Source organism: Arthrobacter sp. D3-18, assembly GCF_054408525.1.
Genome location: NZ_CP096440.1, coordinates 1,760,601 through 1,875,943 on the forward strand (window position 1 = coordinate 1,760,601; position 115,343 = coordinate 1,875,943).

Consider the following 115,343-nt stretch of genomic DNA (forward strand, 5'->3'; position numbering starts at 1 on the left):
CCGTAGCCGGCCTGGCCCGGTGTTCCCCCATTGGCTGCGAGGTCCGTCCTCCACTGCTCATGATTGAGCAAGGGGGAGAAGGTGTCAACGTAATGGTGGTTTCGCCGGGTGGTGACATCGGCAAACGCTGTGTTCAGTTCAGCAAGCCGCTTGTTGCGCGTGGGATCCAGCGTGGGCGGCGGGCCCACCACAAAGACTTCCACGCTGCTGTGCGAAGCGCCATCCAGGATGTTGGCAAGATTCAAGCGGCTGCGCGCGGTGGACAGCCCAAACTCGAGATCCCGCCCCGAAAGGCCGATCACCAACCGATTCTCATGCGTATCACTGAAACGCCTGCCAGCTTCATCCTGCCAGCGGGCGGCAAGGCCCTCAGTACCTTCCATGGGGCAGGGGAGCGGGAAACTTTCCACCACGACGGAATCCTGGGGTGTGCGGGCCAGGACTCTTCCGAGCCAACCCAAGGCGCGGGGATCCCCCAGGCCCGCGAGCAGTTCATCTCCTACAGCTGCGATGCGCAGCTTCCTGTCTTCCACGGTTACCTCTTCACACTCGTTACGGTCCTTGCTCGGTTTCCGGATCACCGGCCGGTTTGGGAACCGGGTACCTGTCCCATTAAACAGAACTGCCCGGCCTAAGGCGCGCTCATCGCTCCTCAGGCCGGGCAGTTTCGCTTACTTGCGTTCGAACGCCTGCTTAATCAGGGCGTCCTGTTCAGCGGCGTGGCGCTTCATGGAACCGGCAGCAGTGGATGCGGAAGCCGGACGTGAAACGAGGCGGAGCTTTCGGTCGAGCTCCGGTGCCAGATTCAGGCCCATGAACGGCCACGGACCCTGGTTGGCGGGCTCGTCCTGTGCCCACACGATGTCAGCGTTCGGGTACTTGGCGAGCTCGGCGTCGATCTCGGCCTTGGGCAGCGGGTAAAGCTGCTCTACGCGGATAATCGCCGTGGAGGTGTCCCCGGACTTCTGGCGGTTGGACAGGAGGTCGTAGTACAAGCGTCCGGAGACCAGGATGACGCGGTCCACATTGGCGGGCTGCACTTCCGGATCGCCGATAACCGTCTTGAAGCCGCCGGTGGTGAAGTCCTCGACAGCCGAGGCGGCACCCTTGAGGCGGAGCAGCTGCTTGGGCGTGAAGATGATCAGCGGCTTCCGCGGACGGCTGTAAGCCTGGCGGCGCAACAGGTGGAAGTGAGAAGCCGCCGTGGTGGGGTTGGCCACGATCATGTTGTCCTCGGCGCACATCTGCAGGAAGCGCTCGATGCGTGCAGACGAGTGGTCCGGCCCCTGGCCTTCGTAGCCGTGCGGGAGCATGAGCACCAGCGAAGAGCGCTGGCCCCACTTTTGTTCGGCCGAGGAAATGAACTCGTCAATGATGGTTTGCGCACCGTTGACGAAGTCACCAAACTGGGCTTCCCAGAGGACCAAGGCATCAGGGCGCTCCACCGAGTAGCCGTATTCGAAGCCCATGGCTGCGTATTCGGACAACAGGGAGTCATAGATCCACAACTTGGCCTGGTCATCGGAAAGGTTGCCCAGCGGCAGCCATTCGTTGCCATTGGCGCGGTCGTGGAACACAGCATGACGTTGGACGAACGTGCCGCGGCGGGAGTCCTGGCCGGCAAGGCGAACGGGTACGCCTTCCATGATCAGCGAGCCAAAGGCTGCGATCTCGCCAAAGCCCCAGTCGATGCCGCCTTCACGGGACATCTGCTCACGCTTCTCCAGAAGCTGCTTGAGCTTGGAGTGAACGGTGAAGCCTTCCGGAATTTCCAGGTGCGCCTTGCCGATGCGGGCAAGGGTCTCTGCGGAAATTGCCGTAGACGCGGGCGAATTGGTACCGAAGTCCGACTGCTGGGCAATGGGACGCTCGATGTCCGAGACCGCCGCGGAGTCAGCCGTGATGATCGGGATCGGCGACGTCTGCGCAGCATGCGTTTCGGCGAAGACGCGCTCGAGGCGCTCCTGGTAGTCGCGGAGCAGCTGCTCCGCTTCTTCCTCGGTGATGTCCCCACGGCCGATGAGCGACTCGGTGTACAACTTGCGAACGGAGCGCTTGGCTTCGATCAGGTTGTACATGAGCGGCTGGGTCATCGAGGGGTCGTCGCCTTCGTTGTGGCCGCGACGGCGGTAGCAGACCATGTCGATGACGACGTCCTTGTGGAAACGCTGGCGGAACTCGTAGGCGAGTTGTGCAACGCGCACCACGGCCTCGGGGTCATCGCCGTTCACGTGGAACACCGGGGCTTGGATCATCTTGGCGACGTCCGTGGAGTACGTGGACGAACGCGAAGACGACGGAGCAGTAGTGAAGCCCACCTGGTTGTTGACGATCACGTGGATGGTACCGCCGGTGCGGTAACCGCGCAGCTGGGACAGGTTGAGGGTTTCAGCCACAACACCCTGGCCTGCGAAGGCGGCGTCGCCGTGGACCATGATGGGCAGAACCGGGAAGGATTCACCCTGGTCAAGGCGATCCTGCTTGGCGCGGACGATGCCTTCCAGCACGGAGTCGACTGCCTCGAGGTGGGACGGGTTGGCGGCAAGGTAAACCTTGGTCTGCTTGCCGTTGTCCGACGTGAAGGTGCCTTCGGTGCCGAGGTGGTACTTGACGTCACCGGATCCCTGGACCGAGCGGGGGTCCTGGGTGCCCTCGAATTCGCGGAAGACCTGCGCGTAGGTCTTGCCTGCAATGTTGGTCAGCACGTTAAGCCGGCCGCGGTGGGCCATGCCGATGGCAACTTCGTCCAGGCCGTCGTCGGCTGCGTCTGAAATGACGGCGTCGAGCAGCGGAATGAGCGACTCGCCACCCTCGAGGGAGAAGCGCTTCTGGCCGACGAACTTGGTCTGCAGGAAGGTCTCGAAAGCCTCAGCAGCATTGAGCTTGGAGACGATGCGCAGCTGCTCTTCGCGGCTCGGCTTGGAGTACGGGTGCTCCAACTGGTCCTGGAACCACTTGCGCTCGGCGGGCTCCTGGATGTGCATGTATTCGATGCCCGTGGTGCGGCAGTACGCGTCACGCAGAACGCCAAGGATGTCACGGAACTTGAGCTGCGGCTTGCCGCCGAAACCGCCCGTGGGCCATTCGCGGTCCAGGTCCCAGAGGGTCAGGCCATAGGTCAGGACGTCGAGGTCCGGGTGTTTGCGCTGCACGTACTCCAGGGGATCGGTGTCAGCCATCAGGTGGCCGCGCACACGGTAGGAGTGGATCAGCTGCTGGATGCGGGCAACCTTATTGATCTCGTCAGCGGGGTCAACCTGGAGATCAGGGCTCCAACGCACGGGCTCGTACGGAATGCGCAGGGCTTCGAAGATTTCGTCGTAGAAGTTCTGCGCGCCGAGGAGGAGCTGGTGAACGAGCTTAAGGAACTCGCCGCTGCCCGCGCCCTGGATGACGCGGTGGTCGTAGGTGGAGGTCAGGGTGAGGATCTTGCTGATGGCGTTCTGGGCGATGATTTTCTCGCTGGCGCCCTGGAACTCGGCCGGGTAGTCAAGGGCGCCGACGCCGATGATGGCGGCCTGGCCCTTGGAAAGACGCGGCACCGAGTGGACCGTACCAATTCCACCCGGGTTGGTCAGGGAAACAGTGGTGCCTGCGTGGTCATCAGCGGTCAGTTTGCCGTTGCGGGCGCGCTTGATGAGGTCTTCGTAGGTGTGCCAGAACTCGGCGAAGTCCATGGTCTCTGCCTTCTTGATGTTTGGAACCATCAGGAGGCGGGTGCCATCGGGCTTGGGCATGTCAATGGCGATGCCGAAGTTGACGTGAGCCGGCTGCACCGCACTCGGCTTGCCATCGATTTCGTCGTAGTAGACGTTCATCGAGGGGAACTGGGAGAGCGCGCGGACAACGGCGTAACCGATGAGGTGGGTGAAGGACACCTTGCCACCGCGGGCGCGGGCAAGGTTGGAGTTGATGACCACCCGGTTATCGATGAGCAGCTTGGCAGGAACTGCCCTGACGCTCGTGGCAGTGGGAACTTCAAGGCTGGTCACCATGTTGGTGGCAATAGCCTTGGCCGGGCCGCGGAGGACGGAAACGACGTCTTCCTCAGGTGCCGTGGGAGCCTTGGTGCTCTTTGGCAGCTGTGCCGGAATGGGCTGGGCCGTGGTGCCGGCGGCGGGCTTCTTTGCTCCGTCCCGGGCAACCGTGGCGGGTGCCTTTTTCGCCGGGGCGGGTGCCGCCGGTGCAGCCTCCGGGGCGGCTGCGGGAGCGGCCGGCGCCGGTGCCGGTGCCGCTGCAGCCGGAGCTACCACGGGAAGTACTTGGGTAGGGGGATTGGCAGCCGTTGCGGCTGCGGAGGATCCGTTGGAAGAAGTGCCGTCACCGGAAGCAAAGGACTCGAAGAGTGGCCACCACTTGGCGTCGACCGAATTCTTGTCCTGTTGGTACCGCTCGTACAGTTCGTCAACGAGCCACTCGTTTCCGCCAAATTCCTCTGGTAGACGGTGGCTGGGCTGCTCTGGCACTTGAAATACGCCTCTTCCATGAGTGTTGTTTTCCCGCTGGCCACAGATGCTCTCCACAACGATGGGCCAGGGTCCGGGTCCCGCGAACTCAGACCCATGTCAGTCTAGTTAGGATCGTTGGTTAACTGCCAATAGTGGTGACCTAAATCATGTTGCGGCTGACTTAATGGGCATGCGCTTCTTCTTCGAAGCGTACGTGACCTCTGAGAGGCGTCCTTGGGCGGGTGGACTGTAGACTGAAGTTCTTATGGACAGTAAATCTAGGTGCCGGCCTGGGAACTGTCGGGGGAGCCGTTCTGGCAACCCCGCACAGCGTGCCCGTCGAGCCGGCAACACCCGTTCACATGCCCATCACTCGCCGGCGCTCACCGCCGGTGGTGCCGCAGACCATGCGTCCGCGGGACCCGACCAGCCTCCGCCGGGGCGAATCCCCGCGCCAGAGGCATTACCCCCATTGCACGTGCCCACTCTTGGAGTGATGCGCTAAGTGGAATGGATTCTTCTCCTTGCCGGCTTTGCCCTGATTCTTGGCACCGGCTTCTTTGTAGCAGTTGAGTTTTCCCTTGTTGCCCTGGACCAGGCAAGCGTTCAGCGGGCGGTCGATAACGGCGACCACGCTGCCGCGCCGCTGCTCAAGTGCCTCAAGTCGCTCTCCACGCAGCTCTCCAGTTGCCAGCTTGGCATCACGCTGACAACTCTGTTGACAGGTTTCGTGATGGAGCCCTCTGTGGGGCAGTTGCTCGTTGGTCCCCTCGGCTTGCTTGGCCTCGCTCCAGAGGTAGCGCATTCGGTCGCGCTGATTGTTGCCATGGCGTTTGCCACGCTGCTGTCGATGCTTCTGGGTGAGCTGGTCCCCAAGAATATGGCCATTGCCCTCGCTTTCCCTTTGGGTAAACGCCTCGCGCGGCCCCAGCTGATGTTTACAGCCGTTTTCAAGCCCGCCATCGTGGTGCTCAATGGTTTCTCCAACAAGGTGCTGAACCTGTTCGGCCTCGAAGCAAAGGAAGAGATCTCGGGGGCAAGGACCCCCGCAGAGCTTGCATCCTTGGTGCGGCGCTCGGCCGAGCTGGGGACGCTGGATGCCGGGACAGCCAATTTCGTTGCCCGCACCCTGAACTTTTCCGGGCGCACGGCAGCGGACGTCATGACTCCCCGCATTCGCATGGAAACCATCGACGCCGATCAGCCGGTGTCCGACGTTCTGGATGCCGCGCGGCGAACCGGATACTCGCGATTCCCTGTCATTGGGGATTCCACGGACGATATCCGCGGGGTGGTTCACGTCAAGAAGGCCGTAGCTGTCCCTGCGGAGCGTCGGGCGAAGCTTGAGGCGGGCGCGATCATGACTGACGTCCTGCAGGTTCCAGAGACTATTCATCTGGACGCACTCCTGTCTGAACTTCGCGAAGGCAACCTTCAGCTAGCCGTTGTGCTCGATGAGTACGGCGGAACTGCTGGAATCACCACCCTTGAAGACCTTGTGGAAGAGATCGTGGGCGAAGTATCCGACGAGCATGACAAAGTTCGGCCGGGAGTACTGCAGAGCGCATCCGGCGACTGGTATTTCCCGGGCTTGCTGAGGCCGGACGAAGTGTCCGAGCAGATCCCCAACCTTACTGTTCCTGATGAATCCGCCTACGAGACTGTGGGTGGGTACGTCATGAGCCAGTTAGGCCGCATTGCCAGGACAGGCGATATGGTGGACACCGTTGGCGGGACGCTCACCGTGACCCGGATGGATGGCCGAAGGATCGACAGGATCTGTTTCCATCACGTCGAGACGGGCGAATCATCATCCGCTGACTCCGAGAGCACGCGTCACGAAGCAGGTGCCGTATGAGCGACTGGGCAGGAATCGTCTGGCTCGTGGTGCTGCTCATCGGCAATGCCTTCTTCGTGGGTGCGGAATTCGCAGTCATGTCGGCGCGCCGCAGCCAGATTGAGCCGCTGGCCGAAGCTGGATCCAAACGAGCGCAAACAACGCTGCGCGCCATGGAAAACGTCTCGCTGATGCTCGCCTGTGCGCAGTTGGGTATCACCGTCTGCTCCCTCCTGATTCTTCAGGTTGCCGAGCCCGCAATCCACCACTTGCTGGCCGAGCCCTTGGAACTGGTTGGTGTTCCGGTTGAACTGGCAGACATCATCGCTTTTGCCATCGCGTTGCTGTTCGTCACGTTCCTCCACGTCACCTTTGGTGAGATGGTGCCTAAGAACATTTCAGTTTCCGTTGCGGACAAGGCTGCGCTGCTGTTGGCCCCACCGCTGATGTTCATTGCCAGGGTGGTGAACCCGATCATCTGGACGCTGAACTGGCTGGCCAACCACATCCTTCGGTTGATGAAGATTGAACCCAAGGACGAAGTCTCCTCTTCGTTCACCCTCGAGGAAGTGCAGTCGATCGTCCAGGAGTCCACGCGCCACGGCCTGGTGGACGACGAAACGGGCTTGCTGAGCGGCGCTTTGGAGTTCTCGGAGCATACTGCTTCACACATCATGGTTCCTTTGGACAAGCTGGTGGTGCTGAAGACCGCGTCCACTCCTGTGGATCTTGAGAAAGCAGTCAGTCGCACCGGCTTCTCGCGCTTCCCGATGGTTGACGACGACGGTGAACTCGCCGGTTACCTGCACGTCAAGGACATCCTGTCCATTCCCGACGAGGGCCGAAGGCATCCCATTGCCGAGGGACGCATCCGGTCACTGGCCAACCTTTCGCCGGATGACGAGATCGAACAAGCGATGTCTGTTATGCAACGGACGGGTTCACACTTGGCCCGCGTTGTTGGTGCGGGCGGCGAGACTCAGGGCGTCCTGTTCCTGGAAGACGTCATTGAGCAGCTGGTGGGCGAAATCCGTGATGCCACACAAGCCACCGGAATACGCCGTTACGGTGGTCAACAAGTGCAATAGCAAGAGAAAAAGTCTGGCGTCGATGGATCTCCATCGACGCCAGACCTCTCTAAACAGGAATCATTCCCATTTAGGGGTACACTGGATGCAACCCCTATTGTGTTTGATTCTCATTTTGACTAGATCCGAGGTCTCCGTGCGCCGTTTCGCCGCCCGACTTTCCCTGGCCGCTTCTGCAGGTCTTGCCGCGCTTTTGTTATCTTCCTGCGCTGGTACAGCCGGGAGTAACACGCCGTCTTCGTCTGACGCCATTGAGGTAGTGACCTCCACCAACGTTTATGGGGATGTGGTCAAGGCCATTGGTGGCGACAAGGTTGACGTAAATGCCATCATCACCAAGACCAGCCAGGATCCGCACTCCTATGAAGCTACTGCCCAGGACAAGCTGCTGATCTCCAAGGCCAAGCTGGTGGTGGAGAACGGCGGAGGGTACGACGAATTCCTTCACAAAATTGCTGACGAGACCAAGGTCGGCCACGAGAACATCATCAGTGCGGTGGAGATCTCAGGGCTTGCGCCCGAAGAAGAAGGCCACGCTGCGGAGTCCAGTAGCGCCGAGGCCCACAGTGAAGAAGAGCACGCCCACGGCGAGTTCAATGAGCACGTCTGGTACAACCTGGACGCCATGGGCAAACTTGCGGATGCTGTTGCCGTTAAGTTGGGTAGCCTCGATTCCGAATCTGCCTCGACCTTCACTGCGAACGCGGATTCTTTCAAAGCCAAACTCTCTGAACTGACCGGCAAGCTCGGTGACATCAAGGCCGGCAACGAGCATGCACCAGTGGCTGTGACTGAACCCGTTCCCCTGTACCTCCTGGAGGCGGCCGGCCTGGAAAACAAGACGCCGGAAGCTTACAGCGCCGCCATCGAGGAGGAAACAGATGTCCCTCCCGCTGTGCTGAAGGAAACCACCGACCTCGTCAGTGCCAAATCTGTTCGTCTCCTCGCGTACAACCAGCAGACGGAGGGGCCGCAGACTGAGTCCGTCAAGCGGGCGGCCGAGAATGCCGGGGTGCCGGTTGTGAACTTCACCGAAACGCTTCCTGACGGCAAGGACTACCTTCAGTGGATGGCGGATAACGTGGAATCCATTTCGGCAGCACTCAAGAAGTAGCGTTCCCGCGTATCAACCTGCAGTGAAGAGCCCCGTTGGCGTCCTAAGATATTCAGGATGGCTGCGGGGCCTTTGCCTGTCATCAGCACAGCCGCGGACACCAGCGGCACAACTATTGCGTTCCTCCCGGAGCGCATGGATCGAGGACAACTTTTGACACCGGTAGTGAGCCTCCGCGGAGCGAGCCTGCAGTTCGGCAAGAGGACACTGTGGCGGGATCTGGACCTGGACATCCATCCCGGAGAGTTCTTTGCCGTTCTTGGGCCCAATGGCAGTGGAAAAACAAGCTTCCTGAAAGTCCTTCTGGGCCTGCAGGAGCTGCATTCCGGAACGGTGTCGCTGGGCGGCCACCCCGTGGAACGCGGCAGTAAACGTATTGGGTACATACCGCAGCAAAAGTCCTTTGCAGCGGATACGCCGTTGCGGGCACGGGACTTGGTTGGACTGGGGATCGATGGCCACCGCTGGGGAATGCGATTTGCCTCCGGCAAGATCAACCAGCGGATCGACGAGTTGTTGGAGCAAGTGGGCGCGTCTGACTACGCCAAGGTGCCGGTGGGGCAGTTATCCGGTGGCGAGCAACAACGTCTCAGGGTGGCGCAGGCACTGGCCACGGAACCTCAGGTCCTCCTGTGTGATGAGCCGCTGCTTTCCCTCGACCTGCATCATCAGCAGGGCGTCAGTTCACTGATCAACAAGCAATGCCACGATCGGAACAGTGCCGTGGTCTTCGTGACCCACGAAATCAACCCTGTGATCGACTACGTGGACAGGGTCCTCTACCTTGCCGGTGGCCAGTTCCGGGTAGGAACACCTCAGGAAGTCATGACCACGGAAGTTCTTTCCGAGCTGTACGACAGTCATGTGGAGGTCATCCACACCAACGGAAGGATCGTCGTCGTCGGTCTTCCAGACGCAACCACGCACTTCCACGACGAGGCCCACGCCACCGCGGGGGAGGAGTTCTAGATGGATCTTGAGAGCATCCTGCAGACCATTTTCAACTTCGAGAACTACGGTGAGTTGCTGGTACTTGTCCAAAATTCCATCTGGGCGGGAGCTGTCCTCGGATTGTTGGGGGGACTGGTTGGCACCTTCGTGATGAAACGGGACCTTGCCTTCGCTGTTCACGGCATTTCCGAGCTGTCCTTCGCCGGCGCGGCGTTTGCCCTCCTGATTGGCTCCGACATCATTTTCGGTTCCTTGATCGGCTCGGTGGCCGCGGCAGTGCTTCTGGGTTTCATGGGAGTCCGTGCCCGGGACAAGAACTCGATCATCGGTGTGATCATGCCGTTTGGGCTGGGCTTGGGGATCCTGTTCCTCGCCCTTTATGAGGGGCGCGCGGCGAACAAGTTCGGCCTGCTGACCGGTCAGATTGTGTCCGTTGATACGGTGCAACTGCAGGTTTTGGCCGGCACCGCAGTGGTGGTGATGGCGGCACTGGTGGCGATTTGGAGACCACTGAGCTTCGCCAGCGTTGACCCGGAGATGGCTGAAGCCCGAGGTGTCCCTGTCCGCGGCCTGGCCATCGGCTTTATGGTTCTTCTGGGTGTCAGCGTAGCCCTGTCCATCCAGATTGTTGGCGCGCTGTTGGTCCTTGCCTTGCTGATCACCCCTGCAGCCGCTGCACTGCGGGTCACCACATCGCCCCGTTTGGTAGTGCTGCTGAGTGTTCTCTTCGCGATGACGGCCACTGTGGGCGGTATTCTCCTGGCCTTGGGCAGCCGCATTCCCATCAGCCCCTACGTCACCACACTGTCCTTCCTGATCTACGTGGTGTGCCGGGTCATTGGCAGGGTTCGTGCCAACAGGGGCCTTAACGGCCGGGTGTCCCGCGACCAGCCGGCAGGTGCCCTCTAGAGCTTGCCGGCTGCCTTCTTGGCCGTGCATTCGGGACACAGTCCGAAGATTTCCACTGTGTGGGCTACCTCGGTGAAGCCATGTTCAGTTGCCGTACGGGCAGCCCAGGTCTCGACGGCGGGTGCTTCCACTTCTTCTGCCTTCCCGCAGTTGCGGCACAGCAGGTGATGGTGGTGCCCGGTAACTGCACAACGACGATAAACGGCTTCGCCGTCTCCGTTCCGGAGGACATCAATGAGTCCGTCGTCAGCCAGGGACTGCAGGATGCGGTAGGCGGTGGCCAAGGACACCGAGATGCCTTTGTTCTGCAGAAGCCGGTACAGCTCCTGGGTGCTGACGAAGTCATCCAATTCATCCAGCGCGGCGCTGACGGCCAAGCGTTGCTTGGTGACGCGCTGCTCCTTGACGCCGCTGGGGGCCGGTGCTTCGTGGCCGGTCGTGGCGGGACTGGTGCCTTGTGGCATTGAAAGACTCACTTCCCTGGGGATGCTGGCAAAGCCTAATTTTACCAGTAGGGGAACCTTGGAAACTGTCAGCGGGCGGCCCTAGGCTGTCTCCATGAAGCTCACCAAGTACACCCATGCCTGTGTCCGGTTGGAGAAGGAGGGAAAGGTCCTGGTGATCGATCCCGGGACTTTCTCCGAGTCAGAGGAGGCGTTAAGCGGAGCCCACGCTGTACTTGTCACGCACGAGCACAATGACCACATTGACCGCCCGGCAGTGACGGCAGCCCTGCGGAGCAACACCACGCTGGAGGTCCATGCGCCAGCCGGGGTGGCAGCTGCGTTGAAGGAAAACGAGGATATCGCCGGTCGTGTGCATACCGTGGAACCCAACTCCGGCTTTGAAGCGGCAGGCTTCAACATCCGGACTTACGGGGGGCAACATGCCGTCATCCACGCCCAGATTCCGGTAGTGGCGAACATCGGTTACTTAGTGGATGACAACGTATTCCACCCCGGGGATTCGTTCGTGGTCCCTGACGGAATCAAGGTCCAAACCCTTCTTGTCCCCATCCATGCGCCGTGGTCCAAGGTGGGAGAGGTAGTGGACTTCGTCATCGCCGTCCGTGCTCCCAAGGCTTTCCCTGTCCATGACGGGCTGCTCAACGAACTGGGTCGGGGCATCGTCGAGGGACACGTCACACGGATCGGTGCCCGCTATGGAACCACTTTCGCACGACTGGCGCCAAAGGAGTCCGTGGAGGTCTAGCCGGTCCACACTCCTGTGTTGTGGAAGTTTTCTAGTACTGCTTCATGCGGTGCCGGCTCCAGTCCGTGCGCCGCCAGCCACCCGGCGTCATTGTAGCTTCCCGCATAGCGGTCGCCGGCGTCGCACATCAGGGAAACGACGCTGCCTTTGCGGCCCTCAGCCACCATCACGGCAACCAACTGCCAAACGCCCCACAGGTTGGTCCCGGTTGAGGGCCCTGCATGCAGGCCGGTGAGTTTCCGGAGGTGCCGCATGGCGGCAACCGATGCGGCATCGGGCACCTGGATCATGTGGTCGATGACCGCGGGCACGAAGCTGGGCTCAGACCGCGGCCTGCCGATGCCCTCAATCCTTGACGGCAGGCCAGTAGCTGCGGCAGCGTCTCCGTCCCGCCACGCAGGGTAGAAGGCCGAGTTTTCGGGATCAACAACGGCCAGACGCGTGTTGTAGCGGTTGTACCGCAAGTAACGGCCGATGGTGGCGCTGGTTCCGCCTGTGCCGGCGCCCACAACGATCCATTCCGGAACCGGATGCTCTTCCAGGGACAGCTGTTCGAAAATCGACTCCGCGATGTTGTTGTTGCCCCGCCAGTCCGTTGCCCGCTCGGCAAACGTGAATTGGTCCATGTAATAGCCACCGGACGTCCTGGCAGTCTCTTCGGCCACGGCGTAAACCTCCGAAGCGTGGTCCACCAGCAGGCATGCGCCACCGAAGTCCTCGATCAGGGCGATCTTCTCGGGGCTGGTGGTCTTTGTCATGACTGCGATGAAGGGCAGGCCGATGAGCCGGGCAAAATAAGCCTCTGATACGGCCGTGCTGCCACTGGAGGCTTCCACGATGGTGGTGCCCTCGGTGATCCAGCCGTTGACCAAGCCATACAGGAACAAGGATCGCGCCAAACGGTGCTTAAGGCTGCCGGATCTGTGGGTTGACTCGTCCTTCAGGTACAACTGGACTCCCCAGTGCTCCGGGAGTGGGACCGCGTAAAGGTGGGTGTCGGCGGAGCGGTTATTCTCGGCCTCGATCTTACGGATGGCCTCGCTGGCCCATGCCCTGTCCTGAATACACGAATTGCTCACCGGATAAGCCTAGGCTGGAATTCGGACACCGGCAGCAACGAAACCCCTGCAGGAAGACCAGCCGTCAGAACGAAGGAGACCCATGGCCACGCTGATAAGTGCGTCAGAACTGCACCAGCGACTCGAAACCGGGCAGCGGACCGTACTCCTCGATGTCCGATGGGTTCTGGGCCGTACTGACGGGCACCTTGAATATCTGGGCGCCCATCTTCCGGGCGCCGTTTACGTGGACCTCCCCACAGAGCTGGCCGATCACGCACAACCCGGGCTGGGCCGCCACCCTTTGCCAAGCCCGGACCGTTTTCAGGAGTCGGCTCGAAAGTGGGGGATTAACGACGGCGACACCGTGGTCGCTTACGACAACAGCGGCAGCATGGCCGCGGCACGTGTTTGGTGGATGCTGCGGAACGCTGGATTTGTCTCTGTGTACCTGCTCGACGGCGGCCTGGCCGCTTGGCGCGCGGCTGGTTACCCGGTGGAATCCGGTGAGGTGAGTCCCGCCGTCGGAAATGTCACTTTGGGTGAAGGCCTCATGCCGACCATTACCGAGCAGGAGGCGGCACAGTGGCACCGCAATGGTGTGTTGCTGGACGCCCGGGCAGGGGAGAGGTACAGGGGTGAGATGGAACCGATAGACCCCAGGGCCGGCCACATTCCGGGTGCGGTGAGCGCGCCGACCACTGGGAACGTCTCAGCCGACGGCACTTTCCTTCCAAGGGCAGAGCTGCGGAGGCGTTTCGAGGAGTTGGGCCTGCACCAGTCGTCCCAGGTGGCCGTTTATTGCGGGTCCGGCGTGACAGCTTCCCATGAGATCGCTGCCTTGGAGATCGCCGGATACCGTGCGGCGCTCTATCCGGGCTCATTCTCGCAGTGGTCAAACAATGCTGCGAATGATGTTGCTGTGGGCAGCACGCCGTATGTTGAGGAATCTGCTGGCCCAAGTGGCACAGGCACGGCTGCCGGGAGTAGCGTCGGAGCATGACTCCCGGACGCCCTGTACCCCCGCCCCTCGCCAAGCCCATCACCCTGGATACCAGTGAGAACCGGTCTGGAACGCTGGCTGCAGCGTACGGTGCCACTTCCCCGGACAGTGGTTTGGTGCCGCTGACCGTAGCGCGCCGAACCCCGACAACGGACGACGTCGAAATCGCGATTGAATTTTGTGGTTTGTGCCACTCGGACGTGCATGCAACGCGCGGCGAATGGCGGGTTCCTCCCTACCCGTTGGTTCCTGGCCACGAGATCGTAGGCCGTGTGACACGCGTGGGTGCCGCGGTACAGGAGTTTGCCCCCGGGGATCGTGTTGGTGTCGGTTGCATGGTGGATTCCTGCCGCGAATGCGAGAGCTGCCTTGAAGGACTGGAACAGTACTGCGAGAGGGGCAACGTCGGTACCTACGGAGCTGCGGACCCGCGTCACGGGGACCAGATTACGCAAGGCGGATACTCGACGTCGGTAGTGGTGGACAGGCGCTTCGTGCTGCGCATTCCGGAGGTCCTTGATCCGGCAGCGGCCGCTCCCTTGCTGTGTGCTGGCATCACCACGTACTCTCCGCTGCGGTATTTCGACGTGGAGGAAGGCGACTCCGTTGGTGTCGTAGGGCTGGGTGGCCTGGGCCATATGGCAGTCAAGATCGCCAAAGCCATGGGTGCGGACGTCACCGTTTTTACGACGTCGGAATCCAAATTCGAGGCCGCCCGGGAACTGGGCGCGGACCATGTGGTTCTCTCCAAGGACGCGGACGCCATGGAGGCCGCCAACCGGAGCATCGACGTCATCATCGATACCGTCGCAGCGCCGCATGATCTCAATCCGTACTTCCGGACCCTTCGCCTGGATGGAGCACTCTTCCAGTTGGGCCTCCCCGCGGACGAAATGCCTCCGGTCAGCCCTGGCCTGCTCATCCGTCGGCGACTCGCCTATGCGGGTTCGTTGATCGGCGGCATCGAGGAAACGCAGGAAATGTTGGACTTCTGCGCCGAACACGGGGTTGCGAGCGACGTCGAAATAGTGCGAGCCGGCCAACTCAATGAAGCTTACGACCGCATGGTGGCCGGGGACGTGAAGTACCGTTTCGTACTGGACATCGCAACACTTCAGGAACCATCCGAAAGGGCAGACGCATGAGCACACTGTTCACCAAGATCATCAATGGGGAGATCCCGGGCCGTTTTGTCTGGAAAGATGAGGACGTGGTCGCCTTCCTGACCATCTCGCCCATTACCCAGGGACACACCTTGGTGGTTCCGCGTGAAGAAGTGGATTCGTGGACGCAGGCCAGCCCTGAGCTGCTTGCCAAGGTCATGGACGTGGCCCAGCGCATCGGCAGGGTGCAGGAGGATTTGTTTGATGCCAAGCGCGTTGGCGTGCTGATGGAAGGTTTCGAGGTGGACCACCTGCATGTCCACGTGTGGCCTGCCTACTCCACAGCAGACTTTGAAATCCACAACGTGGACCACAACCCGGATCCCGCGGTCATGGAGGCCACGGCCGTGAAGCTCCGTGCTGCCCTTCGGGAAGCCGGCCACGGCGAGGCTGTTCCTGAGGACTAATCCTGGGTGAGGACCGAAGCCTCCAAGAGTTAACCCGGCAGCGCTTAATAAGCGCTGCCGGGTTTTTCGTGGCTGTGCTGCTGTGGGAGCGCGACAGCAGCTATACGGGTGCCAGGGCCTGGTTCAGGACCGTGCGGATGCGCTTTTCCGACACTGAGTAGGCAGTACCAAGCTCGACGGCGAAGAGGCTCACCCGCAGCTCTTCGATCATCCAGCGCACCCGGGTTAACTCGCCGCCCGCCCGGCGCCCCGGAAGGAGTGCCGACACAGCGTCGTCATAGTCGTCTTCCAGCGCCTGCACGATCGCCATGTTCAAGCTGTCCCGTTGAACGTTGCCCGGGAGCTTTTCCAACCGCTTCTCGATCGCCTGCAGATAGCGTGGCAGTTGGCTGAGCTGCGCGTAGCCCGTCTGTGCCACAAAGCCCGGGAACACCAGCTGCTCCAGCTGGCTCTTCATGTCGTTGAGGGCGCTGATCAGTGGCAGGCTGGCGTTGGACTTCAGCTGCTTCTGGATGCGCCGCGTACTGGCCAGGATGCGTTCGACGACGGCAGTCACCGTAAACACGGTGTCGATCAGTTCTGCCCTGACCACTTCGTATAACGCATCGAAGGCCTCCTTGTCCCACGGCAGATCCTGCGGAACGAGTTTGTCGATGGCTGCCAGTGCGCAGTCAGCGATGAGTGCACTCACGGATCCGTGCGGGTTTTGGCTGAAGGTCAGCTTCTCCGTATTACTGAGGTGTTCCAGCACGTAACGGTCCGGTGGCGGGATCCGCAGGGCCAGCAGCCGGATAACACCGCCACGCATGGCGGCTTCCTGTTCCGGCCGGGTCTGGAAAACCCGAAGGGCAACAGACTTGCCCTCATCGACTACGGCAGGGAAACCGGTCACGGCGTGACCTTTCACGGTGCGCGTAACCTGGCGTTCAACGGTGCCGAAGTCCCACACAGTGATGCCCTCGCGTTCGGCGATCGCCCCGCCACCGGCGGGAGCTGCCCCTGACGCCTGCGTTCCGCCGCTGGGTGTGCCCGACGGGCCGGTTCCCTTGCCGCCTTTGGCGCGTGACGTCGTCGCAGGCGTTGCTCCGAGTGATTCGGCTATGGCGCGGCGCGTGGCCGGTGCCAGCTTTTCCTGGAGTTCAGCGAGGTCCTTTCCTTCGTCGAGCACCTTGCCACTGCTGTCCACCACCTTGAAGCTAACGCGCAGGTGTGGGGGTACTGCATCCCAATTCCAGGATCCGGGAGGAATGACGTGCCCGCGGAGCCGGCGAAGGACCAGTTCCAAGGATGGCTCGAGCTCATCGGTGGCGGGATCGAAGTCCGCTTCCAGTGCCGCGGTTGCTTGCCTCGCAACATCCGGGGCAGGCACAAAGTTCTTCCGGACTTGCTTGGGCAGCGATTTGATGAGGGCAGTGACCAGCTCCACCCGCTGGCCCGGGATTTGCCATCGGAAGGGGGCGTCGTCCAGCTGGTTGAGGAACAACACCGGAACTTCGGCGGTGACGCCGTCTGACGGGTTGGGGGCCGAGCCAGGAGCCACAGGATGGAACTCGTAACTGAGGGGGAGTTCGAATCCCTTGTGCAACCAACTTTTCGGATACGCGGAGTCGTCCAGTGCCTCAGCGTCTTCGCTCATCAGCAACGATTGGTCGAAGTCCAGAAGATTGGGGTCTGACTGCCGGGCATCCTTCCACCACTTATCAAAGTGCCTCTCGGAGACCACTTCCTTACCCACGCGTGCGTCGTAGAACTCGAAGAGCGTCTGATCGTCCACCAGGATGTCGCGGCGACGCATGCGGGTTTCGAGTTCTTCGATTTCCTGCAGGAGGGCGCGGTTGCGATGGAAGAACTTGTGATGGGTCTTCCACTCACCTTCCACCAGCGCATGGCGGATGAACAGTTCACGTGAGAGCTCGGGATCGACCCGTCCGTAGTTGACGCGGCGGTTGGGAATGATCGGGACGCCGTACAGCGTCACTTTCTCATGGGCCATGACGGCGCCTTGCCGTGAAGACCAATGGGGTTCACTGTAGGACCGCTTCACCAGGTCCGGGGCTACCTGCTCGGCCCACAGGGGATCGAACTTGGCGGCCACACGTGCCCAGAGACGGCTGGTTTCCACCAGTTCCGCCGCCATGACGAACGTGGGTGACTTCTTGAACAGTGCTGAACCGGGGAAGATCGCAAAACGGCTTCCGCGGGCACCGGCATATTCCCGCTTGCGCTCATCCAGCAGGCCGATATGGCTCAACAGCCCCGAGAGCAAGCTGATGTGGACGCCCTCGTAGTTGCCTACGGGATCCGCTTCCCGTTTGTTGTCCAGCGATATGCCAAGGGGTTTGGCCATCTGCCGGAGCTGGGTGAAGAGGTCCTGCCACTCACGCACGCGCAGGTAATTGATGAATTCGTTGCGGCATAGCTTGCGGAACTGTGTAGAGGACAGCTCGCGCTGCTTTTCCTGGATGTAGTTCCACAGATTAAGGAAGCCGGTGAAGTCCGAGAGTTCGTCCCGGAATCGTGCATGCTTCTCCGCAGCTAATTGTTGCTTGTCCGTTGGCCGTTCACGGGGGTCCTGAATGGTGAGGGCAGCCGCCAGGATCATGACTTCACGGACACAGCCACGCTTTCCCGCCTCCACAATCATCCGGCCCAGCCGCGGATCCACCGGCAGCTGTGCCAATTTCTGCCCGACGGCGGTTAGTCCACTGCCGCTGCGACCGTTGCCAGCCGAGTCACCGGACTTGGGCGACGTCAAGGCGCCGAGTTCGCGCAGGAGAGTCACTCCGTCGTTGATGGCCCGGGAGTCGGGCGGTTCCACGAACGGGAAGTTCTCTACGTCTTTGGGTCCGCGGGCAACTCCCATGGCGGTCATCTGCAGGATGACGGCAGCGAGGTTGGTCCGAAGAATCTCCGGGTCAGTAAACAGCGGACGCGACTCGAAGTCCTCTTCCGAGTACAAACGGATGGCAATGCCCTCGGACACGCGCCCACAGCGGCCCGAGCGCTGGTTGGCCGAGGCCTGGGAGACTCGCTCGATGGGAAGGCGCTGGACTTTAGTCCGGTGTGAGTACCGGGAAATACGAGCGGTTCCGGTATCGATCACGTACTTGATGCCGGGCACGGTCAGCGACGTTTCGGCGACGTTGGTGGCCAGGATGATGCGCCGTTTTCCGCCGGGGTTGAAAACCCTGTGTTGCTCTTGCAGGCTCAGCCGGGCAAAAAGGGGCAGGACTTCCGTCCCGGCCAGGCGCCTGTTCGTTTGGATGCGCCCGTTGATGGCCTCAGCGGCATCCCGGATTTCCCGTTCACCGGAGAAGAAAATGAGGATGTCGCCGGGCGCTTCCTTGGCGAGCTCGTCCACGGCGTCACACACAGCGTCAAGGGGATCGCGGTCCTCTTCGAGTTCATCGTCCGAAATATCTTCGTCTTCGCCCGCAGGCTGCGACAAAGGCCTGTACCGGATCTCGACGGGATATGTTCGTCCGGAGACCTCGATGATCGGCGCCGGATCTTCTTCGGTGCCGAAGTGTTTGGCAAACCGTTGGGGATCGATGGTGGCCGAGGTGATGATGACCTTGAGGTCCGGGCGCTGGGGGAGGATGCGCTTGAGATAGCCCAGGATGAAGTCGATGTTGAGGCTGCGCTCATGGGCCTCGTCGATGATGATCGTGCTGTATTTCCGCAGAAGTTTGTCCCGCTGGATCTCAGCCAACAGGATGCCGTCGGTCATCAGCTTGATCTTGGTGGACGCACTGACCTCGCCGGTGAAGCGGACCTGGAAGCCAACTTCCTGCCCGATTTCCACGTCGAGTTCGGATGCAATGCGTTCCGCCACCGTGCGCGCTGCCAGTCGGCGTGGCTGGGTGTGCCCGATCAGGCCCTTGTCTCCGAGGCCAAGTTCAAGGCACATCTTGGGGATCTGGGTGGTCTTACCCGAACCGGTCTCGCCGGCAATGATGGTCACCTGGTTTGCGGCAATGGCCGCCATCAGATCCTCGCGGCGCTCGGATACAGGCAGCTCTGCGGGGTAGGAAATATGAAGTGTCATGGCTGCTGTCAGTCTACTGTGACTGCGGCTCCACGTCCGCCGTGTCCGTCACAGTGCCTGCCGCGGCATGCAGCCGGCTTGAGAGTTCCATGGCGTAAGCCTTGAATTCAGGGGGTTCGAGGATCTCAAAGTCCATGTCCATAGCTGCCAGATACGCCGCCGGGGCGGCCAGGTTGTCCCATCCGGACCGCAGGATCGTGGCTTTCGGGCCGTCGGCAGTCAGTGTCGCGTACTGGGAATTAACGACGGCGGATACCTCGGCCAGGGGAGCGCGGAGCCGCACCACGACGTCGAACCTGTAGGGCGAGCGGGTGATGGACTGCTGCACGTAGGCGGCGAGGTCTTCCGCAGGTAGTGGCCTTGGCGTGTACCTCTTCCGTTCCGACGGCAGCGAAGCAAGACGGTCAGCCCTGAAGGTTCGCCAATCTTCCCGGTCAACGTCCCACGCCACCAGATACCAACGGCGTCCGGTGTCCACCAACCTGTAGGGCTCCACTAGCCGGCGTGCTGATTCGCCGCCGGATGTGACGTAGTCGAAGGAGATTTGGCGCCGGTCCGATATTGCGGCGGAGACGACGGTCAGTTGCTGTGGATCAACGGTCCCCGCGTTGCTGGGGAGGGTGGTCACGGCGGCTTTCAGCATGGCGAACTTGGGACGCAGGCGGGACGGCAGGACTTGCTCCAGTTTTGCCAAGGCACGGACGGATGCCTCACCGATGCCTGCCACAGGGCCAGCGGCTACGGAATTCAAGCCCAGGGCGACAGCCAGGGCTTCGTTGTCATCCAGCAGCAGCGGCGGAAGCTGCGCGCCGGCACCAAGCTGATAACCGCCGGCTATGCCGGGAGAGGCGTGTATGGGGTATCCCAGGTTGCGCAGCTTGTCGATGTCCCGGCGCACGGTCCGCTCCGTCACGCCCATGCGGTCGGCCAGGGCTGGCCCCGTCCACTCCCGACGCACCTGCAGCAGTGACAACAGCTGGAGGAGCCGCGCAGACGTTTGGATCATGCATGTGAATCTAGCCCATGAGACATCCGCTTGGGTTCTTGGCGGGCGTTGGGCAAAGAGGGACGCCCGCCGTTCGGGGGAATCCTGCAGAATTCCTCGAACGGACGGGCGTCGTATGGATGTGGCTTGCCGGTCTTTGCAGTGGCTTGGCATCCCCCTAGTAGATGCGGGGGTTCCAATACGGGCTGCTCGGAGCGTCGAAGGCGCTCCAGGGTTCCTTGGAGTTGATGGGCGGGTTGTGCCCGCGTCCATCCTTCAACAGGGCTGAAACGGTGGCAGCAACGGCGGTGATGAGGACGATGAAGAGGATGATTCCGAAGATTTCCATGCCTCAAGCCTGCTCTTGTGGCAGCAGAAGAAACAGTGGCAGAAATGCCCCATTTAGATAATTTTCTGCCACACTTGAGATATGTTGAAATCAGTGGCGGTGATCGTGGTTCCCAACTTCTCGGTCTTTGAATTCGGTACGGCCTTCGAGGTCTTCGGCATCGACAGATCGGACCGTGGCGCCGGGGTCCCGGCCTTTGACTTCCGTGTGGTTGCCCCGGAACCGGGTGATATCCGCATGAAGTCCGGGTTATCCCTTCATGTGAACCTCGGCCTCGAAGCAGCAGCCGACGCGGATCTCGTCATCATGGCTCCGTTCGGCCGTGACCAGGAAATCCCGGAGTCTGTGCTGGACGCCTTGCGCGCTGCGCATGCAAGAGGGGCGTGGGTGATGTCCATTTGCTCCGGTGCTTACGCCCTGGCCCGGGCAGGGTTGCTGGACGGACGCCGGTGCACCACGCACTGGCACTACTCGCAGGACCTGGCCAGCCGGTACCCGAACGCGATCGTGGACGAGAACGTCCTCTACGTTCAGGACGGAACCATCATCACCAGCGCCGGCACGGCCGCGGGAATTGACGCCTGCCTCCACCTTGTCCGCGAAGAGCTAGGGGCGAACGTGGCAGCAGCAATCGCACGCGACATGGTGGTACCCCCGCATCGCGACGGCGGCCAGGCCCAGTTCATCGACAGGCCAATGCCCCGCTGTGGTTCAGCGCCTATGGAGGCGTTGCTGCGCTGGATGGTTGAACACCTCGACGAAGAGCACAGTGTGAACGAGCTGGCTGCACGGCTCCACATGTCTCCCAGGACCTTCGCCCGCCGATTCCGGGCGGAAACCGGCACGACACCCGCAGCTTGGCTGAACTCGCAACGTGTGCTGCGTGCGCAGGAACTGTTGGAAACCACTGAGTTGAACATCGACGAGATTGCCCGTGTTGCAGGTTTCGGGCACTCCGTCCTGCTGCGTCACCACTTCACCAAAGTGCTGGACACGAGTCCGCAAAGCTACAGGCGGGCATTCCGGGGGCAGTTGGCAGAAGCCATCTGAAATCGCGCCAATCCAGAAGCCTGCTGAAGTCGCTACGGGCGCAGACGCCTGCTGAAGCCGCTCGAATTTCAGCGGCGGCTTCCGAACCCGCCCCGCGACTCTGCACCTTCGGCCTTGGCGCATTCCACCAGCTCCTGCCAAGGGCCTGTTACGGCGCGGTCGGGAAGGGTTGCCCGCCGCTGCCCCGCACGGATGGAGTACATAAACCGGTCCGGCTCATTGGGTGTCCGGGACTGACTCTTGGCTTCGTCCCACGGGCAGGCCTCAACGATCGGCACCCATCGTTCCTTCTCATCGGGGGACACAGCATCTACGCTCCAGACGCGTGTCATCGCGGCGATTCCCCCACTGCGTTGGACGGTGATCTTCATGGCCGGCTGCTTCTCGTTCGACGTTCCGTTGTCAGCCAACCGGCAGGGACCGAACCAATCTGTCCGGTCCCGCCACCTGACTAAACCTTGACCTTCACAGTCTCCCACGCCTTCAGGACGGCGTCATGCTCAGCTGATCCAGTGCCGAAAAGTTCCTCAGCAGTTGCGACCGTAGTCTTGGCAAACTTTCCAAACGTGCAGGTTGCCGGCAGGGATCCACTGGTCAAGGTGCCATACCAAATCTGACCGGGCGCCTCCCAGGCATTGCCTCCGAGTTCTGTGGCAACCACGTAGAAGGCCTTATTGGGGATGCCCGAGTTGATATGCACTCCGCCGTTGTCCGCACTCGTCCGTACGTACGTATCCATGGAATCCGGTTGCGGGTCTTTACCCAAAACGTCGTCGTCATAAGCCGTCCCCGGCGCCTTCATTGAGCGCAGGGCGGCGCCTTGGACCTGATCTGTGAAGAGGCCTTCCCCGATGAGCCAACTGGCATCCCGGGCGGACTCCTGCTTCAGATACTGCTCGACGAGGACCCCGAAAACGTCTGACATGGACTCGTTCAGTGCTCCGGCCTGGTTCCGATAAGCCAAATTGGCTGTGTATTGAGTGACCCCGTGCGCCAGTTCATGGCCTATGACACTCACGGATTTGGTGAAGCGCTGAAAAATCTGGCCGTCGCCGTCACCGAAGACCATTTGGCTCCCGTCCCAAAAGGCGTTGTCGTAAAGCTTCCCGTAATGAACCGTTGCATCCAGGGCGAGCCCTGCATCGTCAATCGAGTCCCTGCCGAAGATCTCACCGTACAGCCGGTGTGTGCTCCCGAGGCCGTCGTAAGCTTCGTCCGTAGCAACGTCACCAACAGGTGTGGCTCCTTCCTTGCGGACAACGCGGCCGGGCAAGGCCTCGGAGGACTCGGCATCGAAGATTGTCCGCTTGGGCGGACCGGGTTTGGCTTGACGTGCGCTCGGCGGTGCGGCGGGAATGGGGGCTGTGCGGATGGCCTGCAGATCCTTGATATGCAGCAACGACTCCTTCGCGGCCCGGGCCACTGCCCGGAGTCGTGGTTCGTTCCGGGCGGCAATCCTGCGCAGCATATACGGCGGGACGATTGAACACATCACGGCAAAACCCCTTTTACTATCGGTACGACCAACTGAATTCAGCCTAGGAGCAGGGGCTGACAATATTGCGGTCCAAGCCCGGCAAGCCCCCAACTGATAGTCGGTCTCCGGCACACAAAAATACCCCGCCAGCAGGGCTGGCGGGGTATTCGTTGTGCCCTCGATAGGATTCGAACCTACGGCCTTCTGCTCCGGAGGCAGACGCTCTATCCCCTGAGCTACGAGGGCATCCAGGGTTCCCTCCGTTGCCGGTGGGACGTCCTAGAGCTTAGCAGTCCCTGTGCCGCAAATGAAAACCCGCCACAGCAGACTAAAAGTCACGACCCAGGAGCAGCCAGCCCGGCCCCGACCCCCTCGAATCAGTAACCCGCAAACGAGTCCACGTGGACCCGCCGCGCTCCTGCGCCCCGTGCTGCAGCTCGAAGGGAATCAACACTCGCCGGCGAGCCTGAGACGAAGACTTCCCGATCCCCAATGTCCGGAACCAGCTCCTTGAGGCGCGCTGCATCGATCCTGGACGTACCGGCGTCGACCATGTAAGCGGGGGGAGTGGAACCGTCCGCAAGGCGGGCGATTACCTTGGCTCGGGAAGCTTCCAGCTGTTCCACGCAGGCCAACTCATCGCGACCCTTCGCGAGGTACAGCACCACCGTGTCGCGCGCGGCGTCGTCGGCAGCAAGTTGTGACAGGAAAGGCGTGATGCCGATTCCTGCGGCGATCAGCAGGACCGGTTTCCCGGCGTCGTGCGGTAAAACAAAGTCTCCACCCACAGCTGTTGCGGTAACGCTGTCCCCGGGCCGAAGCGCAAGCAGTGCCTTCTTCGCTGCAGAGAGCGGCTCGGCCGTACCCACGCCGAAGGTAACCTCAGCGGCGCCGGGTGGGCTGGTAATGCTGAAGACGCGGCGACGGCCCTTTCCGTCGGATCCGGAATGCGGCAGGTTGAGCTCCATGAACTGTCCGGGCTCGAAGCGCACAGGCCGCTGCGGTTCGAACCTGAATTCAGTACTGGCGGGGGTGAGGGGTCGCGAGCCCTTGAACGTCAGATGGACGCCGCCGCGCTGTCCAAGGAAGAACGCAATGAGGTTGCCCAGCAGCAGTGCGAGTTCCGGGGAGTTGGCAATGAAGCCGAAGTTGTAGGGGACTGCGAAAACGACTCCCACGACGGCGGCAAGCGCCAACTGCTGCCAGCGGCGGGGAGGCAGGGTGAGGGGTTCCGAAAGCATGAAGCCGACGAAAAACAGCAACGGCCGTTGGGCCAAGGTCTGCCATAAAGCCTGTCCCAGCGTCATGTTGCGGCTAAGTAGTTCCACGGTGATGATGCCTGCGGCAGCCACCAGGAAAACGGTGGCCATCAGCATTTTCCGTGTGCGATAGAGGACAAGCAGCACTCCCGGAACCAAGAGCCAGAGCATGGCCGGGGTGGCAGCCCACCACGTGGCGATATTGAGCCCCGTCAGGCCGGTAATGAACGCACCTGCCGCTGCCGGGTTGAAGATATGACGCCCGCGGAAGGCCAGAGCGTACTTGGACACGCTTGCCAGCACACAAGCCAAGGCAACGCCCGCCATCTCCATCGCTCCAAAGGCAGGCCAGAACAGGAAGTACAGCAGCAGTCCGGTTATCAATGACGACTCCGTATGCTGCTTGACACCAAAGAGCAAAGCCAGGAGTCGGCCCGAGGCATAGGTTACGCCCAGGCAGAGCACCAAATGGACCAACATCTCGGGTAGGCCAAAGGTCAACCATCCCAGGATGTTGAGGACCATGCTGTACGCCGCCAGCACGCCCAGCACCCAGAGAATCAAGCGGTACATGGTGAAGCGGCCCAACCAGGTGTCCACGCGGGACTTAGCGGCAATCATGTGAACAGTCTCCCCTCAAAACCCTTCGAAAAGGCGGCAGCACCGCTCGACGACACCGTAAGCCATGAGAATTCGAATTCCTTCTCCATCGGCGCAGGTTCAAGCATGAACAATGCCGTGGCCAGGCCGTCTGCCACCAGGGCGCTCGCAGCCATGGTCCACGTAGCCACGGTGGTATGTACAGGTTTGCCCGTTGTTCCATCCAGGACATGATGGAGACCATCACCCCACGTGCGGCGGTTCGAAGCCGAGGCACACAGTGCGTAGTTGTCCAATTCCACCGTGCCTATGGCCTGCCGCGGGTTATAGGGGTGCTCCAAAGCAACCGTGACGGGGTGATTCCCGGAGTGCAGCATGTCGCCGCTGCTGTCCACCAGGAAGTCGGTGTAGCCGGCTTCCCGCAGGACTTCGCCCAAGAGGTCCACGAGCTGGCCCTTCCCGGCGGCTCCTATGTCCAAAACCACCGGCTCTTTGGCGGCCAATTCCGTGCCTTCCCAATCAAGGACGTCCTCCCAGCGGGGCGGGGGGAGGGGACTGCCCGATGGTGTCAGGGCATAAGCGGCGTCGTAACCCAGCCGCTCCAGACTGCCGCCGATGAGTGGGGTTACGGCACCACCGCTGAGACGATACAGCGAGGAATAGACTTCCTGGAGGGCGACGGCGTGCCCCGGCAGGGTGATCTTGCCGGCACTACGGGAAAGGCCGGACACCAAAGAATCCGTCCTGAACCGTGACCACGTCTTGTCGTAGGCCGCGACTGTCCCAAGCAGTTCACTCCGGACAGCGGCAACCAAACTGTCCGGCGTCGATATCTCCCACTGCGTGCCGATCCCTTCGAAGCGGAAGGTGCTCCAGCCAGGGTGCGGCATGGCTGCTACTTGGCCTGGGACTTGATCTGTTCCACGGCTTCGTTGAAGCCACCGGAAGTCAGTGAAGAGCCAGCCACCTTGGAGACGTTGAGTTCGTCGATATCCTTGCCCACGATCTGTGCGGCGATGCCACTGGCGAACTCACCCTGGAACTTCTTGGTATTGGGATTAGAGGGGTGGACCGTGATGTTGACCGCAGAAACCTTGTCGGCTGCGAGCGTCAGCTCAACACCCACCGTCTCCTGGCCATTGGGCGAAGTGTACGTGCCGTCGGAGCTGTAGGTCCCGTCCTTGTAGGTGGAAGCGCCGGTGGACGCGACAGCCGTTGACGATGAAGTGCCCGCCGATGAAGAACTGCTGGTGGCGGCCTGGCCCCCATCCTGGGTAGCGGGGGTTTGGGTTGAGGGGGCTTCGGTTGTGGGGGCGCATGCCGCGGCTGTTCCAATGATGGAGAGGCCGGCGAAACCAACGTAGAGGCTCTTGCGGAGTGGCGTAGTCATGGTTCTGCTCGTTTCAACTGGACAAGAATTCGTCAATGGTCATTTACGACAAGGGATACTGCGTGTACCGGGATGACCAACGAGGCCACCTCCTACGTGTTCACAACGTTGAATTCAGCGTAATGGTTCAGTCTGTGGCGTCGGGCAGCCGTTCCTGTGAGTGGGCTGTGACCACATTATCCACATACGAGACCCTCAATTCCGCGACTTTGCGGGCCCCCGGTAGGCTAGGAGCGTGACTCCCGAAGAACTCTCTGCTGCCATATCCGCCTGCCTTAAGGACGCCGTTTCCACTGGCGAAATCGCCCTGACGGAATCTGCCGTGCCCGACGCCGTACGAGTGGAGCGACCCAAGAACCGGGATCATGGAGACTGGGCCACCAACATCGCGCTGCAACTCTCCAAACAGGCCGGCATGAATCCCCGCGAATTCGCTGGAATCCTCAGCAACCATCTGCAGGGCATCCCTGGTGTTACCGGAGTGGAAATCGCCGGTCCGGGCTTCCTGAACATCACCGTGGATGCTGCCACAGCAGGCGCCCTTGCCAAGGCCATTGTCGAGGCTGGAACCAGCTACGGCACTAATCAGGCGCTCGCAGGGCGAGTGGTCAACATGGAGTTTGTTTCAGCGAATCCCACCGGTCCGTTGCACATCGGGCACACACGCTGGGCGGCTCTGGGCGATGCCATTGCCCGCGTTCTGCGTGCCTCGGGTGCCAACGTCACCGCCGAGTACTACATCAACGACGCCGGCTCGCAGATGAACGTCTTCGCCAATTCGGTCCTCTCCCGCCTTCACGGACGTGGCGTGCCTGAGGGTGGCTACCCGGGCGAGTACATCCGCGAGCTTGGCGACGAAGTCCTGAAGGCCCATCCGGATATCCGCGAGTTGACTGACGCGGCAGCCCTGCCCGTTATCCGCGCGGCTGCCTACCAGGCACAGATGGCAGACATCAAGACCACGTTGGCGGAATTTGGCGTCGAGTTTGACGTCTTCTTCTCGGAAAAGGAACTGCACGACGCCGGTGCGATCGAATCCGCCGTCGCCCGCCTTCGCGAGCAAGGCCACGTTTTCGACGACGGCGGTGCCGTCTGGTTGCGCACTACAGACTTCGGCGACGACAAAGACCGTGTGATGATCCGCGCCAATGGCGAACCTACCTATTTCGCTGCGGACGCCGCGTACTACCTTTCAAAGAAGGACCGCGGCTTCACGGAGAAGATTTATCTGCTCGGTGCGGATCACCACGGATACATCAACCGTTTGAAGGCCATCGCCGCCTGCGCGGGCGATGATCCCGAGGTCAACATTGAGGTCCTCATCGGCCAGCTTGTGTCCGTGAATGGCGCCAAGCTTTCCAAGCGTGCAGGTAACATCATTGAGCTCAAGGACCTTATTTCCTGGCTCGGCAAGGATGCCGTCCGGTATTCCCTGGCCCGCTTCCCGGCTGACTCGCCGCTGACGCTGGATCCGGAACTGCTGAAGAAACACAGCAACGAGAACCCGGTGTTCTACGTGCAGTATGCGCACGCCCGCTCCCGCGGCACAGCACGCAATGCTGCCGAGGCCGGCGTGGAGCGTTCCGTCTTTGACGCATCGCTCCTGGACCACGCCACGGAAAACGAGTTGCTCTCCTACCTCGGCAGCTACCCGTCCATCGTGGCAAAGGCCGCAGAACTGCGTGAACCGCACCGCGTGGCACGCCACCTCGAAGTCATCGCCGGTGCCTACCACCGCTGGTACGACGCTTGCCGCGTTTCGCCGCAAGGGGACGAGCCAGTACAGGATGTCAACCGCACGCGTCTGTGGCTGAACGACGCCACCAGCCAAGTGCTGGCCAACGGACTCGAACTGCTGGGCGTTTCTGCGCCGGAACGGATGTAGGGAAATGACCACAAACGCTGCACACGCTTCTCCGCTCGCACCCGAATGGCTGGCTGTTCCCGAAGACCTCAACGCCTTGCAGGCACCCATGTGGGCGGCCGGGGTTGAGAAGAACGACGCCGGTGAGGTCACCATTGACGGCGTGTCCGTCAGCGAGCTCAAGGAGCAGTACGGAACTCCGCTGTTCGTCATGAGTGAATCGGACTTCCGTTCCCGTGCCCGGGCGTTCAAAGACGCATTCGATTCCGCCTTCGCGGACATTTGCGGGGGAGTGGATGTCTACTACGCCGGGAAGTCGTTCCTGTGCACTGCAGTAGCCAGTTGGGTTTCCGAGGAAGGCCTTCGCTTGGACACCTGTTCGGGCGGCGAGCTGGCTGTTGCCGCCCGTGCGGGAATTGAAGGCCCCAATCTTGGCCTGCACGGCAACAACAAGTCCGACGCCGAGATCAAGCGCGCGTTGGATATGAAGGTCGGCCGAATCGTGGTGGACAGCCTCGATGAACTGGAACGGGTGGCCAAGATTGCCTCCAGCCGTGGCGAAACTGCCAAGGTCATGCTTAGGCTGACCCCTGGCGTTCATGCCCACACCCATGAGTTCATTGCCACGGCACACGAGGATCAGAAGTTTGGCCTCTCCATGGCCGGGGACACCACCGATGAAGCAGGCCTGTCAGCAGCCGAGGAAGCGGTAGCTGCAGCAACGTCCTACGCCAGCATCGAGCTCTTGGGCCTGCACTGCCATATCGGCTCGCAGATCTTCGAGCCCGACGGCTTTGCCCTTGCAGCGGAGAAGCTACTGGGCTTCTTGGCCGCCATGCAGGCCAAGTACTCCATCGTCATGCCCGAACTGGACTTGGGCGGCGGCTACGGAATCGCCTACACCCCGGTCGACACACCCCGGCCGCCAGCCGAGATCGCGCAGGCGATGGCCGCCGTCGTGCGTTCCAAGTGCGCTGAGCTGGACATCACACCGCCACGCATTTCGATCGAGCCCGGACGCGCCATCGTGGGCAGCACTACGTTCACGCTCTATGAAGTCGGCACGCTCAAAACCGTCCGCGTTGACGTTACTGAGGGGGACGAAGGCGACAACAACGTTACGTATCCCCGCCGCTATGTGTCGGTGGACGGCGGGATGAGCGACAACGCACGCCCGGTGCTTTACGACGCGGATTATTCGGCAATTTTGGCTTCCCGGAACTCTTCGGCGGCTCCTCAGCTGTCCCGCGTAGTGGGCAAACATTGCGAGAGCGGCGACATAGTTGTTAGAGATGTATATCTGCCCGCGGACGTGGCAGCCGGTGATTTGCTCGCAGTACCGGGTACCGGCGCCTACTGCTGGGCCCTCTCCAGCAATTACAACTACCTGGCCAGGCCTGGCGTTGTCGCTGTACGCGACGGAGCCGCCCGGCTGATTATCCGCGGGGAAACCGAAGAAGATCTCTTGAACCGCGACATGGGAGTGGCGAATGTCTGAAGTGCAAACCTTGAAGGTGGCCCTGCTGGGCTGTGGCAACGTTGGGGCCCAGGTTGCGCGGATTCTTATTGACGACGCCGAGGCCCTCGCAGCACGCAGCGGAGCCCGCTTGGAACTTTCCGGCATCGCCGTGCGCAATATCGATTCCCCGCGCGACGTCGAACTGCCGCGCGAACTTTTCACCACGGATGCCGATACCTTGGTCAAGGACGCCGACCTCGTCATTGAACTCATGGGCGGCATCGAGCCTGCCCGTTCGCTGATCCTGACGGCCATCCAGAACGGCGCATGCGTTGTCACCGGCAACAAGGCACTGCTCGCACAGGACGGCCCCACACTCTACGAAGAGGCAGACAAGGCCGGCGTCCAGCTGTCCTACGAGGCCGCCGTCGCCGGTGCGATCCCCATCCTGCGCCCTATCCGCGACAGCCTGTCCGGCGACCGCATCACCCGCGTCCTGGGCATTGTCAACGGCACCACCAACTTCATCCTTGACCAGATGGACACCACCGGGGCACAGTTCTCCGACGCCCTGGCCGAAGCCCAGCGCCTTGGATATGCGGAAGCCGACCCCACAGCCGATGTCGAGGGCCACGACGCTGCAGCGAAGGCAGCGATCCTTGCATCGTTGTCCTTCCACACGCGCTTCTCGCTGGATGATGTCTATTGCGAAGGCATCACCAAGGTCAGCGCTGCGGACATCGCCTCCGCCAAGGAAGCCGGCTTTGTCATCAAGTTGCTCGCGATCGCCGAGAAGATCGACTCCTCAGACAACGGCAGCGGCATTTCTGTCCGCGTCCACCCGACGCTCCTGCCGCGCGAACACCCGCTGGCCGCTGTCCGTGGTGCCTTCAACGCCGTCTTCATTGAAGCGGAAAACGCCGGCGAACTGATGTTCTATGGCCAGGGTGCAGGTGGAACCCCCACCGCATCCGCCGTGCTGGGCGACCTCGTGTCTGCCGCGCGGCGCTTGGTCCTGGGCGGCCCCGGCCGTACGGAGACCACCACTGGCCACGTTCCGGCGCTGGCCATCGATGCGTCCACCACCAGCTACTACATCGGCCTGGACGTCGCTGACCAAGCCGGCGTGCTGGCCCGCATCGCGCACATCTTTGCGGAGAACGGCGTTTCCATCGAAATCATGCGTCAAACGATCCACCGCGACTCTGCCTCGAACGTCGAGTCGGCCGAGCTGAAAATCGTGACGCACCGTGCGTCCGAAGCTGCACTCGCGGCAACCGTCGAGGCCGTCAAGGGCCTGGACGTCATCAATTCTGTAACATCCGTACTCCGGGTAGAAGGGGTCTAAGTGGCTCACCAATGGCGCGGAGTAATCCGCGAATACGCTGATCGTTTGCCTGTAACGGAAGCCACCAAGGTCATCACCCTGGGCGAGGGCGGCACGCCTCTCGTCCATGCGCAGAAGCTCTCAGAGCTGACCGGCTCCGAGGTGTACCTGAAGGTCGAAGGCATGAACCCCACGGGTTCGTTCAAGGACCGCGGCATGACCATGGCCATGACGGCTGCCGTGGAGGCCGGTGCCAAGGCTGTAGTTTGTGCCTCCACCGGTAATACCTCCGCCTCAGCTGCGGCATACGCCACAGCCGCAGGCCTCAAGTGCGCGGTGCTGGTACCCGAAGGCAAGATCTCCATGGGCAAGCTGAGCCAGGCCATCGCCCACGGTGCCACCCTGCTCCAGGTTGACGGCAACTTCGACAACTGCCTGGACATCGCTCGAAAGCTCGGCGAAGCCTACCCGGTGTTCCTGGTTAACTCCGTCAACCCGGCGCGCATCCAAGGCCAGAAGACCGGTGCTTTCGAAGTTGTGGACACCCTGGGTGATGCCCCCGACATCCACGTGCTGCCAGTGGGCAACGCCGGCAACATCAGCGCCTACTGGAAGGGGTACAAGGAGTATTCCGCTCCGTTCGAGACGGCTAACGGGACACTTCCGGCTGTTTCCACCAAGACGCCGGTTATGTGGGGCTTCCAGGCTGCAGGTGCCGCGCCGTTTGTCGCCGGACACCCCATCACTGAGCCCGATACGATCGCCACTGCCATCCGTATCGGCAACCCGGCCTCATGGGAGACCGCCGTTGCTGCCCGTGACGAGTCGGGCGGATTGATCGAGGCCGTCACCGACGACGAGATCCTGGCCGCCCACCGCTGGCTTTCCGCAAAAGAAGGTGTTTTCGTCGAACCTGGTTCCGCTGCCGGTGTCGCGGGTTTGATCAAGAAGCACGCTGCAGGCGAGGTTCCGTCCGGCAAAACCATCGTCATCACCGTCACCGGTCACGGGCTCAAGGACCCGCAGTGGGCCCTCCGCACTGAGGACGGCAGCGATGTCCAGCCTGTCAAGGTGCCGAACGACGTCGTCACCGTTGCCGCAGAACTGGGACTGGAAGAAAACTAAGAGTGGAATCAACGCAGCCCACCGCGACCGATCGTGCACTTGTCGCGGCAGGTCAGCGGCTGACCGTCAAGGTCCCCGGTACGAGTGCCAACCTGGGGCCCGGTTACGACAGCCTCGGCTTGGCCTTGTCGATTTACGACACCTTGACGGTGGAAACCCTCAGTACCGGAGAGCTCGAGTTCGAGCTCTCCGGTGAGGGTGCTGACTCCCTCCCTCGTGATGCCAGCCATTTGGTGATTCGTGCCATCGACCTTGCGTTGAACCGGCTTGGATTCCAGCACTCCGGATTGAAAATCATTGCGGACAACGTCAATCCACATGGCAGGGGCCTGGGGTCGTCAGCATCGGCTGTAGTTGCAGCCGTAACTGCCGCCAACGCGCTCGTCCCCTCCGAATTCCGGCAGGACCGCCATTGGATTCTGCAGTTGACCAGCGAGATGGAAGGCCATCCGGACAACGTCGCACCCGCGATTTTCGGCGGATTGGCGCTGTCGTGGCAGGACAGCGAGCAGTACAGCACCACGCGCGCTGACGTCGCGCAGTCGGTTATTCCCGTGGTGGCAGTCCCGGACTACGAACTGTCCACGGAGACTGCACGCGGATTGCTCCCGGCATCCGTTGGACACCATGCGGCAGCAATGAATTCCGGACGTGCAGCCTTGTTGATCCACGCGCTCACTGCCGATCCCACGTTGCTATTGCCGGGTACAGAAGATTATCTACACCAGAGCTATCGCGCTCAGGCTATGCGTCCCAGTGCCGACCTCATCGCTGCGCTTCGGTCTGCCGGCCATGCGGCGGTTGTCTCCGGCGCGGGCCCCACAGTGATGGTGTTGGCCAATGGCGCTGAGGAAGCTGCCACTATCGTCGAATTCATCGGTACATTCACGGCGGACAACACACCCGACATCGGTTGGCGTGTGATGACGCTGGCTGTGGACGATCAAGGTGCTAGAGTGGAAGTGCACCGCCGGTAAAGCCGCGGGCAGTTCCCTGATTTTGGATCTCGGTGTTTTGCCGTACCTTTCGTCAACTGTGCCAACGTTGGTGGTGTCGTCTCTTTCCGGCCTGTCTCAGGTGCCGCAGAAATCTCTCTGTTTCCTGAACCTACGCCGGCTGTCCGGGCAACTGGATCCAGTGATGACGATCAGTATCCGGCCCTGTTGGCCACAATCCATCAGGCACGGCCCAAATCACCGGCTGCAGATCTGAACTGCAGCCCAGAACAAATCATCGCGTCCAGCTCTCGCTCTGGACGCCGTCGAGGGGGAAGGATCCTTCGTGACAGAAACCACTGAGCTGGCTTCAGCTGTGGACACAACATCTTCTGCTGCTGATTCGTCAACTGCAGCAACTACCAAGAGCAGCGGCCTCGCAGGCCTTAAGCTCGCCCAGCTTCAGGCTCTCGCGAGCCAGTTGGGCATTTCGGGGGGATCCCGTATGCGCAAGGGGGATCTGGTCACGGCCATTTCCGCCCACCGTGCCGGTACCTCCACCACCAAGGCCCCCGCCAAGGCCAGTACGGCGAAAGCAACTGCGGCCAAGGAAGCCCGGGCTGCAGAGCCAAAGGCCGCTCCTGAAAGCAGTGCACCTGTTGATGCAGCTGCCGAGGCCCCGGCCCAGGAAGCACCCCGCGGCCGCGGTCGTGGCCGCAGCCGTAGGGCCACCAGCGATGGAGTAGTAGCAGCCGCTGAAGCCGCTGCTGCGCCGGCCGAGACCGCAGCAGCACCCGTTGTTGAAGCCCCCGCTGCCGTCGAGACCGGCGAGGCCGCTACTGAGCGTCGCCAGCCGCGTACCCGCAACCGCCGCCGCGGCGAAGCTGCCGCGGCGCCTGCCGAAGCAGCAGAAGCACCAGCAGCCGAGCAGCGTACGGAACAGCGTGAGCAGCGTGCCGACCGCACCGAGCAGCGTACGGAACAGCGTGAGCAGCGTGCTGACCGCACCGAACAGCGTGCTGACCGCACCGAACAGCGTGAGCAGCGTGCCGACCGCACCGAACAGCGTGAGCAGCGTGCCGACCGCACCGAACAGCGTGAGCAGCGCGAACAGTCCGACTCGGGCGACCAGCAGCGCGAACGTCGCGACAACACCCGCGGACGCCGTGAAGACAACGACGGCGACGACACCGGCAACCGCCGGAACCGCCGCAACCGTCGTGACCGCAACGAGCAGAACGACCGCAGCGATCGCCGTGGCGGTCAGGACAGCCGTGACGGAAACACCCGCAGCGACCGCTTCCGCGACCGCAACGAGCGTCGCCGTGGCCGCGCTCAGGGACCGGACGTTGACGACGTCGAGGTGACCGAGGACGACGTCCTTCTTCCCGTAGCCGGCATCCTGGACGTTCTGGAGAACTACGCGTTCATCCGGACCTCCGGATACCTCCCCGGTGCAAACGACGTCTATGTTTCCCTGGCACAGGTCAAGAAGTACAACCTCCGCAAGGGCGATGCCGTCGTCGGCGCTATCCGTGCACCCCGGGACGGTGAAGACCGCAGCCAGCAGTCTGCCCGCCAGAAGTTCAACGCGCTCGTCCGCGTCACCTCTGTCAACGGGAAGACGCCGGAAGAACTCAAGGATCGCGTCGAGTTCGCCAAGCTCGTTCCGCTGTACCCGTCCGAGCGCCTGCGCCTCGAGACGGATCCCAAGAAGATCGGTCCGCGTGTCATCGACCTCGTGGCGCCCATCGGCAAGGGCCAGCGTGGCCTGATCGTCTCCCCGCCGAAGGCCGGCAAGACGCTCATCCTGCAGTCCATCGCGAACGCAATCACCACCAACAACCCTGAGGTTCACCTCATGATGGTGCTGGTTGACGAACGTCCCGAAGAAGTAACGGACATGCAGCGCACCGTCAAGGGTGAGGTCATCGCCTCCACCTTCGACCGTCCCGCAGACGACCACACCACCGTCGCCGAGCTCTCCATTGAACGCGCCAAGCGCCTCGTGGAAATGGGCATGGACGTGGTGGTCCTCCTGGACTCCATGACCCGCCTGGGCCGCGCCTACAACCTGGCAGCACCGGCTTCAGGCCGCATCCTGTCCGGTGGTGTGGACTCCGCAGCGCTGTACCCGCCCAAGCGCTTCTTCGGTGCAGCCCGCAACATCGAAAACGGTGGCTCACTCACCATCCTTGCAACCGCGCTCGTCGAGACCGGTTCCAAGATGGACGAAGTCATCTTCGAAGAGTTCAAGGGCACCGGCAACATGGAGCTTCGCCTGTCCCGCCAGTTGGCAGACAAGCGCATCTTCCCGGCTGTGGACGTCAACGCGTCCGGTACGCGCCGGGAAGAGAACCTCCTCTCGCCTGAGGAAGTCAAGATCATGTGGAAGCTGCGCCGCGTCCTCTCCGGCCTGGAGCAGCAGCAGAGCCTTGAGCTGCTGACCAACAAGATCCGGGAGACGCAGAGCAACGTCGAGTTCCTCATGCAGGTTCAGAAGACGACGCTTGGAGCGAAGTCGGACAACGACAAATAGCTGCTTTACTGAGCCGCTGATTCTGCTGCCCCCGCCCCTACGCGTGGTGGCCAGGTCCTTACGGACTTGGCCACCACGCTCCGGCAGGCCCGAAGCCACTCCCGGGGCAGCAGAATCAGCGGCTCGTTCCGTTTTCGGCTCGCCTGTCGCGGGCCGGCAAAATTACTCGACGGCGGACTCGTCACCTTTGCGTCCAGCCGTCACCTCCCCGGCGCGGGAATTCGTGCGGCCTACGGAATCGTTGGCGCAAATTAGACTTGGATACGAGTCGAAAGAGGTTTGAAAATGTTTGAGTCCGTACAGGGATTGCTGGATGAGCATGCTGCTATTCAGGCACAGCTGAGTGATCCTGCCGTTTATGCCGATCAGTCTGCTGCCAGGAAGTTGGGGCGTCGGTCTGCTCAGCTTCAGGGCATTGTGGAGGCGTACAACAAATGGCGCGGGCTCAATGATGACTTGGAAGCTGCCAAAGAGATGGCAGACGAGGATCCCGAATTCGCTGCAGAAGTTGTGCAGTTGGAAGAACAGATTCCGGCGGCACAGGAGCGGCTGCGCCGCTTGTTGATCCCTCGTGATCCCGACGATGCCCGCAACGTGATCCTTGAAGTCAAGGGCGGCGAAGGTGGCGACGAAGCTGCATTGTTCGCCGGCGACCTTCTGCGGATGTACATGCGTTACGCCGAGTCGCGGGGCTGGAAGACTGAAATGATCTCCGCCACCGAATCCGATCTTGGTGGATATAAGGACGTTGCCGTGGCCATCAAGGGCAACTCCAACGATCCTGCGCAGGGCGTCTTTGCCCGTCTGAAATTTGAAGGCGGTGTGCACCGAGTCCAGCGGGTTCCCGTCACTGAGTCGCAGGGCCGCATCCACACATCGGCTGCCGGCGTGCTGGTGCTCCCTGAAGTTGATGAGCCCGAAGAACTTGAGATCAACCAGAACGACCTCAAGATCGATGTTTACCGTTCATCCGGCCCGGGTGGACAGTCCGTGAACACCACCGACTCCGCCGTCCGTATCACCCACTTGCCCACGGGCATCGTTGTGGCCATGCAGAACGAAAAGTCGCAGCTGCAGAACCGTGAAGCCGGCATGCGCGTTCTCCGCGCACGCCTCCTGGCCCACCAGCAGGAACAGATTGATGCCGCCAACTCCGAACAGCGCAAGTCGCAGATCCGCACCATGGACCGTTCGGAGCGTATCCGTACATACAACTTCCCGGAAAACCGTATTGCGGACCACCGCACCGGCTACAAGGCGTACAACCTTGACGCGGTGATGAACGGCGATCTTGAGCCTGTGATCCAGTCAGCCATTGAAGCTGACGAGCAGGCACGACTGGACGCCATCGGCGAATAGCGCTGCCGGACAACAACCACAGCAGAGTACATCCATGACGTTTTACCAGGGCCAGAGCCTCGCAGACGCTGTCCGCGAGGCTACTGCCGTCCTATCCGACGCCGGTGTGCCCAGCCCGCGTGTCGACGCCGAGTTACTTGCCGAACACTTGCTCGGTGTTGGCCTGGGCCGCCTACGCGCCATGTTGCTCGGCGACACTCCCGCTCCGGAAGGCTACCGGGAACTTGTGGAGGAACGCGCTGGTCGCGTCCCCCTGCAGCACATCACTGGAGTCGCATATTTCCGACACCTGGCGTTGCAGGTGGGGCCGGGCGTTTTCATTCCGCGTCCTGAAACGGAATCGGTGGTGCAGTTGGTCATTGATCACGTCGCTGGAATGTCGAAACCCAAGGTGGTGGACCTGGGCACTGGATCCGGTGCAATTGCCGGTTCCATCGCGCATGAGGTTCCGGGCGCTGAGGTCCATGCCGTGGAATACAGTACGTTCGCTCATGCCTGGGCTGCCAGGAATCTCGAACCCCTGGGCGTCATACTTGTTGAAGGCGATCTGCGGGATGCCCTCCCCGAGCACAACGGAACTTTCGACGTCGTCGTATCCAACCCGCCGTACATCCCGGCCGAAGCCATACCTACGGAGCCGGAAGTTGCCCTCCACGATCCGCCGGAGGCACTTTACGGCGGGGGAGCGGACGGCATGGAGCTTCCGACGGCGGCAGCGGCCTCTGCGGCCCGCCTCCTTAAGCCCGGTGGTTACTTCGTGATGGAACATGCGGAAGTCCAAGCCGGATGGATCGCCGGAATGCTGCAACGAACCGGACGTTGGAAAGATGTGACCACGCACTGCGACCTGAACGGCAAGGAACGTGCCACCAGCGCGGTCCTGGCAAGCCCGTCTCCCGATGAGTGAAAGAATAGCGCTGTGACCACAACCTATAACTGCACTTCCGATGACCAGCGGACTGAAGGCCTTCAGCATGCCCAGCGCGCCATCAGTGAAAAGAAGTGCATCGTGATGCCAACGGACACCGTCTACGGCATTGCCGCTGATGCCTTTTCGCCGTTAGCAGTGACTATGTTGCTGGCCTCCAAGGGGCGCAGCCGGCAGATGCCCCCTCCGGTCCTGATACCCCGGGTCAATGCCCTGGACGGGCTGGCCACCGATGTCCCGGCCGATGCCCGGGCGCTGGCACAGGCCTTCTGGCCTGGTGGCCTGACACTGATCCTGCATGCGCAGCCGTCCTTGGACTGGGACCTCGGCGAAACCAAGGGCACCGTCGCCCTCAGGATGCCCGATGACCAGATCGCACTGGAACTTCTGGGGCTCACAGGTCCGCTGGCTGTTTCCTCCGCCAACCGGACGGGCCAGGAAGCAGCACAGACGGCCTCGGAAGCACGACTCCAACTGGCAGAGTCCGTAGACGTCTACCTCGAGGGCGGGTTCCGTCCCGTCAAGGGGACTGCTGCCGTGCCCTCCACGATTGTTGATGCAACTTCCACACCGTTCCGGGTAGTGCGCCAAGGAGCCATCGAGCTGGAGCGACTCCGGGAGATCGTTCCCTCGATTCTGGGCATTGGTGAAACCATTCCTGCGGAGACGCCTGCTGTGGAGGACGCAACCCCAGTCGCCTCTACGGCCGAACCTGCAGCAGATGCCGCTGTTGGCGGCGACGTACCTGCCGTTGATGCCGCCGCTCCCCGAAACGAGGCGGTACTAGCGGATGAGGCGCCGATCGAAGTAACGGAAACGGCCGCCGTCGAAGATTCAACCCAGGAATCAGTGAAGCCAGAGGCCCCAAGCGAAGCCAAGCCCGAATGATTCCGGAGCGCCAACGCGTCCCCGTCCTTGACGTCGACGCCACTCCGATGCGCGTCAATGAGCTTATGGAAGCGATGCGCGGGCTGATCGCGGCCGGAACAACCGCCACCGTACTTGGACATAATCTTCACAGCATCACGCTGCTCCATTCGCGTCCGGATGTTCGTTCTTTGTACGAGGACAGTTCAATCGTCCTTCTGGATGGTGCTCCCGTTGCGATGCTTTGGGGACTCGCCCACAAGCGTCAACTCCAGGCGATGGGTGAGGGAACCATGGCCTACCGGCTCGGTTCCATGGATTGGATCCCGGAACTGGGCAAGGTCAACGGCCTGGAACGTGTCGCCGTAGTCGGTGCCGGACGGGCGGCCAATACCAAGGCAATCGCCCGGCTGCGCTCCATCATTCCCGGTGCAACGGTGGATGGAATGCCCGGTGAGGGATGGGACAGCAACCTTGAGGACGCGGTGGTGAACTGGCTGGCCGATTTCCGTCCGCAGCTGGTCCTGCTCGGACTTGGAATGCCGCTGCAGGAAACAGTCCTTCACCGTAGGCTCGCGCAGTTGCCGCCTGCCCTCTATTGCGCCGTCGGCGGTGCCATTGAACAAGTCGCGGGCATCCAAAAACTGGCGCCGCGTTGGCTCGGACGCTTAGGGCTCGAATGGGCCTGGCGGCTGGTCCTTCACCCGGGCCGTGTGGCCTACAGAGTTTTCGTTGAACCTTGGAAGCTGGCGGGCCTGCTGATCCGGCGCCGTTTCCAACCATCCAAGACCAAAGGCAAGTAAATGACGTCCCACCCTGTCGTGGTCGCTGTTGTAGTGACCTATAACCGGCGTGAACTCCTCCAAACGACCCTGGAGGGCATTGTTGCAGGTACCCGGGTACCCGACGCCCTAGTCATCGTTGACAATGCCTCCACGGACGGAACCGCAGAGTTCCTCCGGCAGTACCAAAGCCCGGTGACCATTGATGTGGTCACGTTGAACACGAACGTGGGCGGTGCCGGTGGGTTCGTTGTCGGAATGGAACGGGCAGTGCTGGACCACGGTGCGGACCACGTGTGGATCATGGACGACGACACGGAACCTCAGCCGAATGCCCTTCGCGAAGCATTGGACGTCTCTGAGTCCTACCAACAGGAAACGGGAGATGCCCCGGCATTCATCGCGAGCCGGGTTGTGTGGACTGATGGCCGTGACCACCCAATGAACCGTATGCGTCCGCGGATGGGAGCGAGCGAGGACCAGCGCAGCGTTGCTGCCCGTCTGGGTGCCACCCAAATCCGGAGCGCTTCGTTCGTTTCGGTACTGATACGCGCTGAAGAGATCAAACAGCATGGCCTGCCGATTGCGGACTATTTCATCTGGAACGATGACCTTGAGTACACCGCGAGGATTTCCCGCCGCGGTACCGCTTTGACTACAAACGCATCGGTGGCCAACCATCACACGAAAGTCTTTGGTGATGCGGGAGCGGATCCCGGCCCGCGCTTCTATTATGAAGTGCGGAACAAGCTCTGGGTCTATACCCGATCGAATGCCTTGGCGCCCTGGGAAAAGATCCTGTTTACCGGCGCTTCGCTGCGCAACTGGACCCGCACCATCGCGGCCTCTCCACATCGCAAAGTGCTTTTGGCCGGGCTTTTGAAGGGCCTGCGCCACAGCCTGAAAGCCCCGCGCTCCAACGCCCAGGTGCTCGATGGGATCTACGCACTGCGTAACGTCCAGGGGCCGGTCAGGTAGCAGCTACGCAGCTTGAGTCCCAGCTGAACACGCTGGGGCCTTGCGGCTGCATCACAGGGTGGTCACGGCCATTGGCATTAGTATCGTGACTAGAGTCCACAGAAATCCCGCAACATTCGGCACAGCCGGTGCAGGCATGGCGACGGAGTAGTTCCATTTATCCAAAGACAGAATTCCACACCTTGAGCTGCCCACAACCAGACGGCAATCAAGCCCGCCGGCTGCATTCGATGATCCATTCTTCCGGTGTGGTGTGCAGGCTGCTGTTCGGGGCCGCGTCATGATCATGTACATGTTGATGGCCCTTACGGCTGCGGTGGTGTCGTACGCCGGGACGTGGGGTGCACGGGTGGTGGGAAACAAGCTGCGCTTGTACCAACCCATCCGAAGCCGCGACATGCATTCAGCCCTGATCTCCAAACTCGGGGGACTGGGCATCTTCGTGGGCTTCTTCGCTGCGTTGGTGGTCGCGAGCAATTCCTTCTTCGTCAAGGACATCTTCAGGCACAACGATGCGCCCTGGGGGATTCTCGCTGGTGCCGTGGTGATTGTCGCTGTGGGGGTCGCGGACGACATCCTGGACATCCGTTGGTGGATCAAGCTCCTTGGCCAGGCCGCAGCCGCCTTCATCGTGGCTATCTGGGGTGTGCGGATGTCTGTGGTGCCCTTTATTCCTGAACCGATTTTCCTTGAGTCCGAAGTCGTGCAGATTGTGCTCACAGCCGGGCTCATTGTCACCACCATGAATGCTGTCAACTTCATTGACGGACTGGACGGTCTGGCAGCAGGAGTCGCCATCATTGGTGGGGGAGCGTTCTTCCTCACCGCCTATTGGGTGCACAGGAACAATCCCTCCACTGACAACTCAGACCTCGCCACACTCTTGATGGCCATCCTCGTGGGCAGCTGCATCGGATTCCTGCCACACAACTGGTTTCCGGCAAAGATCTTCATGGGCGACTCGGGAGCCATGCTTATTGGTTTGTTGATGGCTTCCGCCGGCGTCGTGGCCACGGGGCAGATCGGTTCCGGTCTTTACGACCGCGCCAACGGTATCCCAACCATCGTTCCCATCTTGCTTCCTTTCGCGGTGTTGTCCCTTCCCCTTCTTGATTTGGGGATGGCCGTTGTCCGCAGGACAGCCAGGGGCCAATCCCCTTGGTCGGCGGACCGCGGGCACCTCCACCACAAGCTGGTGGACCTTGGATACTCGCACCGCAGCGCCGTCGTCATGCTCTATGTGTGGACCTGCATTCTTGCGTTCGGCGGCGTCGCCTTTGCCGTGTTCCCATGGCAAATCGTGCTCATCGTGGTCATAGCTGCAGCGCTCGTCATGGCCGCGGTGACGGCATGGCCTTACTTCACCCGGAACTCGACACGGCCGGGGGAGTAGTTGTGACGGCCGGTTATGGTCACAGTTCTATCTCATGTAGAATTCTTTCTGCGGACAGTCACTCGCCCGTAACCCCACTTTGAGAATATGGCACCTGTGCCACGAGGATTGGTATCCCCATGACATCCAACGCCGAAACCGGACGCCCGTCCGGTAAACGTGGTGTTGGATCCGTTGGCCAGCCGAACTCGTTGTGGCTCCGGTTGCTTCTTCTCAGCGCTGCAGCAGCAGCAGCGGCCACGGCCGTCACCTGCGTGATCGCAGCTCTCATGAACGGCGGGTCGGGCGCGCTTTCAGCAGCGTTCGGTGCCGTGCTGGTCATGCTCTTCTTTGGGATCAGCCTCCTGATAGGTCACTTCGTTGGCCGCAACAACCCTTCCGGTGCAGTCGGCCTCTTTGTTGCAACTTATTTCATCAAAGTGGTTGGATTCGCTGTTGTGCTGTTGGTACTCGGCGCTCCGGACTGGCTCCACGATCGTTGGTTCCTCATTGGCGCTGTGGTCACTGTTGTCTTCTGGCAGGCCGCAGAAATCTATGCCTTCAGCAAGGCTCGCCTGCAGATCTACAACGATCCTGCTGAACCGAAAGGTGGTCCGGATGTCTCCGCGTAAGCGCTATTCACGCCCGGTCGCCAACGCTCAGCACGCTGGCACCCGCAATGAATCTGCCGAAGCCGGAAACGACGGCGGATACAACGCCGGCATTGCCGTCTTCAGCTACATCATTGGCGGGATCATTGTCTGGAGTTTGATAGGCTGGGGTCTGGATAATCTGTGGGGGACCCGCTGGATTGTGCTCCTTGGCGCTCTGCTGGGAGCCGCAGGAGGGTTCTATCTTTCCCATATGCACGGCCTCACCAGGCAAAGCTCCAATCCTTCTGGCGAGAGCAACGCAGACAGCGGTCCGTCCACGGACGGGGACAGTAATGCCAAATAATTTCACATGGATTGTGAATGCGTCCAACGCGTTCGGATTCCAACCAATGCCCAATGATGGACACAGCAGAGAGGAAACGCGTTGATCGCGCTTGCGCTCCCCGCCCAGGATTCGGGGTCATTCACCCCACCCGGAATCGACGAAATGCACCTGCCGGCAATCCTGCCTTGGGGTGCGGCCGATGGCTTCTCCAAGCAGATGCTGCTGGTGATCCTTTCGGTCGTCATTATCGCTACATTCTTCATCCTCGCTGCACGTAAGCAGCAGCTGGTTCCCGGCAAGCTGCAGTTCGCAGGCGAGATGGCCTACGGCTTCGTCCGTAACAGCATCGCCAAGGACATCATCGGCGGCAAGGACTTCATCAAGTACGTCCCGCTGTTGTTCAGCCTGTTCTTCTTTATCTTGGTGAACAACATCTACGGCGCCATCCCGGTGATCCAGCTCCCGAGCTTCTCGCACGTTGGCGGCGCCTATGTCATGGCCGGCATCGTGTACTTCACCTGGATCATCATCGGTATCAAGAAGAACGGCCTGAAGTACTTCAAGCTCGCCACCGTTCCTTCGGGCGTCCCGTGGTACATCCTTCCGATCGTTGTACCGATCGAAATCATCTCCAACTTCCTGGTCCGCCCGGTCACGCACAGCCTCCGTCTGTTTGCGACCATGTTGGCTGGCCACTTGATCGTCATGCTCGCCGGTTCGGGCATCGAGTTCCTTGTCATGCAGGAGAACGTCCTGCTCAAGGGTGCATCGGTACTGGTTCTGGTAGGCGCCGTAGCCATGTACATGCTCGAAGCGCTGATCATGGCCCTGCAGGCTTACGTGTTCACTCTGTTGACCGCGATCTACATCGAAGGCGCACTGCACGCCGACAGCCACTAGGCTCCCAAAACTTCCCCTCGCGGGGATGAAGCAACCCAAACAACCTGCCGCACGGGCGGCATCTTGAAAGGAAGAAAAAATGGAAGGCACCATCAACGGCTCCCTCAACCTCATCGGCTACGGTCTTTCGGCCATCGGCGGTGGTATCGGTGTGGGTCTCGTGTTCGCCGCGTACATCAACGGTGTTGCACGTCAGCCGGAAGCTCAGCGTGTGCTGCAGCCGATCGCGTTCCTTGGTCTGGCACTGACTGAAGCTCTCGCCATCCTCGGCCTGGTCTTCGCTTTCGTTCTTTCCTAGTCCTTAGAACCAAGCGAATCCCAAGCACGAGTAGATAGGACGGGTGAAATATGAATCAGCTGATCATCTCAGCCGCCACTGAAGGCGCTGCGGAGGCTAATCCGCTCGTTCCCAACGTCTGGGAAATGGGCGTAGTCCTCGTGGGCTTTGCGGTCCTCATGTACATCGTGGTCAAGTTTGTTGTCCCGATGTTCGAGAAGACGTTCGCAGAGCGCGCCGAAGCAATCGAAGGTGGCATTGCAAAGGCCGAAGCGGCACAGGCAGAAGCTTCTGCTGCTCTCGAAGAGTACAAGCAGCAGCTCACTGATGCCCGTGCCGAAGCCAACCGAATCCGCGAAGAAGCACGCGCCGAAGGCGCCCAGATCCTCGCGGACCTGAAGGCAAAGGCTGCAGCAGAGTCTGCACGCATCACCGAGCAGGCACACGCTGCCATCGAGTCGGAGCGCCAGGCAGCTGTTGTCTCGCTTCGTTCCGAGGTTGGCACTTTGGCGACCACACTGGCCGGCCGCATCGTTGGGGAAGCACTCACCGACGACCAGCGCGCCGCGCGTGTTGTGGACCGCTTCCTTGCAGATCTGGAGACCCAGAGCGCAGGTGCAGCTAAGTAATGGCAGGTATATCGAGCGAATCGCTGACCACAGCGCTGGCGCAGCTGGAAGCCAAGCTTCCCTTCGCTTCGCTGCAGTTGGCTAAGGACCTCTTCGGAATCCTGGGAACGGTGGACAGCTCGGCTGGCTTGCGCCGCGCCCTGACTGACCCGTCCCGTTCCGGTGACGAGAAGTCGGCGCTGGTCAAGCAGCTGGTTGGCGGAAAAGTCTCCGCTGATGCTGCTGAGATTGCAGGCGGATTGGCCAGCTCGCGCTGGGCATCGGCACGCGATATCGGCGATGCACTCGAGACGCTTGCCGCCACGGTTGTCATTGCCGTAGCTGAAAACAAGTCGGCCGTTTCTGCCTCCGGTATCACGGGGCTGGAAGAGCTGGAAAACGACCTGTTTGCCTTCAACCAGGCCGTCGCCTCCAGCCACGAAGTACAACGTGCTCTGTCTGAGCCGCAGGCATCGCCCGCGGCGAAGATTGCACTGGCCGAGAAACTTGTTCCTGGCAGCAGCGAGGAAGCAAAGGTTCTCATCAGCCAGGCGGTCACGCAGCCGCGCGGTGTCAAGCCGAGCAAGCTCGTCGAGTCATTCGCCAAGCTTGCAGCCAAGCGCCAGCAGCGCTGGATTGCAACTGTCAGCGTTACCCGTCCGTTGACGGAAACGCAGGCCAGCCGTCTGCAGGCCGGGCTTGATGCCCTGTACGGCCGCGAACTGAAGGTCAACGTCAATGTTGACCCCGCACTGATTGGTGGAATTCGCGTCCAGGTGGGTGACGAAGTGCTCGACGCTTCGGTCATCGCCCGTCTGACAGAACTCCGCCGCCAGCTCGCTGGCTAGCGAAGACAAAGCACAACTTAACTGATATAAAACCCGGTCATCGTGAGCAACGATGATCACGAAAACAGGAGAGCAGGGACTGCAGATGGCCGAATTGACCATCAACGCCGACGACGTCCGTAATGCGTTGAACGAGTTCGCGGCGTCCTACGAACCCGGTAACGCAGAGCGCGTAGAGGTTGGTCGTGTGACCACCGCAAGTGACGGCATCGCCCGTGTTGAGGGTCTTCCCTCGGTCATGGCGAACGAGCTGCTTCGCTTCGAAGATGGCACGCTGGGCCTGGCCCAGAACCTTGACGTCCGCGAGATCGGTGTCATTATCCTCGGTGACTTCACCGGTATTGAAGAAGGCCAGGAAGTTCACCGTACCGGTGAGATCCTGTCCGTTCCGGTTGGCGATGCCTTCCTGGGCCGCGTTGTCGACCCCCTGGGCCAGCCCATCGATGACCTCGGCGAGATCAAGGCCGAAGCCACCCGTGCACTGGAACTTCAGGCTCCGGGCGTTACCGAACGCAAGTCGGTTCACGAACCGATGCAGACCGGCCTCAAGGCTATCGACGCCATGATCCCGATCGGCCGTGGCCAGCGTCAGCTGATCATCGGTGACCGCCAGACCGGCAAGACTGCCATCGCCGTGGACACCATCATCAACCAGAAGGCCAACTGGGCTTCTGGAGATGTCACCAAGCAGGTACGTTGCGTCTACGTTGGTGTTGGCCAGAAGGCTTCCACTATCGCAGCCGTCCGCCAGACCCTCGAGGATCACGGCGCTCTGGAGTACACCACCATCGTGGCGTCCCCGGCATCTGACCCCGCTGGCTTCAAGTACTTGGCACCGTATGCAGGTTCGGCCATCGGCCAGCACTGGATGTACGGCGGCAAGCACGTTCTGGTGATCTTCGATGACCTGTCCAAGCAGGCCGAAGCCTACCGCGCCGTGTCCCTGCTGCTGCGCCGTCCGCCGGGACGCGAAGCATACCCGGGTGACGTTTTCTACTTGCACTCCCGTCTGCTGGAGCGTTGTGCCAAGCTCTCCGACGAGCTCGGTGCCGGTTCGATGACCGGTCTTCCGATCGTCGAGACCAAGGCAAACGACGTCTCTGCCTACATCCCGACCAACGTGATCTCCATTACTGATGGCCAGATCTTCCTTCAGTCGGACCTCTTCAACGCCAACCAGCGTCCCGCTGTTGACGTTGGCGTGTCCGTCTCACGCGTTGGTGGCGCTGCTCAGGTCAAGTCCATGAAGAAGGTCTCCGGTACCTTGAAGCTGGACCTGGCCCAGTACCGCGACATGCAGGCATTCGCCATGTTCGCCTCCGACCTGGATGCTGCTTCCCGTCAGCAGCTGACCCGTGGTGCACGCCTGATGGAACTGCTGAAGCAAGGCCAGTACTCACCGTTCCCGGTTGAGAACCAGGTTGTTTCCATCTGGGCCGGCACTAACGGTTACCTGGACGACGTTCCGGTTGAAGACATCAGCCGCTTCGAGTCCGAGTTCCTGGAGCACCTCAAGCACCAGTCCTCCATCCTGACCACGCTGGCGCAGACCAACGTCCTGGATGACGACACCGCTGCAGCTCTGAAGGAAGCAATTGTTTCCTTCAAGAAGGGCTTCTTCGGCGAAGGCGACAACCACCTGGTTGGCGCCGGCCATGAAGAGCACGCAGCGATCTCCGGCGGCGACGTCGACCAGGAAAAGATCGTCAAGCAGAAGCGCTAGTTCCGCTTACCTGTCCTGCCGGGGTCCGCAAGGGCCCCGGCAGGACAGCACATCGGGAACATAGGAAAGGATAAGTATGGGAGCCCAGATTCGGGTCTACCGTCAGAAGATCAGCTCGACTACGTCGATGCGCAAGATCTTCAAGGCGATGGAACTGATCGCTACCTCGCGCATCGGTAAGGCCCGCGCCCGCGTAGCAGCTTCACTGCCTTACGCGAACGCGATTACCCGCGCCGTTTCTGCTGTCGCAACTCAGAGCGAAATCGACCACCCGCTGACCACCGAGCCGGAGCAGATCCGCCGCGCCGCCGTCCTGATCATTACATCGGACCGCGGCCTTGCAGGATCCTACTCCGCTAGCGTGCTCAAGCAGGCTGAAGGTCTCACCGAGCTTCTTCACGCAGAAGGCAAGGAAGTCAAGGCGTACCTGGTTGGCCGTAAGGCGCAGGCGTACTTCGATTTCCGCAACCGGTCCTACGCCCGCGTATGGACTGGTGGCACGGACGCACCGGAATTCGAAACCGCGCAGGAAGTCGGAGCTGCACTTCTTGAAGACTTCTCCACTGACTTCGAAGAGGGCGGCGTGGACGAGATTCACGTTGTCTACACCCGCTTCAAGTCCATGGTGACGCAGGAGCCGACGGTTATCCGTTTGCTCCCGTTGGAGGTCGTCGAAGAGGAAGCTGCCTCGGAATCCGAGCTGTTGCCGTTGTACGAGTTTGAGCCGGAAACAGAGCAGGTGCTTGACGCACTGCTGCCGCGTTACATCGAGTCCCGCATCTTCGCAGCCATGCTGCAGGCCGCAGCTTCCGAGCTCGCAGCCCGCCAGCGCGCTATGAAGTCGGCCGGTGACAACGCTACCGACTTGATCAAGAAGTACACGCGCCTTCGCAACACGGCCCGCCAGGCCGAGATTACGCAGGAGCTTTCCGAAATCGTGGCCGGCGCAGACGCCCTCGCGTCCTAGCCTCCAACGGTTTCGGCTCGAAGCCGCACCTGCACCAAACAGATAAACTTAAACCCACGCCATCTACTGAGTGAAGTGAGAGAGATGACTGCCACTGCTACCGAACACGTAGCTACGGCCGGTGCTACCGGCCGCATTGCCCGTGTTATTGGTCCGGTTGTCGACGTCGAATTCCCGGCTGACGCAATCCCCTCGATTTACAACGCTCTGACCACTGAGATCACTCTCAACGGCCAGACGAAAACCATCACGTTCGAGACTTCCCAGCACCTGGGTGACAACCTCGTTCGCGCCATCTCCCTGCAGGCAACCGACGGCCTCGTCCGCGGCACCACTGTGCGGGACTCCGGTTCTCCCATCTCCGTGCCCGTCGGCGACGGCGTCAAGGGCCACATCTTCAACGTTCTCGGCAAGCCGCTGGACGTCGAAGAGTCCGAGATCAAGGCAGACGCCTACTGGCCGATCCACCGCAAGGCTCCGTCCTTCGCTTCCCTCGAGGGCTCCACGGAGATGCTCGAGACCGGCATCAAGGTCATCGACCTTCTCACCCCGTACATCAAGGGTGGAAAGATCGGCCTGTTCGGCGGCGCCGGCGTTGGCAAGACCGTTCTGATCCAGGAAATGATCACCCGTGTTGCCCGCAACTTCGGTGGTACTTCCGTATTCGCCGGTGTTGGCGAGCGTACTCGTGAAGGTAACGACCTCTGGGTTGAAATGGAAGAGGCAGGCGTTCTTAAGGACACCGCCCTTGTATTCGGCCAGATGGATGAGCCGCCGGGAACGCGTCTCCGCGTGGCCCTGTCTGCCCTGACCATGGCGGAGTACTTCCGCGATGTTCAGAACCAGGACGTGTTGCTCTTCATCGACAACATCTTCCGCTTCACGCAGGCAGGTTCGGAAGTTTCCACGCTGCTCGGCCGTATGCCGTCCGCTGTGGGCTACCAGCCTAACCTTGCTGACGAGATGGGTCTGCTCCAGGAACGCATCACCTCCACCAAGGGTCACTCCATCACGTCGATGCAGGCAATCTACGTGCCGGCTGATGACTACACCGACCCGGCTCCGGCAACGACCTTCGCACACCTCGATGCGACCACGGAACTTTCCCGTGAAATCGCTTCCCGTGGTTTGTACCCGGCCGTTGACCCGCTGACGTCCACCTCCCGTATTCTGGATCCCCAGTACATCGGCAAGGATCACTACAACACGGCTGTCCGTGTTAAGCAGATCCTGCAGAAGAACAAGGAACTCCAGGACATCATCGCCATCCTCGGTGTTGACGAACTTTCTGAAGAGGACAAGATCGTCGTGTCGCGTGCACGTCGTATCCAGCAGTTCCTCTCCCAGAACACCTACACCGCCAAGCAGTTCACCGGCGTCGAGGGCTCCACCGTGTCCATCAAGGACACCGTAGAAGGCTTCACGGCCATCTGCGACGGCGAGCTGGACCACATCGCAGAGCAGGCGTTCTTCAACGTCGGCGGCCTGGATGACGTCGAGCGTCAGTGGGCCAAGATCCAGGAACAGACCAAGTAGTATGGCTGAGCTCGAGGTTGAGATTGTCGCAGCGGACCACTTCGTGTGGTCCGGCGCGGCCAAGATGGTGAAGGCCCGCACCAGCGATGGTGAAATCGGAATCCTGCCGGGCCACTCGCCCCTTCTGGCCATCATGGCCGCGGGCGAGCTGGCAATCCAGCCGGTTTCCGGTGATCGCATTGCAGTAGTTGTTGACGGCGGATTCTTCTCCGTCGACAACGATCGCGTGGTCATTGTTGCTGACAACGCCAAATTGGGCGAAGCGGCTACAGCGGGGATCCGATAGCACGACCTTGATGGACGATTCCCTTATTCCGTTCATCGCCCTGGCAACAGCGTTTACGTTGCTGATCATTTCACTGTGCCTTTTCGGGGTGCGCCGCTTCAATCTGCGGCGCGCCCTGGGCACGGTCGACGCCTCCATTTGCATGGCTGGAAACAGCTGGCAGATGGGGGTTTGTCGTTATCAGGACAACGAGCTCGAGTGGTTCCGCTTGATGTCCCTGAGCGTCATCCCCAAGCACAAGTTCACGCGCAGCTCACTTGAACTGCTTGGCCGCCGCCAGCCCACGGAGGAAGAACTCGTCAGGATACAGCCTGGCGTCGTGGTGGTCGAGCTCCAGTACGAAGGCAAGAAGTTCATGCTCGCCATGAATTTTGACGCCTACGCTGGATTGTCGTCCTGGCTTGAAGCAGGGCCGGTCATCGGCGTCGGAACCTGGCGTTAGGCGCCATGGACTTTCTTTCGGACGTCAGTCTGGTTGATGGGCCGTTTCTCTGGTTGAGCATCGCCTGTGGCGCGGCCGGAGGGGCCTATCTTCTTTGGCGTCGACGCCGTTCCTGGCCGCTGCTCGTCGCGGGCAGCCTGCTGCTGGCCATAGGTGTCGTGGCGCTGATTCACTGGATCCTGGTGGACCTTATGGCCAGGTTCTCGGAGAACCTGCCCTTTCAGACTGTAGCGTGGGCAGTCCCGGCTGTCGCGGCCCTTCTGCTGTGCGCTGCGCGCTTCCCCCGAAACTCCTGGCGCGGCCGCTCATTCAGTGTGGTGGCGATGCTCGGCGTTGTGCTCTTGTGCGTGGTGCAGATTAATCTCTATTTCGGCCTGAACAACACGGTTTCGGACCTGCTGGGTACTGCGGTGGCGCGTATACAGCCACTCGAAGCGGGCCTCCAACGCACCCCGGATGCGAAGCCAGGTCCAGCACCCTCTGCATGGAAAGCCCCGGATTCCATGCCCCGAAACGGCATCCTGCGGAAAGCAGACATTCCCGGTGCGGCCTCCGGTTTTAACGCCCGGGAAGCGTACGTTTATCTGCCCCCTGCCTATCAGACGGCATCCCGTCCAACCCTGCCCGTGCTGGTGCTCTTCGCAGGTCAGCCGGGTGGTCCCGCGGACTGGCTGACTGGTGGCCAGCTCCGTTCCCTGCTGGACCAGTTTGCTGAAAATCATCACGGAATTGCCCCTGTCACAGTGGTGGTCGACCCCAACGGATCAGCAAACGCCAACACCATGTGCATGGACAGCAACATCGCCTCGGTGGACACCTATCTTTCCAAGGATGTGCCGGCGTGGATCACTCAGACTCTGGATGTCGCGACTGATCACAACCAATGGGCTGTTGGCGGTTTCTCTTTCGGCGGCACATGCGCCATGCAAATGGGAACCTTGCATCCGGATCTGTTCGCATCCATTCTGCCGTTCGCCGCAGAAAGGGAACCTGCCCTGGCCAAGGATCGAAGCAAGACCATTTCGGATTCGTTCGACGGCGACGTTGCAGCCTTCGAATCCCGGACACCTCTGATGTTGATGCAGCAGCGCAACTTTGCCGGCAGCGGGGTGTATTTGGTTTCGGGTGAAGCTGACCACGAGTTCACTGACTACATGCACGAGCTTGCTGGCGCGGCACGGAACGCTGGTTTTGAAACCGAAGAACATTCCATTCCTCAGGCCGGTCACTCCTGGGATGCAGTGATTCGTGGAATGCCCGGCGGACTCGACTTCCTGGCTACCCGGTGGGGGTTGCCGCGGTGAGCCTTACCCTCAGAGGTGTGGCGGAGCCTGCGCTGAAGCAGACGGGTCGGCATTTACGGTCAACGCCGTTCACTTTGCTGGTGCTTGCCGTTTTTGCGGGTCTATCGTTGGTCTCCGGGAGCTTCCTGACTGGGCCACCCCGGCCGTGGCTTGCGGTGGCCAGCGTGTCCTTGGAGGGGCTGCGCTCGGGGGAATGGTGGTCCATCTGGACGTCGCTGTTCTTCACTACCAATCCGCTGGCCTATGCCACCGCGGTCCTCATGATGTTGTTCCTGCTCGGACTGGCAGAGCGGCAGTTGGGCTCCCTTAAAACGGCTGGAGTGTTCTTCGGCAGCCAGTTCGGCTGTATATCGGCCTTCCTCTTGGTGACCCAGGTAGCGCAGTACGTGGATGACGGGTGGCTTTCAGAGATGGCCGACACCCGACTGATCGGACCCTACGGTGCGGTTCTTGCTACGGCTTTGGCCGCGAGTGCGCTCCTGCCTACGCTATGGCAGCGTCGCCTGCGCACTGTGGTGCTCTCCATTTCCCTGTTGCTGGTGCTCTACGTCGGACATGCAGAGACAGTTGTTGGTTTCCTGGGCGCGCTGATCGGTTTGCTCGCCGGCTGGTGGATGCAAAGCAGCCAAGGCCATCTCCACCTTCATAGGTCAACCAGCCGTGAAATCCGGAACCTCCTGTCACTGACCATGGCAATTTTCGCCGTGGGTCCTATCGTGACCGCGGCAGCCAAGAGTCCATCGGGACCGTTGGCCCTGTTGCGGGACGTCATTCTTAACCCGCTGCCAACCTTGAGCCAACTGGAAAGCAACTGCGGGGGCACCATCGACGTCGCTTGCCTGGAGATTGCACGCCAGGGTTATACGGGGCCGTTGGGTCTGGCCTTGGCAGTGGTGCCGGTTGTCCTGCTGTTGATTTGCGCCGACGGCATGAGGCGGGGACGCCGGCTCGCGTTGGGAATTGCCATTGGCGTGCAGTTGGTGGTGGTCGTCTTGTCCACGATCTACCTTGGGCTTTTTGCCGGTATGCCGCGGCTGGCAGGACGGCCACATGTAGGGATGCTCAACTCGGCTGTAGTTCACATCATTCCGCTTGTGCTGGTTCCCTTGGCTTTGGCGCTTCTCCTGTTCGCGTATCGGGGCCACTTCCGGGTGGTGACCTCCGACCACCTCCGCCGAAAGGTGTTCTGGGTGGTCGGCTTGACCGGGGGAGGGCTCAGCCTTGCGTATACAGGGGTGTGGCTGGCTTCCGGTGGACTGATTCGCGACGGCGGCTTGCTGGGTTTGGTGGCTGAGCTCGCGCGGCAGTATCTCCCCGTTCCGCTTCCCGGCGTTTACCGCAAGGTTTTCGCTGAGCGTGACGTGCTGGAAGTTTTCCTGTTTTCCTACTCCGGCACGGTGTTTTGGCTCGTGGCTTTGATTGGCGTGTGGGTGTTGCTGATCCGGGGACATCACACGGGTGGACTTGACCGTCAGGCGCGCCAGGGCGCACTCGCCTTGGTGAAGCGGGGCGGAGATTCATTGTCCTGGATGGCCCTTTGGGAACCAAATAAATACTGGTTCACTCCCGAGGGTACCGGGGGAGTGGCCTACCAGCAGCACAGCCACGTGGCGTTGACGCTAGGCGGTCCCTTCGGAGCGCGGCAGCATCACGCGGCAACCGCCAAAGGGTTTCTGGAGTACTGTTCGCAGCATGCATTGACGCCGTGCCTCTACTCCTGCACGGACGAACTCTGGCCCATGCTGCAATCGCGCGGCTTCCGCCGGGTGTCGGTTGCCCAAGAGACTCGACTGCGCATCAGGGGCCTGGAGTTCAAGGGCAAGGAGTGGCAAAACGTCAGAACTTCCCTCAACCGTGCCGCGAAGATGGGGATCACGGCCAGGTGGGGCCGATACTCCGAACTCCCGCATGGGGTGCGTGCCCAGGTGAGTGAGGTTTCCGAGGAGTGGGCAGCCCAGAAAAAGATCCCGGAAATGGGCTTCACCATGGGCGGCCTGGACGAGTTGGATGACGACGACGTCCTGTGCTGCGTCGCTTTGGACGACAAGGGCTTTGTCTACGGCGTTACCAGTTGGCTTCCCGTCTATGAGGACGGTGTGATTGTGAGTTGGACACTGGACTTCATGCGGCGGCGGGGCGATGCTTTCCCGGGCGTCATGGAGTTCCTGATCGCATCGGCCGTTTTACACCTGCGTGATTCTGTGGAGCTGATTTCCTTGTCCGGTTCCCCTTTAGCCCGGGAGAAGGGCGAAATCGAGCAGCGGGCCAAAGGCTTGGCAGGACTATTGGAGGTGGTGGGGCACGCTTTGGAACCTGTTTACGGATTCAGATCGCTGGCGTCCTTTAAATCGAGGTTCCAGCCCGAGTACAGAACGTTGTACATGTATTACCAAGACCCGCTGCATCTTCCTGCAATTGGGCGTGCTCTCAGCAGGGCCTATCTGCCGGGGTTGTCAGTCCGGCATTCCGCGAGGCTGCTCCGGAGCTTGGTTGGTTGAATTGTCAATACTTATCCGAAGGGCCCTTTAGGTATTTCTTCATGGTTTGTAACAGGCTTGTTGACAAGCCGTTTGTTGCGGCTGGCATTCTTTAGGTTAAGACACGTTGACCCCGGCTCGAAAGCCAGGGTCAACGTGTTTGTTGTAACTGCAACAAGCAGAGATCAACGGGTAAGACTAGACGACCGTAACGCCGGTTGCCTGGGGGCCCTTGGCGCCCTGACCGATCTCGAACTGAACGCGCTGGTTCTCATCGAGGGTCTTGAAGCCACCGGTCTGGATCTCGGAGTAGTGAACGAAAACGTCCCCATCCGCGTCATCCGGGGTGATGAAGCCGAAGCCCTTTTCAGCGTTGAACCACTTGACGGTTCCCAGTGCCATGTATTTCTCCTCATTGTGGAACATCAGTCCGATACACCTCGTACCGGGTTTGTTACTCCGCGAGAAGACCTGAGCATCGCACAAGCCGGAGCTTGATCGGTTCGCAGGAGCTTCACGCTCGCAACTGGTCTTGCGAGCATGAAAACCACCTACACAAAGACTGTTACAACACTTTCATGAGCTCTGCCGGAGGTCAACGGTGTTTTGGGCAATTCAGGAAAATTTTCGGTAAAAAGAAGGTAACGTCGGCTTCTGCAATTCACCAAAGTCCTTTTCCCTGCACCAGGGCAGTCGCTCAACTAAGACAGCCACTGGCCATTGCGCATTACGCCTGTGAGTTCCAGATCTTCGTTTGTTACAACCACATCCGCCCGCAGTCCCCGGCGGAGCCCGCCTATTTCGTCGGAAAGTCCCAGGACAGCGGCCGGGACCGCCGTTGCCGAGCAAATCGCGTCGGGAAGCGCGACGCCGGCCGCCACCGTTTTGCTGACGACTTCCAGGAGCGTGGAGGTTCCTCCGGCGATGGAGCCGGTGGCATCCAGTGTGGCCACGCCATCGCTGACAGTTACCGGCGACGGGCCAAGCATGTAGTTGCCATCGGACAGTCCTGCCGCCGCCATGGAATCCGTTACCAGCACGATGTTGCCCGCTCCCACCAACTGGAACACGGTGGCCACGGTGCTGGGGTCCAAATGCGTTCCGTCAGCAATGAGTTCAACAACTGCCTTCCCTTCCTGGGCCATGCGTAGACATGCCGCAACGGGACCAGGAGCGCGGTGATGCAGGGGAGGCATTCCATTGAAAAGGTGCGTGACCGTTGGGAGCGAACTGACGCCGTCGAACCCTGCTGACTCGAGTCCCTCCCGGGCAGCAGCCAACGACGCCGCGGCGGTGGCGTCGTCGCAGTCCGTGTGTCCCAAGGAGGGGGTGACACCATGGGAGGTCATCAGGTCCACCAAGGCAGCTGCGCCCGGAAGCTCCGGGGCGTAGGTCATGGTGGCTAGCTTTCCGGCCGCTGCGCCCACCAACTCGTCCATAAGCTCCAAGTCGGGTTCCAGCAAGTAGTCCGGATTCTGGGCCCCGCAGCGGGCATGGGAAAGGAAGGGGCCTTCGAGGTGAATGCCGGCCACGAGGCCTTCATCCACTAGCTTCACGTAAAGCTCGATGCCTCGAAGGAGATCTGCCCGGGGAGCAGTGACCATGCTTGCAAGGAAGGTGGTGGTCCCTGAGCGATGCAGGAAATCCACTGCCCTGCGTGCCGAGGCTTCTTCGCCGCGGGGGAAATCGCCACCGTTCCCGCCATGGCAGTGAACGTCCACGAGTCCAGGGAAAAGGTAGCTGCCACTGGGGATCCCTAAGCGTATTGCGCTCTGGAAACCCTCGAAATCTTCTGGATCGAAGCCCTTGGCCGGCCCCGCGTAGGCAATTCTGTCCCCCTCGACGGCAACCAGTCCGTCTTCCACCACCTCGCCGTCGCTGACAAGCGTTCCTCGGATGATCTGATGGCTCGGAGCGGAGGAAGAGGTAAAACCGGATGCGACAGTCATGATTCCGATTCTAGTGGCCTGCGGCACAGTCTCCCGAAGAGGAGAAGTCAGAAGAGCCGTGACTCGCTGTCGTCCACACCGCGCATGGCGTCATAATCCAGCGTGACGCAATCGATTCCACGGTCGTTGGCCAGTACCTTCGCTTGGGGCTTGATTTGTTGGGCGGCGAAAATCCCCCTCACGGGGGCCAGCAGGGGGTCACGGTTGAGCAGTTCGAGGTACCGCGTGAGTTGTTCGACGCCGTCGATGTCTCCGCGCCGTTTCAGCTCAATGGCAACGGTGGCGCCGTCAGCATCCCTGGCCAGGATGTCCACAGGGCCGATAGCGGTGAAGTACTCGCGGCGTATGAGGGAGTAACCGGATCCCAGAAGCTCGATTTGTTCGGCCAGCAGCCTTTGGAGGTCTGCTTCGACGCCGTCCTTGATCAGGCCGGGATCAGTGCCGAGCTCGTGCGAGGTGTCATGCAGTTGCTCGTAGATGTTGATGATGAGGCGGTCATCCGTCTTAGCGGACTGGACGGTCCACTGTTCCACCACGCCTTCTTCCACTTCGGTTTCCTCAGGCGTGGTCACACGAAGGGTTGCAGGGGGGCTCATCCAGTTCAGCGGCTTGTAGGAACCGCCGTCGGAATGCACCAACACCGAACCATCCGCTTTGACCAGCAGGAGCCGGGTAGCGAGGGGAAGGTGGGCCTTGAGGCGGCCAACGTAATCAACAGAACAACGGGCTATGACGAGTCGCACCCGCTCCACATTACCGTCTCACCATCTACAACAGGGTGGCTGGGGCAGAATGGAAGCATGCCCCGCTCCAACCGCCCTCGTCGCAACGCGTCCAGCACACGCTCCGGCAGCGCCGGTGGCAGCAAATGGACGGAACCGACGCCGGAGCTTGACCTCGAGCGGGCGCGCAGTGGTATTGCGCGGCGCGAAAGTGCGCCGGACGGGGACTGGATGGTGCGGACCATGACGGCCAAGAAGGCGGAAAAGCAGTACATCTGCCCTGGTTGTTCCACCGCCATCGTCCCCGGCATCGCGCATCTGGTGGTGTGGTCCGACAGTCACCTGTTTGGACAAGCCGCAGGGCTGGCCGAACGCAGGCACTGGCACACCAACTGCTGGACGGGCAGGACGTACCGCTACCGCTGATTCCCTTAGGCTTGGTTGCATGACTTTCGACCCCGCCTCGTTCGTTTTCACCCCGCAAGACGCGCCATCGGAAATTCGTGCCTCTACAGTGCTCCCCGCCCTGCGCGAGAATGTGGAGTTCACCACCGAGGACGGCAAGGTGTTGCTGGGCGAACTGGCGTTGCCGGAATCAGGGGAGGTCACCGCGACGTTGATCACCCTCCACCCGCTGCCCACGCACGGCGGGTTCATGGATTCCCACGTCTACCGGAAGGCCTCCTACCGGCTGCCCGCGCTGGCGGGAGTTGCAGTCCTGCGCTTCAACACGCGGGGCACGGCATCACCGCGTGGCACCAGCGACGGCCAGTTCGAGGAGGGCATTGGGGAGCGCTACGACGTTGAGGCTGCCGTCCGTTTCGCCGTGGAACGCGGGCTCCCGAACCGATGGCTCGTCGGGTGGTCCTTCGGTACCGAGCTTGCCCTCATGTACGGGGCGGTGGAGCCGGTGGCCCCGGAGATCGAAGGTGCAGTGCTGCTGTCCCCGCCCTTGCACCGCGCCACGGATGTGCACCTCAAGGAGTGGGCCGCCTCCGGCAAGCCGCTCACGGTCCTGGTGCCGGAGCATGACGACTACCTGCAGCCTGCCGAAGCAGCCCAGCGGTTCAGCCTGGTGCCGCAGGCCCGGCTTGTCGGCGTCGACGGTGCAAAACACCTTTGGGTGGGCGAGAAGTACGCTGCCCGCGTCTTGGATGAAATCGTCGACGACGTCACTACGGCGGGTGCCGGAGTGGACGGCCTGCCACGCGAGTGGGCGGGGCCAGTCGCGAGTGCCTAGTACGGTCGCGAGTGCTTGACCCGGTCGCGAACCGCTGAGCCTGTGTGCAGATAATGCCCCTAAGAACACATCGTGTTCAGGGGCATTATCTGTATGAAGAACCTGTGGAGGGCGGGGACTCAGTGCCGATCTTGGCGGACGATGAATACTTCCTTGATGAGCAGCATGATGGCTGCCGCAGTCGGAATGGCGATGAGCGCACCAAGCACGCCGAGCAAGCTGCCGCCGGCAATCACTGAGATCACCGCGACGGCCCCCGGCACCGCTACTGCGCGCTGCATGATGCGCGGTGAGATGAAGTACGCCTCGAACTGCAGGTAGGCGAAGTAGGCGATCGCGTATATCACGGCTGTCTGCCAGCCAGCGGTGAGTGCTACCAGGATGACCACAACAGCGGCGATCATGCCGCCTACCAGGGGAATGAAGGCCAGCAGGGCAACGACGAAGGCAAGCAGGACGCTGAAGGGGATGCCCAGGATGGTCATCAGGATGAAGGCAAAAATGGCGTTCAAGAGGGCAACGCACACCTGGCCTATGACGTAGTTGCCCACGGAGTCGGTGATCGCTTCGGAAAGCGCCTCGACACGTGGACGGCGGGACCGAGGAGCGAGGCGATAGGCCCACTTCTTCATCGATGGCAGGGCTGCCAGGAAGTAGAGGCTGAGGACCAGGACGATCAGGGAACCGAACAGGCCGTTGGCCACGGTGGAACCGAAACCGACCACACCGCCGAAGATTCCGCCCATCGCTTCGGGATCCTTGACGAACTTGTCCAGCTCAGTGGTGATACGGTCACGCACCCCAAATTGGCTGTCCGCGTTGCGGAAGAAGTCCGAGTCGAGGAAGCTGCGGATCCACTCCGGAGCTTGGCGGACGATTTCCGATACCTGCTCGACGATGGTGGGAATCAGCGTTGCGAAGAAGCCGGCCACGGCGAGCACAAGGGCTGAGACGGAGATGAGGATGCCGGCGGGCCGGGGCACTTTGCGGCCCTCAAGCCAGCGGACCACGGGATCAAGTCCGAGGGCGATGAAGAGTGCCGCCACGATCCACAGGATGAGCTGGGTGGTGTTGCTGGCGACGTAGAATACGGCCAAGGCAATGCCGACACCTGCAGTACCCATGAATCCGACATATACAGGGTGCTGGGATGACATGCGCGGGCCAGGGGCGCCGAAGCCGTGGTCGTCCTCCGGTCGGAAGCCTTCGCCGCGTTCGTCCGATTCGGTTTCCGGCGGCATTTCGAAGCGTACGCGGTTCCGGGCGCCGGGGATGGGTTGCCTCAGCCTGCGGCTGATGGCAGCAAGGCGTCCGGTGCGGACGGGAACCGCCGCAGCCGGAGCCGTTGCGGCAGTACCCTCGGAGGGGGCATCCACCGCACTTGACCCGGGCTCATCGACGGGACGGGGCTCCATGTGGTCTTTCACGCGGTTTAGCTGCCTTTTCAGTGGTGGTACGGGTGGACTTAGGCGTTGGAAGGCCCGGATATCATGATCATCGCCACAGTATCAGGAGCGCGGAATGGCGCTGCAGCGGCGCGGTGGCGGGCTTTTCGCGATGTCGGGGAGATCACCTCGATCTGACTCTCTGATAACAAAACGGTTACCCTTGAAGTTCAACGACCGCTGATGATAGGTGATCCTGTGCGTTTGAAGACTGCAGCCTTGCTGGTGCTGCTGGGCCTGCTGACGATGCTGGCCGGTATTGGCCAGCTGACTTTTTGGGCCCCCTCCGAGACCGTGACGGCTTCGGTTCCCAGCGATACCAAAGCTGCCCCGCTGACCGTGATCGACCAAAAGTTGATCGCCCTCCATGACGGGCCGGTGAAGATCAAGATCCAGGGCGAAGGCAACTTCATCGTCGCCACGGGACGCCCGGACGACGTCGAAGCCTGGGTCGGCGAGACTGCCCACAACACGTTGACCGGTGTCTCTGCGGACCAGAAGTCGCTGGAGGTGTCCTCTGCCGACGGCGAGGCCACGGCACCTTCCCCGGCTGGATCCGATTTGTGGGTCAGCACCGAAAACGCCAGCGGCGATCTGGACTACACCTGGAACCCTCCCGCCGATGGTGAATGGTCCCTTCTGGTAGCCGGCGACGGTACCCAGCCTGCGCCGTCGTCGATTTCCATGACGTTCCCCAACAACGCCACCACCCCCTGGGCAGTGCCTCTGATTGTTTTGGGCATCATCATCATCCTGATCGGAGCGGCACTGCCGTTCATCGCCAAAGCGCTCAATAATCGCCGCAAGCACGACGACGACGATGAGCCGCGCGATGGCGGAGAAACCACTACGCTCCCGGTTCAGCCCTCCACTGCCAAGTCGCCGGGCGTTGCGGCGCCAACTACCCAGTCGCCCACCGTTCAGCCGCCTGCTGGTGACAAAGGTCGTCGTCCTGGTGCCGGCACGGAAGGCCCAGCCCTCCGCGTCACGGCTCTCGCCGCTACGATGGCAGCCGTCTTGGTCGGAGGGACGGCAGTCGCCGCCCAAGCCACCACAACCCCCGAGGCCACCACGACCTCGTCCGCTGCAGCAACTGCTGAAGAGGCAACGCCTGTCATGCTGGAATCCCAGCTGCAGCGGATCCTTGAGCAGGTAGCGAGCACTGTAGATGCGGCGGACGCTGCCAAGGACGCAGCTAAATTGGCTCCGCGAGTAGACAAGATGGAACTCCAGGTCCGGACCCAGAACTACAAGATCCGGTCCACAGTATCTGCCTACGAACCACGGATGCCGGTCCGCGCCACCAAGCTTCAGAGCAGCGTCATCAGCACCAAGCGGGACTGGCCCCGTACGGTCTTCGCCCTCACACAGGGCGAGGGGAACGTCGTGCCGCAGGTCCTGACCCTCGTGCAGCTTTCACCTCGTGAAAATTACAAGTTGTGGGGCAGTGCGCCGCTACAGCCTGGCACCAACTTCCCCTCCTTCCCCATTCCGCGCAAGGGAACCGAGCCTGTACCGGCGAGTGACAGCACTGGCCTGGCCTACAGCGGTAATGAAGCCTTGGAAATCCTGAGCGAAATGCTGACGAACCCTGAGTCGCCTAACCGAAGCAAGTTGGCCGATGGGCAGTCGTCCCCTTACATCGCAGGTGCGCTGGCCTACCAAGCGGACACCGTGAAAAACGGAACCAGCGCCAACTTCAAGTTCACGCATACGCCGGTCACCAACCAGACCGTGGTGCTGCGGACAGCTGACGGCGGTGCCGTGGTTGTGGGTCGTCTGGACTTCGCTTTTGAGGGCACGCCCAAGGCGGCAGGCGACAAGCTTCTTCTTGAGGACGATTCCGCAGTCTTCGCCGGTGGTAAGGAAACAACCACGGGCATGGTTCTGAACTTCGCTGAATCCGTGGCCGTGTACATCCCGCCGGCAGGCTCTGCCGACCCCATGAAGCTCGTGGCAGCTACCCGCGGGCTGGTGGGGGCCAGCTTCAAGTAAGGCATACCCATGGCAGGGCAGCGGCTAGAGTGGACGGTATGAGTTCGCCCGGATACCGACCCACTCCAGCCGCTGCCAGCCAGCTCAATCTTCGCGGTGCCGTTGACCTGTCGTCGCTGCGCCGCCCGGCCACCCCGCCGGCGCCTGCCCCCTCTGCTTCGGCGGAGGGTGGATCGCCCGCGGATGGCACGTCCCAAGCGGGCGATGCCGGCAAAGCACCACTTCGAGTGGATGCAAGCGAATCAAATTTCCAGGATCTGGTGCAATTGTCCGCACAGATCCCCGTGCTTTTCCTGCTTTGGTCGCGCTATGCGCCCGAGTCACCCGCCGTCCTCGATGCAGCCGAACGCGTTGTTGAAAGTTACGGTGGCCGCTTGGTGCTTGCCGCCGCCGATGTGGACACCTTCCCGCAACTGGCGCAGGCCTTCCAGGTTCAGGCTGTTCCCACAGCAGTTGCCGTGGTCAAGGGACAGCCCGTCCCGCTCTTCCAAGGACCCGCGGATGACGAACAGATCCGAAACCTGGTTGAGGAACTTCTCAAGGTTGCTGCAGCAAACGGGGTCACAGGCAGCATTGGTGATGTCGCACCGGGAGGGGACGCGGAACCAGCACCACTGCCGCCACTCCATCAGGCAGCCATTGACGCGATCGAGGTCGGCGACTACGCCGGCGCAGCCGCAGCCTACAAGCAAGCGCTCCTCGAACAGCCGGCAGACACCGATGCCAAGGCCGGGTTGGCCCAGGTTGAGCTGATGGCCAGATTAGACCAGCTCTCTGCCCCGGAAGCCGAAAGCCTCCGCGAACTCGCCGCCGAAGAGCCGGACAACGTCCAGGCCCAGTTGACTGTGGCCGACCTCGACATCTCGGGCGGCCACATCGATGACGCTTTCAACCGCATTATCACGTTTATTGGCAGGAATTTCGGTCCCGAGCGTGAGACCGCTCGCGTGCGCCTCCTTGAGCTCTTCGAGGTTGTGGGAACCCAGGACGAGCGGGTGGCAAAGGCGCGTCAGGGGCTGGCGAGGGTTCTCTTCTAGTGCCGTCCGCGCTGTTCACTCCGCTTCAGCTGCGCTCACTAACAGTCCCGCACCGTGGGTGGGTATCGCCTATGTGCCAGTACAGCTGCCACCCGGAGACCGGAGAAGGCGTTCCCAACGACTGGCACCTGATGCACTTGGGTTCTTTTGCAGCCGGCGGTGCCGCGCTTATCCTAAGTGAGGCTGCGGCCGTTAACGCTGCAGGCAGAATCAGCCCCCTGGACGCTGGCTTGTACTCCGATGAGCAGGCGGCCGGATGGGAGCGGATAGTAGCGTTCGTCCACCGGCATGGTGCTGTCGACTGCAAAATAGGCGCGCAACTTGCCCACGCAGGGCGCAAGGCATCTACGTATTGGCCGTTTTCCGATCGCTCCGGCTCTGTTCCGGAGTCCGACGGCGGATGGGTCACCGTTGGGCCAGGCAGCGATCCGTTTGACGGCTACGCTGCGCCGGAAGCTATGAGCGACGCGGATATCCAGGGCGTGGTGGCCGACTTTGCCACCGCTGCCAGCCGGGCAGTGGCGGCTGGTTTCGACACTGTGGAGATCCACGGTGCCCACGGGTACCTCCTGCATCAGTTCCAAAGCCCGCTCATCAACACCCGGACGGATGGCTGGGGTGGAAATGAGGAGGGGCGCAATCGGCTTATACTCGCCGTGGTGGATGCAGTCAGGGAAGTCATCCCGGACTCCATGCCGCTCCTGCTCCGGATTTCCGCATCGGACTGGGCCGATGGCGGCGTTGACGTCGAGGCTTCTGTTCGCTTGGCCCGCGCCGCTGCCGAACGTGGCGTTGACCTTGTGGACGTCTCCAGCGGCGGCGCAGTAGCGCATCAGCAGATCAGGGCTGTGCCCGGTTATCAGGCTGGATTCGCCGAGCAGGTAAAGAACGACGCCGGGGTCCTCACCGGCGCGGTGGGCTTGCTTACGAGCGCCACCCAAGCGGAGGATATTGTGGCGAACGGCAGGGCTGATGCGGTTTTCATGGCCCGTGCCGCATTGCGGGATCCGCACTGGTGGCTCAGGGCTGCATACGAACTGGGCCACGACATTCCGTGGGTTCCGCAGTACCAGCGGGCCGTTCCCCGCCACGGCTTCTAGGACCTGCTCAGGTTCGTGTTGGCAAGGTTAGGCTGGGTCCATGACGGAACCACGCCATGAACCCACGCCCACTTCCGCGCCGCCACAAGCGTCCGCACCGCCACAAGCTTCGGCACCGCAACAGGCTCCCGAAACGCAGCCGGACACTCAATCACCGCTTGGCGCGCTCCCGCTGCCTTCAACTGGTCCTGCTGACGGTGCGCCGATGGCTGCACTGTCCATCCGCGGCCTGGCCAAGCGTTTCGGTGAGAAGATCGCCGTCGATGGCGTGAGCCTGGAAGTCCCAGCGGGTTCCTTCTACGGGATGGTTGGCCCCAACGGTGCCGGCAAGACCACCACGCTGTCCATGGCTACCGGTTTGCTGCGGCCCGACTTTGGCACGGCTTTGGTCCATGGCGTCGACGTTTGGGCGCGGCCCTTGGAAGCCAAGAAGCTCATGGGCGTCCTGCCGGATGGGGTGCGTCTTTTTGACAGGCTGACGGGCGAACAGTTGGTCACCTATTCCGGACTGCTCCGCGGCATGCATCGCGATGTTGTGGGCTCCCGGGTTTCTGAGTTGCTGGCCGCCCTTGATCTCCAGGCAGACGCCGGCACTTTGGTTGTTGACTACTCAGCCGGTATGACCAAGAAGATCGCCTTGGCTTCTGCCCTGATTCACGCCCCCCGCCTCCTTGTCCTGGATGAGCCCTTTGAATCGGTGGACCCCGTTTCGGCTTCCAACATCCGCGGCATATTGGAGAGCTACGTCGCTTCCGGCGGCACTGTCATCGTTTCCAGCCACGTCATGGACCTCGTGCAACGCATGTGCAGCCATGTCGCTGTGGTTGCCGGTGGTCGGGTGCTGGCGGCTGGATCTGTGGACGAGGTCCGGAACGGCTCCACCCTGGAAGAACGCTTTGTGCAGTTGGTGGGCGGCGGACACCGGACGGAGGGGCTCGAATGGTTGCGCACCTTCTGAGCCTGAAGTGGCGGCTGCTTCTTAACGGATTCAAACGCAGCCCGTGGCAGTTGGTGGGGATGGCACTCGGCTTGCTCTATGCGCTGGGTGTCCTTTCTCTTCTGATTGGTGGACTCATTGCGCTGCGTTGGGCCGACGCTGAGATTGCCCACACGGTGGTAGTGCTTGGCGGTGCGGCCACGGTGCTGGGGTGGGCCATCATTCCGCTCCTCGCTTCCGCGGCGGACATGACCTTGGACCCCGCTCGCTTCACCACGTTCGCGATTCCCCCGAGGCAACTACTGGCTGGGCTCGCCCTGGCGGGGTTCATCGGTATTCCGGGTTTGGCTACCTTGCTCGCCGCTTTGGGCACGGTGGGAACGTGGTGGCGTAGCGTTCCAGCTGTGGCCGGCGCTTTTTTGGGTGCCATTCTGGGTGCCCTTACATGCATCGTGTTGTCCAAGGTGGTAACGACGGCGACGGCCGGCCTTGCCTCCTCGCGACGCTTCAAGGACGTCAGCAGCATCATTGTCTTCATCCCGCTGATGCTGCTGGGGCCCATCATGGTGGGAATTATGGACGGCGTTCGCGGCAGTGCCGATTACCTGCCCGTGTTGGCGCGCACCGTGTCCTGGACACCGCTGGGTGCGGCCTGGTCCTTGGGCGGCGACTTGGCGTCCGGCAACGTCGGCGCCGCAGCCTTGAAATTCCTGATCTCCGCGGCAACCATTGCCGGCCTCCTCTTGTGCTGGCATATTCTGCTGCAGCGTGCTTTGGTGACGCCCCCGTACTCCGGAGGCTCGGCCAGGAAGGGCGGAAAACTTGGACTGTTTGCCCTTCTTCCCGGGACGCCCGCAGGCGCGGTTGCTGCCAGAGCTTTGATCTATTGGATGAAAGATCCAAGGTATGCGGCCTCCCTGGTGATTGTTCCCTTGTTTCCCGTCATCTTTTTCTTCAGCGGATCACAGAGTGGCAGCTACGACCTGCTCATGATCCTGGGACCGTTGACAGCGTTCATGATGGCTTGGTCCATCTGCGCTGATGTCTCGTACGACAACACAGCTTTTGCGCTCCACCTCGCGGCGGGTGTCAGGGGCATTGACGATCGCTTGGGTCGCGCCTTGGCCTGCTTGGCCATCTCACTTCCCGTGGTGCTCGTGTTTACTATTGGCCCACTTTTCGTCACGGGGGACTGGCGATGGCTCCCCAATCTTCTGGGGTTGTCGCTGGGAACTCTCTTTACCGGGTTGGGGCTCTCGTCGGTGATTTCGGCCCGCTACAACATCGCAGTACCTTTGCCGGGGGACAGCCCGTTCAAGAAACCGCCGGGAAATGTCGCCCAGACGCTGGCAGTGCAAGCCGTCGGTATGGGCGTGCTGGCGCTCCTGCTCATTCCGGAGCTTGCCTTGGTGGCTGTCCAGGCCTTCAGCGGGGGTCCGGAAACCGGTTGGATCAACCTGGCAGTGGGACCTCTACTCGGCGTCATCCTCTTCGTTCTTGGCGTCCGGCTCGGTGGAAAATGGTTGGACGCCCGCGGTCCGGAAATGTTCGCCCAACTCAGCGTGAACCGCTAGCCTGCGTAACAACCGTGCCCGTAGGTGGGACATGGGATAACGTCTTTGTCAGATAGCTCATAACTAAGAAAGGCCGTGACGATGGAAGTTGTCATTCTCCCTGGCACTAAGCAGATCGGTGCGCTTGCAGCCGATGCCATCGAAGCGCTGGTTCGCCGTAAGCCCAATGCAGTCCTGGGCTTGGCGACGGGGTCGTCACCGTTGCCCATTTACGATGAGTTGGCCAGCCGGTACGAGGCCGGGGGATTGGACTTCAGCCAGGCGCATGGGTTCGCTTTGGATGAATATGTTGGGCTCCAAGCAGGACATCCCGAGTCCTACCGCGAGGTCATCCGACGCGAGTTCACCAACCGGGTGAATATCAAACCGGAGAACGTCCATGGGCCGGATGGCGCGGCCGAGGACCTTGAGGCCGCATGCCAGGGCTACGAAGACGCCATTAAGGCGGTAGGTGGAGTCGATCTCCAGATTTTGGGCGTAGGAACAGACGGTCATATTGGCTTCAATGAGCCTGGCTCCTCCCTGGCATCCCGGACGCGCATCAAGACGCTGATCGAGCAGACCCGGAAGGACAACGCCCGTTTCTTCAACAGCATCGACGAGGTTCCCCACCATGTAGTCACGCAGGGACTCGGCACCATCATGGATGCCCGGCATGTGGTATTGGTCGCAACAGGCGCCCAGAAAGCCCAGGCTGTCCGGGATTTCGTGGAGGGGCCGGTTGCTGCAATTTGCGCGGCATCCATCCTTCAGATGCACCCGCATGCCACGGTTTTGGTGGATGAGGCGGCCGCGTCATCGCTGAAACTGGCCGATTATTATCGGCACACCTATGACAACAAGCCGGAGTGGCAGGGCCTGTAGACGGTAAGATGTTTGGCATGACTACGCTTCCTCCGGATCCATTCGAAAACGACCCCATGCGCGAGCTTTCCGGAGCCGGAACGTCCACTGCCACCATTGAGCGCGAGGAAACGCGCCAGGAAGTGGAGCCCGGCGACCGCGAGCGGTTTTCGCACTATGTCCGCAAGGAAAAGATCATGGAGTCGGCCCTGACCGGCGAGCCAGTCATTGCCCTGTGCGGCAAAGTCTGGACGCCGGGGCGCGATCCCAAGAAGTTCCCGGTCTGCCCGGAGTGCAAGGAGATTTATGAAGGCCTCCGCCCCGGCAATGACGGTGGAAAAAACGGCGGCCCGGGCAACTCCAAGTAGTGGGTGGGAAGAGAACTCCGGCCCTTTCTGATCATCACCGTCCTACGGCCCGCTTTGGCGTGCCCGGAAGGTCGGAGATCGTCGTCGCTGCCATCAGTCCGGGGGAGTCAGCATGACAGAAACACTTTTTGGTGGACCATCCCTGCCACCGGCATACCCGGAGCGTGCTGCGTGGGGCACAGCGCCCAAGCTCCGTGCGTGGCAGCAGGAGGCCCTGGACCTCTACATGACCCGCAATCCGAAGGACTTCCTCGCTGTGGCAACGCCCGGCGCTGGTAAGACCACCTTTGCGCTGCGCATCGCCACCACCCTGCTGGACAGCGGTGTGGTCAACCGCATCACCATCGTGGCGCCGACTGACCACCTGAAGCGGCAGTGGGCAGACGCCGCAGCAAAAGTGGGAGTCGCCATTGATCCCAATTTTAAGAACTCCGATGGCCAACACGGCCGGGGATTCGTCGGTGTTGCCGTCACGTACGCGCAGGTAGCGAGCAAGCCCATGTTGCATCGCGCGAAGACCGAAGCTGCCCGCACCTTGGTGATCCTGGATGAAATCCACCACGGCGGCGAGGCCCTTTCATGGGGAGACGGCCTGCGTGAGGCCTTTGATCCTGCTGCCCGGCGCTTGTCCTTGACGGGTACCCCTTTCCGTTCGGACACCTCGCCGATTCCCTTCGTCGAATACGCCGAGGACCGGGATGGCATTCGCCGTTCCAAGGCTGATTACACCTACGGCTATGGCAACGCACTGCGGGACCATGTGGTGCGTCCGGTCCTGTTCATGGCCTATTCAGGCCAGATGCGCTGGCGGACCAGTGCCGGTGACGAGATGGCGGCGTCCCTCGGGGAAGCAGCTGTAACCAAGGACATCACCTCACAGGCCTGGCGGACTGCCCTGAACCCCACGGGCGAGTGGATCCCGGCCGTCCTGGCGGCCGCAGACAAACGGCTTGGCGAGGTTCGGCGGACCGTACCCGACGCCGGCGGGCTGGTGATTGCCACGGACCATGATGACGCCCGTGCCTACGCCGGTCAGCTGAAGAAAATAACGGGTCAATCGCCCACTGTCATTCTCTCTGATGATTCCAAGGCATCCAGCAAGATCGAGGAGTTCTCCGCGGGGGACCAGCGATGGATGGTGGCTGTCCGCATGGTGTCCGAAGGCGTGGACGTTCCACGTCTATCAGTGGGCGTCTATGCCACCTCAACCTCTACGCCCCTGTTCTTTGCTCAGGCCGTGGGGCGCTTTGTGCGAGCCCGCAAGAGGGGAGAGACGGCGTCGGTATTCCTCCCATCCGTACCTCCGCTGATGGTGCTGGCCAACACCATGGAGGCCGAGCGCGATCACGCATTGGACCGCCCTGAAAAGGACGACGACGGCCTCTTCAACCCGGAAGAAAACCTCATGGCTGAGGCCAACCGGGAGGACAAGGCCTCAGACGAGCTCACCAAGGGCAAGTTTGAAGCCTTGGACTCCCAGGCCTCCTTTGACCGTGTCCTTTTCGACGGCGGCGAGTTTGGCACGGGTGCGGATATCGGTTCGGATGAGGAGCTGGACTTCCTGGGAATTCCGGGGCTTCTCGACGCCGAACAGGTGGGCACGCTGTTGCGTCAGCGCCAGCACGAACAGCAATCGCGCAAGAAGCGCCAGTCGCCCTTGGCAGCCGCTGCTGCGCCTGCGGTTCCTGACCATCGCATGCTGATGGACCTGCGCAACGAGCTGGCTAAGAACGTGGCCGCCTGGTCCGCCCGCACCGGCACTCCCCATGGAGTGGTGCATACCAAGCTGCGTGAAGTGTGTGGGGGACCCGCTGTGGCCCAGGCGAACGAGGAGCAGTTGCAGGCCCGCCTGCGCAAGCTTCAGGACTGGTTCATCGGCAGGAAGTAGCTGGCTCCAAATCAGCGAAAACCAAACAAGGGAGGGCGCCGCGATTCCGGCGCCCTCCCTTGTTTGAGCTCAATAAGTGCCGTCTTAGTCCCGTTCGACCTCGACGCCGGCGGCTTCCATTTCGTCGTAGGCGCCCGAAAGGTCCTCGGCGATTCCGGCTGTTAGTTCCGCGATGACCGTGGTGGTGTAACCGGCCTGGACGGCATCCAGTGCTGTGGCCTTGACGCAGTAGTCCGTTGCCAGCCCCACCACCACCACTTCCTCGACGTCGTGGCTCTGTAGCCAGTCGTCGAGCCCTATCGCGTCTTCATCGAGGACCTCCGCTACGGCGGTGCCTGCCTTCAGGTCTCCAGTGGGGACATCGTCCTCAGGAGCCAGAACGCCCTCAAAGCCTGAGTAAGCCGCGGTGAACTGTCCTTTTCGGAAGTACGCCTGGATGTACTCAGGATCAAGGTCTTCGTGGAGTTCAGCGCCTTTGCTCCTGGCCCTGCAGTGCGGAGGCCAGGAGTCAACCATGTCCGGGTCGTCTGAAAAGTGTTCACCGGGCTCGATGTGCCAATCCTGGGTGGCCACGATGTGGTCAAAGTGTTGCTGGTTGGCGTCCACGTACTCGGTGATGGCACCTGCAACGGCGGCGCCACCTTCGACAGCGAGCGTTCCACCCTCGCAGAAGTCATTTTGTACATCGACGATGATCAGGGCCCTGGACATCAGTTCTCCTCGTAGATGGTGGGGATGGCAGCCTCGCCCCGCTGCAGGCGGTTCACGACGGCGGGCAGCTCGGCCATGGTGGCCGCGTGCCGTTCACGGGCACGGATGACACCTTCAGGTCCGGTCCATCCGGGAAGCACCTCGCCGTTCTTGACGAACTGGTGAAGCAGGACGCGGTCGTTGCCGTCGTCTTCGGGGCGGTGGCCTATTCCCACGATTTCCTGGGTGGCACGGCCTCGTTCGTTGAGCTTGCGGAGGGCATATTTGCGTCCACCCACGCTGGCCTTGTTTTTCGCAGCCTTGGCAACTGAGATGAATTCGCCGGCGTCGTTGGTGCGGCTGACCAGCTTGTACACCATGCTGGCCGTCGGGGCCCCGGACCCGGTAACCAGGGAGGTACCAACTCCGTAGGAGTCCACCGGGGCGGACTGGAGGGCCGCGATGGCGAATTCGTCGAGGTCCGAGGTGACCACGATGCGGGTGTTGACGTTGCCGAGGTCATCGAGCATTTGGCGTACCCACTGCGCCTGGGCAATGAGGTCGCCGGAGTCCAGCCGGACTGCGCCAAGTTTGTCACCGGCCAGCTCGACGGCTGTGCGCACCGCCGTCTCGACGTCGTAGGTATCCACCAGCAGGGAAGTGCCGGGACCGAACGCGGCGATCTGTGCCTCGAAGGCCTCGCGCTCGGTGTCATGAAGGAGCGTGAAGGAGTGCGCTGCCGTGCCGACGGTTTTGATGCCGTAGCGCCGGCCGGCTTCCAGGTTGGAGGTGCTGGCGAAGCCGGCAATCACGGCCGCGCGGGCTGCCGCCGTCGCTGATTCCTCCTGTGTGCGCCGGGACCCCATCTCGATGCAGGGGCGTGTGCCGGCCGCCGAGGTCATCCTCGAAGCCGCGGAAGCAATGGCGCTGTCGTGGTTGAGGACCGAGAGGATGAAGGTTTCCAGGATGCAGGCCTCGGCGAAGGTCGATTCGACGATGAGGATGGGGGAGTTGGGGAAGTAGGCGTCACCTTCTGCGTACCCCCAGATGTCGCCGCTGAATTTGTAGTCGGCGAGGTAGTCCAGGGTTTCCTGGTTGACCACTTTGTTCTGCTCAAGGAAGGCAAGTTCGTCGTCGCCGAACCGGAAGTCAGCTATGCCTTCCAGCAGGCGTCCGGTGCCGCCCACCACGCCGTAGCGGCGGCCGTCCGGCAGCCGCCGGGCGAATGCTTCGAACACCGAGCGGCGGTGTGCAGCGCCCGAGTGTAAGGCTGCCTGAAGCATGGTCAGTTCGTAGTGGTCTGTGTACAAGGAAGTTGCGGGGTGGTCCCACGACGTGGCTCTACTCACGAATTCACTCTAGTGCGAGCCGCCATAGAATGGACAGATGAGCCCTAGCGTTGCGTATGGCACGGACATCGATGAGCGGACCAAAGCTGAAGAGCAGTCGTCCACCGATGTCCTGACAGCCCCTGATATCCCGTGGAACCTTGTGATCTGGAATGATCCCGTGAATCTGATGAGCTACGTGAGCTATGTGTTCCAGAGTTACTTCGGCTACTCCGAGTCCAAAGCCCACAAGCTGATGATGGAGGTCCATAAGAAGGGCCGCTCCATTGTGGCCCACGGTAGTAAGGAACAAGTGGAACAGCACGCTGTGGCGATGCACGGTTTTGGTCTCTGGGCCACAGTGGAAAAGGCCGCGAGTGGCAACGAAACACCCGGGAAGGGCGGCCGCCAGCGTGGCTAAGGCATTCAAATACGGTCTCAAGGGCATCAGCGGATACCTGGAGCCGGCGGAGCGTGACCTCCTGCGCGGATTGCTTGACGACGTCATTTCAATGCTGGAATCGGATGTCCGGGAAAACGAAGACCCGCTCGCAGCGCTGATCGGCTTGGATATGGACGTGAAGCAGCCAAGCGACCGCGCCCTGCTGCGTCTCCTGCCGAACGTCATGAAGGACGACGACGGCGGGTCGCTGGAGTTCCGCCAGCTCACCGAACGCTCTGTGCGGGAAAACAAAATCGGTGCCTTGAGGGCTGCAGCTTTGGGTCTGGATAAAAACGAGCTCGTTCTGACGCCGGAGGACGCTACCCGCTGGTCGATGGCGCTGAACGACGTCCGGCTTGTACTGGCCGAACGCCTGGACATCCGTGATGAAGCGGATGCCGAGCATATCCACAGTATGCAGGATTGGAGCCAGGCGGAGGACGTGGAGAGTTATCTGGCCCTCGTCTACAACTTCACTACGTGGCTCCAGGAGTCTTTGGTGCAGGCGATGATGGCCGCAAGGCAGGCGAAATCCTGATCCGGATGGCGGGTTGCTGCTCCTGCCCCGAAACAAATGCGACCGCCTTGTGACAAATCAGACACGAGGCGGAGAGCACAGGTAATGGCCGCACACCGCGGGAAGCCTTATTCTCGAATAATTATGACTTCATCATCGGGTTCACCAAGCGGCGCGTTGGGCAGTGACGCCCCCATCGGCAACGGGGAACTCATAGGGACACGTCCAATCGGCATTTTTGACTCAGGCGTGGGTGGGCTGACGGTGGCGCGTTCCATCATCGACCAACTCCCCAACGAATCAATCCTCTACGTGGGCGACACCGCAAATGGCCCTTATGGTCCACTGCCCATTGCCGAGGTCCGGGCGAATGCGCTGGGCGTTATGGACGAACTGGTGGATTCAGGCGTGAAGTTGCTGACTATCGCCTGTAACTCGGCTTCTGCCGCGGTGCTCCGTGATGCCAGGGAACGCTATACAGCACGCTATGGCATCCCGGTCATCGAAGTTATCCAGCCGGCGGTCCGGCGCGCTGTCTCTGCTACCCGTTCCGGAAAAATCGGTGTCATCGGAACCTCCGCCACGGTGGGGTCCAGAGCTTATGAGGACACGTTTGCTGCCGCTCCGGACCTGACGATTACGTCCGTGGCCTGCCCGGCGTTCGTGAACTTCGTGGAGGCCGGAATCACCACCGGTCCGGACCTCCTGGCCGCCGCCAATGAATATCTGGAGCCCCTTAAGCACGCCGGAGTGGACACTGTAGTCCTGGGCTGCACCCACTACCCACTGCTGACCGGCGTCATCTCATTCGTGATGGGCGAGGACGTCACGCTTGTCTCCAGCGCTGAAGAGACTGCCAAGGACGTCTACCGCGCCTTGGCCAACCACGGCATCCAACGGACGGGGTCCCAAGCACCCAGCCATGAATTCATAGCCACTGGTGATGCCACTCAATTCGAAATCCTGGCCCGCCGCTTCCTGGGCCCGGAGGTCCTCTCCGTGAAACATGTGGACCACGTCGCGGCCCAGTACCCGACAGGCAGCCTTGCCCGCATTACTCCCGAGATGCTGGAAGCGGCACGATCGGGAGCGGGACTGTCCCGCCGCTCGTACTTCGTCCAGCCCGAGGACGCCCTCACCAGTGGCACCGGCACAACAATGGGGCGTGGCCTGTGAAGCTGACCATAGTGGGCTGCACAGGCTCGTTCCCGGGTCCGGGTTCGCCGGCGTCGTGCTATCTGGTGACAGCTCACGACGGTGAGCGCGAGTGGAAGATCGTGATGGATCTGGGCAGTGGTGCCTTGGGGGCCATCCAGCGCTATACGGACTTGGAAGACATCGACGCGATCTTCCTCACCCACTTGCACCCCGATCACTGCATGGACCTGTGTGGCCTGCATGTCGCGGTCCGGTGGAAGCCCGGCGGGTGGGGCCGGGACCGCCTGCCTGTTTGGGGTCCTGCAGCTACCGCGGACAGAATGGCCACTGCCTATGGGCTGGACCTGGATCCCGGGATGCACGAGGAATTCGACTTCACCAACTGGACTGAGCTCAAGCCGGTCACAGTGGGGCCGTTCACAGTGACCCCCTTCGCCGTTAATCACCCCGTTGAAGAGGCTTATGCGTTGCGGGTCACGGCTACGGAACCGGGCAAGGACGGCGTATCCGTGACCAAGATCCTGACGTATTCGGGGGACACCGATTCCTGCCAGGGACTCGAAGATGCCGCGAGGGACTCAGACCTGTTCCTTTGTGAGGCGGCCTTCGAGGAAGGCCGCGACGACGGGATCAAGGACGTCCACCTCACCGGTAAGCGTGCAGGCGAGGCCGCAATGAATGCAGGTGCCAAGCGCCTCCTCCTGACACACATCCCGGTGTGGACCTCACAGACCAAAGTACTGTCCGAGGCCAAACCGGTATTCAGCGGTGACGTGGCTGTTGCCGTTGCCGGAGTTCACTACACAATTTAGCTGTCCGCTTCGATCCAACTGTGCGCTTCGATCCAACTTCGTAGGGCGTCGGGTTGCGGCCGTCAGCTTGGCTAAGCTTGAACCATGACTTCTGAAGCTACAGCCACTCCCGTCATCCGCGCCGATGGCCGGACCCCTGACCAACTGCGACCCATCAGCATTACCCGCGGCTGGTCCAAGCAGGCGGAGGGCTCGGCGCTGATCGAATTCGGGAACACCCGGGTTCTGTGCACAGCTTCGCTGACCGAGGGTGTGCCCCGCTGGCTCAAAGGCGAAGGCCGCGGCTGGGTAACGGCTGAGTACGCCATGCTTCCCCGGGCCACAAACACCCGGTCTGACCGCGAGTCGGTCAAGGGCAAGATCGGTGGACGCACCCACGAGATCTCCCGCCTCATTGGCCGCTCGCTGCGCTCCATCATCGACACCAAGGCGCTGGGTGAAAACACGATCGTCCTGGACTGCGATGTCCTCCAGGCGGACGGCGGTACACGCACTGCCGCGATCACCGGCGCCTACGTGGCACTGGCGGAAGCCATCCGTTTTGCCCGTGAGAACAAGCTGATCGCCCGCAACGCAGAGCCCTTGGTGGACACCATCGCAGCAGTTTCCGTGGGCATCATCGATGGTGTTCCGATGCTGGACCTCCCGTACGTGGAAGACGTTCGCGCGGAGACCGACATGAATGTTGTGGTCACCGGTTCGGGCAAATTTGTGGAAGTTCAGGGAACCGCGGAAGGTGCCCCGTTCGACCGCGACGAGCTCAACGCGCTGCTTGATCTCGCTCTCCTGGGCACCAGCCAGCTGTCCGCAATCCAGCGCGAGACGCTGGCGGAGGCTCCGTGAGCGGCACGCCGACGTCCGGCGCTCCACGCCTCGTCCTGGCAACCCACAACAAGGGCAAGCTGAAGGAACTACGCGAACTGCTCCGGGGCCAGGTTCCAGGGCTCGACGTCGACACCCAGGTGGTGGACGCCGCTGCGGCAGGTGCCCCGGATGTTGCCGAAACCGGTGTCACCTTCGCCGAGAACTCCCTCCTCAAGGCCAAGGCCGTGGCGGAAGCGACTGGCCTGGTGGCCATCGCTGACGACTCCGGATTGGCCGTTGATGTCCTGGGCGGGGCCCCGGGTATTTTTTCGGCACGTTGGTCCGGAAGGCATGGCGATGACGTCGCCAACCTGAACCTGTTGCTGGCACAGCTCTCTGATGTCCCGGACTCGTTCCGCGGGGCCGCGTTTGTCTGTGCGGCTGCATTGGCTGTCCCTGGTCCCGACGGCATTGCCCACGAGACCGTGGAGTATGGCCAGTTGGAAGGGACACTCCTGCGCGAGCCCCGCGGCGAGGGTGGATTCGGCTATGACCCCGTGCTGCAACCGGCCGGCATGGATCGGAGCTGCGCCGAGCTTAGCTCTGAGGAGAAGAACGCCATCAGCCACAGGGGGCAGGCGTTCCGCGCGCTGCTTCCCGCGATTGTGTCGGCTTTGTCCGAGACCGGTTCGAACTAGATCCTTCGTGGACGCAAAAGGCACCCCGCTGTGCGGGGTGCCTTTTCGTGTGCCTGGGGAGGTTGCTGGAGCTCTAATGCTCGCTGTGCTTGCCGCCCTCGTGCTCCTCGATGAACTCTTCCACAGGGTCGGTGCCTGCGGCCGCGGCCCTGCGCTTTGCCATGAATCCCCGGCCGATCTCAATGAAGATCGGGATGACGGAGATCAGGACGATGACGATGAAGATGATGTCGATGTTGTTGCCAACCCACTCGAACTGGCCAAGCCACGCGCCGAGCAAGGTAACGCCACCGCCCCAGAGGACTGCGCCGATGACGTTGAAAAGGAAGAACTTGCGCTTGTCCATCTGCGCAACACCCACGATCACCGGCACGAAAGTGCGGATGATGGGAACGAACCGCGCCAGGATCAAGGCCTTGCCGCCGTGCTTTTCGAAGAACGCGTGCGCGCTCTCCACGTTTTCCTTCTTGAACAGCCGTGAATCCGGCTTGTTGAAGATTGCCGGGCCGGCCTTGGACCCGATGAGGTAACCGGTTTGGTTACCGATGATGGCAGCCACGATGATCATGGCGCACATGGCCCACAGATTGAACTCGATGGCGCCGGTGGAGACCAGGAGTCCCGCCGTGAACAGCATGGAGTCACCGGGCAGGAAGAACCCCACCAAAAGGCCTGTTTCTGCGAACACAATGGCGCAGACCAGGAGGACCACCCACGGTCCCAAAGGTGAATCGCGGAGGAAGACGTCGGGGTTCAGCCAGTCCGGCAGGAACGAAGCCATAGGCGGCGAAACCGGTCCCGCGCCCCCGAATGTGGATACGGCAAGGTCGCTTATCGCAGAAAAGATCACCCATCAAGCCTACTTGACGGCCGTCGTCGTATTTTTCCCGGCTTTCACTTGACTCGCGGTTTGCTGGTTGTATGGTTAGTTACATGAGTAATGAACCAGTAGGGCGGTGGTGCTCATGATTGACGACAGCAAACCGATCTTCATGCAGATCGCCGAACTTATCGAGAACGGAATTGTGGACGGCACCATGGCTGAAGAGTCGCAGGTTCCTTCCACCAATGAGTTCGCAGCTTTTCACCGCATCAACCCGGCGACTGCCGCCAAGGGCGTCAATCTGCTGGTGGATTCAGGAATTCTCTATAAACGCAGGGGGATAGGGATGTTCGTCGCCACAGGAGCGCGCGCCCAGTTGGTCGCACGCCGCACCGAGGAATTCTTCGAGCAGTACGTCAAGCCGCTGGCACTGGAGGCCCGAAAGCTGGGCATCTCTACAGAGCAGTTGAACACGATGATTGAACGCAGCTCCGGGCTTGCACCGGAAACCGGGACAGACAAGGAAAGGAGCGCGGCCCTGTGAACGACACCATCGTCGAGGCCCGTAACCTGATCAAGCATTACAAAGACCTCAACGCTCTGGACAACGTTAACCTCAGCCTCTCTGCGAACCGCATTTACGGCCTGCTGGGACGCAACGGTGCGGGCAAGACCACGTTGATGTCCATCCTCACCGCCCAAGCTTTCGCTACTTCCGGGGAAGCCCTGGTTTTTGGCGCCAGCGCATACGAGAACGACGCCGTGCTGTCCCGGATCTGCTTCATCCGTGAATCACAGAAATACCCGGACGATTTCCAACCGCAGCACGCCTTCCGCTCCGCGGCGCTCTTTTACAAGAACTGGGACCAAGGCTTCGCTGACCGCCTCGCCGAAGATTTCCAACTTCCAGTCAAGCGCCGGATCAAAAAGCTCTCACGCGGTCAGCTATCCGCGGTAGGAGTCATCATTGGCCTCGCCTCGCGTGCAGAACTGACGTTCTTCGATGAGCCGTATTTGGGTCTCGACGCCGTCGCCCGGCAACTGTTCTACGACCGCCTGGTGGAGGACTACGCCGAGCACCCTCGCACCATCATCCTTTCCTCACACCTGATCGACGAGGTAGCGAACCTCCTTGAACACGTCATCGTGATCGACCGGGGGCGGATCATCATGGACGCCGATGCCGACGTGATCCGGGGTTCGGCTGTCACTGTTTCAGGTTCCGCAGAAAAGGTGGACGCCTTCCTGGCTGGCCGTAGGATCCTGCACCGCGAAACGCTGGGGTCCTTGGCCTCCGTGACGGTGGACGAGGTGCTGGGTAGCCGCGAACGCACAGAAGCCCAGGAGTTGGGCCTCGAACTTTCGCCGGTTTCATTGCAGCAGTTGGTGGTCCGGAAGACCATGGCCGGTGCTGGAGCCGGCCTCTCATCAAATACCGGAGACTTCGCCGATGACGCTATGGAGGCAAAGCGATGAGCAGGACGGTAGCAGTTGCCCGAATGCAGCTGATCAATAAATGGACGTACATCGGATGGCCATTAACCATCCTGGCGGCATCCTTCCTGATGTCGCTCGCCATCTTCGCGCTCATTCCCGTCACTGAGGGGAAAAATGGTGGTGGCAGCCAGGCGCCCCTGTGGTACTTCCTGGTCCTTGGCATCCAAAGCATGACCTTGGTGTTCCCGTTTTCCCAAGGCCTCAGCATCAGCCGACGTGCGTTCTACCTGGGAACCCTGGGCCTCTTCTCGCTGATCGCGGTAGGGATGACAGTGCTTTATATGCTGGGTGGCGTCATTGAACGGGCAACCAACGGCTGGGGTGTCTACGGCTACTTCTTCAATATCCCCTGGGTCACGGATGGTCCCTGGTACTCGACAGCGGCATTCTTCTTCGTGCTGATGATGTTCATGTTCATCATCGGATTCTGGTTCGCCACCATCTTCAAACGTTGGGGCACCACTGGAACGCTGGTGTCAACCTTGGGTACAGCAATCGCCCTGATCGGTGCCGCTGCCCTCACAACGTTCTTTGAGGGATGGGGACATGTTGGAAGCTGGTTCGCCCAGCAGACGCCGCTCAGCATCAGCGGATGGGCTGCGCTGCTGTGCGTCATCCTGGCGGCCGGTTCCTACGCAACCCTTCGCAGGGCCACCCCATAGGCGTCCAAATGTAGCGTTGGCCACAATGCAGGCCGGAAGGGCCGCCCCGCCGCAGAAATCGGCAAGGACGGCCTTTTCCGGCTGTAACCTTGTCCAGTGGCATTGGACTTTACGGCGATCGACTTTGAAACAGCCAACGGCTTCCGGGGGTCACCGTGTTCGGTAGGCCTCAGTAAAGTCCGTGGCGGAGTGGTAGTGGAGGAAGCCTCCTGGCTCATGCGCCCGCCCGAAAACCACGATCACTTCGAGTTCCACAACACGCGCATCCACGGCATCCGCGCGGAAGACGTCGCTGATCGCCCGCGGTTCGGGGAGCTCTTTCCGGAAATTGGCGCTTTCATTGGGAACGACATACTTGCTGCGCACAACGCAGCTTTTGACCTCGGGGTTATTCGGTCAGGCCTGGAAGTCTCCGGTCTTGCGGGGCCGGCCTACGACTATGTGTGCACTGTGATGCTCTCCCGCCGCTGCTACTCATTGGTGTCCAACTCTTTGCCCTATGCCGCCGAGGAAGCAGGCGTTCCCCTGGTCAACCACCACGACGCCGCGGAAGATGCCCGGGCCTGCGCCGGAATCCTTGTGGACATCGCCAGACGGAACAACGCCAACAGCATCGCCGAACTCTACCTTTCCCTCGGCCTCAACCTGCCGAAGCAACCTGCATTCGATCCAGCCCAAGGTCTGTCCAAGGCGACCATGTCCGCACTCGCTGCCAGAACCGGCAGCTTCGCAGAACAAACACTGGAACGAGCACTTGGCGTCCCTACCGGTTTCTCGAGCTGGCCGGAGGAGGGGCCCAACCCCCTGCCGAACCCAGCTGCGGAACCCGGGCATCCGCTCTTCGGCCAGACAGTGGTGTTCACGGGCGACCTCGCCATCACCAGGCCGGAGGCGAAATCCCGCGCCGCAGACATGGGTGCACGTCCGGAAAGCCGGGTCACAGCACGCACCACAGTGCTGATCGTGGGCGATGGCTTCGTGGCTGGCGACCTTCGCGCCGGGCGCCTCACAGGCAAAGCCAAACGGGTCCTGGAACTGCATGCCAAAGGCCAGCAAATCGAGGTTGTGTCTGAGGGCGAGTTCCTGCAGATGGTGGGCGGGGCGTAACGCCCCACCCCCTGGGTCACTGCGCCAGTGTGGTCATACTGCGCAATAATCCTTCCTGCTGGAAGTGCGGTACTCCTAGCCTTGGGGCATGACCAAGTCAGCCCCTCCCCAAGCTCCCGAGCGCCGTCCTGCCAGCGGTCCCGCTCCTTCTGGCGCTGCAACAAACGGTGGGGCTGGTTGGCGGGCTTTTTTCGCTTTCCCCAATCCCGTGAACGAATATGCTGCCAGGATCACGGCCGGACTGGTTGTGGTGGTAGCAGTCGCCACCCTGCTGACCGGCTGGGCCGGGGGCTTGGTGGCTCTTGCTGCCGGGTTCTGGCTTCGTGTGCTGTTCGGACCACGGATCTCCCCGCTTGCTCTTCTGTCAGTCAAGGTGTTGGCACCAAGGATCGGGCACGCCAAGCTTGTGGCCGGTCCTCCCAAGCGGTTCGCCCAAGGGATCGGCGCCGCACTGACGAGTGCCGCCGTCGTGCTGTTTTTCACTGGCTTCCAGCCCGCCGCCTGGATTCTGCTGGCGCTGCTGATCGTGGCAGCTTCGCTGGAAGCCTTTGTAGGCTTCTGCCTCGGCTGCGCGATCTTTGGTTTCCTGCAGCGCAAGGGCCTCATCCCCGAGGACGTGTGCGAGGCCTGCAACAACGTGACGCTCCGCCAGACCTGACTTTTGTTTAACCGGTGGTGACGGCAAGCAATCTGTCCGCCATGCCGCGAATGACCGCCTGGCCTTCCAGGGCCTCGAGCCAGTCGGACGGCAAGCCGTCTTCGCCGTAGTAGGCCCCCAGAATGTTTCCCGCAATGGAGCCTGTGGAGTCGCTGTCGCCACTGTGGTTGATGGCCACGGTTATTGCATTGCGGAACTGTTCTGCTGGCGTGCCGCCGCTGGTGGCCAGCACAGCGTAAAGACCGACGGCGAGTGCCTCCTCGGCAATCCAGCCCTCACCGAGCGCCGTGGTCAGTCCTTCCGGGTCCAGTGGGGCAGGCTGCAAGGACAACTGCAGGGCGGCTTCCAGCCGTTCCGCCAGTTCGGGTGCTTTGGTAGGGACGCCGTTGACATAGCTGAGGGCCTCGGTAGCGGAGGTGCGGATGTCGCTTCCGGCCACGATGTTGTGGATCAGCAGGCTAAAGGCTGCTGCGCTGAGTCGCGCCGAAGCATGTCCATGCGTCAAGGAAGCGGCGTCAGAGCTGAGCTTGTACACGGCCTCACGTGAAATGTGCGGGATGAGTCCGAACGGGGCTGAACGCATCACCGTCCCGCAACCTTTGGAATCGCCGTTGACCGGACGTGCAACTGTTCCCATTTCCCCCGTTGCCAAGCCACTGAGGCAGGCATTCCCTGGTGCACGCCGGTGATGCAGGACTTCCTGGGCGTCGATCCAGCGCGGTTGCGGCACGGGAGCGGAGGAGGCAACAGCCACGTCCTGAGTGGCGAGCCAGCGCAGGTAAGCCAGCCAAAGGCAGGCAATCTCGTCGGCCGCAACGCCGTCGTTCGCCCATTCGAGCGCTTCCACAAGGCCGTCAACGGTGTACAACGTCATCTGAGTGTCGTCCGAGAAGTGGCTGCCGCCGTCGAGTTGTGCGAAAGACGTCAGGCCGCCGGAACCATAGCGGGCACGTATCGCGGCGATGGAGTCGAACTCCACGGCATAACCAAGGGAATCACCCAGGGCCCCTCCCAAAAGTGCCCCCTGGACACGGGATTCGAAGGAAGGAACAGCGGGGGATTTAGGCTCAACACTCATGCCAGTAACTTACCCTGCCCGTGAACCGCCGCTGATATGGTGGGGAAGCTGCCCGGCACTGACGAACTTGGAGTGACATTTTGCGTGAACCTGCTTGGCGACGGACAGGCAAGACGCCCGACTACAGGTTTTCCCTTGCCAACGAACGCACCTTTCTCGCGTGGATCCGCACGTCCCTGGCCTTGCTCGCCGGCGCAGTTGCCGTTGACCAGCTGGCCCCGAACATCGCGCCCACACCCGTCCGGTTGGTCCTTTGTGTCTTGCTGGCACTGGTCGGGGCGGGGCTGGCAGCACTTTCTTACCGGCGCTGGGGGCAGATGGAAGCCGCCATGCGCAACGATCAGGCGCTCCCGTTCTCCCGGGTCATGCTGTTCATGACCATTGTTGTAGCCGTAGCGGCGTTCGCCTTCGCTGTGCTGATATTGGTGGCGCGGTAAGCATGGAAGTCCGCGACCCCGGGTTGCAGCCCGAGCGCACCACCTTGGCATGGCGCAGGACGTTGATTTCCCTGGTGGTGGTGGATTTGTTCATTTGGCGGAGTTGGCTGACGTCCGAGCCCTCCACCGGCAACCTCGTTGCCGGTCTTCCCGGACTTGATTACCAAGGGATCTGTGCACTCATGGCGGCACTGGCCACCATCGTGCTGGCGTCCGTGGTGTGGGTTCGCTCACGCCAGCTCCACCTTGGAAACGAGGCGGCATCAGCCCGGCTCGTCCGGGTCAGCACGCTGGCTGTGATGGGTCTCGGTGCCACTGCCATCGCAGCCATTGCCTTGGGTGATTAGAGTTCCGGTGGTTCGGCTGCCGTGTGGTTGAGCTCCCGGGCGGATAAGCTCGGAGGCGGTATTCAGCAACCATCCAGACTCTGCTGGCAGGATACTCAGTGGCTTTGAGCCTGCATTACCCCTGCCGGACCAGCTTGCAGCGAGCTACGGGGCCGGTGATACCGGCATCCACACCAACCTTAAGGACTCACGCGACATGACCTCTCCTGTACAGGCCACACCCGACCCCCAACCGGGACTTCTTGCCAGGCTGTCGGCTGAAGCTTTGGGATCGATGTTCGTTGTGGTTGCCGCAGTGGGAGTCGGGATCTTTTCGAATCCTGGTGGCGCGCCCCTGCCGGTGGCTCTTGCCACGGGCCTTGCTGTGACAGTGGCAATGCTGGCCTTCGGCTATGTCTCCGGAGGGCACTTCAATCCTGTGATCACCTTAGGCAATTTGATTGCCGGCCGAATCCGGGCCGTCGCGGCCGTGGCCTATGTGGCGGCGCAAATCATCGGCAGCGTTGTTGGGGCTGCCCTGATCTATTTCGTAGTGACCACCGTGCCGGTCCTCACGGACGCAAGAGCGGCCTTTGACGTCGTTGCCCCCGGGTTCGGTGAGCATGCGTCCGCGCAAACGCAGATGGCAGGAGTATTGCTGGTTGAGGTCCTGGGTTCGGCGCTCATCGTGGCCGTATTCCTTGGCGCGACCGCTGGCCGCCGGGCTCTTCCTGCCATGGCCCCCTTCGCCGTAGGCCTTGCAATGGCTGTTCTGCTTCAGCTTGGACAGGTCCTGGGAAACCTTCCCTTCAATCCTGCGCGGGCAACCGCCCAGGCATTCTTCAGCTCGCCGTGGGCACTAGAGGGGCTGTGGCTCTTCTGGGTTGCCCCGCTGATGGGTGCCGCGCTTGCCGGCCTCGCTTTCCGCGGCTTCCAAGGCCTCTCCCATGTCACCGTCGCCGTGACCGAGGACTTCCAGAGCGGCAGCGATGCGGTGAACGACTCCTTCGATGCCAACGACGAGCCGGTTGAGGAGCCTGAGGTCAAGGAAGCTCCTGCGAAAACTGACGAAGACGCTACCCGACGTGTGCCGGCTGCGAAGGTCAATGATGACGCCCGTGACTTCTTCGACGGCAAAAAGGGCAAATAACCTCACGGGATCGACGGCGGACGGCTCGCCTGCGCTTTATTGTCGGTGCCCCCGGTTAACTTGAGAATATGCGGTTACTTCATACTTCCGATTGGCACCTTGGCCGGTCATTCCACGGCGTTGGCATGCTCGAAGCGCAACGCAATTTCGTGGACCAGTTGGTGTCGCTGGTTGAATCCAAGTCCGTTGACGTGGTGCTGATCGCCGGAGACGTCTACGATCGCGCCCTTCCCGGGCTGGACGTGGTCAAACTGCTTGATGACGCCTTGGTCCGTATTACCCAGGCAGGGGCCGGGGTTGTCCTGACCAGTGGCAACCACGACTCCGCCATCAGGTTGGGCTTTGCCTCCCGCCTGTTGGAACGCGGGGGAGTGCACCTGAGGACGCGCGTGGAAGATCTTGATGTGCCAATCCTTTTCCCCCTCGGAGCCGATGGACATTGCAAGGAGGGCACAGGAAGCGGCCACGTTGCCATTTACGGCATTCCCTATCTTGAACCCCGGCTCGTGGCTGAGCGTCTGGGCGCTGAAAACGCCAACCACTTTGATGTCACCCAGGCGGCTGTGGATCGGATCCGGCAGGATGTTGAAGCCCGCCGCGCATCAGGACCTGTCTATCCTGTGGTCCTCGCGCATACTTTTGCCAGTGGGGGCATTACCTCGGAAAGTGAACGGGACCTAAGCATCGGCGGCCTGGGCGCAGTTCCATTGGATCTCTTTGAAGACTTCGCCTACACCGCACTGGGTCACCTCCATGGACGGCAGGAGCTGGCACCCAATGTCCGGTACTCCGGTTCTCCCTTGGCCTATTCGTTCTCGGAGGCCAAGCACCACAAAGGTGCCTGGCTGGTGGACCTTGACGCCGACGGAGTGATCGCTGTTGAGTCAGTTGTGTGGGACGCCCCTAAGTCCCTCGCTACCTTGCGTGGAAGGCTGGATGATCTTCTCGGCGCTGAAGAGCATGCCTGGGCAGAGAGTGCTTACTGCCAAATCACGTTGACGGATGCACAACGGCCTGCTCAAGCCATGGAGAGGGTGCGAACCCGCTTTCCGGACACGCTGGTTCTCTCTTTCGATCCCGAAGGTGCAGAGGCGCGGACTTCCACCAGCTACAGCAACCGCCTCGCCGCTGCCGAAGACGACCTGGGAGTCTGCTGTGGATTCCTGGAACACGTCAGGGACCGCGGTGCCAGCGATGCAGAGGAAGCGGCCCTGCAGGAAGCCCTTGAAGCTATCCGGTTGCAGGAGGCTGAGTTGTGAGAATTCATCGTTTGGACATCGCAGCTTTCGGTCCTTTTGCATCGCCACAACACATTGACTTCGACCATTTGAGCGCACAGGGCTTGTTCCTCCTCAATGGGGCTACGGGTGCGGGTAAGACCAGCATTTTGGATGCCATTTGTTTCGCCCTGTACGGATCCGTTCCTGGTGCCCGCCAGGAAGGGAAGCGGCTTCGAAGCGACCATGCAGCGCCAGGTGCGGAGCCGCGCGTGGTCTGTGAGTTCTCAGCGCGCGGGCGCCGTTTTGAAGTGACGCGATCGCCGGCGTGGGACCGGCCCAGCGCTCGCGGCCGCAACGGATTCACCACCCAGCAGGCCAAGACCCTCCTCAGGGAACGGGTAGCAGGGGAGTGGGAAGAGAAATCTTCCAGGAATGACGAGGTAGGTGCCGAGCTCTCAGACGTCCTTGGAATGGATCGGGAGCAGTTCACCCGGGTGGTGATGCTGCCACAGGGCGACTTCGCGGCTTTCCTGCGGTCCAAGGCCAATGAGCGGTTGGAACTGCTGCAAAAGTTGTTCGGCACGCAACGATTTGAAGCTGTTGAACGCCAGCTCGCACAGCAAGCGGCCGAGGCAAACCGCGCCGTGCAGGAAAACGCGTCAGAGCTCAAGCTGCTGCTTAACCGGGTTGCATCGGAGCAGGAACAGCTGGGTCTTGCCGCCCCCAGTACCACCCCTGGAAATGAGCCAGGAAGGGACCCTGAGGCCTGGCTTTCCGGTGTGGAAGCAGAAGTCAGAGCCGAATGGGAGCATCGACTGGAGGAGGCTGCTGAGGCAGAGTCCCTGTCCAACCGCCTCACGGAACAATTCCATGAGGCGCAGGAGAAGGCGCTCCGGCATGGTCGGCTCGGCGCAGCGATGCAGCGGCGGGTCCTGCTCGAGCTGGCAGCACCCCGGGCGTTGGAGAACAAGGAGATGCTCGGTAAGCACCGACGCGCCGCTGTTCTCAGCGGACATCTGGAGGCGGTGGATACCGCAGAGCGTAAGCTCCAGGCCGCCGTTGCGCAGACGGCAAGCCTGCGCGGGAAGCTTGCCGCGGCCGGCTTGGAGGCAACAAACACTGCCGCTGCCTTGGAAGGCGCAAAGGCAAGCAGCGCAGTCCTGGAGGCCCGGCTGCCCGATGAGCAGCGACTGGAAGAGATCACGGCGCGCCTTGCGGCCAAGCATGCTCAAACGGCGGAACATCAAGCCGCTGCCGAGGCTTCGGCGTCCGCGCTGGAACAGCTGCGCGAAGACGTGTCCACTGTGGAGTCGCACATCCAGCCTCTGGAGCCTTTGGCTGGCCAACTGTCAGAACTGGAACGGGATGCCGAAGCTGCGGCCGGGCTTGTTCGAATCGTGGCCCGGCATGAAACGGCTGCCAGCGAGTTGGAGGAGATTTCCGGAAAGCACCTCCAAGCCCGGTCCGAATCACAGGACCTCCGGCAGCAGTGGCTCGACGTCCGCGAACTGCGTTTAGCCAACGCAGCAGGGGAGCTGGCCTCGGCACTGGAAAACGGTAAGCCGTGCGCTGTTTGCGGAAGCGAAGAGCACCCCAACCCCGCCGAAGCTGTGCGATCAGCACTCTCCCTTGCCCAGGAAGAGGAAGAAGCCAAAGAACGGTTCGAGGCCAGTGAGAAAGCCTTGGGGCTCCTCGCCGAGCAAGTTTCCTCCGCATCCCAGGTGCTTGCAGGACTGGTTGCCCAGGGAGGTTCCACCGATGCTGCTGAAGCGGAGGCCAAACGGGGATCTGCCCATGAAGCTGCCGCGGAGGCACGTAAAGCAGCAGGCTTGCTGGAGAAGCTTCGTGGCCGGCAAGTAGACCTCACCAAGCGCATCGCTCGCGTGCAGGAAGAACACGACGCGTCCGTGAGTGCGGCTGCCCAGGCATCGTCCGCCGTTCACCTGCTTCAGGAGCAATGTGTTGCCCTTGAAACGGATCTGGCTGGCTTGAAAGGCGACTTCCCGAGCCTGCGCGAGCGGCTGGAAGCACTCAAGGTTGAGCAGGAGCTTCTGCAAGCAGCGGCGGATGCAGACCGCGAACTGGAGCGAGCAGAACAAGCCCGGGAAGACGCCGCAGCGTCGCTCGAAAAAGCCTTGCCGGAATCCGGATTCGCCTCCGCTGACGACGCTCGCCGGGAAATCCTCTCACCGGCCGATGTTGTGGGCCTTGAGAAAGACCTGGCGGATTTCGACGCTGAATCATCCCGCTTGGACGAGTTGTTTGCCAGTGAGGACCTAATCCTTGCCGCCAAGGAAGCCAGCATAGGTGAGCTTCCCTCGGGAGAAGCTGAACTTGCTGAATCGAAGCTGATTGCTTCCAATGCTGCAGATACTGCGCGGGCCAAGGCTTTGTCTGCGGGCCTGGCTGGAAAATCGGCGGGCGCTGTTGCCCGGTTGCGGAGGGATTACCAAGCCTTGGCACAAGCAGGAAGCGAACCACGGAACCGGGCCCACATGCTTGCTGAGCTGGCCGACACCGTGAGGGGATCGGGCGACAACAGTTACCGGATGAGCCTGAATACGTATGTCCTTGCTGCACGGCTGGAACAAGTGGCAATCGCCGCCTCCGAACGGCTCGTGGCCATGAGCGACGGCAGATATACGTTGCAACATACTGACGCCAAGGCTGCGCGGGGAGCAAAGTCGGGCCTCGGGCTTGAAGTCGTAGATGAATGGACTGGCCAGCGCCGGGACACTTCCACCTTGTCCGGCGGCGAATCCTTCATGGCGTCGTTGTCCTTGGCCCTTGGTTTGGCCGATGTTGTCCAGCAGGAGGCCGGCGGCGTGGACATCGAGACACTGTTTGTAGACGAAGGCTTCGGCAGTCTCGATGAACAAGCCCTGGAGCAGGTGATGGACGCCCTGGAGGGACTGCGCGACGGCGGCCGGGTAGTTGGCCTCGTCAGTCACGTGGGGGAGATGAAGCAACGCATCACCAGCCAGCTACAGGTGGTCAAGGGCAGGCACGGTTCCAGCGTGCGGATTGCCGACGCCGTACCCGTCTGACTTCTATCCGATAGACTTAACCCGTTACACCGGGTCGCGCGCATCGGGAGGAGGGACGATGCGCACACTTTAGCGAACCCGGATTAATGGAAAAATCTTCTCTGGCTCCACAGCCTTTATCATCGGCTCCAGCACGCCCCTCACGCCTGCCGGGCCGTTTCGCGCGGCTTCCCGAATTGGCCGGACCCGGATTCCTTCCCTTAGGCCTTTTCGCCAGGCTTCCCCTGGCCATGCTGACCGTCGGCACGCTGACGCTGGTCACCGCGGTCAGCCACTCCTACGCGATCGGCGGCATGGCGGCCGGAGCGGTGGGCATCGGTTCGGCGTTGGGTGCTCCCGTTCTCGGCTCTTTGGCGGACCGGGCCGGGCAGCGGATCGTGCTCCTCGTGGCCGCGGTCATCAACACCCTTGCCGTCGCCGGCCTCGTTGCCGCGGCCTACGTCACTCCCGGCTACGGCTCAGTGAGCGACGCAGTGGGTGTCCTTATTGCAGCTTTCCTTGCAGGGGCCAGCTGCCCGCAGGTTGGTCCCATGGCCCGGGTGCGCTGGATGGCTCTAACCACCCGAAACCTATCTCCGTCGTCAACCACTGGGGGCCGAAGCGTCGCGGCCAACCGGGCCGACCTGGACACCGCGCTGTCCTATGAAGGGACCGCGGACGAGATCACCTTCGTCCTGGGCCCGGCCTTGGTGGGTGTCCTGGCCAGCATGGTGGCACCCTGGTTGCCGCTCGCCTTGGCAGCCGTCATGACCATTACGTTGGTTCCTGCTTTTGCGATCCATCCCAGCCAGCTGGCCGTTGTACCGGCACCTCGGAAGCCGGGTGCCGGCGTCGCGCCTTCCAACGGACAGGAGCCTCCTGGAGTGCAATCCACCCAGGTGACTCCAGAGCGGGCTAACCGTTGGGCCGGGGCTGTGGTGGCGGTTCCTGTGGTGGCGATGGTGTGCATGGGAACGTTCTTTGGTGCGACACAAAACGCGCTAAGTGCCTTCTCCGCGCAGTACGCCACTGCCGAAATCGCTGGCCTCCTGTATGCGGTAATGGGCCTTAGCTCCGCCGTAGCTGCACTGTCCGTGGCGTTCTGGCCGCAACGGTTCAGCTTGGCTTCCCGTTGGGTTGCCGCAGCACTGGCGATGGCCGTTTTGTCTCTCTTGCTGCTTCTCCCGGCGGGCATATGGCCCATGGTCTTTGTCCTGCTGATACTGGGCATTCCAGTGGGGCCCGTGATGGTGACTGTCTTCAGCATCGGCGGCGTGGTGGCACCGGCCGGGCGCATGGCAACGGTGATGACTGCCCTCGCCAGCGGAATCGTGGCTGGAACAGCATTGGGCTCCTACCTGGCCGGGCAATTGGCCGAAACGCAGGGGCCGGGTGCTGCATTCGTGGTTTCGATGGCGGCTGCGGCAGGACTTTTGCTGCTGGGCGTTGTCACGTCCTTGGTGATGAAGCGACAGCCTCAGGCGTAGCTGAGCGCTCCGGCGAGGGACGCGGCCATGAGTTCCACCAACCGCAGTGAGCGTTCTTCGTCGGGGTCAGCCAAATGCTGCATACTGATGCCGTCGATCCCCGAAATGAACAGGCGGGTGATGTCCTCCAGGTTGTCGGGGACAGGTTCGCCGGCAGCCTCGGCCGCCGCACGGAACAGCTCCAGGGTTGAACTGACCCAGCCGTCATACATCGAACGGTTCATGAGCAATGCCTGTGGCTGGTCTTCGGCTTCCACGCGGAAGCGCCGGAGCAACAGTTCGAAGGTAGTGACCTGCTCATGAGGGTTTTCCAGCATGCGGCTCCAGATACGACGCGCGTGGGCGCCAACCATGTGGCGTAATCCCATGCCCGGATCAATCACGGGCTCCAACGCCTTGGCGTAGTCCCTGCTGAGGAAGTTATACACCTCTTCAAGGAGCTCGTCCTTGCTCCGGAAACAATAGTGCAGGGCCGCAAGCGGGGCCTCCGCCTCACTGGCGATCCGACGTGTCGTCGCGGAGGCAAGGCCGTCCTGGGCAATGACCCTTGCTGCGGCTTCGACGAACTGCAGCCGCCTTTCCTCTGCGGGAACCCTGGCCATCATTCACCTCTCTCTTGAACTCACCTGTGACTCGCTCCATCACCTGTGATCGGGTTCACCAACCCTGCGGTCTCATCGATCGTAGGCGCTCTCGCCGTGTCGTGCTTACGGCCGTGCCGGAGGGGCGAAAAACTCCCCCGAAAGAATTTTACGCCAAAACCTAGTCAAGTGACCCAGTCAAGCGACATACTTCTTTCAGGAACGTTGTCTGCATCACATTTGGATGCGGAGACTTGAGGAGAACTGATGGATGATTTCGCTGACCTGGTGATTATGAATGCCTCGGTCCACACCATGGACCCGGCGCAGCCGCATCGCATAAGCGATGCCGTCGCCGTCAAGGGAGGCCTCGTTGCAGCGCTGGGCCATGAAGATGTCAGTGAGTCGATTGGCCCTGACACGCAGGTTGTCGATGCCGCGGGTGGGGCTGTCATTCCAGGCATCAACGATGCCCATCTTCATTTCGTATCAGCGGCAATGGCCGCCTTTGGATATGTGCGCCTGGAGCCGGCAGCTGCGCCGGACTGGGCGGCCGTCGTCGACGTCCTTGAGTCAGCCCCGCCGGGGGAGGACGGCTGGGTCCGCGCCCATGGCTGGGACGAGGCGGTGCTGGGACCGGCGAAAGGCTTCTTGCTCGAATCGCGACCCGGCACGCCCGTGGTGGCATTCGACAGCACCGGGCATCAGTTACTGGCCAACGGGGAAGCGCTGCGAAGGGCCGGGATTGACGCCGCAACAGCGGACGTCGACGGTGGCGTCGTGGCGAGAACCGCCGACGGCAACCCCACAGGACTGCTCCAGGACGGAGCCATGGAACTTCTCTCGCGGGCCATGCCGCCCGTGCCGGCGTCCACATTGCGACCTGCCTTGCTGGCATTGCAGGAGCACCTGCACTCGCTCGGTATCACTTCACTCACGGATCCTGGCCTTGGCCCTGCAAGTGCAGGGCTCATGGACGGTGCCGGTTCGACGGCGGCACTTGAGTTGCTGGGCGACCTCGCTGCGGAGGATGAACTGACGTTGAGAATCAACGTCCTGATGCTCTTCGCCGGAACCGGGGGAGCCAATGCCCATGCAGTTGAGATGGGCCTGGGAAGCGGACTGGCCCGGACGTACCTAAGCCGCGGCATCAATCCTGAACAGTTGCGGATCGCCGGCGTCAAGATCTTCGCGGATGGCATTCCCCGCAGCGGCACCGCGTGGATGAGTGAACCTTATGGCACAGCTTGTACGCACGGCAGCCTGGTGATCCAGGGGGCCAACGACGCCGACAGGGTTGCAGAGCTGCACAGGATACTGGCGCTGATCAACGAAGCGGGGCTGCAAGCCGGGGTCCACGCCACAGGGGACGCGGCCACAGCCGCAGCCGTGGAGGCCATTGTTGCGGCGACTGACGGTCCCGAGGAGCGTCCAAGGTCATCAGGGAACCGCCATTACATCATCCATGGGGCGTTCGGCGATCCAGGTGCATTGAGCACGATGGCATCCCACGGCATCGGGTACAGCACCAACCCTTTGATCCGCCAGGAAGCCGGCGACATCATGCGTCAAGTGTTGGGTGAGGACCGATTCTCCCGACACCAGCCCCTACAGTCAGCCTTGGAGGCCGGAGTTCATCTCAACCTTGCTTCCGACGCCCCCGTGACCAGCGCGGATTGGCGGCGCACAGTAGTGGCAGCCGTCCGCCGGGCCACACGTTCCAGACCGGGCAAACCGCGGGATCCCGAGCGGATCACCGGCCTGCAGGCTCTGGCTGCCATGACCATCCACGCCGCGTGGCAGGACCACGCCGAGCACTTCAAAGGGGCCCTGACACCAGGCATGGCAGCAGATCTGTGCCTTCTCTCCAACCCCTGGCCCGTGGACGAGGAGATCGAAAAGCTCCTCGACACAGAGGTCAGGCTCACTCTGAGCGGTGGCCGCGCAGTCCACCAATCCACCAGCTAGCACCATTACCTTCCGTTCCAACCATTCGTGATTCAAGGAGCACCATGCGACGCACTATTCCCCTGGCCCTGGCCGCAGTTTTGTCCATGACGTTGGCAGCCTGCGGCGGCGGGGCGGGCCCGGCCGCTGCCCCCGCCGCCGACGGGACCACCACGCTCAAGGTGGGAACCATCGGTATCGGCTCCGATGCCGGTATCCGCCTCGCGGCTGACAAAGGCTACTTCAAGGAGCAGGGTCTCAACGTCGAGATTTCTGTCATAGCTAATCCGCCGGCAGGTATTGCAGCTGCCCAGAGCGGCCAGATTGACGTCACCTACACGCCATCCATCCCACTTTTGAATGCACTGAGCCAGAACGTACCACTCAAGATCATCGCCGCAGCCGATGGCTACAAGGACGGGGCTAGTGAGGGGGCGGACCTCAACCGCGTAGATGACACCGGACTCCTGGTGCAGCAGGCGTCCGCCATCAACCGGCCGAAGGACCTGGAAGGAAAGAGCGTCAGTGTTCCAGCCCGCAAGGCACAGCTGGAGGTTACGGTCAGCAAGCTCGTCAAGGACGACGGCGGCGACCCCGCCAAGGTGAACTGGATGGTCCTTGATCCGTCATCGGCACTCCAATCACTGAATTCCGGACGAGTTGATGCCGCATCCCTGGTTGCCCCGTTCACGTCCAAGGCAGCGTCAGAGGGCAACAGGCTTCTGGCCTCGCCCGGCGTCGAGTTTTTTGAACAGGGTGCGATTGGCCTCTGGGTGTCAGGGGCCAACACGGTGAAGTCCAAGGAGAAGGCGTTGGAGGGTTTCAAGACAGCCATGTACAAGGCGAACGCCTACGCCAACGGCCACATCGATGAAGCACAGCAGCTCAGCGCCGAAATCACCAAGACTCCGCTGGAGATCGTGAAGTCCGGCGCAGTCAACTACTGGCCGGAAGATGTACGCCTGGAAGACATTGAGCGCGCCAACAAGAACCTCGCTGACCTTGGCTTCCTGAGTGAACCCGTGAAACTGCCGGCCGACATAATTTTCGGTAAGTAGGCCGTGAGCGACATGGGAGATTCATCATGAAGGCATCCATCCGCCCTTATGTGTTCAGTGCCTTGGGTATCGCTGGAGCCCTGGTCATCTGGCAGGTTCTCGCCGCGGCAAACGTAGCAGGAAACGCCCTGCCAACGGCCACCACGGTGTTTACCACCCTTGCAAGCATTCTGGGGACCGGCACGTTCTGGTCCGCACTGGGTGCCACCATTGGGATCGCACTGCTGGCTTTGGCTTTAGCGGCCTTGGCAGGAGTGGTCATCGGATTACTCGTGGGCAGTTTCGAATCCGTACGATACGCCACCTTGGCAGTCTTGGAATTCCTGAAGCCCGTCCCGCCCATCGTCATCCTCCCCCTTGCGGTGCTGGTACTGGGTCCTACCGCTGAGATGTCGCTCTTCCTGGTGGTGTTCGGGTGCTTACTCCCCATCGTCATGCAAACGGTCGATGGGGTGCAGGGCACCGATCCTGTGGCACGCGATACGGCCCGCTCCTATGGCATGGGCGAGGGGGAAATACTGGCCCGGGTGGTCCTGCCCAGCGCTATGCCGTACATCGGTACGGCGATGCGGGTGGCAGCTCCTGCCGCCTTGGTGGTGACGGTCGTTGCCGGACTCCTTGGCGGGGGTCCGGGCCTCGGCCAAAGCATTTACCAAGCCCAAGCGGCAGGTGACTACGCCAGTCTCTACGCATTGGTGATTGTCCTCGGTGTCCTGGGTCTGTTGTTCCAAGGTGCCACCCGGCTGGCCGAGCGCCGGGTCCTGCACTGGCATGAGTCCTACCGTGGAGTGGTGCCCTGATGAGAAACGTCAAAATACGAAACTGGGTGATCGGCGCAGGCACGCCTGTCCTGTTGCTGGCGTCGTGGTGGTTCCTGTCCGCGAACTCCATTGATCCCTTCTTCCCGCCGCTCGAAAGCATCCTTGTCCGTTTTCAGGAGCTTTGGCTCTTTGAGCACTTCCAGTCTGATGTCCTTCTGAGCCTGGGGAACTTGTTTATTGGCTTTGCCATCGCAGCGGTGGCCGGAATTGGCCTCGGGTTTGCCACGGCACTGGTTCCTCCCGTCCGTTGGATGATCGATCCGTTGATCCACTTCCTTCGGGGGATTCCTCCCGTAGCTCTGGTCCCGATCTTCATCTCCCTCATCGGCTTCGGTACCCAGATGCGCGTGACCAGCATTGCGCTGGCGGCTTTGTTTCCCACCATGATCGCCACAGTGGACGGCATCCGTAGCGTCAGTAATGACCTGATGGACGTCGCCAGGGTCTACCGGCTGAGCCGGAAGGAGCGGGTGCTCAATGTCCTCCTTCCCGCAGCCATGCCACAGATCTTCTCAGGCCTGCAGGTGAGCCTCCAGGTGGCCTTCATCGTGATGATCGCAAGCGAGATGCTGGGCAGTTCGCAGGGCATCGGAGCCATGACCTTGCTGGCTCAGCAGAGCTTCATGACCGCTGACATGTGGGCCGGGATCCTGCTTCTGGGAGTCATTGGATTCCTCGTCAACATCCTGTTCAGCCTGCTTAAGCGCAAAGTTTTGTCCTGGTACATCGGGTCCCGTCGCATGGCGCGTGCAGCATGAGCGCGCGGCAGACCCCGGCTCTTCCCATCCGAAACAGAAAGTCCACCATGGCACAGCAACCAGAAACCCGCATCAGTGCGACCACTCCGCGGCTGGACGTGGCGCATCTCGCCAAGACCTACGGAAGCGGCGAAAAATCACACACCGTCATCGAAGACCTCACCTTCACCGTCGATGCCGGCGAAGTTGTGTGCATCGTCGGTCCTTCGGGCGTTGGCAAGACGACACTTCTGAAGTGCTTGGCCGGGCTTCATCCGGCCAGCAGCGGACGGGCGGCCATTGACGGACGGACCATTAGCGGCCCACCTCCGGAAATGGCCTTGGTCTTTCAGGACTACAACCGATCCCTGATGCCCTGGCTCACTGTCCGGAAGAACCTGATCCTTCCTTTGCGGCACCTCAAGTTGCCCGCAGCGGAACTGAAGGAGCGCTGTGACAGTGCGCTGGCCGCCGTCGGGCTCTCCCATGCCGACAATCAATATCCCTGGCAGTTGTCAGGCGGAATGCAGCAACGCGTGGCAATCGCCAGGGCTCTGGCGTATCGGCCCGAGATCCTCATCATGGACGAGCCCTTTGCCTCAGTAGACGCGCAGACCCGGTTTGACCTGGAGGACCTCTGCCTGAAGATCCGGAAGGACTTCAACATGACCATTTTGGTGGTGACCCACGATATCGATGAAGCGGTCTACCTGGCAGATCGCGTGGTGGTCCTGGGTTCCAGGCCCGCCCGCGTCCTCAAAGTGGTGGACGTGGACCTGCCTGCTCCGCGTGATCAAATAACTACGCGTTCCTTACCGGACTTCGCCCGGCAACGCACCGAAGTGCTGTCCCTCATCAAGAGGCCCGCATGACGGGGCAGCAGCGGGCAGCCGGCAGCCGGCGGCCCAACGTCCTCTTCATCATCGCCGACCAGCTCCGGGCCGACCACCTGGGTTTCGGTGGCAACGCCACCGTCAAGACGCCAAACCTGGACGCGCTCGCCGACAAAAGCATTGTTTTCGAGAATGCGACAGTGGCGAATCCCACGTGCATGCCCAACCGCGCCAGCCTGATGACCGGCAGGTGGCCCTCCGCACACGGGACGCGGTGCAATGGCATCACCTTGGATCCGCTGACGCAGACCGTTCCGGGGTCCTTGGGAGCGGGCGGCTACCGCACCGTGGGTGTGGGAAAGTTGCACCACCAAAACATGGGGTGGGAATTCGAGCCGCATCAGGCCGAGGAGATCCGGGCCACCGACCCCCTCCTGTTGGACACTGGAGTAGGCGACGCCCGCCGTCAGGGCTTTCCCCCGGGGTGGGACCAATGGGAGAACCGCGACGCGCACGATGACCGCTTCATTGCGCTCCCCTCCGACTACTACGGCTACCAGCACGTAGATCTCGTTATCGGCCACGGGGACCGGCCCGGCGGCCACTACGTGCACTGGGCCCGCGAACGGGGCGTCGACCCGGAAACGCTGGGAGGTCCAGGAAATTCGTCCAGTAAGTACAACGGGTGGGATCAGGTCTACCAGACGGCTATCCCTGCTGATGTGCACCCCACCAGCTATGTGAGCGAGAAAGCAATCGAGCACTTGAAGGATGCCGCCGGGCAGGACCAGCCATTCTTTATGTTTGTGTCCTTCCCGGATCCTCATCACCCGTTCTCGCCCCCGGAAGGCTACTCGGACCTCTACGATCCCTTGGACTTGCCACTCCCGCTTGGCTTTGAGCAGGACCACTCGGCTTCGCCTGCCCATGTGAGGGACATGATGGAACACCGTGGTGAGCCGAACGCGGACCCAACCATGACGTGGGCGGCTACTGAGGAACAGTACAGGTTTGCCGCTGCCGCCCAGTATGGCCTGATCACGATGATGGACGAGCACATTGGCCGGATACTCGACGAGTTGGATCACCAAGGCCTGGCCGAGGACACCATTGTGGTGTTCACCAGCGACCACGGGGACTTGTTCGGGGACCATGGCCTCATGCTGAAGCACTTTGTCCACTACCGCGCAGTGACCAATGTTCCCTTGGTGGTGCACCTTCCCGGCAACCCGGCGCGGCGTACCGGGGCCTTGGTTTCCAGCGCGGATTTGGCTCCAACGCTTATTGAGCTCACTGGCTCCAAGGGATATCGGGGAATCCAGGGCCGCTCGCTCGTGCCACTACTGCAAGGGGACGCTGAACATCATCGGGAAGCACTCCTGGTGGAGGAAGAACAACCCTTTGGCTTGGAAGGACTCCCGGGTCCGGTCCGAATGCGAAGCGTCATCACTGCTGAGGGCAGGTTGACCCGCTATTTCGGCACGGAGATTGTGGAACTCTACGATCACAAGACCGATCCCGGGGAACTGGTCAACCGTGCGGGCGATCCTGAATTCGCCCCGCTGGAAGATCGCCTGCTGCGAGCAATGCTGGATGAGATGGCCGCCCTCACGGACCGGGGGACGGCCCCGACGGCGGCCGCATAGCCAGTGTTCGACGGCGACCGCAGGCTTCCCGTTGCAGGGAACCGTTAGTGGCTGTTGCGGTAGCCGGTGGGGGAGTTCCCGAATGCTGCCCGGAAGATCCGGCTGAAATGGGCTGCGTCGGTGAACCCCCACCGGGCTGCGATGGCAGTGACCGGTCGATCTGCCAGGACCGGGTCCCTAAGATCGCGCCGGCATCGTTCGAGTCGTCGTTGCCGAATGGAAGAGGCCACGGTGGTCCCGATTTCCTGGAAGAGATCATGCAGGTGTCGCGTCGAGATGTAGTGGGCTGCGGCGATGGTTCCCGGGGAGAGCTCCGGATCGCCGAGGTTGGCTTCAATGTAATCGTGGATGCGGCCGAGCAGCAGGAGGTGGGGATCCCGGCCGGTCTCGATCAGCTGGTCGAGTTCACCGTTGAAGAGTGTGGTTACCAGATCCAAAGCATTGTGAACCAGCCGGAGGCCATTGGTGCCCGAGAGGGCTTCAAGGTTGTCAGCCACTTTCACCAGGAACGGGCTGATCAATTCGCCGAGGCCCTCGTCGCCCGGAATGCGCAAGGCAGTGACATGGCCCATGGCCTCGGCCGGCAGATCCAGCAAAACGTGCGGGAACATCAGCACCAAGGTGCGGAAGTCGTCGTCGAACGTTAACTGATACGGGCGGGAGGTGTCGTAAATAGACAGGTCGCCGGGACGTAACACGGCTTCGCGTTCGTCCTGAACCAGGCGACCCGATCCAGCGAGTTGGATGCTGAGTTTAAAGAAGCGCCCTGTGGACTTAGCAATCAGCTCCGGAGTGCGCATGACCGTATGAGGCCCGGCAGTAATCTCCACCACGGAGATCTGCCCCAGCACCCGGGAACGCATGGTTCCGTGGAAGGCTGCCCCTTGGAGTGAAGAACTGCGCGGTCCCGTTGCCAACAGGGGCACGAAGGAAGTGGATATTGCTTTGCTCCACTCCTGGAACGACTCCGCCACGATGGTTTCCACGGTTGCGGGGCCCGTATCAGCCGCGACGGTCATCAAACTCCCTTTCAATGGCCCCGCAGGCGCCGTTGACTTCCCGGCTGTAATGCCGATAACGCGGACGTGAGCTTGCCCACGATTCTACACCGGGGCCCACGCGCCGCCGTGCTTGCGTGCAGCGACAAATACCCTGCCGTGTGAGACAAGTCACGCACGCTTCCTGCGGTGGAAGATTGCGGAATGACAGACACCGTGCCGTGCAATCTCCCGCGGCACCGAGGCAGGAGCACACTATGAGCGTGGATAACCCCGTCAAGGGCAGGACCGCCGGAACAGTCGGCAACAAAAGGCGGCTCGGCGTACCGGCAGTGACCTTCATGATTATCGCGGCCTCCGCACCGCTGACCGTGCTGGCGGGAGGCGTGACCACCACCTTCGCGGTCACCGGCGTGACCGGCGTGCCGTTGTCATTCCTGCTTCTGGGCGGAATCCTGGCGCTGTTTGCCGTGGGCTACGCGGCAATGAGCCGCTACATCACCAACGCCGGCGCCTTCTACGCCTACATAGCGCAGGGCATTTCCAGGCCCGCCGGTGTGGGGGCATCGCTGATTGCACTCATGGCCTACAACCTGATGCAGGTGGGCATTTACGGGTTGTTCGGCTTCACGGTCTCCTCGCTCCTGTCCGCGCGGCTTGGCGTCAGTGTTCCCTGGTGGATCCCGGTGCTCGTCTGCATTGCAATCGTCGGATGGTTGGGTGTGAACAGGGTGGACCTGTCCGCAAAGGTGCTTGGTGTCCTGGTGGCCCTCGAATTCCTGGTGGTGATCGTGTACGACATCGTCAGCCTGGCTGTGGCTCCGGAAGGCATCAGTGCAGTGACTTTCAGCCCCGAAAGCCTCTTTGTTCCCGGGATCGGCGCAGTCCTCTCCTTCGGAATAGCCGCCTTCATGGGCTTCGAATCCGCTGCAATTTACGGTGAAGAATCCAAGGACCCCAAACGAACAGTCGCAAGGGCAACGTTTGCAGCTGTGGGAATCATTGCCGTGTTCTATGCCGTCTCCGCCTGGGCAATGACCGTAGGGGCGGGACCGTCCGCCGTTGTCGAGGCGGCTACTACCAACGGACCGGATATGATCTTCGCTTTCCTCGGCGCCCACGGGGGCCAACTGCTCAGCGACATCGCCCAGGTTCTCTTTGTCACCAGCCTTTTCGCCGCACTCGTTAGTTTCCACAATGCCGTAGCGCGTTACTTCTTCTCCCTCGGCCGCGAGCGCGTCCTGCCTTCGGTGCTCGCCAAGGTGAGGGCGGAAAGCGGGGCACCGTTCGCCGGTTCGCTGGCGCAAACGGTGATCGCCGCCGTCGTAACGCTTGGCTTCGCGATTGCCGGTGCGGGTTCCGAACTCGGTGAACTGTACCCCGTGCTGACCATGTTCACTTGGCTGACCAATAGCGGTGCCATGGGGCTGGTGCTGCTGATGACCGTGGTGTCGGTAGCTGTGATCGGTTTCTTCCGCCGGCAGCAGCACGGGGCGAACCTGTGGGTAAGAGTGATCGCTCCTGGTCTGGGTTTCGTGCTACTTGCCGTTGTCTTTGTGCTCATCCTGGCGAACTTCAACGTTCTGCTGGGACAGACCGAATCAACCGCGGCTACCTTTGTCTTGCCGATGCTGGTACTCCTGCCCGGGGTTGTGGGTGTCATGTGGGGCTTGCGCCTCCGGCGCTCGCAGCCGGCCCTCTAGGCCCGGATCGGCCACGGGGCGGAGGACTGATACCTTCTCCGCGTAAAGGAAGCCCCGGCGAGCAGTTCTTGCTCTCGCCGGGGCTTCTTCCGTTGCGTTACATACCCTTGGCCGGGTTCAGTTCCGGCGTGTGGTGAGTGATGCTGACCAAGCGGCCGTGTGCACCGAAGGTGAAGTGCACGGGGTCCGTGCCTGCCTCGTCCCACCCGAAGAGGCTGCCGTGGGACCTGATGGCATGGGGGTCGCGGTGGTCGGCGATGGTCACGGAGCCGCACGGAATGACTTTCTCGCGCCAGGTGAACACGAAAATTCCGGGGCGGATCTGGAACACGGTGTTGGAGTCTGTGTCCGCCAAGCCGCGTTCCGGACCGGCCAGGCATTGCCACGTGTACCAAGTGGGGCTGAGGTAAATGTGCTCGTAAGCGTGGGTTTCGCTGTAGACCCATTCGACGCGGCGGCCGATGAGTGCATGGCTTTCTGCGATTTCCGTACCTGTGATGCTGTGTCCATCGAGGAGCCCGGGGCGGAAATCATGGTGGACGGCCACGCTGGAGGGTGTTGCCCTGCCGAGCGTGGCGCCAATGTAGAGTGCCCGGCCGTGTAAGAGGTCCAACACCAGGGAAACGGCGAGTTCCGGGTCCTGGGGACTCTGCCATTGGGCGTAGTACAACTCCTCGGCTACCAGGAAGGCCTCATAGGTTGAGGTTCCGGCCTGACCGGCCGCGGCCCATTGAACTTCTTCGTCGTCGAAGCTGAACGTCATGGGGCCGCCGTCACCGCGCAGGCAAAATTGTTGTCCCGCCAGGTCTTGCACGGTCGGGGCCTTGTTGGCGTCGAAGCCGGGGGCAAGGCCGTCCAGTGGCAGCCAGTTGGAGGTGTCAAGGAGATTCAGGCTCATGGTTCCTTCTCGTGCTCGAAAGAAGGACCGGACGGTGTGTCCGGTCCTTCTTCGAGTATTTGCTTTACTGTGGCCGTCGTCTTGTGCTGTGCGGCACATCACTTGACGTGAGAGGAAAGGTTCAGGGGGAGGGGTTCAGGCCAGTTGGCTTTCGATCCGTGCAGCACTGGCGGCCAGCGCCTTGCCCACTGCGTCGGCGTCCTGGTCCAGGCGGATATAGACGACGGCGATTGCTGCCGGCCGCCCGCCTGGGATCCGGATGGGGGCAGCGATGGAGGACAGGCCGGCGATGACTTCATCATGGCTGGTTGCGTAGCCCAGGCGGCGTGCCTCGTGAGCTTCGGCGCGGTAGGGGTTCCCTGCTCCTACCTGCTGCCAGCGCTCCTCTGTCATGGTCGATTGGATGGCGATCCCGGGGGCGCCGGTGGCGATGGGGTGGCGGTTGCCCGGGTGCTGGGCGAGGGCGGCACCTGAGTGTCGCGGCTCGACGGTGACCAGGTTGACGCATTCCTGGTGGTCCCACACCGCCACGAAGGCAGTCATGTGCAGTGTGTTCGCCAACTGGGTGAGCTCGGGCAGTGCTGCCGTTTGCAGGTTCCGCGATACTCCGCGGGCCAGGACTGACAGCCCGGGGCCCGGCTGCACACGGCCGGAGTCGTCACGCACCAGCAGCGAGTGGTCCTCCAGCGTCCGCAAAATGCGATAGGCCACGGACCGGTGGACGCCCAGCGCCTCCGTGAGTTCGGCAATGCTGAGGGGGCGTTCAGCTGCTGCCAGAATCTCCAGTGCCCGGATTCCGCGTGAAAGCGTTTGCGACGGCGGAACCTGCGTTGCCGTTTCCGGCGGACCTTTGACGTCGCTGCGGGGATTCATGCGAACCATTCTATGGTGGCCGACACGACAGGGGTCTGTGCTTTGAGTCACAGGTTGTAGTATTCTTTCCTAACTGACCGTTCTGTCGGTTAATGCAAGTCACGTGCCGACCAGTCACTCTCACCCCATGGAGTTCCAATGACCGAAACTTCCACTGTCGATTCACCGTCAGGGCCCAGCACCAAGCGCGAAGAGCGCCGGGTTCTGGCCGGGACGCTGGTGGGCACCACCATTGAGTGGTACGACTTCTTCATCTTTGCCCAGCTGACGGCCACGCTGTTGGCGCCGTTGTTCCTTTCTCCTTTGGAGAAGTCCAACCCGGGCGTCGCCCAGCTCCTGTCGTTCGCCACGATCGGCATCAGCTTCTTGTTCAGGCCTCTGGGTGCTTTCGTAGCCGGGCACCTCGGTGACCGCCTCGGCCGCAAGGCCGTGCTCGTTATGACGTTGGTCATGATGGGTGCTGCCACCGCGTTGATCGGGATGCTGCCCACCTATGCCACCATCGGCGTCTGGGCTCCTATCCTGCTGATCACCCTGCGCGTTGTCCAAGGATTCTCGGCCGGCGGCGAATGGGGTGGTGCTGCACTGATGGCTGTGGAGCACGCGCCCCTCAAAAAGCGCGGACTTTTCGGTGCCTACCCGCAGATCGGTGTTCCGATCGGCATGATCCTGGCCACCGGGCTGTTGTTCCTGCTGCAGTCGGGCATGTCCAAGGAAGATTTCGCGTCTTGGGGATGGCGCGTTCCGTTCCTGCTGTCCGTGGTCCTCATTGTGGTGGGCTACCTGATTCGACGCGCAGTTGGCGAAAGCCCTGTCTTCAAGGAGATCGCCCAGCGAAAGGCTGAAAGCAAGGCGCCCCTGGGCGAATTGTTCCGGAAGAACAAGAAGGAAGTGGTCCTGGCCGCGCTGATCTTCATCGCCAACAACGCCGCTGGCTACTTGTTGATTGCCTTCTTCATCTCCTACGCCACAAGAACGTTGAAGATGCCCACGCCCCAGGTTTTGCTGGCCACTACCATCGCTTCCTTCGGGTGGCTCATCTTCACCATGGTGGGCGGCTGGTTGTCGGACAAGATAGGCCGCGTCAAGACCTTCCTCATCGGCTACGGCCTGGTCTTTGCATGGATGATTCCCATGTTCGTGCTGATTGATTCCAAGGACATCGTGCTCTACGGAACCGCGTTGTTCGTCCTCACCATTGGGTTGGGTCTGTCCTACGGTCCGATGTCCGCCATGTACGCCGAGATGTTCCCGGCCCAGGTCCGCTATTCGGGAATTTCCATCGGGTACGCGTTGGGTGCAATTTTGGGCGGCGCCTTCGCTCCGCTCATTGCCCAAGCACTCCTGGACACCACCAAGTGGTCCGGCTCGGTGGGCATCTACATCATGGTGCTGTGCGTCATCTCTGCCATTGGCGTGATCCTGGCCAAGGAAACCCGCGGCCGGCCGTTGGGTTACAGCGTCCACCACTAGAAGCTGCAACAAAGTAAAAAGAAGGGCGCGGTCCATGGGACCGCGCCCTTCTTTGCGTCCATGCAGGACTCTTCGTGTTCATGGAGGACGGCGGCTACTTGCGGCCGCTGGCCTCTGCAGCTTCAAGTTGACCTACGACGTCGTCGTCCGACAACTGCTCGAAGCGTTCGTAAAAGGCGCCAACCGCATGGAACTTGCCGGGAGTGTGCAAGGCCATCACAAAGTCGCAAACCCGGCCCAGCGACGTCGAGGCTTCCAGTGATGCCACCGGTACTGCGGCGACAACTGTGCTGGCGCCGCCCGCCCGGACCGCCTCCACGGCTGCCCGCATGGTGGCTCCCGTAGCCAGGCCGTCGTCGGCCAGCACCACGGTCTTTCCGCGGAGATCGTGGCCTATACCCGGGTAGCGGTTGGCGCGACGGATAAGTTCGGCACGCTCATGCGCTTCCACCGCATCCAAGGCGGACTGGGAAATGCCGTGGGCGAGAACAAGCTCTTTCAAGGGCCTGTTGACGATCCGCAGGACGTCCCCCTGGGACCACGCCAAGGCTCCGAAAGCGGTCTCGTCACGCCCCGGTATGCCCAGCTTGCGGACCAGCACAGCGCCAAACGGCAAGTACAGTTCTGCGGCTGCGGCTGCCGCTACCGGGACTCCGCCACGGGCCAGGCCCAGGACGATGGTATTGGGCCGCTCCCTCAGCTGGGGGAGTCCTTCAGCCAGGCGTCGACCGGCTTCCGCGCGGTCCCTAAAACGCATGCCCATCTGCTCCACTTCCACGTAATTCGTTGCACTCCCAAGCCTACCGTCCGGACCTTGCCCGGTGGCGCCCCCGCTGAAAGCATGGCCTTGTGAACAAGCCCATCGGATATTGGATCAAAAGGCTGGACGCCGCGTTGGAAGTCCAGCTGGACGCCACCTTGGCCAGGATCAAGCTCACTAAGCGCCAATGGCACACCCTGGGCACTCTTTCGGAGGGTGCCCTGTTGCCGGATCAGCTGGAGGACATCCTGCAGCCGCTGTGGGGCGGCGATGTCCGGCTACGCGAACGGGAACTTGCGGCCTTGGTGGGGCGTGGAATGATCACCATGATCGATGACAGGCTGGCACTGAGCGAACGGGGTCGGGAAAAATACCACGAGGCTCAACGAGTGGTGGAAGAAGCGCGTCAGGACTTGTCCATGGGCATCGGCATCGACGAGTACGCGATGGCCCTCAGCGTGCTGGAACGCATGAGCCTTAACGCTGAGCGACTGGCCCGCTGACTGCTACACCCCGAGGAATTCGACGGCGGCTTCCTTGAACGCCCGGCTGGTTATCACATTGGTATGGGTGCGTCCCGGAATCACCAGAGTCTCCACCATGCCTCCGCGCTTGCCGGCGATGGACGCCAGCTCCGGCATGGTAGCCGCCCGTTCGTCCTTCTCTCCGGCTACGAGCAGGAGGGGCATGTGCGGGGCGGCCTCCGCGGGATCAAAGGGCTCACCCTTGATAGCCTCGATCAGCGACAACATGGCGAACAGGTTATTGCTTGGAAGCATCTGGGCCATCTTCAGCAGCCCGGCGGTGGAGGCGTCCCCGATGGGCGTGCCATCGGCCAGGTGCCGCTGGGCAGCAACGAGGTCGAAAGCTGCCAGCGGATCTGCCGAGCTCGGCCCACCCAGGACGATGCGGTGAACCAGGTCCGGCTGGGTGGCGCCGAATTCCCAAGCCAACCGCGAACCGAGCGAGTATCCGATGACGTCCAGTCCCGTGGACGGGTCGCCGTCGCGCAAGGGCCGGGCACCGGCGTCGGTCACTATTTGGAGAAGGTCAGCGCGGATGCGGCTGGGCGTGTACGAATCCAGGTCCTCGGGGGAGTGGCTCCGGCCGTGACCCGGCAGGTCTACCGTGACGACCCGGCGGCCGGCATCCTGCAGGGTGGTGATCCACCCGCTGTCCACCCAGTTCAGTTTGGTGGAAGAAGAGAAGCCGTGGATCAGCAGGACAGGGCGCAGGCCGGCATCGGTGGCCGGCTCGTGAACTTCCACGAACAGCCCGGGGTCCGTTCCCTCTACCGTGTGCCTGTGCTGTTCCATGGTGTGCCTGCCGGTCATCATGTCAGTCCTCATCGAGTACGGCGCTCAGGCGGACCCGGCGCTTGGGTGCTTCGTCCTTGGGAACAGTGCCCACGATTCCGGCGGTGTCATCCGGAACCTCGAACACAATCAGCGGCTCGCCAACGTTGATGGTGTCACCGGGCGCTCCGTGAATACGCACCACTTTACCCGCCTGCGGGCTCGGCAATTCGAGGGCCGATTTCGAGGTTTCGAGCTCCACGATCGGTTGGTTGCGTTCCACCTGCTGACCGGGCTCCACCAGCCAGTCCAGCACGGTTGCCTCAATGAGGCCCTCACCGAGGTCGGGGAGCGGGAAGGAAATTTCAGCCACGGCGGTACTCCAGTACGCGTTGGATCCCAAAGAGGATGCGGTCGATGTTGGGGATGTATTCGTCCTCCAGGTCTCCGGAGGGGTAGGGCACGTCGAAGCCGGTCACGCGTTCCACCGGCGCCTTGAGCGTTGCGAAGCAGCTCTGCGTGATGAGTTGGGCCACCTCGGCACCCAGGCCCGAGGTCAGCGGCGCTTCATGGACGACGACGGCGCGGCGCGTCTTCCCGACGGACCTCGCCAGGGCTTCTGCGTCAATCGGTTTCAGCCAGCGCAGGTCCAGGACCTCGACGTCGATGCCGTCCTCGGCCGCAAGCTCAGCAACCTGCAGGCAGCGGGAGACCATGGCGCCCCAGGCAACGAGCGTGAGGTGACGGCCTTCCCTGGCAACGCGAGCGCCGGTGAGGCTGTCGCCGTTGGATGTGCAGCCGTCGTGGGCTGCCTCACCGGGCACTGTGGTGGTGACGTCCACCGGACCCTTTTGCCAGTAGCGGGACTTGGGCTCCATGAAGATCACCGGGTCCGGCCGGGTGGCAGCGTACTTCAGCAGGTGGTAAGCGTCGTGCGGGTTGGAGGGGGAGACCACCTTGAGCCCGGGAACGTGGGCGAAGAGCGCCTCCAGGCTCTCGCCGTGGTGTTCCGGTGCGCGGATACCGCCGAAGCTGGGCACGCGCAACGTGATGGGCATGGGCAGTGTGCCGCGGCTGCGGTAGTTCATCCGGGCGATTTGGCAGACGATCTGGTTGATGGCCGGGTAGGCGAAACCGTCGAACTGGACTTCGGGAATGGGGTGGAAGCCCGCCATTGCCAGGCCCACGGACATGCCGAGGATGCCGGACTCGGCAAGGGGGGTGTCGAAGACGCGTGCCTCGCCGTGTTTCGCCTGGAGGCCGTCGGTGATGCGGAAGACGCCGCCCAGCCGCCCGCAGTCCTCGCCAAAAATGACGGTCTTGGGGTTCTCAGCCAGGATCTCGTCCAGTGCGCGGTTGAGTGCTTGCTGCATGGACAGCTGCTGAACGCCGGCAGTAGCGGTGTTCGCGCTGTTGTCCGTGATTCGCAGATCGGTGATGGTCTCAGGCATGTTCGGACTCCTCGCGCCACGTGGTGGCTTGGGATTGAAGGGCTGGCGTTGGTTCTTGGAAGACCAGGCTGAACATTTCGGCGCCGGGCCTTGGACCCAAATCCGCTATGCCTGTCCGGACGGCTTCTTCCTCTTCTTCGGCCAAGCGCTGCGCCTCTGCGAAGAAGGCCTCGTCGGCCACTCCTTCGGCGAGGAGTTGCTGCTTGAACCGCTCCAGCGGATCCTCCCCGGCGTCGAGGCGTTCCTCCTCCAGCGTGCGGTAGCGGCCGGGATCGTCGGCGGTTGAGTGCGGACCGCGGCGGTAGGTCATGGCTTCGATGACCACGGGTCCGTTGCCCGCGCGGCAGTGCGCGAAAGCGGAACGAGTTGCTTCAAAGACGGCAACGACGTCGTTGCCGTCCACCTGCAAGGAGGGGATTCCGTAGCCTGCGGCGCGAGCTGCGACGGAGCCGCCGGCAACCTGGCGTTCCGTGGGCACGGAAATGGCCCAGCCGTTGTTCTGGATGAAGAAGACCACAGGGGCCTTCATGACTGCGGCGAAGTTCATGGCTTCGTGGACATCGCCCTGAGAGGAGGCGCCGTCGCCGAAGTATGTCATGGCTACGCCCGTTTCACCCGTAGCGTGGCCGGCCAGGGTCTGGCCGTGGGCCCAGCCAACAGCGTGCAACACTGACCCCGCCACCACGGCCTGGATGGGTGCGAACCGGGATTCCAGCGGGTTGTACATGCCGCCGTGCCATGTGGCCTTGTGCGTGGACATGTAGCCCACCATGTCCAGGCCCATCGCCCGGGCAACACCCATCTCGCGGTAGGTGGGGAAGACGAAGTCCCTGGTCCGGTCAACGGCGTAGCCGCTGCCCACCTGCGCGGCCTCCTGGCCGAGTTCCGGCGCGTAGCCCGGGATGATCCCTTGGCGCTGCCAGGCCACGGCTGAGGAGTCCAGGTGCCGGACGGCTGCCATCAGGGTGTACAGCTCACGCAGTTGCTGGTGGGTGAGCGGGGCGGCGTCATCATCGACGGCGGCCAGCACGGGATTTGTAGTCATGGCTGTGACCCTAGTCACCCGATGAGGGTATGCGCAATCAGCTCAGTTCAAACGAAACGGTTTGTACAATTTGGGCAAACAAAGAAGCCCTGCACAGTACAAACTGTGCAGGGCTTCTTTGTGTCGATAGGCAGTTGGTTACTCGACGGATGTGGAGTGTTTGGCAGCCTTTGACTTGGCATTAATGAAGCAGCCCGCGGCTATGACCAGGATCAGGATGAATGTTCCGATCAGTTGACCGGCACTTTCGGGGTTGGCGAAGCCCACCACCAGGATGAGGCCCAGCAGGACGAGGCCGACGATGGTGAGGAAGGGGAATCCCTTCATGCGCAGCGGCAGCTCTGTGCCGTCCCGGTCCGCCCTGCGGCGCAGGATGAACTGCGACACCAGTGCGGTACCCCAGACCACCAGGCAGGTGGAGCCCACGAGGTTCAGCAGAGCCGGCAGGATCTTCTCCGGGAACAGCAATTCAAGGACCGTGGCGATAAAGCCGAAGGCAACCGAAATTCCGACGGCGGCAACGGGAACCTTTGAGCCGCTAAGGCGGGACAGGAAGCGGGGAGCTTCCCCGCGCTCCGAGAGGGAGAAAATCATGCGGGAGGCGCCGTAGAGATTGGCGTTGAGGGCGGACAGCAGGGCAACGACTGCTACCAGGGTGATTGCCGCGCCGGCACCGGGGATTCCCGCAAGGTCCAGCACGCCGGCGAACGGGGACTTCAGGCCCTCCGAGCCCACGGGAAGAACGGCTGCGATGACAAACACGGAGCCGATGTAGAAGACCAGGATGCGCCAGACCACCGTACGGATGGCCTTGCCCACACTGTGGGCAGGGTTCTCGGTTTCGGCGGCAGCAACGCTGACGATCTCGGTTCCACCGAAGGCGAAGATCACTACGAACAAGGCGGCGGCGATGCCCCCGATGCCGTTGGGGGCGAAGTCGCCAAACGCCGAGAATCCGGGGGAGGGGGCGTTGGGCAGCCAACCGAACAGCAGGGCTGCGCCGATCAGCAGGAAGATGACAATAGCGGCCACCTTGAGGATGGCAAACCAGAATTCGAACTCGCCGAAGTTGCGGACGCCCACCAGGTTGATGCCCGTGAAGACCACCATGAAGACCAGCGCGAGGACCCAGACGGGGATGACGGGCCAGATGGAGAACAGCAGTCCGGCCGCTCCGATGGCTTCGGCGGCAATGACCACTACCAACTGGAGCCACCACAGCCAGCCGATGGTTCCGCCGGCGGTCTTGCCCATGGCTTTCTCTGCGTACACGGAGAACGCGCCGCTGTTCGGGTTTGCGGCTGCCATCTCTCCGAGGGCCCACATGACCAGGATGATCAGCGTCCCGGCGACGAGGTAGGAAATAAGCACTGCGGGACCAGCGGCCTGGACGCCCGCCCCTGAACCGAGGAAGAGGCCTGCGCCGATTGCACTGCCGAGCCCCATCATGGTGAGCTGGCGCGGTTTGAGTGAATGGCCGAGGCCGGATGTTGGGGCGGGAGCCGCGATGGACTTCGTTGTCATACGTGTCTACCTTCTATGGATTACATGCTGGTTTGGCGTGCTGGCCTCATGGGCTTGGCACGCAGGCGTCGACGACGCAGCAAGAGCCGTGGAATAATTCTCGCAGTTTGTAAGATACATCACTTTTTGCTGTAGCGATGTGATGGGTACGGATCCCCGGGGACAGGAACTTTGATGCTGGTCGATGCGCTTGATGCAAAAATTGTACGTTTCTTCACTGATTCACCGCGATCCTCAGTGCTGGAGGCCTCCCGCGTGCTCAGGGTCGCCAGGGCAACGGTGCAGTCCCGGATTGACCGGATGATTGAGAACGGGGTGATTGGTTCCTGGGTTCCGCAGCCGGATCCGGCCAATTTTGGTTTTCCCGTGGTGGCGTTCTGCTCGGTGACCATCACACAGGAGATTGGCCACGATGCCATCATCGAAAGCCTGAGCGCCATCCCGGAAATTATCGAGGTCCATACAGTCACGGGAAACTCGGACCTCATGGTGAGGATCGCGGCGCGGTCCAACCCGGATATGCAGCGGGTGCTCGATGCCATGATCGCAACCAAGTCGGTGGTCCGGTGCTCATCGGTCATTGTCCTGAACAGTCACATCCAAGGCCGCACCCTGCCGCTGATGGAAGCGGCCGTGAAAATAGTGTGACGTAAAGCATTTTGCTCACCACCAATTGAGCCGTACCATTAGTTCTAGTCAAGATGACTTTAACTAATACTCCTGCTTCAAGGGGAGCATTCAGGACGGCGATAAAGCGAGGTGAACGCCGTGAACACCAACTCAGCGAACGTAGCCGAGCGGCGTCTCGCGCCGCCGTCGTTGGCTATTTCAACGGTGATTTTCGCGCTCCGCCCCAGCGAGAAATCCGGACGTCCCACCTTGTGGCTCCCGCTGGTCCGCCGCATCCGTGAGCCTTACAAAGACATGTGGGCGCTCCCGGGCGGGCCATTGGCCCACGATGAATCGCTCCAGGACGCAGCCTCACGGAACCTCCGCGAGACCACCGGCCTGGCTCCCCACTACCTTGAGCAGCTCTACGCTTTCGGCGGCCTCCACAGGTCACCCACCCAGCGGGTCGTGTCCATCGTGTACTGGGCGTTGGTCCAACCCACCGAGGCCGCCCTCGCAGACGAATCCGAGAATGTGCGCTGGTTCCGGGCGGATCGGCTCGGCGAGCTTGCCTTTGACCACAACGCAATCGTGGACTACGCCCTGTGGCGGCTCCGCAACAAGATGGCCTATGGGTCCATTGCGTACCACCTGCTGGGAGAGTTCTTCACGCTCGCGCAAGTCCGCGAGGTCTACGAGGCCGTGCTGGACCGCCAGCTCGATCCCGCAAACTTCCGCAGACACGTCAAGGCGACACCGGAAATCGAAGAAACCGGTGAATACCTCCAAGGCGGAAAACACCGCCCACCACGCCTCTACCGCTTCACCGGCACGCCCGGCCTCGGGCCAGACAACAGGAGTACACCATGAGCAGCGTCAACACTGCCGTCCAGCTGATCACTCGCGAAGAAGCCGAGAAGGGCCTCTCCCGCGCAGGGTCCACGTGCAGCCCGGCCCTGGCCAGGGGCCCATGGGAGTACGACCTTGCCGAGTCCCTTGCTGGTGAGCCCGCCTACGGCCCGGGCGCCTCAAGCGACGACGTTGCGCCCAAGGCCACGCCCCGCCAGGGTCAGCTGCCGGAAGAGTACAAGAAAGCCACCGACGCCGAACTTGACGCCCGCATCCGGTCGGCCAAAGCGACACTCGGGGACCGCGCGGTCATCTTGGGCCACTTTTACCAGCGTGACGAAGTCATCCAGTACGCGGACTTCGTAGGCGACTCGTTCCAGCTTGCCAACGCAGCACTAACCAAGCCGGACGCCGAGGCGATCATCTTCTGCGGGGTCCACTTCATGGCCGAGACAGCGGACATCCTCTCAACGCCTGAACAGGCTGTGATCCTGCCGAACCTCGCTGCAGGTTGCTCCATGGCGGACATGGCAGATGAAGACTCCGTGGAGGAATGCTGGGAGCAGTTGGAGGAAATTTTCGGCACGGAGGCGGACGCATCCGGCCGTGTGCCCGTCATCCCCGTCACGTACATGAACTCTTCCGCTGCGCTCAAGGCGTTCTGTGGGCGCAACGGTGGAATCGTCTGCACCTCGTCCAACGCCAAAGTGGTCCTGGAATGGGCCTTCGAGCGCGGTCAGCGGGTCCTGTTCTTCCCCGATCAGCACTTGGGCCGCAACACCGCCAAGGCACTGGGCGTCCCGCTGGAACAGATGCCCATGTGGAACCCGCGCAAGGAACTCGGAGGCAACGACGAACAGGCGCTGTTGGACTCCCGCGTCATCCTCTGGCATGGCTTCTGCTCAGTTCACAAGCGCTTCAACGTGGGCCAGATCGAAAAAGCCCGGCAAGACTTCCCGGGTGTCAACGTGATCGTCCACCCCGAGTGCCCCATGGAGGTAGTGGACGCCGCCGACTCCGCCGGTTCCACCGACTTCATCAAGAAGGCCATCGCTGCCGCTACCGAACCCACAACGTTCGCCATCGGCACCGAGATCAATATGGTGAACCGGCTCGCCGCCGAAAATCCGCAGCACACCATCTTCTGCCTCGATCCCGTGATATGCCCGTGCTCCACCATGTACCGCATCCACCCCGGATACCTCGCCTGGGTCCTGGAGGAACTCGTGGAAGGACGAATCGTCAACCGCATTACCGTGGACGACTCGGTGCAGGAAAACGCCAGGATTGCCCTGGAGCGCATGCTGGCGGCCAAACCGGCCTAAGCAGGCCAACACGCCTAACCACCACACCCAACCAGGCATTTCACACCGGACTAGCCGAATCGAGCCTCACATGACTACAGCGAGCGTTGCTGGAGGGTCTGCCCCCAAGCGGCTAATCGTCGTCGGAAGCGGAATTGCAGGACTGTACTCCGCCCTGCTGGCCGCTGAAGCCGGTGCGGAAGTGGTGCTGCTGACCAAGGGTGCGCTCGCGGACAGCAACACCTATTACGCCCAGGGTGGGATCTCCGCTGTGTTGGACGAGCCAGCCCCCGGTGACACGGTGGCTGCGCACATCGCTGACACCCTCAAAGCAGGGGCAGGCCACTGCAACGAAGAAGCAGTACGGGTGTTGTGCACCGAGGCGCGGCTGGACATCGCCGGGCTTGGACGGTTCGGCGTGCAGTTCGACCTCGATGACGACGGCGACCCCGCCTTGGGTCTCGAAGCCGCCCACTCAGCTCCGCGCATCCTGCACGCCGGCGGCGACGCCACCGGCGCCGGTGTGGCGGCCGCGCTGATCAGGACAGTCCTGGATTTCCAGGCCGCGGGCAGGATCCAAGTCATCGGGCACGCCCAGGTCACTTCGCTCTCGTTGGGCGGACCGCAGGGTGGCCGCGTGGTGGGAGCGAATTTCCTCCACGACGGACGTCACCTCGGTGTACACGGCGACTCCGTCCTCCTCGCCACGGGCGGAGCCGGGCAGCTTTTCGCCCAAACCACCAATCCTGCGGTTGCTACAGCAGATGGTTTGGCGCTCGCATGGCGTGTTGGAGCCGCGGTTGCAGACCTTGAGTTCTTCCAGTTCCACCCGACATGCATGGTGCTCCCGGCCGAGGCCAGGGAAGCAGAAGGGAACAACGACCCCCTGCTGATCTCCGAAGCAGTGCGGGGCGAAGGTGCCATTCTGGTGGATGCCAACGGGCTCCGGTTCATGCCCGACTACCACCCTGACGCAGAACTCGCGCCCCGGGACGTCGTCTCCCGGAGCATCGCCCTGCACTTGGCCAAACTCGGTGACCCCAACGGCCACGTGTTCCTCGACGCCACCGTGATCGAAGAACAGCGAGGCCAAGGCTTCCTGGCCAAGCGCTTCCCCACCCTCAGCAAACGGACGCGCCAGGCCGGTGTCGACTGGACCCGGCAACTCGTTCCCGTCGCACCCGCGGCCCACTACTGGATGGGCGGTGTGGTCACAGACCTTCACGGCCGGACATCTGTTCCCGGGTTGCTGGCTGCGGGCGAAGTCGCTTGTACCGGGGTCCAAGGGGCCAACCGGCTGGCCAGCAACTCCCTGCTCGAAGGCCTCGTGTTCGGGCGCAGGGCTGTTGAGGGGTTCGTTGGGTCGACTAACGGAGTCCCTCTGCGTGCTAACTCGGCCGCGGGCGGCCTCGCTTTTACGCACGCTGCCGGGACCCCGCCAGCCGACCAACAAGACGCCAGCTCTCACGCGACAACGGCGCTGTCGGGGCCTCCGGAACTACCGGTTGTTGACCGCGCCCGTCCGCTGTCGGGGCCTCCGGCGCCGCTGCTGGAAAGTGTTACCTCCACGCACTCGCCGGACGCTTGGGAGTTGGAGTTGGATCCGGTGCCTGCTCCGGTTTCCTGGGAGTTTGAGTCTTTGCCGGGGCCGGGTGCTCTTGAGACGTCGTTTGGGCAGGCGGGGGTGTTTTCGCGGGGGGCTTTGCGACGGTTGATGACTGCAAAGGCCGGGGTTTTGCGCAATGGCGGCCTGCTTCGGGAGGCTGGTGTCTCTTTGGCTGCTTGGGCGCGGGATGTCCGGCCGTTGAATGTTCCGGATTCCCTTGATGTCCGGGAGCATGAGGATTCCAATTTGATGTTGGCGGCACAGTTGCTCGTCCACGCTGCCCGGGAGCGGCGGGAGTCGCTGGGAGCGCACTACCGAAGTGACAGCGTAAGCGCACCAGCCGCCGTCGAGGATTTTGATAAGCGTTACACCATGAGCCGGAAAGCGAGCCTCGTCAATGACTAACCTGACCCTCCCCGCAGCCCCCGTCCGGGACATCCTGGAACGGGCATTCGCGGAGGACGCACCCAGCGGCGACATCACCTCGCAACTACTGATTCCCGCCGATGCCCGGGCGACCGCCGTGCTGAACGCGCGCGTCCCGGGAGTCTTCAGCGGCGGTACCGTTTTCCACGACGCCATGAAGCTTGTGGACCCGGACACCGAGGTGGAGCTCCTGCTCGCCGACGGTGAAGCCTTCGACGCCGGAACCCACCTCGCGCGGGTCAGCGGCAGGGCCCGCTCAGTGCTGCTTGCCGAAAGAGTCGGCCTGAACCTGGTGCAGCGGATGAGTGCCATCGCCACGAAGACCGCGGAATTTGTGAGGCTCGTGGAAGGAACGCGTGCGCGGATCACAGATACCCGCAAGACGACGCCCGGACTTCGTGTCCTGGAACGCTACGCGGTGCGCTGCGGTGGGGGAGCGAACCACCGCTACAGCCTTTCCGATGCTGTTCTGGCCAAGGACAACCACCTGGCCGTCATGACCGGAGGCGACTCCACCAAGCTGACCGAGCTGCTGGTTGCCGCCAAAGCCCAGCTCGGCCACACCACACACTTCGAAGTCGAAGTGGACAGGGCCGAGCAGATTGAACCGGTGCTGGCGGCCGGAGTGGACACCATCATGCTGGACAACTTCTCCCTTGAGGAGCTCCGGGCCGGAGTCAAGCAAGTGGACGGGCGGGCCATCGTGGAAGCCAGCGGCAACGTGAACATTAACACCGTCACCGAAATCGCTTCGGCGGGCGTGGACGTCATCTCCATTGGAGGCCTGACCCACAGCGTGACCGCGCTCGACCTCGGCCTCGACATCGAACTCAAAGCCACACAGAACTGAAGGCGTTCCGCCATGATCTTCCTTGACGCCGCAGCCACCACTCCGGTTCGCCGCGAAGCCCTCGAAGCCATGTGGCCATACCTTAGCGGAGAGTTCGGCAACCCCTCCAGCCACCACAGCCTGGGCGAAGCGGCAGCAGCTGCGCTCGCAGAGGCCCGTTCCGGCGTCGCGAAGGTCCTGAACTGCCGTGCCGGCGAGGTGACCTTCACCTCCGGAGGCACGGAAGCGGACAATCTTGCCGTGAAGGGCATTGCGCTGGCCCGTCAGGCGGCCGACCCATCGCTGAACAGGGTGGTCATCAGTGCAATCGAGCACCCCGCGGTGGAAGAGTCGGCCCGCTACCTGGAGCGAGTGCACGGGTTCGCCGTGGACGTGCTTGCGGTCGATGGAGAAGGCTTGGTGTCGATCGACGACCTGCGGGCGACGTTAAGGCCCGAAACCGCTTTGGTCAGCGTCATGTACGCCAACAATGAGATCGGAACCGTCCAGCCGATTGCTGCCTTGGCGGCTGTGGCACGGGAGCACGGCGTGCCTTTCCATACTGACGCGGTGCAGGCCGCCGGATGGTTGCCGCTGGACGTTAAGGCGCTTGGCGTGGATGCACTGAGCATGTCCGGACACAAACTTGGTGCGCCCAAGGGATCCGGTGTCCTTTTCACCAAGGGCCGCCTGCGGATGGAACCTCTCATTCACGGTGGCGGCCAGGAGAGGGCAAGGCGCTCTGGCACGGAGAACGTGGCCGGAGCCGTGGCACTGTCCACGGCGCTAAGGCTCTCCCACGCCGAGCAACCCGAACAGGCTGCGCGGGTTTCCGCTCTGAGGAATCAGTTCATCGATCAGATCCTCGC

At 61.9% G+C, this 115,343-nt stretch carries 107 protein-coding genes and 1 tRNA gene (2 of these 108 cut by a window edge); 77 read left to right on the plus strand and 31 right to left on the minus strand.

The annotated features are described in order from the left end of the window. Together M1D89_RS10320 and M1D89_RS10325 are read right to left on the minus strand one after the other, a co-directional pair. Positions 1-533, minus strand: partial view of a GDSL-type esterase/lipase family protein gene (locus M1D89_RS10320; protein WP_026005442.1) — the 5' portion only. Its footprint begins 67 nt before the window's first position; only the first 533 of its 600 coding nucleotides appear in the window; the start codon lies at positions 531-533; the stop codon falls past the left edge of the window. Positions 534-671: 138 nt separating this feature from the next. Continuing rightward, complete coding sequence (locus M1D89_RS10325) at positions 672-4,466, minus strand: multifunctional oxoglutarate decarboxylase/oxoglutarate dehydrogenase thiamine pyrophosphate-binding subunit/dihydrolipoyllysine-residue succinyltransferase subunit (protein ID WP_498650278.1); 3,795 nt, start codon at positions 4,464-4,466, stop codon at positions 672-674. Positions 4,467-4,953: 487 nt separating this feature from the next. Between M1D89_RS10325 and M1D89_RS10330 the strand changes: the two genes are divergently transcribed. The 5 genes from M1D89_RS10330 to M1D89_RS10350 all read left to right on the plus strand — a co-directional run bounded on the left by M1D89_RS10330 (position 4,954) and on the right by M1D89_RS10350 (position 10,347). Next, complete coding sequence (locus M1D89_RS10330) at positions 4,954-6,306, plus strand: hemolysin family protein (protein WP_498650279.1); 1,353 nt, start codon at positions 4,954-4,956, stop codon at positions 6,304-6,306. Beyond that, on the plus strand, positions 6,303-7,373 hold the full coding sequence (locus M1D89_RS10335; protein WP_498650281.1) for a hemolysin family protein: 1,071 nt from the start codon (positions 6,303-6,305) through the stop codon (positions 7,371-7,373). Before M1D89_RS10330 ends, M1D89_RS10335 begins: the two co-directional genes overlap by 4 nt. A gap of 85 nt (positions 7,374-7,458) precedes the next feature. Then, entirely contained in the window at positions 7,459-8,487 is a 1,029-nt protein-coding gene (locus M1D89_RS10340; protein WP_498650283.1) for a metal ABC transporter solute-binding protein, Zn/Mn family, read from the plus strand. A 135-nt stretch (positions 8,488-8,622) separates the two neighbouring features. Next, positions 8,623-9,456 (plus strand): metal ABC transporter ATP-binding protein, encoded by an 834-nt coding sequence (locus M1D89_RS10345; RefSeq protein WP_498650935.1) that lies wholly within the window; start codon positions 8,623-8,625, stop codon positions 9,454-9,456. Continuing rightward, positions 9,457-10,347 (plus strand): metal ABC transporter permease, encoded by an 891-nt coding sequence (locus tag M1D89_RS10350; RefSeq protein ID WP_498650284.1) that lies wholly within the window; start codon positions 9,457-9,459, stop codon positions 10,345-10,347. Here the strand turns inward: M1D89_RS10350 and M1D89_RS10355 are convergent. Then, positions 10,344-10,811 carry a Fur family transcriptional regulator gene (locus tag M1D89_RS10355; RefSeq protein WP_498650286.1) on the minus strand — a complete coding sequence of 156 codons (468 nt, stop codon included), beginning with the start codon at positions 10,809-10,811 and terminating at the stop codon, positions 10,344-10,346. The two genes, M1D89_RS10350 and M1D89_RS10355, sit on opposite strands and share 4 nt — an antisense overlap. A 94-nt stretch (positions 10,812-10,905) precedes the next feature. Here M1D89_RS10355 and M1D89_RS10360 point away from each other — a divergent pair, with 94 nt between their 5' ends. Further along, the gene (locus M1D89_RS10360) at positions 10,906-11,559 is read left to right on the plus strand and encodes an MBL fold metallo-hydrolase (protein WP_498650287.1); all 654 of its coding nucleotides are present in this window, start codon (positions 10,906-10,908) and stop codon (positions 11,557-11,559) included. On the opposite strand, the gene cds1 is transcribed toward M1D89_RS10360, so the two are convergent. Further along, entirely contained in the window at positions 11,556-12,638 is a 1,083-nt protein-coding gene (gene cds1, locus M1D89_RS10365) for an L-cysteine desulfhydrase Cds1 (RefSeq protein ID WP_498650288.1), read from the minus strand. The genes M1D89_RS10360 and cds1 overlap by 4 nt on opposite strands. A gap of 82 nt (positions 12,639-12,720) precedes the next feature. Between cds1 and M1D89_RS10370 the strand changes: the two genes are divergently transcribed. From M1D89_RS10370 to M1D89_RS10380, 3 genes are read left to right on the plus strand one after another with little or no spacing between them, the layout of a single operon-like run. Beyond that, on the plus strand, positions 12,721-13,620 hold the full coding sequence (locus M1D89_RS10370) for a sulfurtransferase (protein ID WP_498650289.1): 900 nt from the start codon (positions 12,721-12,723) through the stop codon (positions 13,618-13,620). Further along, positions 13,617-14,765, plus strand: coding sequence for an NAD(P)-dependent alcohol dehydrogenase (locus M1D89_RS10375; protein WP_498650291.1), 1,149 nt, complete (start codon positions 13,617-13,619; stop codon positions 14,763-14,765). Before M1D89_RS10370 ends, M1D89_RS10375 begins: the two co-directional genes overlap by 4 nt. Then, positions 14,762-15,190, plus strand: a complete 429-nt coding sequence (locus M1D89_RS10380; RefSeq protein WP_498650292.1) for an HIT family protein — start codon at positions 14,762-14,764, stop codon at positions 15,188-15,190. The genes M1D89_RS10375 and M1D89_RS10380 overlap by 4 nt, the downstream gene beginning before the upstream one ends. Before the next feature lie 100 nt (positions 15,191-15,290). Here the strand turns inward: M1D89_RS10380 and hrpA are convergent, their stop codons facing one another. The 3 genes from hrpA to M1D89_RS10395 form a co-directional block, all read right to left on the minus strand. Then, positions 15,291-19,238, minus strand: a complete 3,948-nt coding sequence (gene hrpA, locus M1D89_RS10385; protein WP_498650294.1) for an ATP-dependent RNA helicase HrpA — start codon at positions 19,236-19,238, stop codon at positions 15,291-15,293. A gap of 13 nt (positions 19,239-19,251) precedes the next feature. Next, positions 19,252-20,244 carry a helix-turn-helix transcriptional regulator gene (locus M1D89_RS10390; RefSeq protein WP_498650295.1) on the minus strand — a complete coding sequence of 331 codons (993 nt, stop codon included), beginning with the start codon at positions 20,242-20,244 and terminating at the stop codon, positions 19,252-19,254. 157 nt (positions 20,245-20,401) lie between these two features. Then, positions 20,402-20,572 (minus strand): hypothetical protein, encoded by a 171-nt coding sequence (locus M1D89_RS10395; protein WP_014922190.1) that lies wholly within the window; start codon positions 20,570-20,572, stop codon positions 20,402-20,404. Between the two features lie 81 nt (positions 20,573-20,653). Between M1D89_RS10395 and M1D89_RS10400 the strand changes: the two genes are divergently transcribed. Further along, positions 20,654-21,622, plus strand: coding sequence for a GlxA family transcriptional regulator (locus M1D89_RS10400; RefSeq protein ID WP_498650297.1), 969 nt, complete (start codon positions 20,654-20,656; stop codon positions 21,620-21,622). Positions 21,623-21,690: 68 nt separating this feature from the next. Here the strand turns inward: M1D89_RS10400 and M1D89_RS10405 are convergent, their stop codons facing one another. From M1D89_RS10405 to M1D89_RS10430, 6 genes are all read right to left on the minus strand, one after another. Continuing rightward, positions 21,691-21,993 (minus strand): protealysin inhibitor emfourin, encoded by a 303-nt coding sequence (locus M1D89_RS10405; protein ID WP_017199712.1) that lies wholly within the window; start codon positions 21,991-21,993, stop codon positions 21,691-21,693. Between the two features lie 80 nt (positions 21,994-22,073). Then, on the minus strand, positions 22,074-23,114 hold the full coding sequence (locus tag M1D89_RS10410) for a M4 family metallopeptidase (protein ID WP_498650936.1): 1,041 nt from the start codon (positions 23,112-23,114) through the stop codon (positions 22,074-22,076). A 158-nt stretch (positions 23,115-23,272) separates the two neighbouring features. Beyond that, positions 23,273-23,345 (minus strand) — tRNA-Arg (locus M1D89_RS10415). A gap of 131 nt (positions 23,346-23,476) precedes the next feature. Continuing rightward, positions 23,477-24,979: an FAD-dependent oxidoreductase gene (locus M1D89_RS10420; protein ID WP_498650300.1), complete on the minus strand. Its 1,503-nt coding sequence runs from the start codon at positions 24,977-24,979 to the stop codon at positions 23,477-23,479. Next, positions 24,976-25,848 carry an FAD:protein FMN transferase gene (locus M1D89_RS10425; protein WP_498650302.1) on the minus strand — a complete coding sequence of 291 codons (873 nt, stop codon included), beginning with the start codon at positions 25,846-25,848 and terminating at the stop codon, positions 24,976-24,978. Before M1D89_RS10425 ends, M1D89_RS10420 begins: the two co-directional genes overlap by 4 nt. A 5-nt stretch (positions 25,849-25,853) precedes the next feature. Continuing rightward, positions 25,854-26,348 carry an FMN-binding protein gene (locus M1D89_RS10430; protein ID WP_498650304.1) on the minus strand — a complete coding sequence of 165 codons (495 nt, stop codon included), beginning with the start codon at positions 26,346-26,348 and terminating at the stop codon, positions 25,854-25,856. Between the two features lie 235 nt (positions 26,349-26,583). Here M1D89_RS10430 and argS point away from each other — a divergent pair, with 235 nt between their 5' ends. From argS to M1D89_RS10555, 25 genes are all read left to right on the plus strand, one after another. After that, positions 26,584-28,233 (plus strand): arginine--tRNA ligase, encoded by a 1,650-nt coding sequence (argS, locus tag M1D89_RS10435; protein ID WP_498650305.1) that lies wholly within the window; start codon positions 26,584-26,586, stop codon positions 28,231-28,233. A gap of 4 nt (positions 28,234-28,237) precedes the next feature. After that, entirely contained in the window at positions 28,238-29,710 is a 1,473-nt protein-coding gene (lysA, locus tag M1D89_RS10440) for a diaminopimelate decarboxylase (protein ID WP_498650307.1), read from the plus strand. Beyond that, positions 29,703-31,019, plus strand: a complete 1,317-nt coding sequence (locus tag M1D89_RS10445) for a homoserine dehydrogenase (protein WP_498650308.1) — start codon at positions 29,703-29,705, stop codon at positions 31,017-31,019. Before lysA ends, M1D89_RS10445 begins: the two co-directional genes overlap by 8 nt. Further along, entirely contained in the window at positions 31,020-32,123 is a 1,104-nt protein-coding gene (thrC, locus tag M1D89_RS10450) for a threonine synthase (protein ID WP_091468420.1), read from the plus strand. 2 nt (positions 32,124-32,125) lie between these two features. Next, entirely contained in the window at positions 32,126-33,100 is a 975-nt protein-coding gene (gene thrB, locus M1D89_RS10455; protein ID WP_498650309.1) for a homoserine kinase, read from the plus strand. 304 nt (positions 33,101-33,404) lie between these two features. Beyond that, positions 33,405-35,597, plus strand: coding sequence for a transcription termination factor Rho (rho, locus tag M1D89_RS10460; RefSeq protein WP_498650311.1), 2,193 nt, complete (start codon positions 33,405-33,407; stop codon positions 35,595-35,597). A gap of 285 nt (positions 35,598-35,882) precedes the next feature. Beyond that, entirely contained in the window at positions 35,883-36,956 is a 1,074-nt protein-coding gene (gene prfA, locus M1D89_RS10465; RefSeq protein ID WP_014922181.1) for a peptide chain release factor 1, read from the plus strand. Between the two features lie 34 nt (positions 36,957-36,990). Next, positions 36,991-37,863 (plus strand): peptide chain release factor N(5)-glutamine methyltransferase, encoded by an 873-nt coding sequence (gene prmC, locus M1D89_RS10470; protein WP_498650313.1) that lies wholly within the window; start codon positions 36,991-36,993, stop codon positions 37,861-37,863. Between the two features lie 12 nt (positions 37,864-37,875). Continuing rightward, positions 37,876-38,772: an L-threonylcarbamoyladenylate synthase gene (locus tag M1D89_RS10475; protein WP_498650317.1), complete on the plus strand. Its 897-nt coding sequence runs from the start codon at positions 37,876-37,878 to the stop codon at positions 38,770-38,772. Then, positions 38,769-39,554: a WecB/TagA/CpsF family glycosyltransferase gene (locus M1D89_RS10480; RefSeq protein WP_498650319.1), complete on the plus strand. Its 786-nt coding sequence runs from the start codon at positions 38,769-38,771 to the stop codon at positions 39,552-39,554. The genes M1D89_RS10475 and M1D89_RS10480 overlap by 4 nt, the downstream gene beginning before the upstream one ends. Then, the gene (locus M1D89_RS10485) at positions 39,555-40,511 is read left to right on the plus strand and encodes a glycosyltransferase (RefSeq protein WP_498650321.1); all 957 of its coding nucleotides are present in this window, start codon (positions 39,555-39,557) and stop codon (positions 40,509-40,511) included. A gap of 280 nt (positions 40,512-40,791) precedes the next feature. Then, positions 40,792-41,904 (plus strand): MraY family glycosyltransferase, encoded by a 1,113-nt coding sequence (locus M1D89_RS10490; RefSeq protein ID WP_498650937.1) that lies wholly within the window; start codon positions 40,792-40,794, stop codon positions 41,902-41,904. Between the two features lie 119 nt (positions 41,905-42,023). After that, positions 42,024-42,515 carry a Cg1360 family ATP-synthase-associated protein gene (locus M1D89_RS10495; protein WP_498650323.1) on the plus strand — a complete coding sequence of 164 codons (492 nt, stop codon included), beginning with the start codon at positions 42,024-42,026 and terminating at the stop codon, positions 42,513-42,515. Beyond that, positions 42,502-42,840, plus strand: coding sequence for a hypothetical protein (locus tag M1D89_RS10500; protein ID WP_498650325.1), 339 nt, complete (start codon positions 42,502-42,504; stop codon positions 42,838-42,840). Before M1D89_RS10495 ends, M1D89_RS10500 begins: the two co-directional genes overlap by 14 nt. A gap of 81 nt (positions 42,841-42,921) precedes the next feature. After that, entirely contained in the window at positions 42,922-43,722 is an 801-nt protein-coding gene (gene atpB, locus M1D89_RS10505) for a F0F1 ATP synthase subunit A (RefSeq protein WP_498650327.1), read from the plus strand. A gap of 79 nt (positions 43,723-43,801) precedes the next feature. After that, positions 43,802-44,020, plus strand: coding sequence for an ATP synthase F0 subunit C (gene atpE, locus M1D89_RS10510; RefSeq protein ID WP_011775261.1), 219 nt, complete (start codon positions 43,802-43,804; stop codon positions 44,018-44,020). Between the two features lie 50 nt (positions 44,021-44,070). Next, positions 44,071-44,628, plus strand: a complete 558-nt coding sequence (locus M1D89_RS10515) for a F0F1 ATP synthase subunit B (protein WP_011775260.1) — start codon at positions 44,071-44,073, stop codon at positions 44,626-44,628. Next, positions 44,628-45,455 (plus strand): F0F1 ATP synthase subunit delta, encoded by an 828-nt coding sequence (locus M1D89_RS10520; RefSeq protein ID WP_142938632.1) that lies wholly within the window; start codon positions 44,628-44,630, stop codon positions 45,453-45,455. The genes M1D89_RS10515 and M1D89_RS10520 overlap by 1 nt, the downstream gene beginning before the upstream one ends. Positions 45,456-45,540: 85 nt before the next feature. Next, positions 45,541-47,178, plus strand: coding sequence for a F0F1 ATP synthase subunit alpha (atpA, locus tag M1D89_RS10525; protein WP_026005655.1), 1,638 nt, complete (start codon positions 45,541-45,543; stop codon positions 47,176-47,178). A 76-nt stretch (positions 47,179-47,254) separates the two neighbouring features. Beyond that, the gene (locus M1D89_RS10530; RefSeq protein WP_011775258.1) at positions 47,255-48,145 is read left to right on the plus strand and encodes a F0F1 ATP synthase subunit gamma; all 891 of its coding nucleotides are present in this window, start codon (positions 47,255-47,257) and stop codon (positions 48,143-48,145) included. An 84-nt stretch (positions 48,146-48,229) separates the two neighbouring features. Then, on the plus strand, positions 48,230-49,681 hold the full coding sequence (gene atpD / locus M1D89_RS10535; RefSeq protein ID WP_091468394.1) for a F0F1 ATP synthase subunit beta: 1,452 nt from the start codon (positions 48,230-48,232) through the stop codon (positions 49,679-49,681). A 1-nt stretch (position 49,682) separates the two neighbouring features. Then, complete coding sequence (locus M1D89_RS10540; RefSeq protein ID WP_014922172.1) at positions 49,683-49,967, plus strand: F0F1 ATP synthase subunit epsilon; 285 nt, start codon at positions 49,683-49,685, stop codon at positions 49,965-49,967. A 10-nt stretch (positions 49,968-49,977) separates the two neighbouring features. Next, a complete protein-coding gene (locus M1D89_RS10545; protein WP_091468392.1) occupies positions 49,978-50,409 on the plus strand; it encodes a DUF2550 domain-containing protein in 432 nt (143 codons plus the stop codon). A gap of 5 nt (positions 50,410-50,414) precedes the next feature. Then, positions 50,415-51,713: an alpha/beta hydrolase gene (locus M1D89_RS10550; RefSeq protein ID WP_498650332.1), complete on the plus strand. Its 1,299-nt coding sequence runs from the start codon at positions 50,415-50,417 to the stop codon at positions 51,711-51,713. Further along, positions 51,695-54,211, plus strand: coding sequence for a bifunctional lysylphosphatidylglycerol flippase/synthetase MprF (locus M1D89_RS10555; RefSeq protein ID WP_498650334.1), 2,517 nt, complete (start codon positions 51,695-51,697; stop codon positions 54,209-54,211). The genes M1D89_RS10550 and M1D89_RS10555 overlap by 19 nt, the downstream gene beginning before the upstream one ends. 177 nt (positions 54,212-54,388) lie before the next feature. Here the strand turns inward: M1D89_RS10555 and M1D89_RS10560 are convergent, their stop codons facing one another. The 3 genes from M1D89_RS10560 to nucS all read right to left on the minus strand — a co-directional run bounded on the left by M1D89_RS10560 (position 54,389) and on the right by nucS (position 56,882). After that, entirely contained in the window at positions 54,389-54,592 is a 204-nt protein-coding gene (locus tag M1D89_RS10560; protein WP_017199737.1) for a cold-shock protein, read from the minus strand. A gap of 299 nt (positions 54,593-54,891) precedes the next feature. After that, positions 54,892-56,139, minus strand: a complete 1,248-nt coding sequence (locus M1D89_RS10565; RefSeq protein ID WP_498650336.1) for an N-acetylglucosamine-6-phosphate deacetylase — start codon at positions 56,137-56,139, stop codon at positions 54,892-54,894. A gap of 47 nt (positions 56,140-56,186) precedes the next feature. Next, positions 56,187-56,882, minus strand: coding sequence for an endonuclease NucS (gene nucS / locus M1D89_RS10570; RefSeq protein WP_178996812.1), 696 nt, complete (start codon positions 56,880-56,882; stop codon positions 56,187-56,189). 57 nt (positions 56,883-56,939) lie between these two features. Between nucS and M1D89_RS10575 the strand changes: the two genes are divergently transcribed. Next, the gene (locus tag M1D89_RS10575; RefSeq protein ID WP_498650339.1) at positions 56,940-57,287 is read left to right on the plus strand and encodes an Rv1322 family protein; all 348 of its coding nucleotides are present in this window, start codon (positions 56,940-56,942) and stop codon (positions 57,285-57,287) included. Between the two features lie 19 nt (positions 57,288-57,306). Further along, positions 57,307-58,101: an alpha/beta hydrolase gene (locus tag M1D89_RS10580; protein WP_498650341.1), complete on the plus strand. Its 795-nt coding sequence runs from the start codon at positions 57,307-57,309 to the stop codon at positions 58,099-58,101. Positions 58,102-58,220: 119 nt separating this feature from the next. Here the strand turns inward: M1D89_RS10580 and M1D89_RS10585 are convergent, their stop codons facing one another. Beyond that, complete coding sequence (locus M1D89_RS10585) at positions 58,221-59,528, minus strand: AI-2E family transporter (protein ID WP_498650344.1); 1,308 nt, start codon at positions 59,526-59,528, stop codon at positions 58,221-58,223. Between the two features lie 201 nt (positions 59,529-59,729). On the opposite strand from M1D89_RS10585, the gene M1D89_RS10590 reads away from it, so the two are divergent. The 8 genes from M1D89_RS10590 to M1D89_RS10625 all read left to right on the plus strand — a co-directional run bounded on the left by M1D89_RS10590 (position 59,730) and on the right by M1D89_RS10625 (position 69,288). After that, positions 59,730-61,541, plus strand: coding sequence for a DUF8094 domain-containing protein (locus M1D89_RS10590; protein WP_498650348.1), 1,812 nt, complete (start codon positions 59,730-59,732; stop codon positions 61,539-61,541). A gap of 38 nt (positions 61,542-61,579) precedes the next feature. Further along, positions 61,580-62,578 carry a co-chaperone YbbN gene (locus M1D89_RS10595; RefSeq protein WP_498650350.1) on the plus strand — a complete coding sequence of 333 codons (999 nt, stop codon included), beginning with the start codon at positions 61,580-61,582 and terminating at the stop codon, positions 62,576-62,578. Next, complete coding sequence (locus tag M1D89_RS10600) at positions 62,578-63,678, plus strand: NADH:flavin oxidoreductase/NADH oxidase (protein WP_498650352.1); 1,101 nt, start codon at positions 62,578-62,580, stop codon at positions 63,676-63,678. Before M1D89_RS10595 ends, M1D89_RS10600 begins: the two co-directional genes overlap by 1 nt. Positions 63,679-63,718: 40 nt before the next feature. Beyond that, positions 63,719-64,636 (plus strand): ABC transporter ATP-binding protein, encoded by a 918-nt coding sequence (locus M1D89_RS10605; RefSeq protein ID WP_498650354.1) that lies wholly within the window; start codon positions 63,719-63,721, stop codon positions 64,634-64,636. Continuing rightward, positions 64,618-66,189 (plus strand): transporter, encoded by a 1,572-nt coding sequence (locus M1D89_RS10610; protein WP_498650357.1) that lies wholly within the window; start codon positions 64,618-64,620, stop codon positions 66,187-66,189. The genes M1D89_RS10605 and M1D89_RS10610 overlap by 19 nt, the downstream gene beginning before the upstream one ends. An 81-nt stretch (positions 66,190-66,270) precedes the next feature. After that, positions 66,271-67,053 (plus strand): glucosamine-6-phosphate deaminase, encoded by a 783-nt coding sequence (gene nagB / locus M1D89_RS10615; RefSeq protein ID WP_498650359.1) that lies wholly within the window; start codon positions 66,271-66,273, stop codon positions 67,051-67,053. 8 nt (positions 67,054-67,061) lie between these two features. Further along, positions 67,062-67,400, plus strand: coding sequence for a DUF3039 domain-containing protein (locus M1D89_RS10620; protein WP_017200120.1), 339 nt, complete (start codon positions 67,062-67,064; stop codon positions 67,398-67,400). Between the two features lie 112 nt (positions 67,401-67,512). Further along, positions 67,513-69,288 carry a DEAD/DEAH box helicase gene (locus tag M1D89_RS10625; RefSeq protein WP_091468360.1) on the plus strand — a complete coding sequence of 592 codons (1,776 nt, stop codon included), beginning with the start codon at positions 67,513-67,515 and terminating at the stop codon, positions 69,286-69,288. 84 nt (positions 69,289-69,372) lie between these two features. On the opposite strand, the gene M1D89_RS10630 is transcribed toward M1D89_RS10625, so the two are convergent. Both M1D89_RS10630 and M1D89_RS10635 read right to left on the minus strand, forming a co-directional pair. Continuing rightward, positions 69,373-69,999: an isochorismatase family protein gene (locus M1D89_RS10630; RefSeq protein WP_498650362.1), complete on the minus strand. Its 627-nt coding sequence runs from the start codon at positions 69,997-69,999 to the stop codon at positions 69,373-69,375. After that, on the minus strand, positions 69,999-71,327 hold the full coding sequence (locus M1D89_RS10635; RefSeq protein WP_498650364.1) for a nicotinate phosphoribosyltransferase: 1,329 nt from the start codon (positions 71,325-71,327) through the stop codon (positions 69,999-70,001). Before M1D89_RS10635 ends, M1D89_RS10630 begins: the two co-directional genes overlap by 1 nt. Positions 71,328-71,364: 37 nt before the next feature. On the opposite strand from M1D89_RS10635, the gene clpS reads away from it, so the two are divergent. From clpS to rdgB, 6 genes are all read left to right on the plus strand, one after another. Beyond that, positions 71,365-71,727, plus strand: a complete 363-nt coding sequence (clpS, locus tag M1D89_RS10640; protein ID WP_419200220.1) for an ATP-dependent Clp protease adapter ClpS — start codon at positions 71,365-71,367, stop codon at positions 71,725-71,727. Continuing rightward, positions 71,720-72,286, plus strand: a complete 567-nt coding sequence (locus tag M1D89_RS10645; protein ID WP_178996802.1) for a DUF2017 domain-containing protein — start codon at positions 71,720-71,722, stop codon at positions 72,284-72,286. The genes clpS and M1D89_RS10645 overlap by 8 nt, the downstream gene beginning before the upstream one ends. 84 nt (positions 72,287-72,370) lie before the next feature. Further along, a complete protein-coding gene (murI, locus tag M1D89_RS10650; protein WP_498650367.1) occupies positions 72,371-73,441 on the plus strand; it encodes a glutamate racemase in 1,071 nt (356 codons plus the stop codon). Further along, a complete protein-coding gene (locus M1D89_RS10655) occupies positions 73,438-74,235 on the plus strand; it encodes an MBL fold metallo-hydrolase (RefSeq protein ID WP_498650368.1) in 798 nt (265 codons plus the stop codon). The genes murI and M1D89_RS10655 overlap by 4 nt, the downstream gene beginning before the upstream one ends. 84 nt (positions 74,236-74,319) lie before the next feature. Beyond that, a complete protein-coding gene (gene rph / locus M1D89_RS10660) occupies positions 74,320-75,078 on the plus strand; it encodes a ribonuclease PH (protein WP_256491571.1) in 759 nt (252 codons plus the stop codon). After that, a complete protein-coding gene (gene rdgB, locus M1D89_RS10665; RefSeq protein ID WP_498650370.1) occupies positions 75,075-75,737 on the plus strand; it encodes an RdgB/HAM1 family non-canonical purine NTP pyrophosphatase in 663 nt (220 codons plus the stop codon). Before rph ends, rdgB begins: the two co-directional genes overlap by 4 nt. Positions 75,738-75,810: 73 nt before the next feature. On the opposite strand, the gene M1D89_RS10670 is transcribed toward rdgB, so the two are convergent. Further along, on the minus strand, positions 75,811-76,572 hold the full coding sequence (locus M1D89_RS10670) for a DedA family protein (RefSeq protein ID WP_498650938.1): 762 nt from the start codon (positions 76,570-76,572) through the stop codon (positions 75,811-75,813). A 130-nt stretch (positions 76,573-76,702) separates the two neighbouring features. Here M1D89_RS10670 and M1D89_RS10675 point away from each other — a divergent pair, with 130 nt between their 5' ends. The 5 genes from M1D89_RS10675 (at position 76,703) to M1D89_RS10695 (ending at position 80,484) form a co-directional block, all read left to right on the plus strand. Continuing rightward, positions 76,703-77,104, plus strand: a complete 402-nt coding sequence (locus tag M1D89_RS10675; protein ID WP_498650373.1) for a GntR family transcriptional regulator — start codon at positions 76,703-76,705, stop codon at positions 77,102-77,104. Next, a complete protein-coding gene (locus M1D89_RS10680) occupies positions 77,101-78,036 on the plus strand; it encodes an ABC transporter ATP-binding protein (RefSeq protein WP_498650375.1) in 936 nt (311 codons plus the stop codon). The genes M1D89_RS10675 and M1D89_RS10680 overlap by 4 nt, the downstream gene beginning before the upstream one ends. Then, a complete protein-coding gene (locus M1D89_RS10685; protein WP_498650376.1) occupies positions 78,033-78,719 on the plus strand; it encodes a hypothetical protein in 687 nt (228 codons plus the stop codon). The genes M1D89_RS10680 and M1D89_RS10685 overlap by 4 nt, the downstream gene beginning before the upstream one ends. Before the next feature lie 96 nt (positions 78,720-78,815). Next, complete coding sequence (locus M1D89_RS10690) at positions 78,816-79,826, plus strand: 3'-5' exonuclease (RefSeq protein WP_498650378.1); 1,011 nt, start codon at positions 78,816-78,818, stop codon at positions 79,824-79,826. Between the two features lie 88 nt (positions 79,827-79,914). Further along, positions 79,915-80,484 (plus strand): DUF4395 domain-containing protein, encoded by a 570-nt coding sequence (locus M1D89_RS10695; protein WP_498650380.1) that lies wholly within the window; start codon positions 79,915-79,917, stop codon positions 80,482-80,484. A 7-nt stretch (positions 80,485-80,491) separates the two neighbouring features. Here the strand turns inward: M1D89_RS10695 and M1D89_RS10700 are convergent, their stop codons facing one another. After that, positions 80,492-81,562, minus strand: coding sequence for an ADP-ribosylglycohydrolase family protein (locus tag M1D89_RS10700; RefSeq protein WP_498650381.1), 1,071 nt, complete (start codon positions 81,560-81,562; stop codon positions 80,492-80,494). Positions 81,563-81,642: 80 nt separating this feature from the next. Here M1D89_RS10700 and M1D89_RS10705 point away from each other — a divergent pair, with 80 nt between their 5' ends. The 6 genes from M1D89_RS10705 to M1D89_RS10730 all read left to right on the plus strand — a co-directional run bounded on the left by M1D89_RS10705 (position 81,643) and on the right by M1D89_RS10730 (position 89,208). Next, a complete protein-coding gene (locus M1D89_RS10705) occupies positions 81,643-81,999 on the plus strand; it encodes a YidH family protein (protein WP_175538584.1) in 357 nt (118 codons plus the stop codon). 2 nt (positions 82,000-82,001) lie between these two features. After that, positions 82,002-82,346, plus strand: coding sequence for a DUF202 domain-containing protein (locus tag M1D89_RS10710; RefSeq protein ID WP_498650383.1), 345 nt, complete (start codon positions 82,002-82,004; stop codon positions 82,344-82,346). A gap of 196 nt (positions 82,347-82,542) precedes the next feature. Then, on the plus strand, positions 82,543-83,475 hold the full coding sequence (locus M1D89_RS10715) for an MIP/aquaporin family protein (protein WP_498650385.1): 933 nt from the start codon (positions 82,543-82,545) through the stop codon (positions 83,473-83,475). A gap of 68 nt (positions 83,476-83,543) precedes the next feature. Beyond that, complete coding sequence (locus M1D89_RS10720) at positions 83,544-84,734, plus strand: exonuclease SbcCD subunit D (protein ID WP_498650387.1); 1,191 nt, start codon at positions 83,544-83,546, stop codon at positions 84,732-84,734. Continuing rightward, complete coding sequence (locus M1D89_RS10725; RefSeq protein ID WP_498650389.1) at positions 84,731-87,742, plus strand: AAA family ATPase; 3,012 nt, start codon at positions 84,731-84,733, stop codon at positions 87,740-87,742. Before M1D89_RS10720 ends, M1D89_RS10725 begins: the two co-directional genes overlap by 4 nt. An 86-nt stretch (positions 87,743-87,828) precedes the next feature. Continuing rightward, complete coding sequence (locus M1D89_RS10730; RefSeq protein ID WP_498650391.1) at positions 87,829-89,208, plus strand: MFS transporter; 1,380 nt, start codon at positions 87,829-87,831, stop codon at positions 89,206-89,208. Here the strand turns inward: M1D89_RS10730 and M1D89_RS10735 are convergent. Further along, entirely contained in the window at positions 89,199-89,813 is a 615-nt protein-coding gene (locus M1D89_RS10735; RefSeq protein WP_498650393.1) for a TetR/AcrR family transcriptional regulator, read from the minus strand. The genes M1D89_RS10730 and M1D89_RS10735 overlap by 10 nt on opposite strands. 243 nt (positions 89,814-90,056) lie before the next feature. Here M1D89_RS10735 and M1D89_RS10740 point away from each other — a divergent pair, with 243 nt between their 5' ends. From M1D89_RS10740 to M1D89_RS10765, 6 genes are read left to right on the plus strand one after another with little or no spacing between them, the layout of a single operon-like run. Next, on the plus strand, positions 90,057-91,757 hold the full coding sequence (locus M1D89_RS10740; RefSeq protein WP_498650395.1) for an amidohydrolase: 1,701 nt from the start codon (positions 90,057-90,059) through the stop codon (positions 91,755-91,757). A gap of 44 nt (positions 91,758-91,801) precedes the next feature. Then, positions 91,802-92,794 (plus strand): ABC transporter substrate-binding protein, encoded by a 993-nt coding sequence (locus M1D89_RS10745; RefSeq protein ID WP_498650397.1) that lies wholly within the window; start codon positions 91,802-91,804, stop codon positions 92,792-92,794. A gap of 26 nt (positions 92,795-92,820) precedes the next feature. After that, complete coding sequence (locus M1D89_RS10750) at positions 92,821-93,594, plus strand: ABC transporter permease (RefSeq protein WP_498650400.1); 774 nt, start codon at positions 92,821-92,823, stop codon at positions 93,592-93,594. Beyond that, on the plus strand, positions 93,594-94,373 hold the full coding sequence (locus M1D89_RS10755; RefSeq protein WP_498650402.1) for an ABC transporter permease: 780 nt from the start codon (positions 93,594-93,596) through the stop codon (positions 94,371-94,373). The genes M1D89_RS10750 and M1D89_RS10755 overlap by 1 nt, the downstream gene beginning before the upstream one ends. After that, positions 94,370-95,224, plus strand: a complete 855-nt coding sequence (locus tag M1D89_RS10760; RefSeq protein ID WP_498650404.1) for an ABC transporter ATP-binding protein — start codon at positions 94,370-94,372, stop codon at positions 95,222-95,224. The genes M1D89_RS10755 and M1D89_RS10760 overlap by 4 nt, the downstream gene beginning before the upstream one ends. Beyond that, positions 95,221-96,831 carry a sulfatase family protein gene (locus M1D89_RS10765; RefSeq protein ID WP_498650406.1) on the plus strand — a complete coding sequence of 537 codons (1,611 nt, stop codon included), beginning with the start codon at positions 95,221-95,223 and terminating at the stop codon, positions 96,829-96,831. Before M1D89_RS10760 ends, M1D89_RS10765 begins: the two co-directional genes overlap by 4 nt. Positions 96,832-96,875: 44 nt before the next feature. On the opposite strand, the gene M1D89_RS10770 is transcribed toward M1D89_RS10765, so the two are convergent. Continuing rightward, on the minus strand, positions 96,876-97,850 hold the full coding sequence (locus M1D89_RS10770) for an AraC-like ligand-binding domain-containing protein (RefSeq protein WP_498650408.1): 975 nt from the start codon (positions 97,848-97,850) through the stop codon (positions 96,876-96,878). A gap of 236 nt (positions 97,851-98,086) precedes the next feature. Here M1D89_RS10770 and M1D89_RS10775 point away from each other — a divergent pair, with 236 nt between their 5' ends. Beyond that, on the plus strand, positions 98,087-99,532 hold the full coding sequence (locus tag M1D89_RS10775) for an APC family permease (protein WP_498650410.1): 1,446 nt from the start codon (positions 98,087-98,089) through the stop codon (positions 99,530-99,532). 97 nt (positions 99,533-99,629) lie between these two features. Here M1D89_RS10775 and M1D89_RS10780 read toward each other — a convergent pair whose 3' ends face one another. After that, complete coding sequence (locus M1D89_RS10780) at positions 99,630-100,430, minus strand: MoaF C-terminal domain-containing protein (protein WP_498650412.1); 801 nt, start codon at positions 100,428-100,430, stop codon at positions 99,630-99,632. Positions 100,431-100,565: 135 nt separating this feature from the next. Further along, entirely contained in the window at positions 100,566-101,312 is a 747-nt protein-coding gene (locus M1D89_RS10785) for an IclR family transcriptional regulator (protein ID WP_498650939.1), read from the minus strand. Positions 101,313-101,441: 129 nt separating this feature from the next. Between M1D89_RS10785 and M1D89_RS10790 the strand changes: the two genes are divergently transcribed. After that, on the plus strand, positions 101,442-102,776 hold the full coding sequence (locus M1D89_RS10790) for an MFS transporter (protein WP_091468291.1): 1,335 nt from the start codon (positions 101,442-101,444) through the stop codon (positions 102,774-102,776). Positions 102,777-102,870: 94 nt separating this feature from the next. Here the strand turns inward: M1D89_RS10790 and M1D89_RS10795 are convergent, their stop codons facing one another. Continuing rightward, positions 102,871-103,539, minus strand: a complete 669-nt coding sequence (locus M1D89_RS10795) for a phosphoribosyltransferase (protein WP_498650415.1) — start codon at positions 103,537-103,539, stop codon at positions 102,871-102,873. Positions 103,540-103,625: 86 nt separating this feature from the next. On the opposite strand from M1D89_RS10795, the gene M1D89_RS10800 reads away from it, so the two are divergent. Then, complete coding sequence (locus tag M1D89_RS10800) at positions 103,626-104,039, plus strand: winged helix DNA-binding protein (RefSeq protein WP_498650417.1); 414 nt, start codon at positions 103,626-103,628, stop codon at positions 104,037-104,039. 3 nt (positions 104,040-104,042) lie between these two features. On the opposite strand, the gene M1D89_RS10805 is transcribed toward M1D89_RS10800, so the two are convergent. From M1D89_RS10805 to M1D89_RS10825, 5 genes are all read right to left on the minus strand, one after another. Then, positions 104,043-104,873, minus strand: coding sequence for an alpha/beta fold hydrolase (locus tag M1D89_RS10805; RefSeq protein ID WP_498650419.1), 831 nt, complete (start codon positions 104,871-104,873; stop codon positions 104,043-104,045). A gap of 1 nt (position 104,874) precedes the next feature. Next, positions 104,875-105,204, minus strand: coding sequence for a biotin/lipoyl-containing protein (locus M1D89_RS10810; protein WP_498650421.1), 330 nt, complete (start codon positions 105,202-105,204; stop codon positions 104,875-104,877). Further along, complete coding sequence (locus M1D89_RS10815) at positions 105,197-106,282, minus strand: alpha-ketoacid dehydrogenase subunit beta (protein WP_498650423.1); 1,086 nt, start codon at positions 106,280-106,282, stop codon at positions 105,197-105,199. The genes M1D89_RS10810 and M1D89_RS10815 overlap by 8 nt, the downstream gene beginning before the upstream one ends. After that, positions 106,275-107,327, minus strand: a complete 1,053-nt coding sequence (locus tag M1D89_RS10820; protein ID WP_498650425.1) for a thiamine pyrophosphate-dependent enzyme — start codon at positions 107,325-107,327, stop codon at positions 106,275-106,277. Before M1D89_RS10820 ends, M1D89_RS10815 begins: the two co-directional genes overlap by 8 nt. 138 nt (positions 107,328-107,465) lie before the next feature. Further along, entirely contained in the window at positions 107,466-108,851 is a 1,386-nt protein-coding gene (locus M1D89_RS10825) for an amino acid permease (RefSeq protein ID WP_498650427.1), read from the minus strand. A 174-nt stretch (positions 108,852-109,025) separates the two neighbouring features. On the opposite strand from M1D89_RS10825, the gene M1D89_RS10830 reads away from it, so the two are divergent. The 6 genes from M1D89_RS10830 to M1D89_RS10855 form a co-directional block, all read left to right on the plus strand. Continuing rightward, positions 109,026-109,499, plus strand: coding sequence for an Lrp/AsnC family transcriptional regulator (locus M1D89_RS10830; RefSeq protein WP_498650429.1), 474 nt, complete (start codon positions 109,026-109,028; stop codon positions 109,497-109,499). Between the two features lie 111 nt (positions 109,500-109,610). Next, positions 109,611-110,330, plus strand: a complete 720-nt coding sequence (locus M1D89_RS10835) for an NUDIX hydrolase (protein WP_011775198.1) — start codon at positions 109,611-109,613, stop codon at positions 110,328-110,330. Further along, on the plus strand, positions 110,327-111,634 hold the full coding sequence (nadA, locus tag M1D89_RS10840; RefSeq protein ID WP_498650432.1) for a quinolinate synthase NadA: 1,308 nt from the start codon (positions 110,327-110,329) through the stop codon (positions 111,632-111,634). Before M1D89_RS10835 ends, nadA begins: the two co-directional genes overlap by 4 nt. A 70-nt stretch (positions 111,635-111,704) precedes the next feature. Next, positions 111,705-113,624 (plus strand): L-aspartate oxidase, encoded by a 1,920-nt coding sequence (locus tag M1D89_RS10845; protein ID WP_498650434.1) that lies wholly within the window; start codon positions 111,705-111,707, stop codon positions 113,622-113,624. Beyond that, the gene (gene nadC / locus M1D89_RS10850; protein WP_498650436.1) at positions 113,617-114,495 is read left to right on the plus strand and encodes a carboxylating nicotinate-nucleotide diphosphorylase; all 879 of its coding nucleotides are present in this window, start codon (positions 113,617-113,619) and stop codon (positions 114,493-114,495) included. Before M1D89_RS10845 ends, nadC begins: the two co-directional genes overlap by 8 nt. 12 nt (positions 114,496-114,507) lie before the next feature. Continuing rightward, positions 114,508-115,343, plus strand: partial view of a cysteine desulfurase family protein gene (locus M1D89_RS10855; protein ID WP_498650438.1) — the 5' portion only. It continues 331 nt past the right edge of the window; only the first 836 of its 1,167 coding nucleotides appear in the window; its start codon is at positions 114,508-114,510; its stop codon lies beyond the right edge, outside the window.

Excerpts from the sequence above, each read along its gene's own strand:
- M1D89_RS10335 (WP_498650281.1), top strand. The coding sequence starts at position 6,303 with ATGAGCGACTGGGCAGGAATCGTCTGGCTCGTGGTGCTGCTCATCGGC.
- M1D89_RS10340 (WP_498650283.1), top strand. The coding sequence starts at position 7,459 with ATGCAACCCCTATTGTGTTTGATTCTCATTTTGACTAGATCCGAGGTC.
- M1D89_RS10345 (WP_498650935.1), top strand. The coding sequence starts at position 8,623 with ATGGATCGAGGACAACTTTTGACACCGGTAGTGAGCCTCCGCGGAGCG.
- M1D89_RS10350 (WP_498650284.1), top strand. The coding sequence starts at position 9,457 with ATGGATCTTGAGAGCATCCTGCAGACCATTTTCAACTTCGAGAACTAC.
- M1D89_RS10355 (WP_498650286.1), bottom strand. The coding sequence starts at position 10,811 with ATGCCACAAGGCACCAGTCCCGCCACGACCGGCCACGAAGCACCGGCC.
- M1D89_RS10360 (WP_498650287.1), top strand. The coding sequence starts at position 10,906 with ATGAAGCTCACCAAGTACACCCATGCCTGTGTCCGGTTGGAGAAGGAG.
- M1D89_RS10370 (WP_498650289.1), top strand. The coding sequence starts at position 12,721 with ATGGCCACGCTGATAAGTGCGTCAGAACTGCACCAGCGACTCGAAACC.
- M1D89_RS10375 (WP_498650291.1), top strand. The coding sequence starts at position 13,617 with ATGACTCCCGGACGCCCTGTACCCCCGCCCCTCGCCAAGCCCATCACC.
- M1D89_RS10380 (WP_498650292.1), top strand. The coding sequence starts at position 14,762 with ATGAGCACACTGTTCACCAAGATCATCAATGGGGAGATCCCGGGCCGT.
- hrpA (WP_498650294.1), bottom strand. The coding sequence starts at position 19,238 with ATGACACTTCATATTTCCTACCCCGCAGAGCTGCCTGTATCCGAGCGC.
- M1D89_RS10390 (WP_498650295.1), bottom strand. The coding sequence starts at position 20,244 with ATGATCCAAACGTCTGCGCGGCTCCTCCAGCTGTTGTCACTGCTGCAG.
- M1D89_RS10395 (WP_014922190.1), bottom strand. The coding sequence starts at position 20,572 with ATGGAAATCTTCGGAATCATCCTCTTCATCGTCCTCATCACCGCCGTT.
- M1D89_RS10400 (WP_498650297.1), top strand. The coding sequence starts at position 20,654 with ATGTTGAAATCAGTGGCGGTGATCGTGGTTCCCAACTTCTCGGTCTTT.
- M1D89_RS10405 (WP_017199712.1), bottom strand. The coding sequence starts at position 21,993 with ATGAAGATCACCGTCCAACGCAGTGGGGGAATCGCCGCGATGACACGC.
- M1D89_RS10410 (WP_498650936.1), bottom strand. The coding sequence starts at position 23,114 with ATGTGTTCAATCGTCCCGCCGTATATGCTGCGCAGGATTGCCGCCCGG.
- M1D89_RS10420 (WP_498650300.1), bottom strand. The coding sequence starts at position 24,979 with ATGATTGCCGCTAAGTCCCGCGTGGACACCTGGTTGGGCCGCTTCACC.
- M1D89_RS10425 (WP_498650302.1), bottom strand. The coding sequence starts at position 25,848 with ATGCCGCACCCTGGCTGGAGCACCTTCCGCTTCGAAGGGATCGGCACG.
- M1D89_RS10430 (WP_498650304.1), bottom strand. The coding sequence starts at position 26,348 with ATGACTACGCCACTCCGCAAGAGCCTCTACGTTGGTTTCGCCGGCCTC.
- lysA (WP_498650307.1), top strand. The coding sequence starts at position 28,238 with ATGACCACAAACGCTGCACACGCTTCTCCGCTCGCACCCGAATGGCTG.
- M1D89_RS10445 (WP_498650308.1), top strand. The coding sequence starts at position 29,703 with ATGTCTGAAGTGCAAACCTTGAAGGTGGCCCTGCTGGGCTGTGGCAAC.
- prfA (WP_014922181.1), top strand. The coding sequence starts at position 35,883 with ATGTTTGAGTCCGTACAGGGATTGCTGGATGAGCATGCTGCTATTCAG.
- prmC (WP_498650313.1), top strand. The coding sequence starts at position 36,991 with ATGACGTTTTACCAGGGCCAGAGCCTCGCAGACGCTGTCCGCGAGGCT.
- M1D89_RS10480 (WP_498650319.1), top strand. The coding sequence starts at position 38,769 with ATGATTCCGGAGCGCCAACGCGTCCCCGTCCTTGACGTCGACGCCACT.
- M1D89_RS10485 (WP_498650321.1), top strand. The coding sequence starts at position 39,555 with ATGACGTCCCACCCTGTCGTGGTCGCTGTTGTAGTGACCTATAACCGG.
- M1D89_RS10490 (WP_498650937.1), top strand. The coding sequence starts at position 40,792 with ATGATCATGTACATGTTGATGGCCCTTACGGCTGCGGTGGTGTCGTAC.
- M1D89_RS10495 (WP_498650323.1), top strand. The coding sequence starts at position 42,024 with ATGACATCCAACGCCGAAACCGGACGCCCGTCCGGTAAACGTGGTGTT.
- M1D89_RS10500 (WP_498650325.1), top strand. The coding sequence starts at position 42,502 with ATGTCTCCGCGTAAGCGCTATTCACGCCCGGTCGCCAACGCTCAGCAC.
- atpE (WP_011775261.1), top strand. The coding sequence starts at position 43,802 with ATGGAAGGCACCATCAACGGCTCCCTCAACCTCATCGGCTACGGTCTT.
- M1D89_RS10515 (WP_011775260.1), top strand. The coding sequence starts at position 44,071 with ATGAATCAGCTGATCATCTCAGCCGCCACTGAAGGCGCTGCGGAGGCT.
- M1D89_RS10520 (WP_142938632.1), top strand. The coding sequence starts at position 44,628 with ATGGCAGGTATATCGAGCGAATCGCTGACCACAGCGCTGGCGCAGCTG.
- atpA (WP_026005655.1), top strand. The coding sequence starts at position 45,541 with ATGGCCGAATTGACCATCAACGCCGACGACGTCCGTAATGCGTTGAAC.
- M1D89_RS10530 (WP_011775258.1), top strand. The coding sequence starts at position 47,255 with ATGGGAGCCCAGATTCGGGTCTACCGTCAGAAGATCAGCTCGACTACG.
- atpD (WP_091468394.1), top strand. The coding sequence starts at position 48,230 with ATGACTGCCACTGCTACCGAACACGTAGCTACGGCCGGTGCTACCGGC.
- M1D89_RS10540 (WP_014922172.1), top strand. The coding sequence starts at position 49,683 with ATGGCTGAGCTCGAGGTTGAGATTGTCGCAGCGGACCACTTCGTGTGG.
- M1D89_RS10545 (WP_091468392.1), top strand. The coding sequence starts at position 49,978 with ATGGACGATTCCCTTATTCCGTTCATCGCCCTGGCAACAGCGTTTACG.
- M1D89_RS10550 (WP_498650332.1), top strand. The coding sequence starts at position 50,415 with ATGGACTTTCTTTCGGACGTCAGTCTGGTTGATGGGCCGTTTCTCTGG.
- M1D89_RS10560 (WP_017199737.1), bottom strand. The coding sequence starts at position 54,592 with ATGGCACTGGGAACCGTCAAGTGGTTCAACGCTGAAAAGGGCTTCGGC.
- M1D89_RS10565 (WP_498650336.1), bottom strand. The coding sequence starts at position 56,139 with ATGACTGTCGCATCCGGTTTTACCTCTTCCTCCGCTCCGAGCCATCAG.
- M1D89_RS10575 (WP_498650339.1), top strand. The coding sequence starts at position 56,940 with ATGCCCCGCTCCAACCGCCCTCGTCGCAACGCGTCCAGCACACGCTCC.
- M1D89_RS10580 (WP_498650341.1), top strand. The coding sequence starts at position 57,307 with ATGACTTTCGACCCCGCCTCGTTCGTTTTCACCCCGCAAGACGCGCCA.
- M1D89_RS10590 (WP_498650348.1), top strand. The coding sequence starts at position 59,730 with ATGATAGGTGATCCTGTGCGTTTGAAGACTGCAGCCTTGCTGGTGCTG.
- M1D89_RS10595 (WP_498650350.1), top strand. The coding sequence starts at position 61,580 with ATGAGTTCGCCCGGATACCGACCCACTCCAGCCGCTGCCAGCCAGCTC.
- M1D89_RS10605 (WP_498650354.1), top strand. The coding sequence starts at position 63,719 with ATGACGGAACCACGCCATGAACCCACGCCCACTTCCGCGCCGCCACAA.
- M1D89_RS10610 (WP_498650357.1), top strand. The coding sequence starts at position 64,618 with ATGGTTGCGCACCTTCTGAGCCTGAAGTGGCGGCTGCTTCTTAACGGA.
- nagB (WP_498650359.1), top strand. The coding sequence starts at position 66,271 with ATGGAAGTTGTCATTCTCCCTGGCACTAAGCAGATCGGTGCGCTTGCA.
- M1D89_RS10620 (WP_017200120.1), top strand. The coding sequence starts at position 67,062 with ATGTTTGGCATGACTACGCTTCCTCCGGATCCATTCGAAAACGACCCC.
- M1D89_RS10625 (WP_091468360.1), top strand. The coding sequence starts at position 67,513 with ATGACAGAAACACTTTTTGGTGGACCATCCCTGCCACCGGCATACCCG.
- M1D89_RS10630 (WP_498650362.1), bottom strand. The coding sequence starts at position 69,999 with ATGTCCAGGGCCCTGATCATCGTCGATGTACAAAATGACTTCTGCGAG.
- clpS (WP_419200220.1), top strand. The coding sequence starts at position 71,365 with ATGAGCCCTAGCGTTGCGTATGGCACGGACATCGATGAGCGGACCAAA.
- murI (WP_498650367.1), top strand. The coding sequence starts at position 72,371 with ATGGCCGCACACCGCGGGAAGCCTTATTCTCGAATAATTATGACTTCA.
- rph (WP_256491571.1), top strand. The coding sequence starts at position 74,320 with ATGACTTCTGAAGCTACAGCCACTCCCGTCATCCGCGCCGATGGCCGG.
- M1D89_RS10675 (WP_498650373.1), top strand. The coding sequence starts at position 76,703 with ATGATTGACGACAGCAAACCGATCTTCATGCAGATCGCCGAACTTATC.
- M1D89_RS10685 (WP_498650376.1), top strand. The coding sequence starts at position 78,033 with ATGAGCAGGACGGTAGCAGTTGCCCGAATGCAGCTGATCAATAAATGG.
- M1D89_RS10695 (WP_498650380.1), top strand. The coding sequence starts at position 79,915 with ATGACCAAGTCAGCCCCTCCCCAAGCTCCCGAGCGCCGTCCTGCCAGC.
- M1D89_RS10700 (WP_498650381.1), bottom strand. The coding sequence starts at position 81,562 with ATGAGTGTTGAGCCTAAATCCCCCGCTGTTCCTTCCTTCGAATCCCGT.
- M1D89_RS10710 (WP_498650383.1), top strand. The coding sequence starts at position 82,002 with ATGGAAGTCCGCGACCCCGGGTTGCAGCCCGAGCGCACCACCTTGGCA.
- M1D89_RS10715 (WP_498650385.1), top strand. The coding sequence starts at position 82,543 with ATGACCTCTCCTGTACAGGCCACACCCGACCCCCAACCGGGACTTCTT.
- M1D89_RS10720 (WP_498650387.1), top strand. The coding sequence starts at position 83,544 with ATGCGGTTACTTCATACTTCCGATTGGCACCTTGGCCGGTCATTCCAC.
- M1D89_RS10730 (WP_498650391.1), top strand. The coding sequence starts at position 87,829 with ATGGAAAAATCTTCTCTGGCTCCACAGCCTTTATCATCGGCTCCAGCA.
- M1D89_RS10735 (WP_498650393.1), bottom strand. The coding sequence starts at position 89,813 with ATGATGGCCAGGGTTCCCGCAGAGGAAAGGCGGCTGCAGTTCGTCGAA.
- M1D89_RS10740 (WP_498650395.1), top strand. The coding sequence starts at position 90,057 with ATGGATGATTTCGCTGACCTGGTGATTATGAATGCCTCGGTCCACACC.
- M1D89_RS10745 (WP_498650397.1), top strand. The coding sequence starts at position 91,802 with ATGCGACGCACTATTCCCCTGGCCCTGGCCGCAGTTTTGTCCATGACG.
- M1D89_RS10750 (WP_498650400.1), top strand. The coding sequence starts at position 92,821 with ATGAAGGCATCCATCCGCCCTTATGTGTTCAGTGCCTTGGGTATCGCT.
- M1D89_RS10755 (WP_498650402.1), top strand. The coding sequence starts at position 93,594 with ATGAGAAACGTCAAAATACGAAACTGGGTGATCGGCGCAGGCACGCCT.
- M1D89_RS10760 (WP_498650404.1), top strand. The coding sequence starts at position 94,370 with ATGAGCGCGCGGCAGACCCCGGCTCTTCCCATCCGAAACAGAAAGTCC.
- M1D89_RS10765 (WP_498650406.1), top strand. The coding sequence starts at position 95,221 with ATGACGGGGCAGCAGCGGGCAGCCGGCAGCCGGCGGCCCAACGTCCTC.
- M1D89_RS10770 (WP_498650408.1), bottom strand. The coding sequence starts at position 97,850 with ATGACCGTCGCGGCTGATACGGGCCCCGCAACCGTGGAAACCATCGTG.
- M1D89_RS10775 (WP_498650410.1), top strand. The coding sequence starts at position 98,087 with ATGAGCGTGGATAACCCCGTCAAGGGCAGGACCGCCGGAACAGTCGGC.
- M1D89_RS10780 (WP_498650412.1), bottom strand. The coding sequence starts at position 100,430 with ATGAGCCTGAATCTCCTTGACACCTCCAACTGGCTGCCACTGGACGGC.
- M1D89_RS10785 (WP_498650939.1), bottom strand. The coding sequence starts at position 101,312 with ATGGTTCGCATGAATCCCCGCAGCGACGTCAAAGGTCCGCCGGAAACG.
- M1D89_RS10790 (WP_091468291.1), top strand. The coding sequence starts at position 101,442 with ATGACCGAAACTTCCACTGTCGATTCACCGTCAGGGCCCAGCACCAAG.
- M1D89_RS10795 (WP_498650415.1), bottom strand. The coding sequence starts at position 103,539 with ATGGGCATGCGTTTTAGGGACCGCGCGGAAGCCGGTCGACGCCTGGCT.
- M1D89_RS10805 (WP_498650419.1), bottom strand. The coding sequence starts at position 104,873 with ATGATGACCGGCAGGCACACCATGGAACAGCACAGGCACACGGTAGAG.
- M1D89_RS10815 (WP_498650423.1), bottom strand. The coding sequence starts at position 106,282 with ATGCCTGAGACCATCACCGATCTGCGAATCACGGACAACAGCGCGAAC.
- M1D89_RS10820 (WP_498650425.1), bottom strand. The coding sequence starts at position 107,327 with ATGACTACAAATCCCGTGCTGGCCGCCGTCGATGATGACGCCGCCCCG.
- M1D89_RS10825 (WP_498650427.1), bottom strand. The coding sequence starts at position 108,851 with ATGACAACGAAGTCCATCGCGGCTCCCGCCCCAACATCCGGCCTCGGC.
- M1D89_RS10830 (WP_498650429.1), top strand. The coding sequence starts at position 109,026 with ATGCTGGTCGATGCGCTTGATGCAAAAATTGTACGTTTCTTCACTGAT.
- nadA (WP_498650432.1), top strand. The coding sequence starts at position 110,327 with ATGAGCAGCGTCAACACTGCCGTCCAGCTGATCACTCGCGAAGAAGCC.
- M1D89_RS10845 (WP_498650434.1), top strand. The coding sequence starts at position 111,705 with ATGACTACAGCGAGCGTTGCTGGAGGGTCTGCCCCCAAGCGGCTAATC.
- nadC (WP_498650436.1), top strand. The coding sequence starts at position 113,617 with ATGACTAACCTGACCCTCCCCGCAGCCCCCGTCCGGGACATCCTGGAA.